Below are 108,482 nucleotides of genomic sequence, written 5' to 3'. Positions count from 1 at the left end.
CCAAGAAATCCGTCGCGCTGTCGGGCGTGACCGCCGGCAACACCGCGCTGTGCACCGTCGGCCGCACCGGCAATGACCTGCACTACCGCGGCTACGACATCCTCGACATCGCCGAGACCTGCGAATTCGAGGAGATCGCCCACCTGCTGGTGCACGGCAAGCTGCCGACCAAATCCGAGCTGGCCGCCTACAAGGCCAAGCTGAAGTCGCTGCGCGGCCTGCCCGCCAACGTCAAGGCGGCGCTGGAATGGGTGCCCGCCAGCGCCCATCCGATGGACGTGATGCGCACCGGCGTGTCGGTGCTGGGCACGGTGCTGCCGGAGAAGGAAGACCACAACACCCCGGGCGCGCGCGACATCGCCGACCGGCTGATGGCCAGCCTCGGCTCGATGCTGCTGTACTGGTACCACTACAGCCACAACGGCCGCCGCATCGAAGTGGAGACCGACGATGACTCGATCGGTGGCCACTTCCTGCACCTGCTGCACGGCGAGAAGCCGTCGGCGCTGTGGGAGCGCGCCATGAACACCTCGCTCAACCTGTACGCCGAGCACGAGTTCAACGCCTCGACCTTCACCGCGCGCGTGATCGCCGGCACCGGCTCGGACATGTACTCGTCGATCGCCGGCGCGATCGGCGCGCTGCGCGGCCCCAAGCACGGCGGCGCCAACGAGGTCGCGTTCGAGATCCAGAAGCGCTACGACAACCCGGACGAGGCCCAGGCCGACATCACCCGCCGCGTCGAGAACAAGGAGGTCGTAATCGGCTTCGGCCACCCGGTGTACACCACCGGCGACCCGCGCAACCAGGTGATCAAGGAAGTGGCGAAGAAGCTGTCGAAGGACGCCGGCTCGATGAAGATGTTCGACATCGCCGAGCGCCTGGAAACGGTGATGTGGGACATCAAGAAAATGTTCCCCAACCTGGACTGGTTCAGCGCGGTCAGCTACCACATGATGGGCGTGCCCACCGCGATGTTCACGCCGCTGTTCGTGATCTCGCGCACCTCGGGCTGGGCCGCGCACATCATCGAGCAGCGCATCGACAACAAGATCATCCGCCCCAGCGCCAACTACACCGGACCGGAGAACCTGAAGTTCGTGCCGATCAAGGATCGCAAGTAAGACCGGCTGCCGGATTGCCCGCGGGTTGCATTGATCCGAGCCTGCGGGCAAAGGGGGTAGTTGGTCGCTCATCATCGAACGATGGGGGGCCCACTACCCCTTTTTCATACTTATATAGATTTCCCTACACCATGAATTCTGCAAACCGCAAACCGCTACCGGGCACCAAGCTGGATTACTTCGACGCGCGCGCCGCGGTCGAGGCCATCCAGCCGGGTGCCTACGACAAGCTGCCGTACACGTCGCGCGTGCTGGCAGAAAACCTGGTGCGCCGCTGCGACCCCGCCACGCTGACGGATTCGCTGAAGCAACTGATCGAGCGCAAGCGCGACCTCGACTTCCCGTGGTTCCCCGCGCGCGTGGTGTGCCACGACATCCTGGGCCAGACTGCGCTGGTGGACCTGGCCGGCCTGCGCGACGCCATTGCCGACCAGGGCGGCGACCCCGCCAAGGTCAACCCGGTGGTGCCGGTGCAGCTGATCGTCGACCACTCGCTGGCGGTGGAGTGCGGCGGCTTCGATCCCGATGCCTTCGCCAAGAACCGCGCGATCGAGGACCGCCGCAACGAAGACCGTTTCCATTTCATCGACTGGACCAAGAAGGCATTCAAGAACGTCGACGTGATCCCGCCGGGCAACGGCATCATGCACCAGATCAACCTGGAGAAGATGTCGCCGGTGATCCATGCTGACAACGGCGTGGCCTACCCCGATACCTGCGTAGGCACCGACAGCCACACGCCGCACGTCGATGCGCTGGGCGTGATCGCCATCGGCGTGGGCGGCCTGGAAGCCGAGAACGTGATGCTCGGCCGCGCCTCGTGGATGCGCCTGCCGGATATCGTCGGCGTCGAGCTGACCGGCAAGCGCCAGCCCGGCATCACCGCCACCGACATCGTGCTGGCCCTGACCGAATTCCTGCGCAAGGAAAAAGTGGTTGGCGCCTACCTGGAGTTCCGCGGCGAAGGCGCCTCGAGCCTGACGCTCGGCGACCGCGCCACCATCTCCAACATGGCCCCGGAATACGGCGCCACCGCGGCGATGTTCTTCATCGACGAGCAGACCATTGAGTACCTGCGCCTGACCGGCCGCACCGACGAACAACTCAAGCTGGTCGAGACGTACGCCAAGGCCGCGGGCCTGTGGGCGGATTCGCTGCAGAACGCCGAATACGAGCGCGTGCTGAAGTTCGACCTGTCGAGCGTGGTGCGCAACATGGCCGGCCCGTCCAACCCGCACAAGCGCCTGCCGACCTCGGCGCTGGCCGAGCGCGGCATCGCCGTGGACCTGGACCAGGCCCGCGCGCAGGAAGCCGAAGGCCTGATGCCCGATGGCGCGGTCATCATCGCCGCCATCACCAGCTGCACCAACACCAGCAACCCGCGCAACGTGATTGCCGCCGCGCTGCTGGCACGCAACGCCAATGCGCGCGGCCTGGCGCGCAAGCCGTGGGTCAAGTCGTCGCTGGCGCCTGGATCGAAGGCGGTCGAGCTGTACCTGGAAGAAGCCAACCTGCTGCCCGACCTGGAAAAGCTCGGCTTCGGCATCGTCGCTTTTGCCTGCACCACCTGCAACGGCATGTCCGGCGCGCTCGATCCGAAGATCCAGCAGGAAATCATCGACCGCGACCTGTACGCGACCGCCGTGCTGTCGGGCAATCGCAACTTCGACGGCCGCATCCACCCGTACGCCAAGCAGGCCTTCCTGGCCTCGCCGCCGCTGGTGGTGGCCTACGCCATCGCCGGTACCATCCGCTTCGATATCGAAAAGGATGTGCTGGGCACCGACCAGGACGGCAAGCCGGTGTACCTGAAGGACATCTGGCCGAGCGACGAAGAGATCGACGCGATCGTCAAACAGAGCGTGAAGCCCGAGCAGTTCCGCAAGGTCTACGAGCCGATGTTCGCGCTGACCGCGGACACCGGGGAGAGCGCCGCGCCGCTGTACGACTGGCGCCCGCAGAGCACCTATATCCGCCGCCCGCCGTACTGGGAAGGCGCGCTGGCCGGCGAGCGCACGCTGCAGGGCCTGCGTCCGCTGGCGGTGCTGGGCGACAACATCACCACCGACCACCTGTCGCCGTCCAACGCCATCCTGCTGAACAGCGCGGCGGGCGAGTACCTGGCCAGGATGGGCCTGCCGGAAGAGGACTTCAACTCGTACGCGACCCACCGCGGCGACCACCTGACCGCGCAACGCGCCACCTTCGCCAACCCGACGCTGATCAATGAAATGGCCGTGGTCGACGGCCAGGTCAAGAAGGGTTCGCTGGCGCGCATCGAGCCGGAAGGCAAGGTGGTGCGCATGTGGGAAGCGATCGAGACCTACATGGACCGCAAGCAGCCGCTGATCATCATCGCCGGCGCGGACTATGGCCAGGGCTCGTCGCGCGACTGGGCCGCCAAGGGCGTGCGCCTGGCCGGCGTGGAAGCCATCGTCGCCGAGGGCTTCGAGCGCATCCACCGCACCAACCTGATCGGCATGGGCGTGCTGCCGCTGGAGTTCAAGCCGGGCGTGAACCGCCTGACCCTGGGGCTGGACGGCACCGAGACCTACGACGTGATCGGCGCACGCCAGCCGCGCGCCACGCTGACGCTGGTGGTGCATCGCAAGAACGGCGAGCGCGTGGAAGTGCCGGTGACCTGCCGCCTCGACAGCGACGAGGAAGTGTCGATCTACGAGGCCGGCGGCGTGCTGCAGCGGTTTGCGCAGGACTTCCTGGAGTCGAACAAGGCGGCGGCTTAACTCGTTGCCGAGTGTTTGCGCCCCTCTCCCGCGTGCGGGAGAGGGGCGCGTCCGCAAGGGGTGCCGGTTGCGATCGGCTTCCTTCGCATACCTAACCATGACATTCATTCCCATGGCCCACGTACCCCAGATCAAGATCCCCGCCACCTACATCCGTGGCGGCACCAGCAAGGGCGTGTTCTTTCGCCTGCAGGACCTGCCCGAGACCGCGCAGGTTCCCGGTCCGGCCCGCGACGCGCTGCTGCTGCGCGTGATCGGCAGCCCCGACCCGTACGGCAAGCAGATCGACGGCATGGGCGCGGCCACCTCCAGCACCAGCAAGACCGTGATCCTGTCGAAGAGCACGCGTCCGGACCACGATGTCGACTACCTGTTCGGCCAGGTCTCGATCGACCAGCCCTTTGTCGACTGGAGCGGCAACTGCGGCAACCTGTCGGCCGCGGTCGGTCCGTTCGCGATCAGCGCCGGCCTGGTCGACCCGAGCCGCATTCCGCAAAACGGCGTGGCCGTGGTGCGCATCTGGCAGGCCAATATCGGCAAGACCATCATCGGCCACGTGCCCATCACCAACGGCGAAGTGCAGGAAACCGGTGACTTCGAACTCGATGGCGTGACCTTCCCCGCCGCCGAAGTCCAGCTCGAATTCATGGACCCCGCGGCCGAGGAAGAAGGCGCCGGCGGGGCGATGTTCCCGACCGGCAACGTGGTCGATGACCTGGAAGTGCCGGGCGTCGGCACGCTCAAGGCCACCATGATCAACGCCGGCATCCCGACCATCTTCGTCAATGCCGAGAGCATCGGCTACACCGGCACCGAGCTGCAGGACGCCATCAACAGCGACACCAAGGCGCTGGCGATGTTCGAGACCATCCGCGCCTACGGCGCGCTGCGCATGGGCCTGATCAAAAACGTCGACGAGGCGGCCAAGCGCCAGCACACGCCCAAGGTGGCGTTCGTGGCCCGGCCGGTGGACTACACCGCCTCCAGCGGCAAGCAGGTGGGCGCGGCCGATGTTGACCTGCTGGTGCGCGCGCTCTCCATGGGCAAGCTGCACCACGCCATGATGGGCACGGCCGCGGTGGCGATCGGCACTGCGGCGGCCATCCCCGGCACGCTGGTCAACCTTGCCGCGGGCGGCGGCGAGCGCAATGCGGTGCGTTTCGGGCATCCGTCCGGCACCCTGCGGGTCGGCGCCGAGGCGCAGCAGGTCGACGGCGAATGGGTGGTCAGGAAGGCCATCATGAGCCGCAGCGCGCGCGTGCTGATGGAAGGCTGGGTGCGCGTGCCGGGCGACGCGTTCTGAGCTGGTTGCAACAGAAACCGCCGGGGCCGGCAAGCCTCGGCCGGCCCGGCGATGTATGCGCCTGAAGTTATGGGAAAGGCGATTTTATGCCGAATCGGCATAACCCTTGCGCCGCCCTTCCACCGCGAATTTCTCCTCACGTATAGTCTCTGCCGCTGCCTGAACCGGACCCTGCACCAGAGGCCCGGCCGCGGGCAGCCACCGACTGAACACGGACGGCACCATTCCACCCATAAGGTATGTCGTGCCGCTTCCAGTACGGGCCACACGTTCGTATAGATACCGAGGAGAACCATGAAACATTCCGCCCGCGTCACCACGCTGGCCGCTGCCCTGCTGTCGGCGAGCCTGATCACCGGCGCCGCCCACGCCCAGCTCGCGCCCGCGGCCCAGCCTGCCGCCGCCGCTGCCACGGCCCCGGCCGAAGCGCGCAAGGCCAACATCGTCATCATTGGCACCGGCGGCACCATTGCCGGCGCCGGCGCGGCGGCGACCAACACCGCCGCCTACCAGTCCGCCGTGGTCCCGGTCGACAAGATCATCGCCTCGGTGCCGGAAATCTCCAAGGTCGCCAACGTCAAGGGCGAGCAGATCTTCCAGATCGGCTCGGAGAGCTTCAACAATGAACGCCTGCTCAAGCTGGCCAAGCGCGTGTCGGAACTGCTCAAGCAGCCTGATGTCGACGGCATCGTGATCACGCACGGCACCGACACCATCGAGGAAACCGCGTATTTCCTCAACCTGACGCTGAAGAGCGACAAGCCGGTGGTGGTGGTCGGCTCGATGCGCCCGGGCACCGCACTGGGTGCCGACGGCGCGCTGAACCTCTATGACGCCGTGCTGGTCGCCTCCAACCCGGCTTCGAAGGGCAAGGGCACGCTGGCGGTGCTGAACGACGAGATCCACACCGGCCGCGACGTTTCCAAGACCAACACCTTCAAGACCGAGACCTTCCGCTCGCCGTTCGGCCCGCTTGGCTACGTGGTGGAAGGCCGCACGCTGTTCTACCGCCTGCCGGCACGGCCGCACACGGTGCAGACGCAGTGGGACATCGACAAGATCGACAAGCTGCCCGAGGTGGCGGTGGTCTATGCCTACGGCAACGCCAACCCGGCCGCGGTCGATGCCGCGGTGAAGAGCGGCGCCAAGGCCATCGTCTACGCCGCCACCGGCAACGGCAGCGTCGGCGACTACATGGTCGAGCCGCTCAAGGCCGCGCGCGCCAAGGGCGTGCACATCGTGCGCGCGTCGCGCACCGGCAGCGGCGTGGTGGTTCGCAACGCCGAGCAGCCGGACGACAAGTACGACTGGATCGTCACCGACGACCAGCTGCCGCAGAAGGCGCGCATCCTGATGGCGCTGGCGCTGACGCAGACCAACGACAGCAAGGCGCTGCAGCAGGTGTTCTGGAAGTACTGATCCAGGGCAGCACCGGGGTCGTCCAGCGGCCATCTCCTGGTCGATCCCGGAACTCAGGCGCTTCCCGACCCGCGGCCGGGCCGGGAAACCGAGGGGCGCCATCAATCCGGCTCAGGGTCGCTCGTGAGCTTGAGCACCAGATGCCGGCCGTCGCTGACCGCACCGTTGCTGCCGACGACGTACAGCAGGTAATCGCCGGCGATCGCCAGCCCCGGCAGCGGCGGCGCGGTGACTTCGAGCTTGCGGCCTTGCTGCGCGAACGGCAGCTTCACGTACCGGTTGCCCCAGGTCCAGTTGTGCGTGACCGGACCGGTGCGGATCATCGCTACCGATGCCACCTCCGTGCCGGAGACCTCCAGCTTGAACTTGTTGCCGTGGCGGATGCTGGGCGGCGCATTGTCGATGACCGGCTTCGCCCCCTTGAAGAAGTAAGGCGGCTTGTACTGCTCAAGCACCGGGACGGCGGCATCCCGCTGCGCCTGCGTCTGCGGCGATCCCGGAATCAGGTTGACGCGGTTGCCGCCCATGACCCACACCACCCCATTGGGCATCAGCAGCGCGGTGGAGTGATCGTGCCTTGGTACGGGAGACGACACGAGATCGGTCCGGCTGCCATCCGCCGGATTGAACATCTGATAGCGCAGGCTGTTCGTGCTTCCGCTGGCGCCTCCAACCACCAGCAGTTTCCCGTCCGGCAGCGCCACTACATTGTTCTGCGTGGCCGGCTGGATGAGACTGGCGAGGGGCTTCCATTTCGGCGTCGCGCTGGAAAAATCGATCGTTTCCGCGACTGCCGAGTCGGGCGTGTTGCCCCCGCTCGATCCGCCAAACAGAAAGACCTCCTGCGACCAGCTGCCATCCGCGCGAATCGTCACCATCAGCACGCCGGCGCCGCTGTCGTGGCCATTCTGGGCGGTGTCGACGAAGGTCCAGTGATTCTGCGCGCGCGTGGCGATCAGCGGATCGGCAAGCGCGCCCTGGACGTCGAGCAGATAGGTATTGCCGCTGTAGAAGAACGGATCGTATCCACCGATATTGAGGCCGCCCGGCTGGCCCGGCAGCGGCGGCACCACCTCGGCCGTGACCGCGACCTTCCAGTCCTTCTCGTTCGGGCCGGTCTGGACAACAAAGGCGCGCGGATACATCGGCAACTGCTTCCACGCGTTTTCCAGCGCGACCGTCGTGTCGGTCTTGGGGTCGTAGACTTCCGGCACGCCCTGGCGCACCTTGGTGCTGCCGGCGTTGGCCGGCCCCACGCTGGTGTCCTGGTCGGAGCCGGACAGCACCAGGATCCTGCCGTCCGGCAAGGTCACCGCGGTCGGGTACCAGCGCTGGTATTTCAGGTCTGACGACGCCGGCGGATCGGTGTTGTTTTCGTTGAGCGGATCGCAGTGAGACAGCACGCCGGTCGGGTCCATTTCATAGCCGATTCTGACGCAGGGCATCGGCCTTGGTACCCAGGCCCCGGTTTTCGGGTCGAATATGTTGACCTTCCTGCCGCCGTTGTTGCCGCCCTTGTCATGCAGCCCCACCACGTAGATCCGGCCATCCGCGCCGGACACATGCCCATTGCAAAACAGGTTATAGCCCAGGCCCCTGGAAAATCCGGCATCCGTGAAGAACCGGTCGGTGCTGCTGATCTCCGCGCTGGTCAGGTCGGCGATGGCGTTCTTGGTGAACACGCCGGTATCGATCATCGACTGCAGTCCGCACACATCTAGCATCTGCGCGTTTTCGCGCTCCAGATCCGGGCCGTAGCGCGACCAGCCGCTCTCGTCGAGCTGGCCAAGGCCGAAGCCGCCCTGTACCAGCTCGATGTATTTCTGATTGAATCCCGGAAATACATTGCTGCCGGGAACCGGCGGATTGAGATAATGTTTTGGCTTATATTCCGAGGGCCGCATCCAGACCAGCATGTTGGGGCAGGTCGAATATTTCTTGTTCCATATCAGCGTGGCATGGATAAAATCCTTGTGCGCCGGAACCAGGCCGCTCTTTTCTCCACATACCGCCGGACCGGCTTCGGGACAATCAACGGCCGCCCGCGCAGGGCCTGCCGGCACGACGAGCAGCCATAGCGAGCACGTGCCCGCCGCTGCCGCCGCGAAAGTTTTTTGCACGGTCTTCATGCCACACCTCCTTCGAGACTATTGCCCCAAAGACCCGGATTTTTTCAATTTTTTTAGCTTTTCTTTAAATGCATAAATGTTGTTGGCGCGCAGCATTGCACCGCCTTTTTTTGCGCATCCGGTGGTGAGCATAAAATCAGTTTAGGCAGCGTTGTGGCGCGCTGATACATGACCGATGCACACATGGGCGTGCGCGTATGTGGCCCGCCGCACAGACGCGACGCGGTATATCTGCCTTGGCTTGGGTACTGGTCAAGCCGGCCGGATCGACGCAGCTGACCGGCTCATGATGGCCCGTAGTGTTCTGTGGTTCAGGCGGGATATGTCTATAGGCCGAACGCTGGCCCGCGTTCCAACCGAACACAAGCGAAATCGAAGCCGCTCAACTGGGGGCAGATCGCGCCAGTGCAGCTGGCGCGGCCAGGCGTGGAGGGGTCACTGTTGGCGGTTAATTGCGTTAATAAGTTCTGGGCATACGGATCCCAGCCCCCCGGCTCAGAACATGGCACTGCTCATCAAGGCCCTGGCAACCAGCACGCCTTCGTCGGGCACTTCGGCGTACACCGAGACATCCGTCACAACCTGCCGGCGGCCGCGCCGGGCCACCGATGCCACCGCCCGCAGCGCGGCACCTTGCGCCGGCGCCAGGTACTGGATCGACAGCGAACCGGTCGCCCCGCCCTTCACCTCGTCGGCACTGGCACCGGACGCAGCCGCGGCCGCGCCGGCAATGTCGATCAATGTCGCGATGACGCCGCCGTGCACGATGCTGCCGTGGGTCACGTTGGTCGGCAGGAACGGCATCTCCAGCTCGACATGGTCCGGCGCCAGGCTGGCCAGCCGCACGCCGAGGGCACGCGCCACGGGAGATCCCAGCAGCACGTTGTCGACCATGGCGCGCATGCGCGGGTCGACGCCGGCCGGGCGGCGGTCTTGTGACAGGGACACGGCGGCGATGGTATGGGGCATGGCTGGACTCCTGAAAAGGCGCAATTCCTGTCGCAGCGTAATGGCGCCTGCCGTATGGCTCAATGACGTCCGAGGTAATCCCCGCCCCCACGGCACGGCCTTTGGCCGGGCTGCCGCTGCGGTCCCGATATAATGGGCGGCCGTTTTACCTTCCGCCCTGCCGCCACCATGCCGTCACCTTACGAATCCGCCCCGCTCCGCCCCGAACCGGACCACGGCAGCACGGATTCCACGCTGTCCGAGCGCCCGGACAGCCCCTGCATCGGCATCTGCTCGACCTTGTTCGACGAGGTGTGCCAGGGCTGCGGTCGCACCGCGGCCGAGGTCAGCAACTGGGTATTTTTCAGCGACGAGGAAAAGCAGCTGGTGTGGGAACGGATCACACGCGAAGGCACCGGCAAGCGTTTCCGCCAGGGCTGAGCCGCGCTCACCCGTAGCCCGTCATTCGCCGGACAGGCGCCGCTCCATCGATTCGACTTCGCGCCGCTCCAGGCGCTGCCGTGCCAGCTTGCGCCAGCTTTCGGCCAGCGGTGCCAGCGCGGCCATTTCCTCCAGCGCGTCATAGTCGAGCCGCTCGACATACAGCACCTGCAGCAGACGGTGCAGCGACCATCCGGGACAGGGCCGCGCCACCAGTTCCAGCATATCGCCCGCGGCCACGTCGCCGGTTTCCAGCACGCGGTAGTACCAGCCGGTGCGCAGGCTCTGCTGCACGGCGCGCGACATGCCCGCATAGCCGAAGCGGTGGTTGAGCTTCCAGCACGGCTGGCGCGCCTGCGACACCTCGACCCGCGCCGTGCCCAGGCGGAATTGGTCGCCGATGCAGACGTCCGCTTCGGTCAGGCCCGTGGTGCTCAGGTTCTCGCCGAAGGCGCCAGGCGTGTCGAGGACGCCGTCGGCTGACGCGCCCTGTTCCCGCAGCGTCAGGCGCCACGCCGGGTAGTGGTCGAAGGCATAGTGGTGCAGCGCCTTTTCCGGGCCGCCGTGGTGGCGCGGATCTCCCTGCCCGTCGCCCTCGAGCCCGGTGGCGGTCAGGCGCAGCCGTGCGCGCGTTGCGGCCTTGGCAATGCCGCTGGGTACGCCCTTGGGTCCGAACGGGCGCACGGCGCCGGTCAGCACCGCATCGACCGGCACGCGGATGGCGGATAGCGGCTGGCTCATAGTCCGGCTTGCTCCAGCCAGCGCGCGAACATGCGTTCCCCCGCCGCCGCCACGGTGGCGCCGACCTGCGCGGTGCGCGCGCGGATAGTGCGCGGGTCGATGCCGGCCTTGCCCAGTTCGACGGTATGGCCGATCAGCCAGGCCTCGATATCGCGCGGCATGACCTCGGGGTGGAACTGCAGCGCCAGCACCTGGTTGCCGATGGCATAGGCCTGGTTCGGCACCGCCGCGGTCGAGGCCAGCAGCTGCGCGCCGGCGGGCAGGTCGAAGGTGTCGCCGTGCCAGTGCAGGACTTCCCATTGCGCCGCGGCCAGCTCGGCCAGCGCCGAATCCTGCCCGGCCGGCGTCGGCGTGATCGGCGCCCAGCCGATCTCGCGCGGGCCGGGGTAGACCCTGGCGCCGGCGGCGCGCGCGATCAGCTGCGCGCCCAGGCAGACGCCGATGAGCTTGCCCCCGGCACCCAGGCGCTGGCGGATCAGCGCGATTTCCGCTTCCAGCCACGGATAGGCATCGGTCTCGTAGACGCCGATGGGGCCGCCGAGCACCAGCAGCAGGTCGGCCGGCTCGCTGGCGATGGGGCCAAGTTCGTCGACGCCGGCCTGGAACACCCGCAGCGTGTGTCCGCGCGCGCGCAGGGCGTTGCCGATCACGCCCGCATGCTCGAAGGCGACGTGCTGGATCACATGGGTGGTACGCGTTGTCATCAGGGACTCCTTGCCGGGCGTGAGGGAGATAAAGGCCCTCATGTTAGCGTCTGTCGCCAACTGCCGGCGGACGACCCGGGCACGACCTCGCCAGTTTGAGAACCTTCCCAGCGAGGCATGCCGCGGTCCGCGCTATTTTGTCGCAGGCGCCAGCACCAGGGCGTCCGCCGCGCCCTGCCGACCGTGGGCTGCCGCCGGCGGCATGGTGATGTACTCCACCGCCGCCCACTTGCCGATCCAGTCGCGGTAGCGCGGCAGCAGCGCATTGCCGGACTGCCCGGTGGAGTCCATGAAGCGCGACGCCGCCAGGTCGGACAGGTCATAGAGCGCGCGCACGCTGGCCGCGTGGGTGTTTTCGAACGGCGCCTTGTCGTCGCGCAGGTTGTGCCGGCCGACGTTGACCGTGTAGGTGTCGCCGCCGGTCGGCACGCGCAGGTTGAACAGCGGCGCCAGGTAGCCGACCTTGCCGAACGGCCGGTGCTCCAGCCGCGCCGCATGGGCCTCGCCCCAGCGCCAGCGCGCGGGGTCGTCACCATAGCGGCGCGACAGGTCCGCCATGGCCTGGGCCCAGGCGTCGGCCACGGCATCGTCGCAACTCTCGGCCGGGCCGGTATGGGGCCGGTCGCACCAGAACGCGCCCAGCTTGCGCGGATCGCGCAGGATGTTCAGCATGGGCTGCTGCACGTTGCGCTGGTCCCACAGGCGCACGAAGATCGCCTCGCCGGTCTTCTCCTCGAACAGCCGGCGCGACAGCTCGCGCAGCCATGCGGTGACCACCAGCGGCTCGGCGCGCGCGGGGTCCATGGTGCCGTCCCACTGGCGCAAGGCCTGCAGCAAGGCGCGTTCGCGCGCCGGGCGCGCGGCGTCGTTGCTGACCGGCGCGGCCAGCAGCAGCGGCAGGGCATCGCGCACCGCCAGCGAGACCACGTCCTTCTGGATCGCGGCAAAGCTGTCGAAGCTGTGCTTCGGCGTGGCCGCCAGCAGCGTGCGGATGCGGTCGAAGCGATACGGCACCGTCCATTCGCTGGTGATGAAGTACGGATAGTCGGGCGCGACGATGCGCTGGTTGGCCGTCACGATCACGCCCCCGGCGGGGTTGTACTGGTGCGGCAGCGCCTCGAACGGGATAAAGCCGGTCCAGTCGTAGCGCGCATCCCAGCCGGGTGCCGGCGCCAGGCCCTTGAGGTCGTTGTCGGCGCGGCGCAGCGGCACGCGGCCCGGCGCGTAGAAGCCGATATTGCCGTCGACGTCGGCATAGACGATGTTCTGCTGCGGCGAGTGGAAGTCGCGCAGCGCGTTGGTAAAGCTGTTCCAGTCGCGCGCCTGGTTCAGCCGCAGCCCGGCGAGGAAGGTACGGTCATCCGCGCGCAGCGCGGTCCACTGGAATGCCACCACGTATTGCGCACCCAGCGGCGCGGCGGCGCTGGTAAGCGACTCGGCCACGTCGGAAATCACCGGCCCGTGGCGCGTGCTGCGGACCTTCAGCGTCACGTCGGCGGCGCCCTTGACGCGGATGGTTTCGGTGCGGGTCTCGAACGCGGCCCAGCCCTGCGGCGTCTGGTACTGGGTGTCGTTGCCCGGACGCACGCGCTCGATATACAGGTCCTGCACATCCGGCGCGGTATTGGTCAGCCCCCAGGCGATCCGGTCATTGTGGCCCAGCACCACCAGCGGCATGCCGGGCAGCGTGGCGCCAGCCACCTCGAGCCCGGGCGCGCTCAGGCGCGCGAAGTACCACAGCGCCGGCGCCTGCAGCCCCAGGTGCGGATCGTTGGCCAGCATCGGCTTGCCCGATTGCGTGTGCGCGCCCGACACCACCCAGTTGTTCGAGCCCATGCCCTCGACATAGCCCGGCGGGGCCTTGTCGCCGACGCTGGCCATCGCGCTCGCCAGCGGCGCCAGCTGCCGGTACAGATGGCCATAATCCATGGTGCGTACCGGCTGCTCGCCCGGATACGGCGCCAGCAGTTCGCTGATGCGGGCCACCGGCAGCACCTGCGCCAGCCGCATGCGCAGCGTCTCCTGGGTCCAGTTGCCGCCCAGGTCCCATGCCATCATGGTCTGCCAGCCCAGCGTGTCGGCCGGTTCCCAGCGCTCGGGCCGGGTGCGCAGCAGCAGGAACTCCGGCGGCAGCGGGCCCTGGCGCCGGTCGATCCATGCATTGACGCCGTCGGCATAGGCCTGCAGCGCCGCGCGCGCCTCGGGCGACGCCTGCGCGAGGATGGCCTCGGCGTTGCGCCGCACGCCCAGCGTGCGCAGGAACTTGTCGTTATCGACGGCGGACGGGCCCAGGATCTCCGCGAGCCGGCCGGCGACGATGCGCTTGTTCATCTGCATCTGCCACAGGCGGTCCTGCGCATGCACGTAGCCCAGCGCGAACCACGCATCGACCTTGCTGGCGGCGCGGATATGCGGCACGCCCTGGCTGTCGCGCACCACCGTGACCGGTTCGCGCAATCCGGCCAGCACCTCGTTGCCCGACACCGGCGGCTGCGCCGCGTGGCGATACCAGGCCAGCGCGCCTGCGGCGCCGGCCACCGCCAGCCCCAGCAGCACTGCCAGCCATCTGGTCAGCCGACCGAACCCGCGCATCGTTGCTCCCCCTTTTCTCGTTGTCATGGCTTTCCGCGCACTGTCGCGCATTATCCGCGCATTTTCCACGTACGCCGCGCACGAAAAAATGCCCGGACCGGCCGGGCATTTTCCAACGCTGCTGTGCTGCTTGCCCGCGCGCCCGTCAGGCGGCGGACTTCTTCAGCTGCAGCGACTTGTACTCGAGGAATTCCTCCAGCCCATACTTGCCGGCTTCGCGCCCGTTGCCGGACTGCTTGTAGCCGCCGAACGGCGCCTGCATGTTGAACGGTCCGCCGTTGATATCGACCTGGCCGGTGCGGATGCGGCGCGCCACGCGGATCGCGCGGGCCTCGTCGCCGGACCAGACGCCGCCGCCAAGGCCATAGATGCTGTCGTTGGCGATGCGCACCGCATCTTCCTCGGTGTCATAGCAGATGATCGACAGCACCGGCCCGAAGATCTCTTCCTGCGCCACCGTCGCGCGCGGCTCGACGTTGCCGAGCACGGTCGGCTTGACGTAAAAGCCCTGGTCCAGCCCTTCCGGGGTCTCGGGGCCGCCGGCCACCAGTTCGGCGCCCTCTTCCAGGCCGCGGCGGATATAGCCGGTCACGCGGTCCTTCTGCACCGCGGAGATCAGCGGGCCCAGCTTGCTGGTTTCCTGCAGCGGATCGCCCACGGTAAAGCCGGCCACCACCTTCTGCGCGATCGCCTTGACTTCGTCGTAGCGTGCGCGCGGCACCAGCATGCGGGTGTGCGCCGAGCAGGTCTGGCCGGAGTTGAGGAAGCAGGCATTGATGGTGCCCTTGACCGCCGCCGGCAGGTCGGCATCGTCCAGGATCACCGAGGCCGACTTGCCGCCCAGCTCCAGCGCGACGCGCTTGACGGTCTGCGCCGCCAGCTCGGACACGCGCTTGCCGGCGCGGGTGGAGCCGGTGAACGACACCATGTCGACTTCCGGATGGCTGGCCAGCACCTCGCCCACCACCGGGCCGTAGCCGGTCACCAGGTTGAACACGCCGGGCGGCAGCCCCGCGGCCTCGATCACCTCGGCCAGCACGAAGGCATTGAGCGGCGCCACCTCGGACGGCTTGAGCACCACGGTGCAGCCCGCGGCCAGCGCCGGCGCCACCTTCAGCGTGATCTGGTTGAGCGGGTAGTTCCACGGCGTGATCGCGCCGACCACGCCCACCGGCTCGCGCACCACCAGCGAGTTGCCGACTTCTTCCTCGAAGTGGAAGCCTTCCAGCAGCCTGGCGGCCTGGCCCCAGTTGTAGACCGGGCCGCCCACCTGGATTGCGCGCGCCAGCTTGATCGGCATGCCGACTTCGCCGGCGATCAGCTGGGCCAGTTCTTCGCTGCGCGCCTTCAGTCCTTCGGCGATCCTGGCGATATAGCCCGCCCGCACTGCCGGCGGCGTTGCCGACCAGCCGTCGAAGGCCGCGCGCGCGGCCTGGATGGCGTCTTCGGCGTCGCGCGCCGAGCCTTCGGGAATCGTCCCCATCACCGCCTCGGTGGCGGAATGGATGACATCGATCTTGCCGGTGCCGTGGGGCGCAACCCACTTGCCGTTAATGAAGAGTTTGTCTCGTTGTTGCATGGCCACAGTTCTCGGTTTGGTGAATTGGCGATTGCAATTTTTTGTTACTTTTATGGTGCACGCACATTGTAGAGCGGATTCCGGCCCATGTTATGGCGCTGCGGAAAACGGCGCCGGCCGTGCCAGCCGCTGCGCACAAGAACATGGCGATAATCGGCCGCGGGTGACAGGCGGGAGACTCGCCACGGCGCGCGCACATAACAAGACTAAGGGGACAAAGGCATGGTCGATCCGATCTACCGAAAGACCGAGGCGGGACAGGACGAAATCCGCAGCCGCGCGCGCAAGCTGGACCACAAGCTGCGCGCGCTGCTGCTGATGGTCAACGGCGAGCGCCGCGAGCAGGCATTGCTGGCGCAGGTGGCGGGCATGGGGATCGGCCCCGAGGCCATGGCATCGCTGCTGGCCCAGGGGCTGGTCGAAGCCGTCGCCGAGCCGGCACCGCCGCGCGCCGCCGCGCCGCAAGAACCCGCGCGTGTCGCGCCGCCGGCTGCCGACACCAACCTGTTCTCGGTCTACGCGATGCGCCATGCACCGCCGGCCGAGGTAGCGGCGCCGCCGCACACCAGTGAAGCCGCGGCCCACTCGCCCGCCGAGATCCAGGCGTACCAGCGCCTTTACCACTTCTATACCGACGTGATCGGGCAGCATCTCGGGCTGCGCGGCTACATGCTGCAGGTGAAGGTGGAGAAGGCCGCCGACCTGCCCGCGCTGATGGCGCTGCGCGAACCGCTGCACGCGGCGCTGCTCAAGGCGCGGGGCGACATCACCGCCCGCGCCATCATGGCGCAGCTGGACCAGGTCCGCGACGGCAGCGCCGCCTGACCCGCCGGCCCGGACAACAAAAAGGCCGCCCGGAGGCGGCCTTCCACATGAAGCGGGATGACGCTCAGCCGTCGATGCCCTGCGACTGCAGGTACTCGTCGTACGTGCCCAGGTAGTCGGTCAGCGTGCCGTCGGTGCGCACTTCAATGATGCGCGTGGCCAGGCCGCTGACGAACTCGCGGTCGTGCGAGACGAAGATCAGCGTGCCCTGGAACTTGTCGAGCGCGATCTGCATCGACTCGATCGATTCCATGTCCATGTGGTTGGTCGGCTCGTCCAGTGCCAGCACGTTGTGGCGGCCCAGCATCAGCTTGCCCCAGATCATGCGGCCCTTCTCGCCGCCGGACAGCACCTTGACGTTCTTCTTGATGTCGTCGGCCGAGAACAGCAGGCGGCCCAGCGTGCCGCGCAGCGAGGTCTCGTCATCGCCGGCCTGGGTCCACTGGCTCATCCAGTCCATCACGTCGCGGTCTACCGGGAACTCCTCGTAGGTGTCCTGCGGCATGTAGCCGACGTTGGCGTTCTCGGCCCACTTGACCGTGCCGCGGTCCACCTCGACGCCGCGCTGCACGCCGGTCTGCACCGCGCCGTTCAGCAGGCTGCGCAGCAGCGTGGTCTTGCCCGCGCCGTTCTCGCCGATGATCGCCACGCGCTCGCCGGCCTGGATCGCCAGCGACAGGTTGTTGATGATCTTGCGGTCGTAGCTCTTGGTGATGCCTTCGACCTCGACCGCCAGGTTGTGCAGCTTCTTCTCGAACTCGAAGCGGATGAACGGGTTCTGGCGCGACGACGGCTTGATGTCCTCGACCTTGATCTTCTCGATCTGCTTGGCGCGCGAGGTCGCCTGGCGGGCCTTGGACTTGTTGGCCGAGAAGCGGCGCACGAAGTCCTGCAGCTCGCTGATGCGCTCCTTGGCGCGCGCGTTGGCGGCCATCTGGCGCTCGCGGGCCTGCATCGACGCTTCCATGTAGTCGTCGTAGTTGCCCGGATAGACCTTGAGCGTGCCGTAATCCATGTCGGCCATGTGGGTGCAGACCGAGTTCAGGAAGTGGCGATCGTGCGAGATGATGATCATGGTGGAGTTGCGCTCGTTGAGCACGGTCTCCAGCCAGCGGATGGTGTTGATATCCAGGTTGTTGGTCGGCTCGTCCAGCAGCAGCACGTCCGGGTTCGAGAACAGTGCCTGCGCCAGCAGCACGCGCAGCTTCCAGCCCGGCGCCACGTCGCTCATCGGGCCCTGGTGCTGCGCGGTGGGGATGCCCACGCCCAGCAGCAGTTCGCCGGCGCGCGCCTCGGCGGTGTAGCCGTCGTATTCGGCGTACTTGGCCTCCAGCTCGGCGGCCTTCATGTAGTCTTCGTCGGTCGCTTCCGGGTTGGCGTAGATGGCGTCGCGCTCCTGCGCGGCGGCCCACATCTCGGTGTGGCCCATCATCACCACGTCGAGCACGCGCATGTCTTCATAGGCGAACTGGTCCTGGCGCAGCTTGCCCAGGCGGATGCCCGGCTCCAGCATGACGTTGCCCGACGACGGCTCGAGGTCGCCGCCCAGGATCTTCATGAAGGTGGACTTGCCGCAGCCGTTCGCGCCGATCAGGCCGTAGCGGTTGCCCTCGCCGAACTTGACCGAGATATTCTCGAACAACGGCTTGGGGCCGAACTGCATGGTGATGTTTGCGGTAGAAAGCACGTCTGGAACCTTGTCTGGAGATTGTGGCGCCGCGGCGCGGGCCGGAAGGATTCCGGCAGCCATGGCCGGCGTTGCGGCACGGGCCACGCCGGGTTCATGCGAGAACCCGGCAGGAAATCAGGAAATAACCGCGCATTCTATCATCCGGACGCATTCCTTGCGACCGGAGCAGCGCGGCGGCGAGCCGCGGGCTCAGGCCAGCGGCGGCAGCACCGGATAGCCCGAGAACGCCATGCTGAAGCCGTCGGCACGTGCTGACAGCCGCACCTGTGCACCGACCGGCAGCGTCAGCTTGCGGGCGCAATGTCCGAACGGCAGGCCGGTCAGCACCGGCACCGGCAGCTGCTCGCGCAGGTAGGCCACCACGGCGTCCATGTCATAGCCGTTGTCGTAGTCGGTGACGCGGTAGTTGGAGAAATCGCCCAGCACGATGGCCCGCTGCGCGCCCAGCACGCCGGCCTGCTGCAGCTGGAGCAGCATGCGCTCGACCCGGTAAGGGGGCTCGTTGATGTCTTCCAGAAACAGCACCCCGCCCTGCACTTGCGGCATGAACGGCGTGCCCAGCAGGCTGCACAGCATCGCCAGGTTGCCGCCCCACAGCGTGCCCTCGACGCTGCCGGAGAACGGCTGGCCGCCCGACTGCGGCGCGGCGATGTCGACGCGGTAGGCCGGATTCCGCAGGATGCCCTCGAAGTGCTCCCACATATAGGCGTCGACGCCCTCGGCGCCAAAGTCCGCCAAGAGCATCGGCCCGGCAAAGGTGACGCCGCCGGTGGCCGCCAGGTAGGCCAGCTGGAACGCGGTGAAGTCGCTGTGGCCGACGATGGGCGTGCCGCTGGCGCGCGCCTGCGTGGCAATGCGGGCAAAGTCGACTTGTGCCAGCAGGCGCGCGATGCCGTAGCCCCCGCGCACCGCCAGCGTCAGTTCATGCGGCACGCCGGTGCCGATCGCGTGCAGGTCGGCCAGCCGCTCCGCGTCGGTGCCGCCGAAGCGCAGGTAGCGCCGCGCCAGCACGTCCGGGTTGGTCATGTGGTAGCCATGGTGCTTGAGCCAGGCGCAGCCCCGCGCGGCGATGGCGACATCGTGCGGATACCCGGACGAGGCGATCAGTCGGACTTCGGTATGCGGCCTGCTGTTCGGCATGCTCATGCTTCAGTGTCGTGGTTCTGGTCAGGTGCGGCGGCCGGCGCCGGCTGGCGTGCCGCCTTCTGTGCCGCCTTCTGTGCCGCCTTCTGCGCGCGGCGCCGGGCGCCGAAGAAATCCTTCAGCATCTGGCCGCATGGGTCGGCCAGCACGCCGCCGGCGATGGTGGTCTGGTGGTTGAGCTGCGCCTGTTCGAACAGGTTGACCACGCTGCCGGCGGCGCCGGTCTTGGGATCGCTGGCCCCGAACACCACATGGCGCAGCCGTGCGTGCAGGATCGCGCCGCTGCACATGGCGCACGGCTCCAGCGTCACGTACAGCTCGCACTCGGGCATGCGGTAGTTGCCGATGACCTGGGCGGCGGCGCGCAACGCCTGCATTTCGGCGTGCGCCGACGGATCGACCGAGCGGATCGGCAGGTTGTGGCCGCGCGCGATGATGGTGTCATTCCAGACCACCACCGCACCCACCGGCACTTCGCCCGCGGCTTCGGCCAGGCGGGCCTCTTCGAGCGCGGCGCGCATGTAGCGCGCGTCGCGCTCGGCGGCTTGCGCCGGATCGTCCGGCAGCGCGGGCGGCGCGCGCAGCGGCAGGGGTGGTGGCAGCGGCGGCGGCTGGGTCATTCGTCGCCCGCTCAGTCCTGCGCGGGCAGCACCGCCGGCGCGCTGACCTCGGCCCAGCAGTTGGGCGTTTCGAACAGCACCAGCCTGGTCAGCTGCAGCTGGTGGCCGAAGCAGTCCTTGAACACCGGCGCCAGGATGTCGAAGGCCACCTGGGCCAGGTTCTCGACCGTCGGAATAGCGTCCAGCACCACGGTCTTGTGCCCTTCCATCGATTGCAGGAAGTTCAGCAGCGCGGTGTCGCCGCGGTAGATCAGGAAGGCGTGGTCCCACTTGCTGACCAGGTGCTCGTTGGCGAGCGCCTTGATGTCGCCGAAATCCAGGATCATGCCGTCATCCGAGGCGCCCTCGCGGTGCAGCACCTCGCCCGACAGCGTCAGGTCCAGCCGATAGCGGTGGCCGTGGATATTGCGGCACTGCCCGCAGTGGTTGGGGATGCGGTGGCCGGAGTCGAACTCCAGCCGGCGGGTGATGGAAACTTGTTTGCTCATGTGTACCGGCGCCGGTGCCGGCGGCCTGCGTTGAAGCGGACGCCGCGCGTGCGTCCGAAGCCTCTATTGTGGACTGAATTGCCTGCTTGATGCTGGCCTGATGGCTGGCCAAGCGGCTCGCGCGCAGCTGGCCAGCGGCACTGCCGCTCAGCGGATCCCCAGCAGCTTGTGGGTCTGCAGCGACAGCCGCCAGCGCGGGTGGCGCTGGCAGAAGGCCACCGCGGCGGCGGTATTTTCGCGCGCCAGCGGACCGTCCATGGCCTGCACCAGGAAATGGCGGAAATCAAGCTTCTCGTATGCGGCAAAGTCCTGCCCTTCCTGCGGGATCACCACCTTCAGCTCGTCGCCGCGCGTGACCACCAGCTCCGAACCCATCTTGGGGCTGACGCAGACCCAGTCGATGCCCGGCGGCACGGCGATGGTGCCGTTGGTCTCGATCGCGATCTCGAAGCCCTGCGCGTGCAGCGCGTCGATCAGCGGTGCGTCGAGCTGCAACAGCGGCTCGCCCCCGGTGCAGACCACCAGCGGCTTGCCGCCGGCGCCCTGCGGCCACTCCGACGCGACCACCGCGGCCAGTTCCCCGGCGCTGCGGTACTTGCCGCCGCGCGTGCCATCGGTGCCGACGAAATCCGTATCGCAGAACTGGCACACCGCGCTGGCGCGGTCTTCCTCGCGGCCGCTCCACAGGTTGCAGCCGGCAAAGCGGCAGAACACCGCGGCGCGACCGGCGTTGGCGCCTTCACCCTGCAGCGTATAGAAGATTTCCTTGACGGCGTAAGTCATGCGTGGGGTCTCTCTTGGACCGTAAACAGCGGTTCGGCAGCGTCTTGCTGGCCGGGGTTCAGTAAAGGATGGGCAGGGCCGGAGCCGGACCTCGCGCCGCGTGGTCACATTGGCGCGTGGTCGCGCCCTCGATGTGGACCGGAACGTATCGATCGGGGCGGCTGTGCTGGCAGCGCGGGGCTGCCGGGTGGGGCTGTCCTGGCCTGTCGCAGGCTGCGCCCGGCATGGGCCGGACGTGCTGAAAGTATACCAGAGGCCCCAGGGTTTCCGCTTGGCCGCCGCAACCGGGTCCGCCCCGGCAAAGGTGATGTACAGCGCGCGCCGGGCCCACGCCGGCCCGGCCCGCGCCGGCCCGTTGCGTGCCTACTTCAGCCCGAGGTAGTCGCGCTTGCCGATCTGCACGCCCTGGTGGCGCAGGATGTCGTAGGCGGTGGTCACGTGGAAATAGAAATTGGGCAAGGCAAAGCCGAGCAGGTAGGACTTGCCGTCGAAGCGCAGCGGGCCCTGCGGCAGCTTCAGTTCGACCACGCGCTGTTCGCTGCCTTCCAGCTGCGCCGGCATGATCTGCTCCAGGAACACGATGGTGCGGCCGATGCGGTCCTGCAGTTCCGCAAAGGTGGTTTCGGTATCGGCAAACGACGGCACCTCGATCCCGGCCAGCCGCGCGGCGCAGCCCTTGGCGGCATCGCTGGCACGCTGCACCTGCGCCGGCAGCGGGTCCATGTCGGCAATCAGGCGGGTCTGGATCAGGTCGGCCGGGTCCATCCCCTGCGCTTGCGCATGCGCCGCGCCCTTGGCGAGGATCGCGTCGAGGTTGCCCAGCGCGCGGATAAACGGAGGGATCGAAACGTCGTACATCGAAAGTGCCATGGAGGGTCTCCTGTGCAGGGGGCGGGTTTCTTGTCTTGCGGCCCCTTGGGCATGCGGACCGCAGCCGCGAGCATAGACCGGATCGGCCTTCGCTGCCGGACTGTGCGCCGCTGGCCGGCAACCTGCATTAACATAGCCAGCCACCGCCCCCGCAATCTTGCAATCCAGCCGCCCTGCCCAGCCCGCGCCCGACATGAACGCGCCGTTCCCTCTCCGCACGGAATGCCCGCCCGGTGCCTGCATCTGCGGGCGCGAAGCGCTGCTGAGCGACCCCGATGCCGACCTGCGCGTGCTGCGCCTGACGCGCGCCGAGGAAAAGCGGCTGGTCGAACGGCTCGAGAGCCTGACCAGCCTGGACGAGCTGCAACGGATGGAGGGCCTGATGCAGGCCCAGCTCGGCATCGTGCTCAGCATCACGCCCAGCGCGCGCGGCGTGCGCACCGTGCGCGGCATCAGCATCCAGGTGCTGGAGCAGCCCGGCCTGTGCCGCAAGATCCGCCAGTCGATCCCGTCGGCGATCCGGCGCAGCATGGAGGCACACCCCGAGATCGCCTACGCGATCGTCGATGCGCACGACCTGCTGGGCGGGGCCTGAGCGCGCCGCTCAGCCGTTGCTGTCCGCCAGCCCCAGCGCGTGTTCGCGCACATCCGCCGGCCAGTCCGCGATCTGCCGGGCGAACCCTTCCAGGTCGTTGGCGAACAGCGCCCGGCTCGCCTCCTCGAAGCCGGCCAGGTCGCCGGCAATCGCCACCATGAAGTGATAGGCGCGCTCGCTGGCGGCGCGGCTGCGGTCCTTGCCGGCGTGATCGCGGCGCGCCTGCTCGACCAGCTTGCGCAGCGCCACCGACGCGCCGCCGGGCTGCGCGGCCAGCCATTCCCAGTGGCGCGGCAGCAGCGTCACCTCGCGCGACACCACCCCCAGCTTTGGCCGGCCCCGGACGCGCGGTTCGGCCGCTTCCGGGGCATCGGCGCCCTCGCCGGCCGCCGGCTGCGGCGCGGCCAGCTGCGCCGCGCGCACTGCCGACCGTTCAACAATCTCGTCGTCGGTGCCGCTGGTATCCAGGTCGATCGAGCGGCCGGTGCTGTCGTCGAATACCAGCACCGGCCCGGCCGCGCCGTTGTCCAGGGCCCGTCTTAGCGCCAGCGCGTTGTCCGGCAGCGGACCCGAGGCGATGCGGCGGTGACCGTCGAAGGTGGTGAAGTGGTAAGGCGCGGGTGCGGTCATGGCAGGTCTGCGAAAGAGAAACAGGAACATCGCCAAATATTACCCGGATAAAATAAGAAGTCAATATTACCCGGGTAATTTTATGTCGCTCCGGGCCATCTGGCTGTAGGACCGCGCCGGATACCTGCGCCGGCATCGCTGACCTATCACTGAGACATAGGCAGAACAGGAGGCCGGGCGGCATGACGATTTCATACTGGGCAGCCGGGACAACCCTTTCCAGCCCGCCGCTGGACGGCGACGCGACCTGCGACGCCTGCGTGATCGGCGCGGGCATCGCCGGGCTGTCGGTCGCCTATGAACTTGCCGCCGCCGGACAGGCCGTGATCGTGATCGATGCGGACGGGCCTGGCGCGGGCGAAACCGGCCGCACCACCGCGCACCTGATGACGGCCTTCGACGATTACTTTTTCTACATCGAGCGCCATCTCGGCCATCAGGCGGCACGGCAGGTGGCGCAGAGCCACGCGGCGGCGGTGGCGCGGATAGAGTCGATCTGCGCAGCGGAGGCCATCGACTGCGACTTCCGCCGCGTCGATGGCTTCCTCTTTGCCGAATCGTCCGATGGCGAGGACCTGCTCTCCCGGGAACTGGATGCCGCGCACCGGGCCGGGCTCGACGAGGTCGAGCGGGTCAGCGACGTGCCGACCGGCAAGGTGGCGCTGCGCTCGGCGCTGCGGTTCCCGCGGCAAGGGCAGCTCCACCCGCTGCAGTACCTGGGCGGCCTGGTCGACGCAATCCAGCGCCGCGGCGGCAAGGTCTACGGCAAGACCCGCGCCGTGGAAGTCGACGACGGCCGGCCCGCTAACGTGCGCACCGACAGCGGCGCGCGCATCGAGGCCGGCAATGTCATCGTTGCCACCAATACGCCGTTCATCGACCGCTTTGCCATCCATACCAAGCAGGCCGCGTACCGGACCTTCGTGGTGGGCATGAAGGTGCCGCGCGGCAGCATGCCGCCGTGCCAGTTCTGGGACACGCTCGATCCCTACCATTACGTGCGCATCGCCGGCGACCTCGATGCCGGCTACCAGCTGCTGATCAGCGGCGGCGAGGATCACAAGGTCGGCCAGGCCGACGATGCCGGGCAGCGCTTCGGCAGGCTGGTCGACTGGACCCGCCAGCGCTTTCCGGTGGTCGACGAACCCGTGTTCGCGTGGTCGGGCCAGGTGATGGAGCCCGTCGACGGGGTCGCCTTTATCGGCCGCAACCCCGGCGATACCAATGTCTATGTCGTCACCGGCGATTCCGGTAATGGCATGACCCACGGCGCCATTGCCGGCATGCTGATCCGCGACCAGATCACCGACCGCACCAATGACTGGGCCGATCTTTACGATCCCTCGCGCAAGTCGGTGACGGCCGTGGTCGAGTATGCGCGCGAGAACGCCAACGTGGTGGCCCAGTACGCCGACTGGCTCGGCAAGGACGACGGCGTCGCGCTCGATGCCATCGCCCCGGGCGACGGGCATGTGGTCAAGGCCGGCGGCCGCCACCTGGCCGCATTCCGCGATGCGGATGGCGGCCTGCACACCTTCGACGCCGCCTGCCCGCACCTGAAATGCCTGGTCCAGTGGAACAGCCTGGAGCAGTCCTTCGATTGCCCCTGCCATGGCTCGCGCTTCGACGTCGATGGCACGGTGCTGCATGGTCCGGCGAAGGGTGGACTGGAACCCGTCGAGGTGACACGGGACGACCAGCGCCATCATTGAACGGGGAGGCACGCCGCGCCGGCGCGGCGAACGCAAGGGCCCTTGCGCGCCCTGCACTCAAAGGAGTCGCCATGCTCACTCCCGCCAGCATTGCCAAGCACCCGATCCATCCGATGCTGATCACCATCCCCATCGGCTTGTGGATCTTTTCCTTTGCCTGCGACCTGATCCGCTATTTCGGCGGCGACAGTCCCAACTGGCCGGTGGTGGCGCTCTATGCCATGGTCGGCGGCATCATTGGCGCGCTGATCGCGGCCGTGCCCGGCCTGATCGACCTGCTGTCGCTGCCCAGCGGCATCCGCCGCATTGCGCTGCTGCACATGGGTATCAACCTGACGGTGGTCGCGCTCTATGTGGTCAACGCCTGGTGGCGCATGCGCGGGGCCGGGGTTGGCGCCATCGTGCTGTCGGCGATCGCCATCGGCCTGCTGGTGGTGTCCGGCTGGCTGGGCGGAAAGATGGTGCATGTCCATGGCGTGGGCGTGCAGACCCCGCCGGCACCGCTGCGGTGACAAGGCTGGCCCTTACAGCAGGTCGCGCAGCTTGTAGTACCACATGCCCAGCACCAGCGCGGGGGTCCTGAACAGCGCGCCGCCCGGGAAGCGGTGATGCCGGATGCGGGTAAACACATCGAATCTCGACGCATCGCCGCACATCGCCTCGGCGATCAGCTTGCCGGCCATGCCGGCGAACGACAGCCCGTGGCCGGAGAATCCCTGCGCATAGTAAAGGTTGGTGCCGATGCGGCCCAGGTCGGGCGCCCGGTTCATGGTGATATCGACGAAGCCGCCCCAGGAATAATCGATATTCAAATCCGCCGTTTGTGGAAAGACCTGCAGCATGCGCGCGCGGATGCGCTGCACCAGGTTGCCGGGCGGGCGCGCGCTGAAGGTCTCGCCGGCGCCGAACAGCAGGCGGTTGTCGGCACTGAGACGGAAATAGTCGACGATCAGGTTGTTGTCGGATACCGCAACCCGGCTCGGCATCAGCGCGGCGGCACGTTGCGCGTCCATCGGCTCGGTGGCGATCATGTACGTTCCCACCGGCATGATGCGCGCCGCGATTTCCGGCGCGAGATGGTCGCCGAATTCGCCCAGGTAGACGTTGCCGGCCAGCACCACGTGCCGGCAGCGCACTTCGCCCTCGGCGGTCTTCACCACCGGCACCTGGTCGCGCTCGACGCGATACGCGGCCGAATTCTCGAAGACCTCGACACCCTGCCGGCGCGCCGCATCGCCCAGCCCCAGGCAGTACTTGAGCGGATGCAGGTGGCCCGAGTGCGGGTCATACGCCCCGGCGACAAAGCGGTCGCTGGCGACATGGCGGCCAAGGTGCGGACGTTCGACCCATTCGAGCGGATAGTCATAGCGCTCGCGCATATGGCGCACCCAGCGGCGCAGGCCGTCGACCTTGTGCGCCCTTGGCGCCAGCGTCATGTAGCCGCGCACGTGGTCGCAGTCGATGGCGTAGGTGGCGATGCGCTGCTCCAGCAGGCGCATGCCCTCGACCGATGCATTCCAGGCCGCCTGCGCGACCTCGGCCGGGCACTGGCGCTCGATCGCGCCCTCCCCCTCGGCGCCGAAGCCGACGATGGCCTGGCCGCCATTGCGCCCGGAAGCGCCCCAGCCGATCCGGTGCGCCTCGAGCAGCGCCACATGAAAGCCGCGCGCGGCCAGTTCCAGCGCGCAGGACAGGCCGGCGTAGCCGCCGCCCACCACGCACACCTCGGCCTCCGTGCGTCCCTGCAGCGGCGGGCTCGGCGCCGGCCGCGCGACGCTCGCCTCGTAGTACGAGTTTTCGATGACGCCCAGTTCTTTTTGCAGCAGCCCCGACATCGCCTTCGGCTCCGGTTGCGCCTGGCGTGCGCCTACGGCACGCGCACGTTGACGAACTGCCAGGGGTCTTCGTCGCCCGCTTCCGGATACAGCTGCGAGTGCTGCGCCAGCGGCGTCCAGTCGGCATAGACGCCGACCAGCTCGCCCAGGTAGGGACGCGCGATGCGCAGCACGGTTTCGTAATCCAGGTCATCGGGCTCGACCACGCCCGCGCGCGGATGCTCCAGCGCCCAGACCACGCCGCCCAGGATGCCGGCAACCACTTGCAGGCTGGTGGCGGTGTTGTGATCCACCAACTGCCGGGCCTGGTCCGTGGCCAGCCTGGAGCCGTACCAGTAGGCGCCGCGCGCATTGCCCATCAGCAAGACCCCGAGCTCATCCCTGCCGGCGACGATATCGTCGCGCAGGATGCGCTGGTGGTCCTGCTTGCGCCCGCCGTTGCCCATCAGTTCGTCGATCGACAGCAGCGCGTCGTCGCAAGGGTGGTAGGCGTAGTGCACCGTCGGCCGGTAAACGACTTCGCCGTTGTCGCGCAGGGTCAGGTGATCGGCAATCGAGATCGACTCGCCGTGCGTGATCAGAAAGCCGTGGCAAGGGCCACCGAGCGGCGTCCAGCTGCGCACGCGCGTGCCGAATCCCGGGCGCGTCAGGTACACCGCCGCATCCGAGCCGAACCCGTGCCGCCGCGCGTCCGCGGGCCAGTGCCGCTCGTGCGTGCCCCAGCCCAGTTCCGCCGGCTGCAGCCCTTCCTCGATGAAGGCGTCGACCGACCACGTATTGATGAACTCGTTGGCTACCTTGCGCCGGTCGCCCACCTGGGTGTCATGCTCGGCGATGTGGATGGCGCGGATATCGAGCTGGCGGGCCAGTGCCGCCCAGTCCTCGAAACTGGCCGGCCGCTCATGGTCGACGTCGTTGTCCGCAGCGATATTGACCAGCGCCTGCTTGACCAGCGCCGACACCAGGCCGGGGTTGGCGCCCTGCGTCAGGACCGCGGTGGGGCCGTCGCGCTTGTCGAGGCGGAACGCCAGCAGGCCTTCGCGCAGGGCATAGTTGCTGCGGCGTGACAGCGGCGCGTCCGGGTCCGTGGCCGCGCCTGCCCACGGCTCGATCGAGGTATCCAGGTACAGCGCGCCGTGCTCCCAGCAATAGCGCACCAGCGCCTCGCTCGAGACATTGACCGACAGGTTCAGCAGGAAGTCACCGTCGCCGACGAGGTCCTGCAGCACCTGCTTGTGGTTCTCCTCGGTCAGCGCCTTGGTCACCACGCGGATGCCATAACCCTGCGCAACCGAGAGATCGTTGCCAGCCGGACAGATCACGGTGATCTGCGCCGGCGTGATGTCGAGATGGCGCAGCAGCACCGGCAACACGGAACGCGCGATGCTGCCGAAACCAACGATCAGCATGCGGCCGTCCAGTCGGCCGAATTTCTTGAAAGTGGTTGCCGGCGCGTCCATCGCGTGCTCCCGAGATACCGCTGCCGCGGAGATGACTTTTATTTCTCATAAGCAATCCGCATGCCGGTCGCCCGGGTTGCGCGATGCGCAGCGATATGCCGCTGCCTGCTGCCGCGCACACCAACCGATGTGGCCTCAGGTAACTCTTGCCGCCTGACACCGGCAAACCTTGCAACGGTGTGCGCGGCAGCATGCGCGCCGGGCTGGAACGCCCCTTGCGGCTACCGTGCTTCCAACGCAAGGAGACGACGATGAAAGCTCGGACATGGATGATGGCATGGCTTGCCTGCACGGCGCTGGCAAGCGGTGCGGCACTGGCGCAGGGCGCCGGTGGCGCCGGTGGTGGCGGTGGCTCGGGCGGCAGCTCGGGCGGCGGCAGCGCCGGCACGGGCCCGTCAGGAACGACCGGCACGCCGGGCAGCCCGGGCACGCCCGGCACCGGCACCAGCATGACCGACGGCGGCGGCAAGGCCACCAGCGGCGACACGCACGGCAGCTCGCGCTCTTCGGCCGGCAAGCGGCATGGCACCGACGCCGGCGCGGGCCGCGCGGCGGGGGCATCGGGCGTGGCCGCGCCCTCCGGCTCGACCGGTTCGCCGTCCGTGACCGGCTCGGGAACCACGCGTAGCGGCGGACTGGACGCGCCCAGCACGGGCAGCGGCGGTACCGGCACCACCGGACCGTCGGGCGGCGCGCCTGGAACCGGCATGGGGCGCTGAGCGCGCTACCTGAGCGCGGACAGCAGCACGGGCGCGTGGCCTACCGTCTAGAACGGCGCCGCGAACGTCAGCCGCACGCCCTGCTGCAGCCCGCCCATGCCAACCATCACGTTGTAGTCGAGCCCAAACGTCATCGAGCGCCTGCGCAGCTTGCCGCCCAGCCCCAGTTGCAGGCGGTCGCGCCCGTATGGCGCGTTGCCCACCGTGTAGGCGGGGCCGGTGCCGGCAAGGTCAGCGTATGCCAGCCCGGCCGCGCTCTGGCCGCTGAAATCATGCTGGTACTCCAGCCGCGCGAACGGCAGGAACAGCCCCCATCGCGTCGACGTGGCGTATTCCGTGCGCAGCCCGAGCGTGCCGGACACCGTGGTCACGGTCTGGCCGAAATACGTCAGCGCGCTGAAGCCGGCGCCGGTCTCGGTGAACGGGTCGAGCGTGCTGTCGGAGACCGACAGCCGTCCGTACGGCGAGACCAGCCACGCCTCGCTCCGATACTCGTATCCCGCCGACAGCGAGGCAAAGATCTGGTGCCCGTCGCGCTTGCCGTAGGCGAACGCGCTTTCGTCACCGACCCAGCGGCGCGAGTCGAAGCTGAGCGAGCCATAGCCGGCGACGCCGTCGACAAACAGCGACGGCTGCGGCCGGTAGCTGCCATACAGCGCGGCACTGAAACTGTCCGCGGTGCTGCGCGTGCCGGCCGAACCCACCTCGGTGCTGTCGCGGCCATAGCCGAAGCCGATGCCGAGCGTGAGCTGGTCGGAGAAGCGATAGTCGACCCCGGCGGTCACGCCACCCGTGGTGAAGCGAAAGCCCGAGCGCTGCGTCCCCGCGTTGGCGAAGCCAAAGTCGACGGTGCCCGCGGTCCAGAATGCCAGGCGCGCGTCGTCGGTGTCGTCCGCGCCAGCCGCGTCGGCGCCGCTGCCGGGATCAGCGCCGCCGGGAAGGTCCGGGGCGTTGCCGGCGCCAGCGCTGGCCTCGGCGGTCGCGCGCGCGGCACGGGAGTTGGTCGCGGGGTCGAGCCCGCGTCCGCGCTGGCCGGTCGAGGCCGTGCCGCGCAGGCAGGCATCGCGCGCGGCGAAGCCTTCGACCGCCTGGCAGCGTTCCGGATCGGCCTGGGCGCGCGGCATCACCACCGAGATCTGGTTGCCTGACGGCGCCCTGCCCTTGCCGTGCAGCGCCTCCAGGCGCTGGTTGTAGTTGGCGACCTGCGCGGTGGCGAAGCGCCGCGCCGCCTGGATCTGCGCGTTGACCAGCCCGACCACGTCGGGATCGGTGGACGGATCCCGGCGCGCCGCCACGGCCACCTGGATCAGCGCCGGCGACGACGTCGCCACGGCATTGCTGAGCGTATAGGTCACCACCGCGGTGCCGGCGAAAGCAGCCGCCGGCACGAAGTTGACGGTGTAAGCGGTGGCGGCGAGCTGCCTGCCGTCGGCGGCCGGCGTCTTCGGCGCGGCGCTGGCGACGGTGGCGGTGCCGGCCTCGGCAGGCACCACCGACACGATCGCGGCACCGGTAAACGGCCCGCCGCTGGCGCCCTCGGTCACGTCGATGTCGACGGGCCGGCCCGCCAGCGTCGACACCTGCTTCTGCGCCACCGGCACCGGCACCGCATTGACCGTGACGGTCACCGGCACCGGCGCCGAGGTCCCCGCGCTGTTGACCAGCGCATACGTGAACGTGATCGGGCCCGACGCGGTCGGCACCGGCGTATAGACGATGTCCAGTCCGTTCACCACGGCGCTGCCGCTGCTCGGTGGCGTGACGATGCTGACGCCGGAGAAAGGCCCGTTGGCGGCGTTGGCGGCTGCATGGATCGTCACCGGCGCATTCGACAGCGTGGTCACCGCCACCGGCGGTGCCGAAGGCATGCCCTGCCCCGTCGCCAACGTATAGACGCGGCTGATGCTGTACGGGGCGCCGGTGCCGGTGCTGCTGTCGGTCACGCGCACCGTGAACGTATGGCTGCCGGCCGCCGACGGCGTACCGCTCAGCACACCGGTGGACGGGTTCAACGACAGCCCGGCGGGCAGCGATCCGGCCGCGACGGCAAAGGTGTACGGCGCGGTGCCGCCGCCGGCGGCAAACGCCTGGCTGTACGAAGCCCCTGCGACCGGCGCAGGCAGCGTCGCGGGCGACAGGCTCAGCGCCGGGGCGCTCACCGTCAGCGTATAGGCGCGGCTGCCGGTATAGGGGCCGGTGCCGGTGCTGCTGTCGGTGGCGCTCACGGTGACGTTGTACGTGCCGCCTGCGCTCGGCGTGCCCGACAGCACGCCGCCGGCCGATAGCGACATGCCGGCGGGCAAGGTGCCCGCCGTGATCGCAAACGTGTACGGCGCCGTGCCGCCGCTGGCCGTGAAGACCTGGCTGTAGGCCGCGGCGACGGCGGCCTGCGGCAGCGTGGCCGGCTGGATGGCAATGGTCGGCGCGCCGATCGCGACGCTGTACGCGCGGCTTCCCGAAAAGCCCAGGCTGTCGGTCGCGCGGATCGCGAAGTTGTAGTTGCCCCCGGCCACCGTGGTGCCGGCAATGGCGCCGGTACTGCCATTGAGCGTCAGCCCGGGCGGCAAGGCGCCCGCGACCACGCTGTACGTGTAGGGCGCGGTGCCGCCGCTCGCGCTCACGCTCTGGCTATACGCGATGCCCAGCGCGGGATTGGCCAGCGTGGCCGGCGTCAGCGTGACCGTCGGCGCCGCGATGGTCAGCGCATAGGCGCCGGCCACGCTGTAGGGCCCCGTCCCGCCGCTGCTGTCGTTTGCCTGGATCGTGAAGGACACGGTCCCCGCCGTGGCCGGCGTACCCGACAACACGCCCGTCGCGGTGTTGAACGCGATCCCTGCCGGCATGGTGCCGCTATTCACCGTGATCGCGTAGGTATAGGGTGCGGTACCGCCGCTCGCGACGAAGGCCTGGCTGAACGGCGTGCCCGCCGCCGCGCCAAGCGGCCCCGGCGCCGGCGACAGGCTCATCGCCGCGCCGCCCACCACCATCGACAGCGCGCCGCTGGTGACGCTGAAAGGCCCCGTCCCCGTGCTGCTGTCCGTGGCCCGCACCGTGAAGTTGAAGGTGCCGCCCGCGATGGGCGTCCCCGCAAGCACACCCGAACTCGACAGCGCCATGCCGGGCGGCAGCGCGCCCGACGCCAAGGTATAGGTGTACGGCCCGGTGCCACCGGTGGCCCCCGCCAGCGACTGGCTGTAGGCGCCTCCCACCGAGCCTGGAGGCGGCGATGACGGCGTGTAGATCAGCGTCGGGCTCGCCACGGTGATGGTCACGGTAGCGGGCGCCGAGGTCCCGGACGCATTGGTGGCCGTATAGATGAAACTGTCCGGTCCCGCGTAGGACGCGGTGGGCGTATAGGTGATCGAGGTACCGGTGGCGATCGCCGTGCCGTGGGCGGGCGGCGACACCACGCTGACGCTGGCGGCCGCGCCGCCGGTAAGGTTCAGCGTGATGGGGTTGCCGGCGCTGCCATACGCCACCGTGGCGCTGACGTTGTTGGCCACCGGGGGCGCCGAGACATAGGTGAACCGGTCGGCGGCGCTGATGGCGCTGGTGCCGGCGGCCGTAGTCACTGTCACGTCGACGGTGCCGGCCGAGCCAAGGGGCGCCGTGGCGCTCAGCGAGGTGGGGCTGTTGACCACGAACGATGCGGCCTCGGCGCCGAACCTGACCGCGGTCACGCCGACAAAGTTGGTGCCGGTAACGGTCACGGCGGTGCCGCCGCTGGCCGGGCCGGACGAAGGCGTCACCGCGGTCACGGTCGGCGGGCCGGCCACGACATTGAAGTGCACCGTGCCGGCGGGCGACCAGGTCGCGCCGTTGTCGCTGGTATAGAAGACTGCGGTGTCGGTGCCGACGAAACCGGCGGGCGGCGTGTAGACAAAGCCGTTTTCGTTCTGGCCGTTCGGCAGGTTGCCGTTGTAGACGTACAGCGTGCCGCCCTGCACAGTGGGCGTGGCCTGCGTCGATGCGCCGAAGTTGCCGTTGCCGAACGCGTCGTAGGCAATGCCGAACTGGTTCGGATCGCAGGCGGAGTAGTCCGCCACGGTGAAGGCATAGACCCTTTGCTGGTTGGACGTGGCGGCGATGTTCAGCGTGCACGAGACCGCAAAGGCCGGCGCGGGAGACCCCAGCAGCAAACCCAGCCACAGCGCCACCAGTAGCGACCACAGCCGGCAACGCCAGCCCTGCCAACTGCGATGCACACGTGCGACGGCCCCCGCCGTCCGCCCGGCACGCTCAGCGCCGGCGTAACCCCTGGCTTGTCTTGACACCCGATTTCTCCCGACACCCGCGGCTTGCGGCGGGTTGCCATTGCCGTCGTCGAGCGCGGCGCGCCGAGGCTTGGCCGGGCGCGGCTCGGGACGGCGTTGTTATTTTTGTTGACTTTCCGCTGGCATCGCCAACACTTCGGTCTGTCCGTGAATCGCGCGGGATGGGCTGCGGAACGGGCCGCAGTAGTGATGCGGCCCGGTGCAGAAAATACGTCAAATCGATCAATACGTAATTGATCAAATTTGATATCAGATATCAAATTTAATTAAATCGATGTTGGCGCGACGCCGTTGGCAGGCAGGCGCCGCGTCTTTTGGGTGTTGTTCAACCGGGGAGGCAGATCTTGGACCAGTATCTGGGGGAAATCCGGCTGTGCGCGTTCGCGTTTGCGCCGAAGGGCTGGGCGCTGTGCGACGGCGCCTTGTTGTCCATCGCGCAGAACCAGGCGCTGTTCAGCCTGCTCGGCACGCAATACGGCGGCAACGGCACCACCAATTTCGCCTTGCCCGACCTGCGCGGCCGCACGCCGCTGCACCGCGATCCCGACGGCATCGCACAGGGCCGGATGGCCGGGGTCGAGGCGGTCACGCTGACCACCGCGCAGGTGCCAGCCCATACCCATCCGTTCAACGTCTCTTCCAGCCCGGCGACGGCGCTGAACGTCGGCGTGTCGCAAGACCGCGTGCTGGCGGCCAGCAACCTGTACAACCCCAACGATCCGTCGATCTCCGGCCCCGGTGAGCTGCTGTACGGCACGCCCGACTCGCTCACGCCATGGCTGGACGAAGCCTGCGGCAGCACCGGCGGCGGGCAACCGCACGACAACATGCAGCCGTCGCTGGTGCTGAACTACATCATTTCGCTGGCCGGCATCTACCCGAGCCGGGGTTGAGGAGACATCATGGCGCAACCTTTCGTGGGTGAGATCCGCATGTTTGCCGGCAACTTTGCACCGGCGGGATGGCAATTCTGCGCTGGCCAGACGCTCAGCATTGCCCAGTACGAGATGCTGTTCTCGCTGCTGGGCACTATCTACGGCGGCGACGGCACCACCACCTTCAGGCTGCCGGATCTGCGCGGCAACCTGCCGCTGGGCCAGGGCGCGGGGCCGGGACTGAGCGAACGCACCATCGGCCAGGCCTTCGGCAGCCCGAACATAACGCTGCTGCCGGGCCAGATCCCCGGGCACACCCATCCGATCCAGGCGACCAACACCATGGCCTCGACGGTGACGCCGGGACCCGGCGTACTGCCCGGCACCACGCCGTCGCCCAACGCGTTCTACGACGCCGGCACCGCCAACCCGCCCGGCAAGAACGCCTTTGCAGCCGGCACGCTCGGCATGAGCGGCGGCACGCAGCCGCACAGCAACCAGATGCCGACGCTGTCGCTGAACTACATCATCGCCACGGATGGCATCTATCCGTCGCAAAGCTGAGCACCGGGCGGAAGCCAACCTGGACCACGGAGGCCATATGTCAGACCAGTACCTGGGAGAAATCCGCATCTTCGGCTGCGCCTACCCGCCGGCCGGCTGGGCCGCGTGCGACGGCCAGTTGCTGGCGATCCAGCAGAACACGGCGCTGTTCTCGCTGCTCGGCACCCAGTACGGCGGCAACGGCACCACCAACTTCGCCCTGCCCGACCTGCGCGGCCGCGCGGTGACCGGGCCGCTCGACAACCAGCCGGGCAATCCGCAGGGCGCGGCCACGGTCACGCTCACCGCGGCGGAAATGCCCGCGCACAACCACGCGGTTTACGGCGATACCGCGCGCGCGGTGTCCACCGAGGCCAGCGCCAGGCTGCCCGCCCGCTTCATGCTGCCCAACAACCAGAGCTGCATCCCCGTCAACGCCTCGCCGGCACCGGTCATGACCACGTTGTCGCCGCAGGCCGTGGGCACGGCCGGCGCCAGCCAGCCGCACGAAAACATGCAGCCCTGCACCGCGCTGATGTACTGCATCGCGCTGACCGGCGCCTATCCGCCGCGTCCGTAGGCCGCCGATGAACGCCATCGCCGTGCCCGGCATCGCGCTGCGGCCGGTCACCGCGACCGACGACGCCTTCCTGGCACGCCTGTACGCCAGCACCCGGGATGCGGAAATGCACCGCACCGGGTGGAGCGAGACGCAGCGCGCTGGCTTCCTCGCCATGCAGTTCAGCGCCCAGCAGCGCGCCTACCGGGCCTACCCGGATGCCGAGTTCCTGCTGATGCTGCGTCACGGCGAGACCATCGGGCGCCTCTATCTGCAGCACAACGCCCGCGCGTTGCGCGTGATCGACCTGTCCTTGCTGCCCGAACACCAGAACCAGGGCATCGGCGGCAGCGTGCTGGCGGCGGTGCAGGCGCTGGCCGGCAGCGTGGGCAAGACCGTCGACCTGCATGTGGAACGGCACAACCGCGCGCAGGCGCTGTACCGGCGGCTCGGTTTCCGGACGGTGCAGGACAACGGCATCTATCGACGGATGGTCTGGGACGGTCCACGCTCCGTTGCCGAAGGGCCCGCGCAGGCCTGAGTCAAACGCCGCTTACTGCCAGCGACCCTCATCCCGCCCTGCCTGCCCGCCCTGCCCGCTCGCCCTAATCCCGATGAGTAATGGCGAGCGGCATGGCGCGATCCTATATTGCCCCAGCAGCATCCATGTCCGGCGCAACGCGCAACGCACAGCGACATCGCTGCACGGAGCGCGGGCCAGTGCAACTACTCAGCCGCCAGCCGCGCTTCCGTTCCGCATCCCGATCAATAAGGCGGCACATTGTTGCGGGGGTGAATGCCGTTCCCGTTGCTTGATGACCGATTCGAGATCCGAGGGGTAACACCATGAACGCTCCAACCGTCAGTGCATTCGATTTCTCATCGCCCGGCGCCGTGCAGTTCAATGCCGGCGCCCCAGCCATCATCCTGGAGGCAAGCACCGTGCACGTGCTGGCCTGGATCTACGTGGACAGCGCGGGACTGCCCGCCGACCAGAAAGTATTTTCGCTCAGCCAATCGCTGATCCTGGGCGTCGGCACCGGCGATGGCGACGTGCCGATGCTCTATCCGGAGGTATGGGACAACGCCGGCAACCGCTACACCTTCCAGGCCGGGCAGATCCCGACCGACCAGTGGAGCCTGGTGGAAATGATCTGGACCCAGGGCCAGAGCCTGGTGGGACTGGTCAACGGGGTGCAGGTGCAATCGGTGCCGGTGTCCGGCAATCCGCTGCAGCCACCGGTGGCCGACGGCACCAGCTATGTGGGCGCGTTCTGGGACAGCTACTCGTATCCGTTCTGCGGCATGGTGCAGTCGGTGCTGCTGACCAACGGCGCCGACCAGACCGCCACCCAGGGCTTTGCGCTGCAGCCGTCGGGCGCGATCAGCAACTGGGGACCGAGCGGCCCGGTGTTCATCGGCGGCGCCAGCACCGTGACGCTCGACACGCCGCCGGCGACGCCCTACGGCGCGCCGGACCAGCCGCCCGCGCCAACCTACGTCGGCGAGCAAATGCCGGGCACCGTCACTGCCAGCACGCCGTTCGCCATGCTGGTACCGGGCACCGACAGCAGCACCTACACCATCCTCGGCATCAGTCAGGTGTGGCAGCAGCTGGTGGAGCTGACCGGACAGCCCGGCCTGGACACCGGCTACGAGGTCGACGTGACCACCGGCGTCAGCATCACCGACAGCGAAACCCAAACCCTTGGCGTCAGCCTGGGGCTGGAGTCGGGTTTCGATATCGGCGTGTTCAGCGCCAAGATCAACCTGACGCTCTCCTATTCGGTGTCGTTCACCGAGGAATTGTCGATCACCGAAGCCACCACCATCGCCAAGCGGTTCGACATCGACAAGCCCGACGTGACCACGACCGGAGTCTGGTGGCAAGCCGTGCCGACCCTCACCACGTTCCAGGTGGTCAACAACATGAACACGGTCGGCGCCAGCGTGCAGGACCCGCTGCCGGAGATCACCGCCACGGTCTATCCGCCGCAAAGCCAGCGCACGCTGAAGACCGGGACCAGCCCGCTGGCCGGCAAGGCGAGCGCGGCGCGGCCGTCGCTCAGGTTGTAGCGTTCCGGCCAGCCAGCGCCACGCTCAGGCGGCCGTCCCTTGCGCGGGGGCGGCCGCCTGCAAGGTCCACAGCGGCGGCCATTGCGAAAACGGCGGGACGGTGTGGGCGATCGCCACTACGCCGTGCCGCCCGCCCGCGCCGACCTTGTCGTAGATCACGCGCGCATGCACCTTCACGGTGTCGACGCTGACGCCGAGGATGGTCGCGATGTCCTCGTTCGACTTGCCTTGCGCCAGCCATCCGCACACCTCGAGCTGGCGCGGCGTCAGGGTCGGAAATGCCAGCCGCAGGCGTTCGGCCGGCCCCAGCCTGGCGACGGTGCGCTGCTGCGCCTGGCGATAGCAGCGCAGCAAATGCGGGCGCAGCGCCTGCAGGCGGTCGCGGTCGCCGTCGCTGAACGGCGGGCTGCCGCTGACGCGAAGGCTCACCACGGTGACCACATAGCCCTCGTGCTCGAACACGATCGCCAGCAGCCGCCGCGCATTCGACGGCAGCAAGGCTTCCCGCGCCATCGGCAGCGCCATGAATTCGTCATCGCTGAAGAAATCCGATTCGCGCAAGGCGCGTTCGCCATAGAACGCGGGGTCGTACTGCCAGAACGGATGGGTGTGGCGGTGCCTGGCGAAGGCCTGCATGCCGCGCGCCCGCGCGCCGGGGTCGTCGTCCATCGAGACCAGCGCGCGGAACTCCTGGCTGCGATGGTGGAATTCGGCATAGGCGACGACGTCGCCGTCGGTAAGCCTGGCCACGCTGGGGAACAGCACTTCCGGCAGCGCGCGCAGGTCGGATTCGTGCTCGTACAGGGAGATCACTTCATCCCGGAATGCCTGCAGCTTCTTGTCCTCTGACGTCAGGGCGGTCGGTGAGGGGCGCATGCTTGCCTTTCGCCTGCGGCGGCACAAGGGTAACGACAAGAATGATGAAAATGCCAGACCGTCGGATTGTAGCGTGCCGCACGCGGAGGCGACATGCGGCGGCGCCACGCGAGTGCGCCGCAACCCGCCCGGCCTGTGGCGGCCACCCGGCGACTGCTCCGGTGCCGAAACTTTGCCCCCGGCCCCGCGTTCTAAATTTTCATATGCTGAGCAAATTGTCTGCCACATTGTCTGGGAAGCGGCACACCCTCCGGCACGCGCTCTGGTTCTGGCTGGCAGTCGGCACCTTGGCCGTGCTGGTGGTCGCGGTCGCGATGTCGCCCGCGTTCAAGGAACTGGTCGAACAGGCGGTTGGCTGGGCGCGCGAGATCATGGCACAGCACCCCGTCGCGGGGGCGCTGGTGTTCTTCGTGTTCTCGGCCGTTTCGGCGATGCTGGCCTTTGCCTCGAGCGTAGTGCTGGTGCCGGTGGCGAGCGAAGTATGGGGCAAGCCGCTGACGGTGCTGCTGCTGTGGGGCGGCTGGCTGGTGGGCGCGTGCGCGGCCTTCGGCATCGGCCGCCTGGCCGGTCCGCTGCTCGCCCGTATCGGCTACGCGGACAAGCTGGAGAAATACCGGGGCTATGTGTCGAAGCGGATGAAGTTCTGGGCGGTGCTGCTGTTCTGCATCGCGGTGCCTTCTGAGATCCCCGGCTACCTGTTCGGCACCATGCGCTACCCCTTCCTGAATTTCCTCGCGGCCATGGCCCTCGCCGAAGCCGGCTATGCGTTCGGCATCGTCGTCGCGGGCGAAAGCCTTGCCATCGACCGGCCCCTGCACTTCCTCGTCGCCGTCGGTGTCCTCGCAGTGGTGGCGGTCGCGGCCGGCCTGGCGCTGCGAGCGCGCAGGCAACGCTCGCGCCGCCTGCCCCAGCGCTGACCTGACTGGTATGCGGGGCGTTGGCGCCACCGCGGCCGCTTGGCTGCGCCCGGACCTCTCACAGGTTTTGCCCGGTAATCCACTAATACAGGTAATAGCCTGTTTTAAAAAATAACAGGTCAAAGCTTGTAAATACAGGAAACAGGCAATATCCTGTATCTGTCCGGCCGCCGGCCGGCTCCGGGACCGCGCCATGCCCTACGCCATCAAGACCGTCCACCAGTTGCGTCCGATTCTTCAGGGCTTCCGCAAGTCGCGCGGCATGACCCAGGCCGTGATGGCAGAGCACCTCGGGGTCACGCAGCAGACCTATGCCGAACTGGAAGCCAACCCCGCCGCCGTCAGCGTCGAACGCCTGCTGCGGGTGCTGCGCGTGCTCGGCGTCGAACTCGTGCTGTCGCAGGCGGACGCCGGCGCCACCGCGCAGCCCGCACCAGTCCGAGCCCAGGCCAAGCCCAGGGCGCCGGCAAACAAGACCGAGCAGCCGCCCCGCCCCGCGACTGGCCGGCGCGCGCGCGAGGACTGGTGACCATGGCGCGCGCGCGGCAAGGCAACCGCCTCGACCTGTGGATGAACGGCATCCCGGTCGGCCATTGGGAAACCGGGACCGGTGGTGACCGGCTGGCCTATCGCGAAGACTGGATCGCCGACCCGCAAGGACGCCCGCTGTCGCTGTCGCTGCCGTTCACACCTGGCAACCAGCCGCACCGCGGCCCCGCGGTGGCCAACTATTTCGACAACCTGCTGCCCGACAGCGATGTCATCCGGCGCCGCATCGCGGCGCGCTACCGGGCCGGCGGCACCGACGCCTTCGCGCTGCTGGACAAGGTGGGGCGCGACTGCGTCGGCGCCATCCAGATGCTGCCGCCCGGCGAAGCGCCCGAGGCACTGCAGACGGTCAGCGGCCGCGCGCTCACGGAAGACGAGATCGCGACGCTACTGCACGAAACCACGTCGGCGCCCGTGCTCGGCCATCGCGAGCCCATCGACGACCTGCGGCTGTCGATCGCCGGCGCGCAGGAGAAGACCGCGCTGCTGCGCTGGCGCGGACAATGGCAGCTGCCCCAGGGCAGCACGCCGACCACGCACATCTTCAAGCTGCCGCTCGGACTGGTGGGCAATATGCGCGCCGACATGCGCACCTCGGTCGAAAACGAATGGCTGTGCGCGCAGATCGTGGCTGCTTATGGCCTGCCGGTGGCGCAGTGCGAGATCGCCCGCTTTGCCGGCACCAAGGCGCTGGTGGTCGAACGCTTCGACCGCAGGCCGTCGAGTCGCGGCACCTGGCTGCTGCGCCTGCCGCAGGAAGACATGTGCCAGGCCACCGGGACCTCGGCCTTGCAGAAATACGAGTCCGACGGCGGACCCGGCATCCGGCAGATTGCCGAGATCCTGTCCGGCTCTCGCGCTGCCGCGAGCGACCGCCGGCATTTCTTCATGGCGCAGGTGGTGTTCTGGCTGCTGGCCGCAACCGACGGCCATGCCAAGAACTTCAGCATCAGCCACCTGCCGGGCAGCCAGTATGAGGCGACGCCGCTGTACGACGTGCTGTCGGCGCACCCGGTGATCGGCCGCGGCCGCAACCAGCTGGCGCCGCAGAAGGCGCGGCTGGCGATGGCGCTGCATGGCCGGAATACCCACTACGCCATCCATGAGATCCGCGCGCGACACTGGTTTGCACAGGGACAGCGCATCGGCTTTTCTCCGGCCGAGGTGGAGGCCATCCTGGACCACGTGACCGGGCAGACCGCGCAGGTCATCGACACAGTGGCCTCCGCATTGCCGGCGGACTTTCCGCTGGATGTGGCCGACGCGATCTTCGACGGCATGCGCCGGCACAACCGCAAGCTGTCGGCGCGGGCCGAGACGGACCTGTGAGCGCGGGCGGACGCCAGCGCAGGCATCGGGAACGAAACCGGAAGGAAGTGGTGCCCATGGGCAGGATCGAACTGCCGACCTCTCCCTTACCAAGGGAGTGCTCTACCACTGAGCCACATGGGCGGGTATTCCGGCGTGGGACCACGCGGAATCATCTGGAGCGGGAGACGAGTCTCGAACTCGCGACCTCAACCTTGGCAAGGTTGCGCTCTACCAACTGAGCTACTCCCGCGTACTTTGGCTCCCCGACCTGGGCTCGAACCAGGGACCTGCGGATTAACAGTCCGTCGCTCTACCGACTGAGCTATCGGGGAACATATCGCGTTTTCGGCGAAGCGCGGATTCTACATCAACGTTGGCGGATCTTGAAAGGGGGCAATGACAAAAATCCGCAGAACGTGGTTTGAACGGTGCGCCTGGCGACGGCCCTGCTCTCCAGGGAACCGACATCCTGCAACAGGCGGTTGCAGTGGCACCCGTTGCCAGCCGATCCAGAACTTGTGCACATTGTGCACACCGAGCGTCCGTTCGCTTGTCCCCATCCAACCGATACGCTTGAATCGGGTCACCCTTCCGCCAGAGGAAGGATGGAGACAACGATGCCTATTTCCAACAGGGCGCGGCCACCGGTACGCGCTGGCCGCACCGCACTGGCGCAGCTGCTTGAGCCCGCCTCGATCGCCATCGTCGGCGCTTCGCGCGATACCAGCCGCATCGGCGGCGTGGCGCTGGACCACCTGCAGCGCCTCGGCTACCAGGGGCAGGTTTATCCGGTCAATCCGCGCTATGCGGAGATCGCCGGGCTGGCCTGCTATCCCGATGTGGAATCCCTGCCGGCGGTGCCGGACGTGGCGGTGCTGGCGCTCGGCGCCGACGAAGTGCTCCCGCAGCTGCAGCGCTGCCATGCCCGCGGCATCCGGGCCGCCATCCTCTATGCGTCGGGCTTTGCCGAGGCCGGCGAAGCCGGCGTCGCGCGCCAGGCCGCGCTGACCGCCTTTGCGCGCGCAAGCGGCATGGCCATCGCCGGGCCCAACTGCATGGGGCTGGCCAACCTGACCACCCGCGCCATCACCGCCTTTGCCACCACCTTCCGCGCCTACCCGCCGCAGGACGGCCCCGGCGCGGTCAGCCTGCTGACGCAGAGCGGCAATGTGTGCGCCATCGTCTATGCCACCGGCAGGCAGATGGACGTGGGCTTCCACCAGTTCATCAATACCGGCAACGAAGCCTGCCTGGACTATGCCGACTATCTCGGCTACCTCACCGACGATGCCCAGACCGGCGCCGTGGTCGGCTATGTCGAGGGCCTGCGCAACGGACCGCGGTTTATCGACGCCGCGGCGCGGATGCGCGCGGCGGACAAGCCGCTGATCGTGCTGAAGGCCGGCGAAAGCGCGGCCGGTTCGGCCGCGACCCAGTCGCACACCGCCGTGCTGGCCGGCAACCAGGCCATCTACCGCGCTGCCTTCGCACAGGTCGGTGCGATGCAGGCCAGCGACCCGACCCACCTGACCGACCTGGCCTACCTGTCGGGCTTCCGCCAGCGCAGCGCCGGCCGCCGCGTGGTGGTGGCCTCAGTGTCGGGCGCGATGGGTGCGCTCTCCGCCGACCTGCTCAGCGCCGCCGGCCTGGACGTGCCGTGTCTGCCGGGGCCGGTACAGCAGCGCCTGCAGGCCGCCGTGCCGGAGATCGGCTCGGTGGCAAACCCGGTCGACCTGACCGGCCAGTTGTTCAACCGCAGTGGCCTGGCGCACGCAGTGCTAGACCAGCTGGCGGCGTTCGACGGCGTCGACGTGATCTTCCTGTATGCCACCGCCTACCTGCTCGACCGCGTGGCGGATGAACTGATCGACGTGGCGGGCAAGACCGGCCGGCTGATCGTCGTCGCGACCACCGGCGAGCCGGCCAGCCGCGCCCGGCTGGCGGCGGCCGGCGTGGCGCTGTTCCCGGACGTGGCGCGCGCCGCCAAGGCGTTGGGCACGTATGTCGACTGGCTCGGCACGCAGGCCCGGACCGCGCACTGGGTCGGGCTGCGCGCGCGCGCCACCGATCATCCGCGGGCCGCAGAACTGCCCGCCGCCGCGCTGGACGAGTATCAGGCCAAGCACTGGCTCGCAGGCTACGGCGTGCCGATCGGCGCGGAAGCGGTCGCGGCCACTCCCGCCGATGCCGCACGCGCCGCCGCGAGCCTCGGCTTCCCGGTGGCGGTCAAGGTGCTCAGTCCCGATATCGCCCACAAGACCGAGGTCGGCGGTGTGCGGCTGGGATTGCGCGATGCACAGCAGGTGCACGACGCCGCCGCGGAAGTAATTGCCGCAGCCACGCAGGCCAGGCCGGAGGCGCGGCAGCGCGGCGTGCTGGTGCAGCAGATGGCCAGCGGCGTGTGCGAGCTGATCGTCGGCGTGACGCGCGACCCGGTGTTCGGCCCGGCCATGACGGTCGGCCTGGGCGGGATTTTCACCGAGGTTTTCCACGACGTGGCGCACCGCTTGCTGCCGGTGGACCGCGCCATGGCGCGCGAGATGCTCGCCGGCCTGCGCGGCTACCGGCTGATGACCGGCTTTCGCGGCAAGCCCGCAGCGGACATCGACGCAGCCGCGGACGCGATTGCCGCGCTGTCCGACGCCGCGATGGCGCTCGGCGACTCGCTCGCTGAAATGGAAGTGAATCCCCTGCTGGTGCGCGAAGCCGGCCGCGGTGCGGTCGCGCTGGACGCGCTGGTGCTGACGCAGCAGCCGAACCACGACGGAGAGCGGCTATGACAGACGACACCATCGACACCCGCCGGCGCGACACGCTGGCGCTGCTGGGCCTGGGCGCGCTGGCGCCGCTGGGAACCCTTGCTTCCGGCGCGGCGCAGGCGGCCGATTTCCCCGCGCGCCCGGTCACGCTGATCGTGCCCTTCGCGGCCGGCGGCGCCACCGATACGCTGGTGCGCACGCTGGCCGACAGCGCCGGCAAGACGCTGGGCCAGCCCGTCGTCGTCGAGAACAAGCCCGGCGCAGCCGGCGTGCTGGGCGCCAATGCGGTCGCACGCGCCAGGCCCGACGGCTACACCCTCACCGTGATCCCGGAGCCGGTGTTCCGGCTGCCGCACCTGCAGAAGACGCAATACGACCCGCTGCGCGACTTCACCTACGTGATCCACCTGACCGGCTACACGCTGGGCGTGGCGGCGCGCGCCGACGCGCCGTGGAAGTCGTGGCAGGAGATGGTGGACGATGCACGGCGCCGTCCGGGCAAGATCAGCTACGGCAGCACCGGCACCAACGGCACCATGCACGTGACCATGGAAGAGATCGGGCAGAAGCTCGGCGTCCAGTTCAACCATGTCCCCTACAAGGGCGAGTCCGAGATCATCGCCGCGCTGATGGGCGGGCATATCGACCTGGGCGTCACGGCCGGCGGCATCGGCCCGTATGTCGACAGCGCCAAGGCGCGCTGGCTGGTGCTCTGGACCGCCGAGCATTCGCGCCGCTGGCCGCGCGTGCCGACGCTGCGCGATGTCGGCGTCGACATCGTGTCCACCTCGCCGTTCGGCATCGCCGGTCCGCGCGACATGGACGCGCAGGCCGTGCAGCTGCTGCACGACGCCTTCCGCAAGGCGCTCAACGAGCCGGCGATGCAGAAGCTGCTGGAGCGGCTCGACCAGGAGAACGCCTACCTGAGCAGCGCCGACTACGCCGCCTTCGCGCACCATCGCTACGAAAGCCAGGGCAAGCTGGTCAAGCGCCTGGGCCTGGCCGCCAACCCTTGATTGACGCCTGATCCCGGAGCCCGCATGCAATATCGATCCGTCTTCCACGCCGGCCTGTTCGCCGGCCGTACCGTGCTGGTCACCGGCGCCGGCAGTGGCATCGGCCGCTGCACCGCGCACGAGCTGGCCAGCCTGGGCGCGCGCGTGGCCCTTGCTGGACGCAAGCTGGAAAAGCTGGAACAGGTCCGCGAGGAAATCATCGGCGCCGAGCCGGACGCCGCAGACCGGCTGACGCTGCACAGCTGCGATATCCGCGACGAGGCGCAGGTGCGCGAGACCGTGGCCGCGGTGCTGGCCGCGCACGGCAGCATCGACGGCCTCTTCAACAACGCCGGCGGCCAGTTCCCGTCGCCGCTGCGCGATATCAGCCTGAAGGGCTGGGAAGCCGTGGTGCGCAACAACCTGACCGGCGGCTTCCTGGTGGCGCGCGAGTGCTTCACGCAATGGATGGAAGCCAACGGCGGCGCCATCGTCAACATCATCGCCGACATGTGGAACGGCATGCCGGGCATGGGCCATTCCGGCGCGGCGCGCGCGGGCATGCTGTCGTTCACCGAGACGGCGGCGTGCGAATGGGCCGCCGCCGGCGTTCGGGTCAACGCCGTGGCGCCGGGATGGATCGCCTCCAGCGGCTTTGACACCTACCCGCCCGAATTCCAGGCCAAGATCCGCCAGCTGGCGCGCAAGGTGCCGCTGCAGCGCCTGGGCACCGAGGCCGAGGTCTCCGCCGCGGTGGTGTTCCTGCTGTCGCCGGCGGCGGCCTTCATCACCGGCTCGACCCTGCGCGTCGATGGCGGCGTGCCCAACGCCAGGCACACCTGGGCGCAGCCCCAACACCAGCGCTCGCAGCCGTACAACGGCTTCCCGCTCTACACGCTGCCGCAATGCCTGACGCCGTCCAACGAGTAAGCGAACACCATGACTCTGCAACCACCCAACCCGCGCTACTACAGCGCGGACCATGAAGCGTTCCGGGCCAGCGTGCGGCGCTTCTTTGAAAAGGAAGTCGCGCCCAATGCCGAGGCCTGGGACGAGGCCGGCAGCTTCCCGCGCGAGCTGTACCGCACGGCCGCGGAAGCCGGCCTGCTGGCGCCCGGTTTTCCCGAGGAATACGGCGGCGCGCCGTGCGACGCCTTCTACCGCATGATCCTGTTCGAGGAGCGCGCCTGGGGCGGCTCGGGCGGCATCGCCTCGGGGCTGTTCTCGCACACCATCGGCGCGCCGCCGATCGCCGCGGTGGGCAGCGAGGCGCTGAAGGCGCGCGTGCTCCCGCAGATCCTGTCGGGCGAGAAGATCTCCGCGCTGGCGATCACCGAGCCCGATGCCGGCTCCGACGTGGCCCGGCTGTCGACCAGTGCGCGCCGCGAGGGCGGCCACTACATCGTCAACGGTACCAAGCTCTATATCACCTCCGGCATGCGCGCGGATTACTTCACCGTGGCCGTGCGCACCGGCGGCCCGGGTGCGGGCGGCGTTTCGCTGCTGCTGATCGAGGGAGACACGCCTGGCCTGAGCCGCACGCCGCTGAAGAAGATGGGCTGGTGGGCATCCGATACCGCGCAGCTGTTCTTCGAGGACTGCCGCGTGCCCGTGGAAAACCTGGTCGGCGAGGAAGGCAAGGGCTTTGCCGCCATCACCCGCAACTTCAACCACGAGCGCCTGGCGCTGGCGGCGGCAGCCTGCGGCTATGCCCAGGTCTGCTTCCACGACGCGCTGACGTGGGCGCGCGACCGCCATACCTTCGGCAAGCGGCTGGCCGACCACCAGGTGGTGCGCCACCAGCTGGTCGACATGGCCACGCGCATCGAATCCACGCGCGCCCTGCTCGACGACCTCGCCGCGCGCCTGGACGACGGCGCGGCGCCAGTGGCGCAGATCGCAATGGCGAAGAACATCGCCACGCGGACCTTCCAGTTCTGCGCGGACCGCGCGGTGCAATTGCTCGGGGGGATGGGCTATATGCGCGGCAGCCGCGTGGAGCGGCTGTATCGCGAGGTCAAGGTGATGATGATCGGCGGCGGGGCCGAGGAAATCATGAAGGACCTGGCGGCCAGGCAACTGGGGCTCTAAGCGCGTCGCGCCCGCGGTTCCAGCCGCGGGCGCTTTCCCAACACAACTCCTGCTTATTCCAGCTTCACCCCGCTCTTCTTCACCACCTCGCCCCAGCGCACCGCTTCCGTCCTGATAAAGGACTGGAACTGCTCGGGCTTGCCGCCGACCGGATCGATGCCGTAGTCGATCAGCCGCGCGCGCACGTCCGGCTGCCGCAGCACCGCATCCATGTCAGCCGACAGCTTTGCCAGCACCGCCGGCGGCGTCCTGGCCGGTGCCAGCAAGCCGATCCAGCTGCCCGCCGTCACCGCCGGGAAGCCGGCCTCGGCCATGGTCGGCACGTCCGGCGCGGCCGGCCAGCGCGTCGGGCTGGTAATCGCCAGCGCACGCACCTTGCCCGCCTTCACCTGCGGCATCATGGTCTGCACCGAATCGAAAATCACCGCGACCTGCCCCGAGAACAGGTCGGGCAACGCGGGCGAGATACCCTTGTACGGCACGTGCGTCATCTTCATGCCGACCGCCTGCGCGAACAGTTCGCCCGCCAGGTGCGCGCCGGAGCCGGTGCCGCTCGATGCAAAGGTCATCTTGTCCGGATTGGCCTTGCCCCAGCCCACCAGCTCCTTGACGGTAGTCGGCGGCAGCTGCGCGCTGCCGACCAGCAGCAGCGGGATCCGGCCGATCATGCTGACGCCGGTCAGGTCCTTGACCGGGTCATAGCTCATCTTGCCGTACAGGCTCGGGTTGATCGCGTGCGCGGCGACCACGACCAGTAGCGAATAGCCGTCCGGCGCCGATCTGGCGACGTTTTCCGAGCCGATCATGCCGTTGGCGCCGGCACGGTTCTCCACCACCACCGGCTGGCCGATGCGCTCGGACAGCTTCTGCATGACCAGCCGCGTCACGGCGTCGGACACGCCGCCAGGCGTATACGGCACCACCACGCGCAGCGGCCGGTTCGGATAGGCGTCGCCCTGCGCCAGGGCCGGGATGGCGCCGGCAAGGCTGCCGGCGAGCAGGCCCAGCGTCAGCAGGCGGCGGACGCGGGCGTTGCGCTTGGATCGGGTCATGGGTCTCCTCCTTGTCAGGGTTGGCCGGGTCTATGCCCAGCTGTGCGGTACGGAAAGCGGGAAATCGAGCAGCATCTGCGCATAGCTCTTGCCCAGCGGGTCGGAGCGCAGGCTGGCCACGCCGCCGCCGCCCAGCGCGCCATGCATCAGGAAGTTCAGCGCATGCAGGCCGGGCACGTCGAAGCGCTCGACCTCCCCCTCGACCAGGTGGGCAAAGTACGCGCGCACGGCCTGCGGCGTCAGCTGTTCGCGCAGCAGGGCCAGGTATTCGGGCTTGCGCGCGATCACGCCGATGTTCTCGTCGTCGCCCTTGTCGCCGCTGCGGGCGTAGGCCAGCGCGACCAGCGGGCGTTGCACGCGCGCCTCGTCGGGCACCGGCGGCAGCGCCGGGCCATCGACCGCGGCGGGCACCTCAGGTGCGCCGCTGGTTGCCGCATTCGGCAGCCTGATCACGCCACCCTCGAACTCCACCCGCATCGGCACGTCCGCCTTGGGCACCAGGAAGGAAAACACCTTCACCACCGGCTGGATATCGACGCGCCCCGCAAAGGACGAGCGCGTGCCGGCCGCCATCGACGTCCCCGCCGACGAGCATTCGCGCTGCAGGAAGCTCAGGCCCCGCGCCTGCGGATGGCGCGCGCCGATGCGCAGCACCACCTCGCGCGTCGGCAACTCGCGCGCATGGGCGCCGTATTGCGATTCGCAGCCCAGCAACTCGACCACGGTCTCGGTGTAATCGGGCATGCCGCGCTCGGCCAGCATGGCGCGGGTGCGCGCCAGCAGCGCCTCGGCGGTGCGGCGGGCCTTGGCCGGGGCATCGATGCCGCGGATCGCCATCATCAGGCTGATCTGGAAGCCGTCCTGCCAGGTGGCGTTGCCCTTGTAGTGGGTGCCGGGCGCCCGGCCGCGCGCGCCAGCCACGCGCACGCGGCCCGGCTCGACCAGCTCGGCATGCACCATGCGGAAGTCGCAGGTCACGTCCGGCATCAGGTAGCTGGCGGGGTCGCCCACCTCGTACAGCACCTGCTCTGCGACCGCGGCGGGGTCGACCAGCCCGCCGGTGCCCTCCGGCTTGCTCAGCTCGAAGCTGCCGTCGTGCGCGCAGTCGATCACCGGGTAGCCCATCCGCTCCCAGCCGGGCACGCGCTCCCAGTCGGTGAACAACCCGCCGGTGGCCTGCGCGCCGCACTCGATCACGTGGCCTGCCAGCGTGCCGGCGGCAAGGCGGTCCCAGTCGGTCCAGTCCCAGCAGAATTCATGCGCCAGCACCCCGACCACCACGGCGCTGTCGACGCAGCGGCCGGCGATGACGATATCGGCGCCCAGCGCCAGCGCGCGGGCAATGCATTGCGCGCCGGTGTAGGCATTGGCCGACCACGGCTCGGTGGTCGGCACGGGGGCGCCGGCAAGGTCGGTCAGTCCGTCGGCGCACCATTGCGCAAAGCGCGGCTGCACGTCGTCGCCGGTGACCACGGCGATGCGCGGATGCAGGCCCTGCTGCGCGGCCACCCTGAGCAGCGCGTCGCGGCAGGCTCCCGGGTTCAGGCCGCCGGCATTGGCGACCACGCGGACACCGCGCCGCAGGATTTCGGCAAGGTTGGGACCCATCGCCGCCTGCACGAAATCGGTGGCATAGCCCAATGCAGGGTCCTTGGCGCGGGCGCGCGCCAGGATCGACATGGTGGTCTCGGCCAGGTAGTCGTAGACCAGGTACTGCAGGCCGGGCACGGTCAGCAACTGCGGCGTGGCGATCGCGGAGTCGCCCCAGAAGCCAGAGGCGCCGCCGATGCGAACGGTCTTGCCGGCGTGGGTCACGGTATTTGCCGCGGTATTTGCCAGTTCGCTCATGCCGGCTCCTTCGCCGCCACGCCGGCTTCGACGCGGGCCAGCAGTGACCCGGCGCTGGCCTGCCCGCCGGCGCGCGCGGCCAGTTCAGCGACCACCCCGGCAAACGGCGCGGCGATGGTGTGCTCCATCTTCATGGCCTCCAGCACCACCAGCGGCTGGCCGGCTTCCACGCGCTCGCCCTCGCCCACATGGACCGCGACGATGCGCGCCGTCAGCGGCGCCTGCAGGACCCCGTCGGCCTCGCCGGCATCGCGGCGGCGGCGCGGGTCGTGCAGCGGGAACTGCCAGGCGCGGCCTGCCTGGAACAGGTGCAGCGTCTGCTTGTCCCCGGCGAACACCAGCGGATGGGCCACGCCGTCGCACTCGACCAGGGCCGTGCCGCTGTCGCCGTCCGCGCGCAGCACGCGCAGCATGCAGGCAACCGCTTCCTGGTCATCATCGCGCTGGCGCAGCATCACTTGCCAGCCGTCGACGGCGACGCGCAAGGTGGCCTCCCACGCCGTGCCGGCCGCGTACAGCACCACGCTGGCGGCGGCCCGTGCGAGCGTGGCCGGCTTGCCGCTGTCGCCGAGCAGCCCGGACGCCGCCAGAGCGGCGCTGGCCATCACGTGCGGCGGCGGCAGCGGCGCCTGCAGCGCGCCCTGCATATGCGCATCGACAAACCCAGTGTGCACGTCATTGCCCGCAAAGGCCGGATGCGCGAGGCAGTCGGCCAGGAAACCCTGGTTGCTGGGCACGCCCAGCAACGCGCAGTCTTCTACCGCGCGCAGCAGCTTGCGGCGCGCTTGCTCGCGGTCGGCGCCGTGCGCGACCAGCTTGGCCACCATCGAGTCGTAATGCGTGGGGATGGTGCCGCCCTCTTCCAGCGCATGGTCGACGCGCACGTCGCGGCCGGCGGCGGGCGGGCGCCAGCGCAGCAGCGGGCCGCCCTGCGGCAGGAAGCCGGCGGGCACGTCTTCGGCGGTCAGGCGGACCTCGATGGCGTGGCCGTCGAGTTTCACCTGGTCCTGCGTCACCGGCAGCGGCTCGCCCGCCGCCACGCGCAACTGCCATTCGACCAGGTCGAAACCGGTGATGGCCTCGGTCACCGCATGTTCGACCTGCAGGCGTGTGTTCATCTCCATGAAGTAGAAGTTGCCGTCGGCATCGAGCAGGAACTCCATGGTGCCGGCGCCGACGTAGCCGATCGACCGCGCAGCGCGAACCGCGGCTGCGCCCATGCGCGCGCGCAGCGCCGGGCTGACCGCCGGCGACGGCGCTTCTTCGATGACTTTCTGGTGGCGGCGCTGCACCGAACAGTCGCGCTCGCCCAGATGGATGACCTGGCCCTGCGTATCGGCAAAGACCTGGATCTCCACGTGGCGCGGCGCGATCACGGCGCGCTCCAGGATCAGTTCGTCGGAGCCGAACGCGGCCGCGGCCTCGGAACGCGCGCTGGCCAGCGCGATGGGCAGCGCCGCCGCCTCGCGCACCAGCCGCATGCCCCGCCCGCCGCCGCCCGCCGCCGCTTTCACCATCAGCGGAAAACCGATCGTGCCGGCTTCGGCCAGCAGCGTGGCGTCGTCCTGCGCAGCGCCCTGGTAGCCCGGCACGCAGGGCATGTCGGCGGCCAGCATCAGGCGCTTGGCCTCGGCCTTGTTGCCCATGGCGCGGATGGCCCCGGCAGGCGGGCCGACGAAGACCAGCCCCGCTTCAGCGACAGCTTCGGCAAAGCCCGCGTTCTCGGCCAGGAAGCCGTAGCCGGGATGGATCGCATCGGCGCCGCTGGCACGTGCGGCCTCGATGATGGCGGGGATGTTCAGGTACGAGTCTCGCGGCGCGGCGGCGCCGATGCAGACCGCGCGATCCGCGAACGACACGTGCGGGCTGTGGCGGTCGGCCTCGGAGTAGACGGCCACGGTGGCCAGCCCGAGGCGGCGCGCGGTGCGCATGATGCGCACCGCGATCTCGCCGCGGTTGGCGACGAGCAGCGTATGGAAGGGTCGGCTGGTTGCAGACATGGGGGAATCCTTTGAATGACCGGAAATTGGCTGGCGGCAGCCCTCAGCTTGGCGACTGCGCGGCGCGCACGGCATCGGCATCGAAGCGCACGGTCCAGCTTGCGTCGCGCTTTTCGCGGAAGGCCGCCACGCCTTCCGCGCCCTCGCTGCGCATGCATTGCGCGAACAGGCGCGAGGCGTCATCCAGCAGCGGCCCCGCCGGCTCCTGGCCGCAGCGGCTGACCAGCGTCTTGAACACACGATTGGCGTTGGGTCCGCAGCGGCCGATGCGCGTCAGCCATTCGGCGACCAGCGCGTCCAGCCCGGCGCTGTCGGCGGCCAGCTGGTCGACCAGCCCGATCGCCACCGCCGCCTCGCCGCTGATGCGCTCGCCGGTCAGCCCGAGGCGGCGCGTGGCCGCCGCGCCGATGCGCTGCACCACGAACGGCGCGATCTGCGCGGCAATGATGCCGAGGGTGGTTTCCGACAGCGCGAAGCGCGCGTCGCGCGTGGCCAGCACGATGTCGGCGCCGCACGCCAGGCCCATGCCGCCGCCCATCGCCGCGCCATCCACGGCGGCGATGACCGGCACCGGCAGCGCGCCCAGCCGTTGCATGAAATAGCCGAACTGCCGGTTGCGCGTGGCGACCGGGTCGTCCCGGCCGGGATCGGCAGCGAGCCGCGCCTGGAAGTTGCCGACATTGCCGCCGGCGCTGAAGATGTTGCCGGCACCGCGCAGCACCAGCGCGCGTACCTCGGCGTCGGTCTCGGCCTGTTCGATCGCCGCCGCCAGCGCTGACACGACTTCCGGCGCCAGCGCATTGCGCGTGGCCGGGATATTGAGGGTGGTGAACAGCACGCCGCCGGCGCGGCGCACGATCACGGGTTCGGTTTGCGAATGCTCGGTCATGGCGCTTCCTGCCTGTCAGCCGCGCGACATCAGGCCCATCTGCTTGGCGATCACCTGAAGCATCACTTCATCCGCCCCGCCGCCGATCGAACCCAGCCGGAAATCGCGGTACGCGCGCGAGGCATGGTTGTCCCACGTGTAGCCCATGCCGCCCTGGAACTGCATGCACCAGTCGGCCACCTCGCGCGACAGCCGCCCGGCCTTGAGCTTGGCCATCGACGCCAGCTCGACCACGTCGCCCCCGGCGATATAGGTCTGCGTGGCCAGGTAGACCAGCGCGCGCAGCGCTTCCATCTCGGTCTTCAGCTCGGCCAGCTTGAACTGGATGAACTGGTTGTCCAGCAGCGGCTTGCCGAAGGCGATGCGCTGGCGCAGGTACTCGGCGGTTTCCTCGATCAGCGCGGTGCAGGCGAGCCGGCGCGCCGCGCCGTTCAGCCGCTCTTCCTGGAACTGCTTCATCTGGTAGATAAAGCCCATGCCCTCCTCGCCGATGCGGTTGCGTACCGGCACGCGCACTTCGTCAAAGAAGATCTGCGCGGTGTCCGAGCACCACATGCCGAACTTCCTGATCTTCTGCACTTCCACGCCGCGCACGCGCTTGCCGTCTTCCCTGATCGGCACCACGATCAGCGATTTGTTCTTGTGCACGGGCCCGTCGGAGGTGTTGCACAGCAGGCAGATCCAGTCCGACTGGGTACCGTTGGTGATCCACATCTTCGAGCCGGAGATGACATAGTCGTCGCCGTCGCGCACCGCGCGCGTCTTGAGCGAGGCCACGTCGGAGCCCGCGCCCGCCTCGGACACGCCGATCGAGCACACCATGTCGCCGGCGATCGCGGGCGCCAGGTAGTTGCGCTTCAGCTCATCGGAGCCGAGCGCGGTCAACGCCGGCGTGGCCATGTCGGTCTGCACGCCCACGCCCATGCCGACGCCTTGTGCGCGCGCATACCCAAGCGCCTCCGCGGCGGCAACGGCATAGGAGAAGTCGAGCCCCATGCCGCCGTACTCCACCGGCTTGGTGATGCCGAGGAAGCCGAGGCTGCCCATCTTCTTGAACAGCTCGTGCGCCGGAAATACCTCGGCGGCTTCCCATTCGTCGACGAAGGGATCGATCTCCGCCGAGACGAAGCGGCGGATGCTGTCCATGATGTTGCGATGGTCTTCGGTGTAAAGCATGCTGGTCTCCTGGATTTCGTTGTGTTGTGCTTGTCTGGGACGGCGGCGCTCAGAAGCGCCCGACGCCGAACTGGATCGGATGCGGCTGGCGCAGCGCCGCCTCGCGCGTGGTGGCCAGCACGAAGGCGAGCACCGCACGCGTGTCGCGCGGATCGATCACGCCGTCGTCCAGCAGCAGCCCGCTGGTGACGAAGGCGCTCGCCTGCCGCTCGAAGTTGGCGACGATCTCGGCGGTCTGGCCGGCCAGCTGCGCCTCGTCGACCGGCTTGCCCTTGCGCGCCGCCTGCTGGCGCGCGACGATCTCCAGCGTCATGGCGGCCTGCTCGCCGCCCATCACCGCGGTGCGTGCGTTCGGCCACGAGAAGCAGAAGCGCGGCCGGAAGCCCCGCCCGCACATGCCGAAGTTGCCAGCGCCGAACGAGGCGCCACAGTACAGCGTAATCTGCGGCACCCTGGAATTGGACAGCGCCTGGATCATCTTGGAGCCGTGCTTGATCATGCCGGCCTCTTCCGAGGCGCGCCCGACGATAAAGCCGGTGGTGTTCTGCAGGAACACGATCGGCGTGCCGGACTGGTTGCACAGCTGGATGAATTGCGCGGCCTTGGTAGCGCCGGCCGGGTCGATCGGGCCGTTGTTGGTGATGAAGCCCACCGCATTGCCTTCGATGCGGGCATGGCCGCACACCGTGCCGGGGCCGTAGTCGGGCTTGAATGGCAGCCACGCCGAATCGTCGACGATGCGCGCGATCACCTCGCGCATGTCGACCGGGCGCTTCATGTCGAGCGTCATGACGCCGTCGAGCTCGGCCGCATCCAGCCGCGGCGCACGCGCCGGCCGTGCCGGCTGGGACTCCACCGTGGGCCAGTCCAGGCTGGCGACGATATCGCGCGCGGTGGCGATGGCGTGTTCGTCGTCTTCCGCAAGGTATTCAGCCAGTCCGGTGGCCGTGGCGTGCAGGTCGGCGCCGCCCAGTTCCTCGTCGGTGGCGACCTCGCCGGTGGCGGCCTTCAGCAGCGGCGGGCCGGCCAGGAAGGCGCGGGCGCGGTTGCGCACCATCACCACGTAGTCGGACAGGCCGGGCATGTAGGCCCCGCCCGCCGTGGACGAGCCGTGCACGACCGTGATCACCGGCAACCCCGCCGCAGACAGCCGCGCCAGGTTGTAGAAGATGGCGCCGCCGCGCACGAACTTGTCGACGCGATACTTGCGCAGGTTGGCGCCGGCCGACTCCACCAGGTGGATGAAGGGCAGCCGGTTTTCCAGCGCGATTTCCTGGCAGCGCACCAGCTTCATGTTGCCGGCCTCGGTCATGGCGCCGGCATCGATGCCGGAATCGGTGGCAAGCACCATGCAGCGCACCCCGCACACGAAGCCGATGCCGGCCACCAGCGAGCCGCCGGGCACCGAGGTCTGCGGATCGGGATCGTCCATGCAGAAGCCCGCCAGCGTGGACAGGGGCAGGAATGGCGCGCCCGGGTCGAGCAGGCGGCCGACGCGCTCGCGCGGCAGCAGCGCGCCACGTTTTGCAAAGGCGGGCCGCGAACGCTCGGACGCGGCCACGGCGCGCTGCTCCAGGCAGTGCAGGCGGTCGATCAGTGCCTGCATGCCGGCGCGCTGGCCGGCGAAGGCGTCGGAGGACGGGTCAATGCGGGATTCGATGGGGATCATGGCGCGTGCCTGTGGTTCCGTGATGGATGGATTGCAAACCACGGCGCACCGCGCGACAACCGCAATCGCCCAGACTGTGCATAATGTGCACAATCTGCCGAACCAGCCCGGCGCCACCGGCGCATCCAGCCATGCCACCCAAAGCCCCTGCCCCTGGCGGCGTCCAGAGCCTGGCGCGCGCCTTCACCCTGCTGCAGTTGCTGGCCGAACACCATGACACCGGCCTGGCGCTGCCCGACCTTGCCGCCATGGCCGGCATCGACCGCACCACTGCCCACCGCATGGCGCGCTTCCTGGAAGCCGGCGCGTATATCGAGCGCGAATCGGCCGGCAAGCGCTATCACCTCGGTACCGCGGCGATGGCGCTCGGCCTGCGCGCAATGAACCGGCCGCCGCCCAGCAGCGCCCTCGTCAGCAAGATGAAGGCACTGGCGCGGCTGACCGGCGACGCGGTCTTCCTGATCGTGCGCATCGGCGATCATGGGCATTGCCTGCATACCGAGGAAGGCAGCCACCGCATCAAGACCTTCCACATGCTGACCGGCACCTCGCGCCTGCTGGGCCAGGGCACCGGCAGCATGGCGCTGCTGGCCAAGATGGACAACGACGCGGTCCGCGCGCATTACGAACGGCACCGCGCCGAATACGAGTCGGGCGGCCTGAGCCTGCTCAAACTGATGCGAGGCGTCGAGCGCAGCCGCAAGCAGGGCTACGCGCTGGCCGGCGCGGAAGGCGTGGCGGGCGTGGGCTACGCCCTGCCGCTGGCGATGGGCGCGGATGTGGCCATCAGCATCGTCTCGACGGCGTCGCGGATGTCCGCCGCGCGCCGGCATGAAATGGGCGGGATCATGCTGGCGATGTTCGCCCGGCAAGGGTGAAGCGGCGCATACGCCCGAGCCCTCCGCTGCGCAAGACCCGCGGGCATCAACGGCTGTCGACGTCCAGTACCGCCTGCGCAAACGCTACCGGCGCTTCCTGCGGCGGATTGTGGCCGATCCCGCCGCTCAGCTGTCGGTGCTCGTAGCGCCCGGTGAACTTGCTCGCATACGAAGCGGGCTTCGGATGCGGCGCGCCGTTGGCGTCGCCCTCGATGGTGATGGTGGGCACGCCGATGGCAGGTGCCGTGGCCAGCCGCTGCTCGATCGCGTCGAAGCGGGCCTCGCCGGCGGCCAGGCCCTGGCGCCAGCGGTAATTGTGGATGGTGATGGCGACGTGGTCGGGGTTGTCGAGCGCCGCGGCGCTGCGCGCGAAGGTGGCGTCATCGAAGTCCCACTTCGGCGACGCCAGTTTCCAGATCAGTTTGGCGAACTGGTGGGTGTATTGCTGGTAGCCAGCCTGTCCGCGATCGGTGGCGAAATAGAACTGGTACCACCACTGCAACTCGGCTTCCGGTGCCAGCGGCTGCCGGCCGGCGGCCTGGCTGCCGATCAGGTAGCCGCTGACCGACACCAGTGCCCGCACCCGCTGCGGCCACAGCGCGGCCATGATGTCGGCGGTACGCGCGCCCCAGTCGAAGCCCGCCACCACGGCGTTCTGGATCTTGAGCGCATCCATCAGCGCGATCATGTCGGTGGCGATCGCAGAAGGCTGGCCGTTGCGCAGGGTGTCGGCCGACAGGAAGGTGGTCGAGCCATAGCCGCGCAGGTAAGGCACGATCACCCGATAGCCGCGCGCGGCCAGCAGCGGTGCCACGTCCGCGAAACTGTGGATGTCATAGGGCCAGCCGTGCAGCAGCAGGGCCACCGGCCCGTCGGCCGGGCCGGCCTCGGCGTAGCCGACGTTGAGCACGCCGGCGTCGACCTGCCGGATCGAAGCAAAGCGCGTATGCGTGCCCGGCGTGATGGCGGGCAAGGCGCCGGCCCCCGACACGCCGGCCTGTGCGCGCGCCGCGCGCGGCAGGCCCAGCGAACCGGCCGCCAGCGTCACCGCGGCAGCACCCAGAAAGCCCCGACGGGGCAGGTTGATGGCGTTCGACATGTTGTTCTCCTGTATGCGTGGTGTGAGTCCGGACGCAAGTCTAGGAGGCCGACGCAAGCGGCATGTGTCTGAAACCGGGGCCTTGTGTATCGCCGTGTATCCGGACCGTGACGTCCTATACGGCGATACAAAAAGGCGATGCCCAACGGGCGCTATCCAGCGGCGATACAAAGCGCCGGCCGCTGCCGGGCAGCGCTAGGCGTAGCTCTCGAACTTCCCCGTCGTGGCGGGTTCGCTCCAGCCAAGGCCCGGGCGGATGCGATGCCCCAGATCGTGACCGGCGACCTCGACAGGCGGCACGGCATACCGCTCCGGCTGGCGCTCCGGCCGGGCCGGTGCCTGCTGCGCCTCCAGTTCGAGACAGTGCTTGAAGTCGCTTGCTGCCAGGCGCGCGCCGATGAACTTGCCGAACGCATCGAGCTGGACCTGCGAGGTCATGCCGGCGCTGCCGCCGATGGCCGGACAGATGATCCACGTCGTTTCGCCGCGGGTGAACAGGTGCAGCCGCCTGGCCTGGTCCGCCGGCCGCAGCGCATGCTCTTCGCCCGCGATGCCCTCCAGCGAGAACGCTTCGAGGTATTCGTCGGTATGGCGGTGGCTCAGGCAGATGACCACCTTCGGCCGCCAGCGCTCGCAGGTCCTGGCGATAAAGCGGAAGCGTTCACCCTGCCGGCACAACGTGACATAGCGCTTCTGCGGAATCAGTTCCGGCTGGCCGCGGAACGCCTTGGACCACGTGGTTCTGCCGTCGACATGGGCGGGCAGCGGAAACAGGCTCAGCCTGAATTCTGCGCCGGCCGGCGAGTAGAGATGGCTCCAGTAGTAATGTTCCCAGTCGTTGTCGCCGAGCCGCACCCCAAGCGCCTCGGCCCGCGCGGCGGCCATGATGCGCGCCACGCACTGGTGGCCGAACCACCTGGCCATGTCTTGTCGATGTTGTTGGCGGTAAACGGCGTCCCAGGCCGGTGGTGCCAGCTGCGGATTAAGCGGCGCGACGATAGGCTCCGACCACGCCGGGCTTCGGTCGCATATCCAGACCGCAGCCCTTGGATTGCCGCCCTCCATTCCGACGTAGGAGGCAAAATACCGGTCCAGTTCCTGACGCGTGAACATCCGTGAATGCTGCATGTTATCCCTTGCTGCTTAGTGGGACCCCCAATATTTAATGCCGCAACATGCCGCCGCCGCGATGGGCGTACGTACTGCCGTGGTCATAAGCAAATTCTTTTTAGGCAGGGAAATAGACGGACGCGCGATGCCCCTCCCCCGAGCGGCATGCATCCATCGGTTTTTATAATGTCCTGAACTGCCCGCTTGCGTGATGGGAACAGGCGTGTCCCGGCGCGCGGCCGCCGTGGCAGGCGGTCCGGTGGCGGGAATCTCGGGAGCCACTGCTGGCCCCCGACTAGACGCATTACGTCCGTGCGGATTTAAACAGGCCGAAGCATATTCATTATTTTACTTCCCCCAGAAAATACAAAAAATTACAAATGTTTCAAACCTGGCCGAGGTGTCGCGCACCGGATAAACCACCCGCCGCTCACCAAACGCACCATGCCGGTGCCGGCTCGACTGATATTGGACTCTATGGCCCTTTCTCGATTGAGATGATTTTATCCAATGACCCTGGATATAGGAATTTCAATCTTCTAAGGTCTGAAATAAGCGATCTGCTGCGGCGCAATATATTTTGGGTGCGATTTTCCATCCCCTCGACGGAGGGGATAAAAAACAGCTGACGGATTAACGGAACCGGGCGGTGCCGCCCGGGTGCGGGTCAGAACCCGGAAAACCGGATGCCGATCGAGCCGTAACCGTAGTAGCGGTCCAGCTTGCCGGCAGTGGTCGCGTTGTAGAGGAACGGGATGGTGCCGACGAAGTTGTACAGGGAGGCCTGCCCGCGCAGGAACACCTCCACGTTCTTGGCCACCCCGTACGACAGTTCAAGCCCCAGCGTATGGTTGGACTTGATCGGCGCGTTGCCATAGGTCTCGGCGCGGCTGTCGACATTGCTGCGCAGCAGGTACTGGAACTGGTAGCCCAGGCGCGCCGCGAAGCGGTCGTATTTCCAGCGCCAGGATGCGCCCAGGTTCAGGTAGCCGGCGGTGTAGTTGAAATCGTCGTTGAAATCCAGCCCGAACTGGCTGGCGTTGACGGAGAACGAGGCCGACTGCAGCGTGACGTTGCCCACGTTGCAGGGCGCCGCCAGCTGGCCATTGGCGAGATTGTCCGAGCCGATGGCAACATTGAAATTGCAGTTGCCGCGCTGCAGCCGGGTATTGAGGCTGCCGACCGTGACGCGGCTGATGCCGAGCCCGACAAAGCCGGTGAGCTGGTTGCGCTCGCTCAGCTCGCCGGAGAAGATCACGTCGGCCTGGGCCTGGACATCATTGGCGTTGTTCACGGTGAGGCTGTTGAACGTGGTGTTGCGCACCATCACCGGCGACGAGCGGTTCAGGCTGCCGGCGTGGTCGCCCCACAGCGAGAAACGCAGCATGATGCGATCGCGCGCGCCGGCCTCGGCCAGCGGGTCATAGTGCATCGCCACCATCCAGGTATCGATGTGGTTGCGGTCCTGCCCGTACTCGATGCCGCGGCGCCAGTAGGTGGCCGATCCCGACCAGTGCGGCGAGAACTTGTAGCCCAGCATCAGCTTGCCGCCGCGGTAGTCGCCCGCGTTGTCCGACACCGGGCCCTGGCGCCCGCGCAGGTTGAACACATCCACGCTGCGGTTGACCATGTCGTAGCTGGCCTCCACCCGCACCGAGCTGAACTCGCCGGTGGCTGGCTCGGCTTGCATGAACACATCATCCGGGGCGGCGCTGGCGGTACCGACGGCACCCAGCCCCAGCATCAGGGCGCAGGCCTGGTCCAGCCGGCGCTTTCGAAGCAGCTGCATAGGAAACTCCGAGGCCACTGGGCGAGCCTCATGCGCGGCGCGTTCCGCGGAAGCGGCCGGCGCAGACACAACATGACCCGGTCATCGTGGGCGCGACGCATGCCACACGCACCGCGCGTCCGGATGACCGGGAGCCTGGCCTTCCCCGTGCGGGCGGAAGGCCTTTGCTGCGGCGCTACGCGCCGGTCACGGGTTGAGCGTGACCGTGGTCTTGAGGCCGTCGCCGACCACCATCTCGGCGTCGGTCTTGACCAGCGCCGTCTTGGCGAAGGCGACGTCGTTGTTGACCAGCATGCCCACGCGCACGTCCCGGCCGGGGCGGCCGGTGGTGGTGGCGAAGGTCACCGGGAAGGTGCTGGTCGCCCTGGGGGTGAGCGCGTCGACCTGCGCCTGGCTGAGCGCGCCGGAAGAGCGCAGCTTGCCGAGGAAGGTGGTGAACGGCAGGTTGAGCGAGCCGCCGTTGGCGCTGGAGAACAGGCTGTCGGCAGCGGTGTTGGTCAGGCTTGCGGCGACCGACAGGTTGCCGCTGACACGGAACGAATACGCGGTGTTGGCCGGCACCACTGCGTCGACCAGTTGCGAGCCGTTGAAGGTCAGCGTCACGTTCTCGATGATGACATCGACCTGGTTGCCGTTGTAGGTGTAGCTCAGCCCGGCGCGCACCTGCGTCGGCCCGCCGTTGAAGGCGTCGCCATTCTGCGCCACGCCGACCTGGATCGCATTAAGCGAGCCGCCGGTGGCGGTGATGGTGTCGGTGATCGGCTGCGTCACACCGTTGATGGTCAGGTTCGACAGCACCAGCGAGTTCTTCAGCCGGACCGCATCGGCCACGCTGTTGATGGCGCCGGCGTCGACCACGCCGCCGAGATTCGCGGCGACCTGCTGGATCTGTGCGGCACTGCCGCTCGATACCGCGTCGCCGAGCTGTGCCAGCCCCGCCGCGTTTGCCGCGTTGGCCAGTGCGCCAGCCGGCACCGCCTGCACCAGCGCCGTGGTCGTGGCCGTCTGGGCGCTCTGCGTGACGATGTTGATCGAACCGCCCTCGATCAGGGCCGACAGCGTTTCGGTGGGGCTGCTGCTGACGTCGATCGCTTCCAGCGCGGTGCTGACGCTATCCACTTCGCTGGCGATCACCGGCGCGGCCAGTGCGGCCACATTGGTGGCCACGGCGCCGATGTTCGACTGCAGGCTGGTGGGCAGCCCCGCTTGCGCGTTCTGCACGGCGCTGGACACCACGCCCGCCACCAGCGCACCGCTGCTCAGGTCCGCCGTGCCCTGCGCGCTCGCCACCGCAGTGGCAACTGCCTTCGACGCCGCCGCGGCCGAATCCGCCGGCGTCAGCGTGCCGCCCGCGCCCAGGCCCGTCAGGGTCTTGGAGACGTGGTCGACCAGTTGCTGCACCACGACCGCCGCGCGCAGCGCCTGCGCATCCTGCATCGGGTCAAGCGTGGCCAGGTCCTTGCCTGCCAGGCCCAGTCCCGTCGCCAGCGGCGCGACCTGGCCTGCGCCCAGCTGCACCGCCAGCGTGGTCAGCGGCGAGACCACCTGGGTCACGCCCTCCCGGTAATCGATCGCCGGGGCCTGCAGCACGCCGGCGAACGGCAGGTTGGTGCCGACATCGGTGCCGCCGGTCAGCTTCAGCGCGCTCTTGGTGCAGCCTGCCGGGAAGGTGAAGTCGCCGGTGGCATTGGTGACCGCGGTCTTGTTCTCGCAATCGAGGAAGGTCACGGTCGAGCCCGACAGGTAGAAGTCCACCGCCTTGCCGCTTACCGTGGCAGAGGGCTGGGACGGCTGGGAAGGCGCTGGCGAATCGTCGCCGCCGCCGCAAGCCACGAGCGTTGCCGCCGCGCCTGCCATGATGCCAAGCATGAAGATGTTCCGGGTTTTAGTTTGCACGCTGCTCTCCTGAGATCAATACATCGCTACGACGAAACATGGTGAGGGCGTCCATGACGCTCGCTGGCGAGGGTTCATGGCTGGCTCACCGGCTCCTGCGCCATGCCGATGACGTGTCCGGAGAAATCGTCCGGGCGCAGCCAGCGCGACAGGTACTGCCCCATCGCGTCGAGCAGCACGTCGGACATCATTCCCCCGGCTCCGGCCAGCGGCGGACAGATCAGCCACGTGGTGCCGTCGCGTTCCAGCACGCGCAGCGTCTTGGGCTGGTCGGCGGGCTGCAGCACGTGGTCGGTGGCGTGCGCCTGCGCCAGGCCGAAGGCCTGCGCGAAGTCGTCGGCATGGCGCTCGCCCAGGCATATCACCACCTTCGGCTTCCACAACCGGCGAATTCCGTCGATAAAGGCAAAGCGCCGGCCTGCGCGGCACAGGTCGAGATAGCGCTGCCGCGGAAACAGTTCCGGCTGGCCGCGGAACGCCTTCGACCACGGGATCTCTTCGGTCACCCGCGCCGGCAGCGGAAACAGGCTGAGCTTGAACTCGGCGCCCTGCGGGCCGTACAGGTGATGGTCGAAGTAATGCTTCCAGTCCTGCTCGCCCATGGTGGTCTTGAACACCCTGGCGCGCGCGGCGGCCATGATGCGCGCGATCCTCTGGTGCGATTGCCAGCGCTCCATGTGGTGCCGGTACTTGTAGCGGTAGGCGGCATCCCAGGCGGTGGGCCGCGCATGCGGAACCAGCGGGCCCGCCAGCGGCGCCACGCCGGGCAGCGGAGAGCTGTCGCAGAACCAGACCGCAGCGCCTGGATTGCCGCCTTCCATCCCTACGTACGACGCGAAATACGAATCCAGCTGTTCGCGCGTGAAGACCGTCAGTGGCTCTGTGTTCTTTCTCATTCCTCTACCGCGGTGGAGTGAAGGATGCCCGGACGCTGCACCGCATCCGCCGTGCCGGTGCCTCGCACCAGGGCGGCGGTTCCGGACCCGCTCGTCATCGCTTTTTATTCTCACCCCCGCAGCGAGGGGTGCGCTGCCCTGTCGTTTCCCTCCTTGCGCGGGGTAACGCGCAAGCGCGAATGGCGGCATTTTCGCGCGCGAAAAAACGCGCGAAAGTCGATTACATCCGCCACGATTTGCGCTGCAGGCACCGGCGCGAGGCCGCTTCACACGCGTCCGGAGTTTCCCTTCCGATGAAGGGTACCGACGCTTTTGGCCGCATCGCACTATTCGCTCCTGAAAACACGGAGCACGCCGGGGCCTTCAGCGCACCGGCAGAACGAGAGCGTTGCAGTTGCATGGACGGCCCTCACCGATGCGGCCCGTGGCAGGTCATGCGCTGACCGCCGCCACACCATGGAACCGCTGCCGCAAGGCAGTCCCGCACGACTCTGCTTGATCACGCCATGAGCATGCACGGTCAGATGCATGCCATGCGACGAGCCTGGCCGCCACTTCGCGCGGACCGGGAGTTCGGAGGAGACAACAAGGGCGTGGGCACTCGCATGAGCGCCCATTACTCAACGCTTCTGGGAGAAGCAATTGGGTATCTATCGCGATATGTTTGCCAGGCACCACGATCAGCTCGCGCTGATGGCTCGCCTGCTCGACGCCGGCGCCATCTGGGTGGCGGCAATCCTGGCCAGTGAAGTGCGGTTCGACACCGCGCAGGCCCCAATCCACCAGTTCATCCAGTACTTTGCCTGTGCCATTGCCTTCATCGTGCTGCCAGGCTTCGACGTGTACACGTCGTGGCGCGGACGCAGCCTGTTTTCGCTCGCCGCGCGGCTGCTGTCCGCGTGGAGCCTGGTCTGGCTGGTGAGCCTGCTGCTGACCTACCTGCTGCACCAGACCGACTCGCTGTCGCGCCTGTGGATGGTGTACTGGTACCTGTTCGCGCTGGCGGCACTGGTGGCGCTGCGCGTGGTCAGCCGGGCCGTGCTCAACCTGCTGCGCGTTGCCGGCGCCAACAACAAGCGCGTCGTCATCGTCGGCTTCGGCCGCACCGGCCAGGAGATGTACCGCCGCGCCACCGCCAGCCACACCACCGGCTACAAGATCAGCGGCATCTACGCCGCCGAAGGCGAGCCCACGCCGGAAGGACGCCGCCGCATCAACGACAGCGCCGACATCGCCGCGTTCGCGCGCGAGCACGGCATTGCCGAGATCTGGCTGACGCTGCCGATGAGCGAGCACCGGCTGATGCAGGAGATCGCCTTCTCGCTGCGCAATGACTTCATCGACATCAAGTGGATGCCGAGCGTGCTCGACTTCGACCTGCTCAACCACAACGTCGGCAACTTCCTCGGCATGCCCGCCGTGGAGATGAACAAGCCGCCTTCGCTGGGCGTGCGCGGCACCATCAAGGCCCTCTTCGACCGCACCTTCGCCGCGCTGGTGCTGGTGGCGCTGTCGCCGCTGTTCCTGCTGATCGCGGTGCTGATCAAGCGCGACTCGCCCGGGCCGGTGTTCTTCAAGCAGGAACGGCTGGGCCTGGACGGGCGCGTCATCCACGTCTACAAGTTCCGCAGCATGAAGGTGCATGCCGAGCACGGTGTGGTCACGCAGGCCACCAAGGGCGACAGCCGCATCACGCCGATCGGCGCCTTCCTGCGCCGCACCAGCCTGGACGAGCTGCCGCAGTTCATCAACGTGCTGAAGGGCGAGATGAGCGTGGTAGGCCCGCGCCCGCATGCGATGGCGCACAACAACATGTACAAGGAGCAGCTCGACTTCTACATGCTGCGCCACCGCGTCAAGCCGGGCATCACCGGGTGGGCGCAGATCAACGGCTACCGCGGCGAGACCGACACCCTGGACAAGATGGCCAAGCGGGTCGAGCACGACATCTTCTATATCCGCAACTGGTCGTTCTGGCTCGACCTGCGCATCATTTTCTGGACCGCCTTCCGCGGCTGGATGGGAAGCAACGCCTACTGAGCCACAGCCATCCGCTTCCCGTGACGCCATCTAACCGCAAGCCAATGATCAAAGTCCTGCATGTCACAGAGTGCCTGGGAGGTGTCGAGACCTACCTGCACCTGCTGGCCTCCCATATCAACGACGAGCGCATCAGCTTCCACTTCGCGCTGCCGAAGCAATGCTCGGTGTCGGCGGTTGCCGATGCCCGCAATTTCGGCGTCAGCTACCTGCCGATTCCGCGCAAGCTCGATCCGCTCAACGACCTGAAGGCGGCACTGAACCTGCGCGCGCTGGTAAAGCGCGTGGCGCCGCAGATCGTCCACCTGCACAGCTCCAAGGCGGGGCTGGTGGGACGGCTGGCCTGCATCGGCCTGAACGTGCGCGTGGTCTACACCCCGCATGCCTACTATTACCTGGGGCTGCGCGGCATCAAGCGGCGCGTGTTCCTGATGGCTGAGCGCTTCCTGCACCGGCTGACCGATGCGGTGCTGGCAACCTCGCCGTCGGAACGCGACCGCGCCATCCATGAGGTGGGCCTGCCGCGCGAGCGCGCGCATTCCATCCTGAATGCCGTCGAGCCCCGCTCCGTACCGGTGGAACGGCAGCTGGGCGCCGGCGTCAAGCGCGTGATCATGGTGGCGCGGATCAGCCCGCAGAAGAACATCCCCATGTTCCTGGACGTGGCAAAGCTGTTCCAGGGCCGTCCCGACATCGAGTTCATGCTGGTTGGCTACGGCCATTATGAGAACGACCGCGCCACGCTCGATGCCATGCTGCAGGAACGCGGGCTGACCGAGGGCAAGGACATTACCGCGATCGCGTGGATGAGCCGCTCCGAGCTGCTGGAACTGCTGGCGCATGCCGCGGTGGTGGTGCTGACCTCGCACTACGAGAGCTTCGGCTACGTGCTGGCGGAAGCCAATGCGCTGGCGATCCCGGTGGTCGGCACCGACGTCGACGGCATCAAGGACATCATCGTCGACGGCAGCAACGGCTTTATCGTGCCGGTGGACGACGCCGCTTCGATGGCGAGTTCGATCGAAGCCATCGTCGGCGATGCCACGCTGTGGCAAACCATGTCCGAGCAAGCGGTGACGCGCGCCAAGTCCGAGTTCAACATCGTGACCCAGGCCAGGAAGTTCGAGTCCTTCTACTCACGCGCGCTGCTTGCCTAGCACCGCACCGACGGCGCTGGTCAGGGCGGCGCAGTGCCGCCGGGCCAACTGGCCAGCAGCATCTCCGCATCGGCAAGCACGGTGCCGTCCTGCAGCGCCGCGCACGGGCGCGCGCCTGCGGCGGTGCCCAGCGCCCTCACCTTGCAGCCGTCCGACCCCGCCTGCGCCAGCGCCTCGCGCAACAGCGCCCGGGCTTGCGGCCCCCAATAGATGCGATGCACCGCGCCGTCCTTGCGCAGCGACAGCACGAAGCTGTCCTGGCGCTGGCGCCATTGCGCGTCCTGCGCCCCGGACAACAGGCCCAGCAGGTCGCGCAGCATGGCGATGACCGGCTTCTCCGAGCCATCGTTTCTGAGCAGACCGAAGTTCGCCTCGCGGTCCCATCTCGCCTGGCCGCGGTCGCGCCACGCGTAGATGCCGAGCATGGGCGCTTGCGCCATGACGCCGGCCAGCACCTGCCTGGCGATCAGCGTTGCCTGCGTGGCTTCGCTGCGCACCGGCAGGTACGAGGCATAGCCCCATTCGCTGACGATCAGCTGCGCGCCCGGACGCGGCGAATTGCGGATGCGGCCGCCCAGCTGCCGATAGTCGCGCAGCAGCGTCTCGGGCGTGGCGCGGTACGGATGGACGCTCAGCCCCTTGATGCAGGCCAGGCGCGGATCGGTCAGCAGGCGCGACAAGGACTGTTCCGCCACCGGATTTGCCGGCCCGGGCATGCGCGCCAGGCCGAACAGGTAAACGGCGGGGGGCGGCGCCGTGCCGGCCTGCGCCAGCGCGTCGCAGATCTTGCCGGCGGTGGAGATCAGCCGGGAAATGGGTACCGACGGATGCAGGAAGGTCTTGTTGTCGGGCTCGTTCCAGATCTCGTACGACAGGTCCGGCCCCGCGTTGCGCTGCATGAACTGGCTGGCGAACGCGGCGAACCTGGCCTCGCTGGCATCGCTGCCACCGTCCTCGCCCTGGTCGCCCCAGATATACCGCCCGCCATACAGCGTAACCAGCATCTGCAGGCCGGCCTGGCGTGCCTGGGCGATGACCTGCGCGTAGCGCTGCGGCGCCAGGTGCCCGCGCACCACCTCGGGCCGCACGCCGAAGCGCACATGGGTAAAGCCCAGGCGCCGGATCTCGGCGAAGTCGCGCGCCGACACCGTGGCCGGATCGATCTGCACGGCAAAGGCCGGCATCGACGCAATCCGGCCCGAAGCCTGCCCGTTCTCGGCATGCGCAGGCCGGGCGGGCCACCAGCCCGAGACCGCGATCAGCGCCGCCAGCGCCAGCGCGCGCGTCTGCGCCCCACGGCGCGGCGATGCGGCGCTACGCGGCGGCATGCCTGCGCAGTACGCCCATGGCGAGCGCACCGGTCTGGAACAGCGCGATGACGAGGAACGACACCAGCATGATCTGCGCCGCCACGAGATAGTCGAGCTGCGGATAACGCCAGGCGCCCAGCGCGATGCCCGCCAGCAGGCCGATGCCCGCTGCCAGGAAGATCGCCCGCGCCATGCCGAACGACTTCAGCAAGGTACGCAGGCACATCACCACCGCAAACACGATCGGAAACAGCGAAAAGAAGCGCACGTCGAGATCCCCATAGGCCGCGCCGAACAGCATGACCACGAGCTGGTCGCCAAACAGCAGCAGCAGCACGCTCAGCGCGCCGGACAGCATCACCCCGCCCAGCACGAAGCCGGCCGCGTTCCTGGCCAGCGTCCGCGTGTCGTCCTGCCGGAACGACGCCGCGAATCTCGGCATCAGGTGGTAGCCCAGCGCCATCAGGACATACTGGGCCGGCAGCAGCACTGTCAGCAGGATGCGGAACTTGGCCGAGTCGGCAAAGTGTCCCAGCGAGCCTAGCAGCACCACCAGGCCCGGCCCGACCAGCCAGCTCATCAGCTGCGCGCTGGCCGAGCTGGCACCGAACCCCAGCCACTGGCGCGGCGACTCCGGCCGGCCCGGGATCAATTCGAGGCGGCCGCGGCGGCGCAGCGTGGCGGCCGCGACCACGGTCGGCAACAGGATCGCGGCCGCGAGCATCAGCATTGCCGCGGGCGCTGGCTGCGTGCCGGAGGCCAGGCCGATCATGGCCACGCCGCCGCCGATCAGCGTGTGGCAGATCAGCAGCCCGGCATAGCCGCGCGTCTTCGCGCCCACGGTCCTGAGCACCCAGTACGCGGTGTAGCTGGCGAACAGCACCGCCGCCGCCGCACAGGCCGAGGTGCTCAGGCCATGCCCGTACAGGTACAGGATGGACCCGGCCGCGACCGGAAACACCGTCAGCACCGCGACCTCGGCCGAGAAGCGCACGCGCAGCTTGATCCCCTCGATCAGCGCCGGCTCGTGCAGGAACGAAACATAGAAGATGTTGATGAACACCACCAGCGACAGCACCACCGCCACCAGCCCATAGCCCGCCACATCCATCGAGCGGGCCAGCGCCACGTTGATGCCGAACTGCACCGCCGTATACGCGGCCTGCTCGAACACCGCGCCCAGCGCCGGCAGCATGCGGCGCATCATGGCGCCCCCTCGAGCGAAGGCGCCGCCCGGAGCGGCGCCGGCGCGGCCGGCATGGCCAGCTTCTGGTCGAACAGCAGCGCCAGCCCCTGCCTGATGTCGCGGCCCAGCCGCGCCGAGCGCTTGAACTGCGCCGCCCCCAGCGAGCGCGCGTAGGCCAGCCGTTCGATCACGTCGTCGGCGCCGGCGCTCTGCCGCACCGCGAAATCGCCGCGCCCGCTCAGCTTGAAGAACGACGCGACCTTGGTGTCCCAGACAATGCCGACGGACGGCACGCCGAAGCTGAAGGCAATGATGTTGGCGTGCATCCGGTGCCCGACCATGCTGTGGCAGCCCGCGATGATCGCTGCCAGCTCCGCTGGCGACTTCGGCAGCATGTAATCCATGCCGTCAGCGACCTCCGCACCCAGCCGGCTCCTGACCGTGGCCGCGGCGAGATTGTCTTCCTCCGCGCCATTGGTGAACAGCACCACGCGCTGCCCGCCCTGCCGCAACTTGTGCACCAGTTCCACGAACATGCCCAGCCCCGCGCCCTGCTCCGATACGGCGACCAGGTCCGCGTTGTAGTGCAGCGACTCGACGTCCGAGACGCAGATGCCCACGTCCCAGCGCTTCGCCAGCCCGTGCTCCGCATACAGCGACGCACTCAGGATGGCGGGATCGGGAATGATGGCGACGTCGCACGGCTCGCCCGCGCCAAGGCCGACGATATTGCGGCGCGAGCTTTCATCGCGCACCGAGACGAATTGCGGCGCCGCCAGCGCAAAGAAGCGCGACACCAGGTAGCGCCCCAGCCGCGACCAGCCGGCCGCCACGCCCACCGACACCAGCGCAACCTTGGCGTCCTTGCCGAGGCACCGGGCCAGCAGGTAGAGCTTGAGCGGAAAGTTCAGGTCCACGTCGCACAGCAGCTGGCCGCCGCCGACCACCACCATATCGGCATCGGCCAGCTGCTGCTGCCAGCGGGTGCGCCACTGCCGCCGGTATTTCAGCCAGATGGCTGCGGTCAGCACCGGCACCCGGGCCCAGCCCGGCAGCCGCGAGAAGATCCGCATCAGGCGGCCCTTCTTCAGCGAGTTTTCTCCCAGCCGGGTGCGCCCGGCGATGTCCAGGTAGCTGACCCGGCAATCCGGCACGGCCTGGCGGATCAGGTGGCCCAGCGTTTCGGCGATCACCGCATCGCCGAGGTTGTCACTGTATGGCACCGCGCATATGACGACGTGCTTCATCTTGTTTGGCCGGCAAGGCAGTTAGCAAAGGGATGAGGAACAGGCTGACCGAGGTGAGATGGCGAACATAGCTGCCCAGGTCAGGCTCGAAGATAAACTGCACCAGGATATGCGCAACGACCAGCGTGGCAAACCAGCGGCGCTTGCGCTCGGCGTCGGTCGCCGCCGGCGTGCCGGACAAGCCGCGCAGCGCCACGCGCAGGATTGCCGCATGCATCAGCATCATGGCCAGGTCGACCGGCGCGCGGAAGCTGATCACCGGCAACACGAACATGACCGCCGCGTACAGGTAGTTGACGATGAAATTGACACCGGATGTGGGCGGATACAGGTTCCAGATCATGGTGCGGTTGTCGCTGCCGATGCTCAGCGCATAGTTGTTCGAGATGTCCCGCGGCGACTGCAGGATATACAGGATCTCGGACGGCGCCACCAGGATCGCGCCCACCACGCAGGCCAGCACGATGGCCTTCCATGCCGGGCTCAGCCGCGCCGTTGCGCGGATGCCGAGCGCCAGCACCAGGATCATCGCGTAGTAGTTGCGGATAAAGAGCGCGTAGCAACCGTACAGCACCATGGTCATGACCACCAGCGCGCGGAACGACACGCCGCGCGACATTCCGCCCATGACCAGCACGATCGACATCGCGATCACCACGGTTTCCTTGCCCGGCGACAGCAGGTTCAGCAGCATGCAGGGCAGCACGAACAGCCAGCGCGTGGCCAGGTCACGCAGGCTCGCCACCCGGCTCGACGCCATCGCCAGATAGGCCACGCCGACGGTGGCGGTGACCACATTCACATATTCCGCGCCGAACACCGAGAACACCTTGGCGGTGGCGGCGAACGAATCGTCGAGGTCGGTCGAGCCGCTGACCAGGAATTCCAGCATCTTGTTGGAATCGGTGACCCATTTTTCCGGCAGCGCGTCGCGGCCGAAGAAATAGATCACCAGGTAGAGCAGGCTCAGCACCAGGCTCGCCACCGTGGCCAGCCCGCGCTCGGCCAGCACCCAGTCGCGGTCCAGTCGCGCGGCTTGCATGGCTTACGCCTTCTCGCTCTGCGAGTAGCCGTAGTAGGCATAGCGATAGCGCCCGTACTTGGAGCCATAGCCATAGCGGAAGGCGTTGGGGTCGAGGCCGTTGAAGATCACCCCCTTCACGCTTACGTTGACCTGCGCCAGCTGCTTGGCGCACTCCGAGATCTCGCCGATCGAGCTCTTGCCGAATCGCGTGACCAGGAACACCGTGCCGCAACGCTCGGCCAGGATCGCGGCATCGGCGACGGCCAGCACCGGCGGGGTGTCGACCATCAGCATGTCGTAGCGCGCGCTGAGCTCCTCGAGCAGCCTGACCATGCGTTCGTTCAGCATCAGCTCGGCGGGATTCGGCGGAATCGTCCCCGTGCCGATGAAGTCCAGTCCCTGCACCACGTCGCGGTGGATCACGTCTTCCAGCGCCAGCTTGCCGGCCAGCACGTCGGACAAACCCGGCTCGCGGTCCTTGCCGAAATACTGGTTCAGGTAGCCCTTGCGCATGTCGGCGTCGACCAGCAGCACGCGCTTGCCGCCCGAGGCCATCAACGCGGCCAGGTTTACCGAGACGAAGGACTTGCCCACGCCGGCGGTGGCACCGGTCAGCAGCACGCGGTTGTTGGGCGCATCCAGCATCGCGAACTGCAGCGACGTGCGCAGGCTGCGCAGGCTTTCCACCGAGGGCTCGTTGGGGAAGCGGTCGGCCAGCAGGTAGTGGCCGCGCTTGCGCGCCTGGATGTCCTTGCTGATGGTGAGCTGGTGTTCGGACTGGGGCACGGTCGCATAGACGCTGAGTCCGGTGTGCTCCTCGATGTCCTTGGGGTCGGTGATGCCGCCATACAGGGCATTGCGTACAAAGGCGACCACCGCCCCGGCCAGCAGGCCAAGCACCGCCGCCAGCACGATCACCAGCGCCTTCTTCGGCTTGACCGGCTCCTCGGGCACCGGCGAGGTGTCGACCAGGCGCACGCTGCCGACCTTGCCGGCCTTCACCAGCTTGAGCTGCTGCATATTGTTCAGCATGCCGACATAGAGGTCATTGTTGACCTGCACGTCGCGCATAAGGCGCACGGTGTCCTGCTCCAGGTTCGGCAGGGTCTTGACCCGGCCGGCGACCGCCCCCGCCTTGGCGGCCAGCGCGGCAATCTGCTTGTCGACCGCCTGCATCGACGGATGGCCGGGGGCAAAGCGGGTCACCAGCTCGGCGCGCTTCTGCTTGAGTTCCAGCAGCGAGGTTTCGGCGGTCACGCTCTCCTGCAGGAAGGCCTTGCCCTCTTCGCTGAGGTTGAAGGTGCCGCGCTCGTTGCGCATGGCGTTGTACTTCACTTCGGCGCGCTCGAGCTCGCCCTTCAGCTGCGGCAGCAGGTTGTTGAGGAACAGCAGCGACTTCTCCGCCTCCGCGGCCTTGCGGTTGATGTTCTGCGCCACGTACTCGTCGCCGATCTCGTTGAGGATCGCCGCCGTCAGCCTGGCGTCATTGCCTTCCAGCGAGGCCCCGATCACGCCGCTCTGCTTGCCCTTCTCCGCGATGTTCAGCTGCTGCTGCAGCTGCTCCAGCGTCTTCAGCCGCGACTGGCGCACCAGGTTGAAGGCAATGCCCGGCTTGGCCTTCAGCGCCGTCACCAGCAGCCGGATCTCGCCGACCGCATGGCTGGCCTCGACCGCTTCGCCGACGCGGCCGACGATGGGCTGGTCCAGGCTGCTCTGCTCGAGCCGGTAGCGGCCATCGCCCAGGCTCACCAGCAGGAAGTTCTCGCCTTGCAGCGCCTCGGGCACGTCGAAGGTCGGCACCTCGATCGATTCCCCGCCCCAGGCATAGCCGCCCATGCCGAACAGGCCGGGTTCGGACAGCCCCTTCGACTGGCTGGCGATCCAGGGCCCGACCAGCGGAAAATACTTCGGCTTGGCATCGATATAGAGCCGCAGGTTGTCGACCGCCTTGCCGACCACCATGCGCGAGCGCAGGATCTCGATTTCCGCGGTCGCCTGCGTCTTGACGTCGAACAGCGACGAGACGTCGCCCAGCAGGCCGTTGGGACTGTTCTGGCTGTCCTCGACCTGCACCAGGATATTGGCCTCGTACACCGGGCGCGCCAGGAACGCGTAGGCAACCCCTAGCGTCAGGATGGCAAAGGCAATGGCCGCGATCAGCCAGCGGTTTGCCACCAGCACGTCCAGGTAGCGGACGACGGCAATCTCGTCCGACTGGGCCGGCGCCGCGACGGGAATATAAGTGGACTGGTTCATGGCAGGCAGGACGGTATCGGTTTAACCCAGGGCCCGGATGCGCGGCACCCAGGACTGCACGCCGCGCTGGATCAGCTGCAGCGCGCTCTCGAATGCCGCACGGGGCTGGCGGTAGGGATCGGGCACATCGAACTTCTCCAGCTCGCCCAGGCGGAACACGCGCCCGGTGGTGGCCGGGTGCAGGCGCTGGATCTCCTGCCGCTGCGCGCCGTCCATCACCAGGATCAGGTCCGCGCGCCGGATCAGCACGTGATTGAGTTGCTGCGCCCGGTGCCCGGAAATATCCACGCCCTGGCGGCTCATCAGGTCCACCGCATGCGGATCCGCCGCGTGCCCGGACAGCGCGCCCAGGCCGGCGGAGACCACCTCTCCGTCGGGCAGCGCCTGCCCGAGCAGGCCCTGTGCCATCGGGCTGCGGCAGATATTGCCGATGCAGACCACGAGTACGGTCTTGATCATTTGACTGCGTTCGCGGTAGAGGTGAAGAAGTTGCCGCTCGGCACCAGCTGGTTGATCACGCGGCTCCAGCGCACCACGCCCGCGGCATCGACATAGACCACGTCGCGCGGCTTCAGCTCGAAGGCCTCGGCCAGGGCGAAGGCGACCGGCGACTTGCCGTCGAGGTGGAACACCTCGGCCTCGCCGTCGGCGGCCTTGCGGATCACGTAGAGTTCCTTGGCGTTGGCCGAATTGGGATTCAGGCCGCCGGCCTCACCGATCGCTTCGCTGAGCGTGAGCCGGCCGTTGCGCGGCATCACCGGCGTCGGCTTGACGACTTCGCCGGTCACGAAGACCTTGCTGTCCTCGCGCTGCTCCACGCGCACGATGTCGCCGTTGCGCAGCAGGATGCGCGCCGGATCGATGCCCTGCTGCAGCAGCGCCGGCAGGCTGACGTAGTAGATCTTGCCCTCGCGCGAGATGCGGATGCGGCTGTTGTCGCCGGTCAGCACGTTGATGCCGCCGGCGCGGTTGAGCGCCTCGACCAGCGTCATCGGCACGTCGTCGATATTCTGCGGGCCCGGCGTCTTCACTTCGCCGTCGAGGTAGACACGCTTGCTGCGAAACGCCAGCACGCGCACCGTGACCTGCGGCATCGTCACCACCGGCTTGAGCTGGGTGCTCAGCTGCCCGCGGATCTGGTCCGGGGTCTGGCCGAGCACCTTGAGCACGCCGGCATAGGGAAACTGGATGGTGCCCGCCGGACTGACCACATAGCCGGGAATGTTGGCCGCGCCGCTGTAGCTGGGGATCTCGTAGGCGGCGCCGATCGAGTAGGTCTGCGTGGGGAACACCAGCTCCGGATGGTCCCACACCACGATCGAGAGAATGTCGCCGACGCCTACGGTATATGGTCCGGGCTCGCCGAACAAGGCCTCGACGCCGGCGTTCGCGGGCGGCGTGGCGGCCTTCAGCGTGCGCACCAGCGCCGGCGTGATCTGCGTGACCTTGGGCACCGACTGCGGGTCCTCCGGATCCAGCGGGCGCTGCGGATCGAAGCGCATGCCCGGCGCCAGCGCGCACGATGCCAGCAACGGAACGATCCCCAGGCACATGACGGCCCTGCCAAACCTCAAGCTGCTTGAAAGCTTTAGCACTCTCGATGATTCCCTTGTTTGCAAGAAGACCCGCATGGCCCGCCGCCACCCTGTCGTAACGCACAGCGGTGACCCCGCTGGTTCGGCATGGCACCGGGGGTGCCCGTCCGCTTGTTGGCACGGCTGCGGAACTGAACCTGGCGGTGTTGACTGGTTGTGCCCGGCGCGCTGGGCGCGCTCTTTTCTGCACTGCGTCATCCGTAAATGACCGGCGAAGTTTATGGCTCGCGGGACTACATCTTCAAGGCGCGGCCGGCGTTTTTACCAAGTTTCCGATCCCCCCATCGGAGTGGAAACGAATTCCGTCCCAACGCCTGAGGGGTACCGCGGGTGGTGCGACGCAGCACAATCGCGGGTGGCACCCCGTGCCGACTTAAGGGTGTAGGCGATTGATTCCCTGTTGCGCCTACACCCTCTTTCTTTGCCGGCGGATGAAGGCAGGCCTCGCCGCCATCGCTCCGAGCATTGCCGAACCTTTGAAGGGAACCACTGAAATGACAAGTCGCGTTAGCAAGGCCGTCTTCCCGGTCGCAGGCCTGGGCACCCGCTTCCTGCCGGCCACCAAGGCCAGCCCCAAGGAAATGCTGCCGGTGGTGGACAAGCCGCTGATCCAGTACGCCGTGGAAGAAGCCATGGCCGCCGGCATCACCGAGATGATCTTCGTCACCGGCCGTTCCAAGCGCGCCATCGAAGACCACTTCGACAAGGCCTTCGAACTGGAGGTCGAGCTGGAGGCCAAGAACAAGCAGGCGCTGCTGGACGTGGTGCGCTCGATCAAGCCGGCCAACGTCGAATGCTTCTACGTGCGCCAGTCCGAAGCACTGGGCCTGGGCCACGCGGTGCTGTGCGCGGCCAAGCTGGTGGGCGACGCCCCGTTCGCCGTGATGCTGGCCGACGACCTGATCGACGGCCACCCGCCGGTGATGAAGCAGATGGTGGATGCGTACGACCACTACAACTGCTCGGTGCTGGGCGTCGAAGAGATCCTGCCGGAGCAGAGCCGCTCCTACGGCGTGGTCGAGGGCCGCGAGTGGGCCGAAGGCGTGATCAAGGTCTCGGGCATCGTCGAGAAGCCCGCGCCGGAAGAGGCGCCGTCCAACCTGGGCGTGGTCGGCCGCTACATCCTGACGCCGCGCATCTTCGACCACCTGCGCGCGCTCAAGCCCGGCGCCGGCGGCGAGTTCCAGCTGACCGACGCGATCCAGTCGCTGCTGAGCCAGGAACAGGTGCTGGCCTATCGCTATCACGGCACGCGCTATGACTGCGGCAGCAAGCTGGGCTACCTCAAGGCGACCGTCGAGTTTGCGCTGAAGCACCATGAAACCGGCGCACAGTTTCGCCGCTACCTGGAGCAGCGCGAGCCCCAGCTGCTGCACAGCCTGGCGGCCTGACGGTCTCCTGCGCCACGCCCCTTCCGAACCGCACAGCAACCACGAGGCCGCCGCCAAATGATCGACTGGATCCACCTGGGCAAGGCATTCCTTCTCGGCCTGCTCGAGGGCCTGACGGAATTCCTGCCCATTTCGAGCACCGGGCACCTGATCCTGGTCGGCGACTGGATCGACTTCGCCTCGCACGAGGCGCGCGTGTTCGACGTGGTGATCCAATTGGGCGCGATCCTGGCCGTGTGCTGGCTGTACCGTGCCAAGATCACCGACCTGTGCGAAGGCGTGGTGCGGCGCGATCCCGACGCGCTGCGCTTCGCCACCGCGGTGCTGGTCGCCTTCCTGCCGGCCGCGGTCATCGGCGCGCTGCTCATCGGCCCGATCAAGCACCATCTGTTCGATCCGGCCGTGGTCGCCGCCGCCCTGATCGCGGGCGGGCTGGTCATCCTGTGGGTAGAGCGCCGCAGCGCCGTGCCGCGCATCCACGCCATCGAAGACTTCGGCTGGAAACAGGCCATCGGCATCGGCTTCGCGCAGTGCGTGGCGATGATCCCCGGCACGTCCCGCTCCGGCGCCACCATCATCGGCGGCATGCTGTCGGGCGTGTCGCGGCAGGCAGCGACCGAGTTTTCCTTCTTCCTGGCCATCCCCACCATGCTCGGCGCCGCCACTTACGACGCCATGCGGCACTACCACCTGCTCAGCCTGCAGGACATCTGGTCCATTGCCGCCGGCTTCACCGCCGCGTTCCTCTCCGCGCTCTTTGTGGTCAATGCCCTGGTGCGGCTGGTGGCGCGGCATTCGCTGCGGGTGTTTGCGTGGTATCGGATCGGGTTGGGGCTGGTAATCGGGGTGGTGAGCCTGGGCTGGTCGGTTTGACCCAAGTGCCGTCGCGACGCATGGCGGCACCCCTGTCTACCGGTGCTCCCCAGGGTTGGTGGTGCACCAAGTGAAGTCACTACATCGGGATAGGCCCTATTCCCCCGCCCCGGCGTGAATGCTATCGTGCAGCGGCTTGCCGGTCCCGCCGCACCTCACGTCGGCAAGGCGTCAATAGGATTGCGTACCACCGCTATGTCGAGACAGATTCCCCCACTGAACCCGCTCAGGGCGTTCGAAGTGGCTGCCCGGCATCTGAGCTTCACGCGGGCCGCGGAGGAACTGTTCGTCACACCGTCGGCGGTCAGCCACCAGATCAAGGCACTGGAAGAAAGCCTGGGCGTGCAGTTGTTTATCCGCGACGCCAAGGCGCTGGTCCTGACCCCGGCCGGCACCGCCTACCTGCCCAGCGTGCAGCTGGCCTTCAAGCAGCTCGCCGATGCCACGCACCGCCTGCACAGCAAGGACCGCCCCGCGCTGAAGGTCAACATGCCGCCCACGTTCGCGGTCAAATGGCTGATCCCGCGCATGGACCGCTTCATGAAGGCGCACCCGGACATCGACCTGAAGGTATCCACCTCGAACCATCGCATCGACTTCGAGCGCGACGATTTCGACATGGCGATCCGCTATGGCCGCGGCGACTACCCCGGCCTGCACTGCGAGCTGTGCATGGCGGTCGAAGTCATCCCCGTGTGCAGCCCGGCGCTGCTGCGAGGCCCGCAGCCGCTCGAAACACCGTCCGACCTGAAGCACCATACGCTGCTGCACGACGACAGCACCTATACGGACGTGAGCAACCCCGACTGGGCGATGTGGCTGGAGCATGCGGGCGTGACCGATGTCGACGCCAGCCGCGGGCCGTCGTTCTGGCCGAGCCACCTGGTCATCAACGCCGCGCTCAATGGCCTGGGCGTGGCGCTGGTGAAGAAGAACTGGATCGAGCAGGACCTGGCTGAAGGCCGCCTGGTGCGCCTGTTCGAATCGATCCGGCTGCCGGTCGAATTCTCTTACTTCGTGGTGTTCCCGAAGGAGCGGCTGGAGGATCGCCGCATCCGCAGCTTCACTGACTGGATCCGCGCTGAAGTGTCGGCGGAACAGCAGCAGCCGTCCCCCGTCTGAGCACAGCTTGCGGGGCGCGTCCCGCAAGCTGCACGCGCCTGGCCGCGCGAAGTCAGGCCGCGGCGGGCATCGATGCCGTCTTTTTCTGCACGCGTGCGCGCAAGCGCTCGACATCGACCACGAAGCGGCGATGCGTGCCGCTGCAAACCCGCTCCACCGCATCGTCGGCCGTCACGCTGAAGGTGACACTGCGGCCATCGATGGCCGTGACCTCGGCGTGGATGCGCAGCTCGCCGCCCAGCGGCGTGGCACCGGTGTGTTGCACCGACACCTCAGCGCCCACCGAGCTTTCGCCATCCTCGAGAAAGCCTTGCAGGAAATCGAGGCAGGTCTGTTCGATATCGCGTACCAGCTCGGGCGTGGCGTAGATGCGCAGGCTCTCGCCAAGAAAATCGATGGTGCGCTGGCGGTCCACCGTCAGCGTGCGTGCGCAGGTTGCGCCAGGTTGCAATCCGTTATTCATCAGGGTTCCTTTCAGGCTACAGGCGATAAAAGCGAGCGGCGTTGTCGTGCCACAGCGCGCGCTGCTGTTCGGGCGGATAGATGGCAATGGCGGCGCGGAAGCCTGCCACGATGGTGTCGTAGCTTGCCACCAGGCTGTCCACCGGATAGTTGCTGGCGAACATGCAGCGTTCCGCGCCGAAGATGGCGATGGCGTCGCGGATCACGGGCACGTTGTCAGCCTGCGTCCACGGCTTGCCCGGCAATCCCAGGCCCGAGATCTTCACGGCGACATTGGGCTGCCCGGCCAGCTCGGCCATCGCGGCGCGCCAGCCGGCCAGGCCGGCTTCACTGCGATCGGCCGGCAGCCCGGTATGGTTCAGGATCAGCTGCGTGCCCGGGAAATCCCGTGCCAGCGCGGCCGCCTGATCCAGGTTCCACCACGGCGCCTGCAGGTCGAAGGACATGCCGTGCCGGGCCAGCAAGGCATAGCCATGCCGCCAGCGCGCATCGTCCATCGATCCCGGCACGCCGCGCCGCGCATCCTCGCGCCGCGCGGCGGTCACCGGCTTGTTGCGAATGCCGCGCATCATGGCGCAGGCGGCATGGCCCGCAAGCACTTCCTCGACATCGCCGCGGTCAAGCTGGGCATGGCCGACGATCACCGTTGGCCGTCCCGTCCGTGCGGCGAGCTGCGCCAGCCAGGCGGTCTCGTCGACGGGATTGGCGCGCGCCCATTCGGCCTCGACATGCACCGTCTTCACCGGCGCGCAGCCAGCCGTATCGCGGGCGAGATCCTCGGGCAGATAGCTCCTGCGCAGCGCCGAGTAATCGCCATAGCGGAAGTTCGGCACCGTCTCGTCCTGCAGCCACGGGTACGGGTTGCGCTGCAGGTCCCAGAAATGCTGGTGCGCGTCGATAAAGGGCCCGACGGACGCCGCGCCCTCCGCGGGTGTGTCGCGCATGGGCCTACTCCTTGACGCTGATGCGGCTGGCAAGCTGCCTGAACTGCGCTGACTCCTTCACCATGGCGGCCTGCAGCGTCACGTCATCGGCATAGGTATCGGTGCTGAAATGCAGCTTCTCCAGCGTCTGGCGCATCACCGGCTCCTGCACGGATTTCGCGATCGCCGTCTTCAGCACCGCGATCACCTCGGGCGGCGTGCCCTTCGGTGCCGAAATACCGCGCCAGATGCCCATCGACAGGTCGATATTGCGCTCCTTCAGCGTGGGCACGTTGTCGAAGCCGCTGACCCGCTTGTCGGCCATCACCGCCAGCACCTTGAGCTTGCCCGCGGCCACGTGCGTAAAGACCTCCGCCGTGCTGACCGTGACCGCATCGATATGCCCGCCCAGCAGCGCGAGCGTGGCGGGAGCGCCGCCGGCATAGGGGATATGGTTGAACTTCGCGCCAGTCTTGTCGGCCAGCGCGGCGGCCGCCATATGCCACGCGGAGCCCTGCCCCGCGTTACCCACGCGGATATTGGCATCCGGCTTGCGCGCATCGGCGACAAACTGCTCGATCGTGGTCCACGGTGCATCGGCCCGCACCGCCACGGCGGCCGGGTCCGCGTTCAGGCGTGCAATGGGAACCAGGTCCTGGTAGGTGAACTTGGCCAGCCCGAGGTAATTCAGGAAGGTCAGCTCGCTGGACGACAGCACCAGCTTGTACCCGTCCGGCTTCGCGTTGACCACTTCGCCCAGGCCTACCGAGCCAGTGGCACCCGGCTTGTTGATCACGACGATCGGCTGTGGCAGGTGTTTCGCGGCCGCGGCAGCCAGCGCGCGCGCCACCACGTCCGCCCCGCCGCCTGCCTGCCACGGCACGATCAGTTCAATGCGCCGGCTGGGGTAGGTTTCCGCACTCGCCGTGGCCGTACCACCCAGCAGTCCCAGCACCACGGCCGCCGGCATCGCCCAGCGCCGCATCCGCGAACATGACATCGTCATGGTTGTCTCCTGTCTCTTATCGGTATAGATGATGACCGCGGCTGCGCTCAGGCAGCGCCGCGTTCCAGTTCCTGTGCGCGGGCCGGTGCGCCGAACGCCCCCTGCGCACGCAACCGCGTGACGGTGGCCGCGTCCAGGCCAAACTCGCCCAGCACCTCGTCGGTATGCTGGCCAAGCAGCGGCGCCGGATAGCGCACCTGCTGCGGCGTGCCGCTCAGCTTGACCGGGAATCCGAGCGCCTTGACCCGCCCTTCGACCGGGTGATCGATCTCCAGCACCATGTCCCGCGCCACCGCCTGCTCGCTGGCCAGCGCTTCGTCGTAGGTGAAGATCGGCGCCGCCGGCACACCGGCCGCCAGCAGCGCATCGACCCACTGCGCCGCCGGCTTGCGCGCGAATTCTGCCTCAATTTCAGGGATCAGCGCGGCGCGGTTGCGGATGCGGGCGGCGTTGTCGGTAAAGCGCGGATCGGCCAGCAGGTCGGGCCGCTCGATCACCTCGCACAGCGCGGCCCACAGCTTGGGGTTGGCCGCGCCGATGACAAAGTGCCGGTCGGCGGCCCGCACCGCCTGGTACGGCGCGCTCATGCGGTTGGCGCTGCCGATCGGCACCGGCACGTCGCCGGTGCCCCAGAACTCGGCCGACTCCCATACCGACAGTCCCAGCGCCGTCTCGAACAGCGACGCATCCACGTATTGCCCCTGCCCGGTATGCTCGCGCCCCATCAGTGCGCTCAGGACGCCATAGGCGGTGAACAGCCCCGCCCCCAGGTCGGCGATCGGCACGCTGGCCTTGACCGGCGGCGCGTCCGGATGCCCCATGACGCTCATCACGCCCGACATGGCCTGCGCGATCAGGTCCAGCCCAGGGCGCCGCGACCACGGCCCGGTCTGGCCGAAGCCGGAGATGCTGGCATAGACCAGGCGCGGGTTGATCTCGCGCAGCACCGCATAGTCGATCTTCAGGCGGGCAGCCACGCCTGGACGGTTGTTTTCCACCAGCACGTCGGCACCGCGCACCAGTTCATAGAAGGCCTCGAGGCCCGCCGGGTTCTTCAGGTCGATCTCGACACTGCGCTTGTTGCGGTTCAGCGCCAGGAAGCCGCCGCTGTCTTCGCCCTTGAGCCGGAAGCCCATCGACTTGCGGGTCTGGTCGCCGGCACCCGGCGCCTCGACCTTGATGACGTCGGCGCCCATGTCGCCCAGCAGCATGCAGCAGAACGGACCCGCCATGATCTGGCTGACGTCCAGGACCTTGATTTTCGATAACGGCAAATTCATGGATACCACCTGAGGTTGAGGCGGCCGCATGGGAATGGCGGCGCCGCGGTGTCTGGAAAAAAGGTGCTGTCAACGGCCCACGAACTGCGGCCGGCTCTTGTCGATAAAGGCGCGGTGCCCGATGCGGAAATCCTCGGTATCGAAGCAGGCATAGGACTCGGCATGCTCTTCCGGACGCAGCGGCGCGGGATCGAGCAGCCGGCGCACGAACTGCTTGTGCCAGCGCGCCACCAGCGGCGCGCCGGCGGCAATGCGCCGTGCCGCCGCGTAGGCTTCGTCCGGCACGGCCTCGTCCGCCACCACGCGGTTGACCAGGCGCTTGTGCAGGGCCTCGTCGGCGTCGAACACGCGGCCTTCCAGCACAATCTCGAGCGCGGTCGCGGGTCCCGCCAGCGCCACCAGCCCGCCGAGTTCGCCATACGACATCACCAGCCCAAGCCGGTTGACCGGCACGCCGAAGCGGCTCGACCTGCCGCAGATGCGCAGGTCGCACATCGACGCGATCTCCAGCCCGCCGCCGACGCAGGCGCCCTGGATCAGCGCGACGGTCGGGTGCCGGCATTCGGCGATGGCGCGCATGGTGGCGTTGGTGATCTCGCCATATTGCTGCGCCTGCGCGGCGTTGGCGCGCATGGTGTCGAACTCGGCGATGTCGGCGCCGGCGGCGAAGGCCTTGTCGCCGGCGCCGCGCAGCACCACGCAGCGCAGCGTGTCGTCGGCCGACAGGACCTGGATGGCTTCGGTCAGGCCCTGCCACATGGACAGGTCCATGGCATTGAGCTTGTCCGGGTTGTTCAGCGTGATGGTGGCGACCTGCGCGTCGCGTTCGATCAGAATCGGTTGTCTCATGGTTGTCGTTGGTGTGGAGGAGGCCCGGATGGTGCGGGCGATGGTCCGGAGTCCGGCTGGTCTGCGCCAGTCTAGGGCCCGCGCCGCGCGCCGCAAAACGAGAAAATCTCAGCGCCGTTTCAAGAAAAACTAGGCGTCCGCTGCTGTGAGTTTTTCTTGGGCTGCCTTCAAGTAAATCCACGTTGTGACCCGCGGGCCTTGTTCCTAGACTTCGTCACCAATGCAGCCGGCCCGCCCTCCGGGGCACACGGCGCACCCCACACAGCATGGAGACAAGATGGCCCTGATCAACTACATCACCCAGATCCAGATCGACTTCGGCGCGATCGGGCTGCTGGCCCAGGAATGCGAGCGCATCGGCATCACGCGCCCGCTGGTGGTTACCGATGCCGGCGTCAAGGCCGCCGGCATCGTGCAGCGCGTGCTGGAGCAGCTGCGCCCCGGCTGCGAGGCGGTGATCTTCGACGGCACGCCGTCCAACCCGACCGAAGCCGCCATGCGCGAGGCCATGCGCCTCTATGGCGAGTACCGTTGCGACGGCATCATCGCGGTGGGCGGCGGCTCGCCGATCGACCTGGCCAAGGGGGTGGCGGTCTGCGCCACCCACGACGGCCCGCTGCGCCAGTTCGCCGCGATCGAGGGCGGCGTGGCACGCATCACGGCTGCCACCGCTCCGGTGATCGCCATCCCCACCACCGCCGGCACCGGCAGCGAAGTCGGCCGCGGCGCCGTGCTGATCCTCGACGACGGCCGCAAGGTCGGCGTGCTGTCGCCGTACCTGGTGCCGCGCGTGGCAATCTGCGATCCGGAGTTGACACTGGGCCTGCCGCCGATGCTGACGGCGGCCACCGGCATGGATGCCATCGCGCATTGCCTGGAAACCTTCATGGCCCCGGCCTTCAACCCGCCCGCCGACGGCATCGCGCTCGATGGCCTGCGCCGCGCCTGGCTGCATATCGAGCGCGCGCGCCGGGATCCGCAGGACCGTGCCGCACGCCTGGCCATGATGAGCGCATCGATGCAGGGCGCGCTCGCGTTCCAAAAGGGGCTGGGCTGCGTGCACAGCCTGAGCCACGCCCTCGGCGGGCTGATGCCCACGCTGCACCACGGCACCCTGAACGCCGTGCTGCTGCCGGCGGTGATCCGCTTCAACGCCGACGCACCGTCGATGCGCGCCGACGACAAGCTGGGGCGCATCGCGCAGGCCATGGGACTGCCCGATGCCAGCGCCATCGGCCCGGCCATCACCGATATGAACCGGCGCCTGGACCTGCCCTCGGGCCTGCGCGAAATGGGCGTCGATCCGGCGCTGTTCCCGCGCGTCGTCGACTACGCGCTGGCCGACCACTGCCACAAGACCAACCCGCGCGAGGCCAGCGCCCAGGACTACCTGGCGCTGCTGCAGGCGTCCTTGTAAGGCGCCGCCGTTTCCCTACACCAACAACAACCTCAGGAGACTACGCATGCGACGTCGCACCTTCCTTTGCGCGGGCGCGGCCACACTGGCCACGCCGCTGGCAGCCTGGTCCCAGGCACTGCCGACCAGTCCGATCCGCATCATCGTCGGCTTCCCGCCCGGCGGCGGCACCGACGTGATGGCGCGCGTGCTCGCGCAGCAACTGTCGGCGCTGTGGCGCGTGTCGGTCATCGTCGAGAACCGGCCGGGCGCCGCCGGCGTGGTCGCCGCCGAGTACACCGCGCGCCAGGCGCCGGACGGCACCACACTGCTGATGACCAATATCAGCAACCATGCCATCGCGCCCAGCCTGTACCCCAAGCTGGGCTACTCGGTGGAAAAGGACTTCACCCCGATCATGCTGGTCGGCGTCACGCCCAACCTGCTGATCTGCCCTACCGGCGGGCGCGCGCGCTCGGTGGCCGACGTGGTCGCGCTGTGCCGCGGCCAGCCGGGCAAGATCACCTTCGGCTCGTCCGGCGCCGGCGCGGCGCAGCACCTGGCGCTGGAAATGTTCAAGCTGCGCGCCGGCGTGGATGCGCTGCATGTGCCGTATCGCGGCTCGGCGCCGATGCTGACCGACCTGATCGGCGGCCAGATCGACTTCAGCTTCGAGACCATGACCTCCGCCACGCCGCAGATCCAGGGCGGCAAGGTGGTGGCGATCGCGCAGACCCGCTCGCGCCGCGCGGCCAGCTATCCCAACGTGCCCACGCTGGCCGAATCGGGTTTTCCCGGCTTCGATGCCGGCACCTGGTACGGGCTGGTCGGCCCCGCCGGGCTGCCCACGCCCATGGTCCAGCGCATGAACGCCGACCTGAACAAGGTGCTGGCGCTGCCCGACGTGGCGGGCAAGCTGGCCGGCTTCGGTGCCGAGGACGGCGGCGGCAGCGCGGCGCGCTTCGCGCAGTTCATCGCCACGGAGCGCGCCAAGTGGGCGCGCGTGGTCAAGGACGCCAACGTCAAGGTGTGACATGACACGACGCATCCCGGTTGAGGAAACCCTGCCGCGCGACGCGGACCGCGCCTTGCTGGTGGGCCGCGCGTGGCTGCCCGGCCCGCACGGCGGCCCCGTGACGGTAGTAGTGCGCGGCGCGGAGCTGTTCGATATCACGGCCACCGCGCCCACGATTGCCGGCCTGCTCGCACTCCCTGAGTGCGCCGAACGCGTGCGGCAGGCCGTCGGGCCTTCGCTGGGCCCGCTGCAGGGCTGGCTCGACGCGACCTGCGCGCACGGGCCGGACCCCGAGCATCGCCACCTGCTGGCGCCGAACGACCTGCAGGTGGTCAAGGCCGCCGGCGTGACCTTCGCCGCCAGCCTGGTCGAGCGCGTGATCGAGGAGCGCGCGCGCGGCGACGCGGCCAGCGCCGCCGCGGTGCGCGAGAGCGTCAGCGCCATCATCGGCACGGGCCTTGCCGCCATTCGCCCGGGTTCGCCCGAAGCCATGCGCATCAAGGATGTGCTGGTCGCGCAAGGGTTGTGGTCGCAATACCTGGAAGTCGGCATCGGCCCGGACGCGGAGATCTTCACCAAGGCCGCGCCGCTGTCATCGGTGGGCACCGGCGTGGATGTCGGCCTGCATCCGGCATCGACCTGGAACAACCCCGAGCCGGAGGTGGTGCTGGCGGTCTCGCCGCGCGCCGAGATCGTCGGCGCGGCGCTGGGCAACGACGTCAACCTGCGCGACTTCGAGGGGCGCAGCGCGCTGCTGCTGGGCAAGGCCAAGGACAACAACGCGTCCTGCGGCATCGGCCCGTGGATCCGGCTGTGCGATGCGCATTTCGGCATCGACGAGATCGCGCGTACCGAGATCGACCTGACCATCGAGGGCGAGGATGGCTTCGTGCTGCATGGCGCCAGCGCGATGACGCAGATCAGCCGTTCGCCGCAGGAACTGGTGGCGCATGCAATGGGCGCGCACCACCAGTACCCCGACGGCATGATGCTGTTCTGCGGCACGCTGTTCGCGCCGGTGCAGGATCGCGACGCAGCTGGCGCCGGCTTTACCCATCACCTCGGCGACCGCGTCAGCGTCTCCGCGCCGCGCCTCGGCGGCCTGGTGAACTGGGTCGGCACCAGCGACGCGCTGCCGCCGTGGACCTTCGGCATCGGCGCACTGATGGACAGTCTGGCCCGGCGTGCCCTGCTGCATCCGCCGCCCTGATATCCGCCCCCGCACGGGGCACCGAGAGCCCGGCGCACATCGACCGGGCCGCATGACAAACCCAGGAGACACCATGAAACACGTTATCCCGCATATCGTGCTGGCAGCGCTATTGTCCGTTGCCGGCGTGGCACAGGCACAGGCACAGACACCGGCACCGGTAAAGCTGCGCTTCGCCCATACCGTTCCGGAAACCGATTCGCAGCACCTGGCGGCGCTCGCCTTCAGCAAGAAGGTCAGGGAGCGCACCCAGGGCGGCGTCGAGATCCAGGTCTTTGCCAACAGCCAGCTCGGCAACGACACCACGCTGGTCACCGGCGTGCGCAGCGGCACCATCGATATCGGCGCCACCGGCAATCCCTTTGTCACGGGCCTGGCCCCACGCCTGAACGTGCTCGACCTGCCCTACCAGTTCGAGGACGGCCCGTCGGCCTACAAGGTACTGGACGGCGCGATCGGCCGCTCGCTGCTGGACGAGCTGGGCGCCCACCGCATCAAGGGACTGGCCTTCTGGGAGATCGGCTTCCGCAGCCTTGGCAACAACAAGCGCCCGGTCAACAAGGCCGAGGACATCCGCGGCCTGAAGATCCGCACCACGCCCAACCCGTCGCATATCAAGGCCTTCCAGTTGCTGGGCGCGAGCCCGCAGCCGATGCCGTTCGCGGAAGTCTTCGGCGCGCTGGAATCCGGCGCCGTCGATGGCCAGGAGAATCCGCCCACGCTGATGGTCTCGGCCAAGATGTACGAGGTGCAGAAGTACGTGTCGATGACGCGCCATGCCTATACCGCGCTGGTGGTGCTGATGAACAAGGCGAAGTTCGACGCGCTCAGGCCCGAGTACCAGAAAGTGCTGCTGGAAGAGGCCGCTGCCGCCGCCACCTACCAGCGCAAGCTGAACGCTGACAACGAGGCCACGGCGATTGCCACGCTGCGCGCCAGGGGCGTGCAGGTCAACGAGCATCCCGACAACGCCGGCATCCGCAAGGTGGTGCGCGAGGAGACGCGCCAGCTGTTCGTGCAGAAGAACGGCGACGCCGTGCTGCGCGCCATGGACGCGCAGCGCTAGGAGGCCGGCCATGTCCGCATCGTCCACATTGCCAGCTGCCATCGTCGATGCCCACCACCACCTGTGGCGGCTTGGCCCGGCACGCTATCCCTGGCTGCAGGAGCGGTATGACGCCGCAGCGTTTTTTCTTGGCGACTACACCGCGCTGCGGCAGGACTTCGATCCGGCCGACTACCTGCGCCAGTGGGACGGCCTGCCGCTGGCCGCCAGCGTCCACGTGGAAGCCGAGCGGCATGCCGACGAATCGGTGGCCGAGACCGCGTGGCTGCATCAGGTCTACGCGCGCCACGGTTTTCCCAATGCGGTGGTCGCGCATGCCGACTTCAACAGCGAGACCCTGGCGGAACAGCTGCGCGCGCACCAGGCCTTCCCGCTGGTGCGGGGCGTGCGGTGCAAGCCGCGCACCAGCCAGGCGGCGGATGGCAGCGTGCGCGGCCAGCGCGGCACGCTGCAGGATCCGCGCTGGCTGTCCGGGTTGCAGCGGCTGGCGGAGCACGGCCTGGCGTGGGATCTGCGGGTGCCGTGGTGGCACCTGGAGGAAGCCGCCGAGGCGATCGCGGCGGTGCCGGGGCTTGCCGTGGTGGTGGAACACACCGGCCTGCCCTGGGACCGCACCGAAACGGGCCTGTGCGGCTGGCGCCGCGGGCTGGCGGCCCTGGCCAGCCTGCCCGGCGTGCACCTGAAGCTGTCCGAGTTCGGCTTGCCGGGCGCGGCATGGGATCGCGCCGGCAATGTCGCCGTCATCCGCCAGGCGCTGGAGATCTTCGGCTGGCAGCGCTGCATGTTCGCCAGCAACCTGCCCGTGTCGGGGCTGCGCGCATCGCTGCATGAAATCGTCAATACCGTCGCCGCCGCGCTGGAAGGCCTGCCCGACGCCGCCGCGCAGGCGGTGTGGCACGACAACGCCATGCGCTTTTACCGGATCGGGACGCCCGGGGCGAGCCTGCGCTGAACCCCGTCCACCCAGGAGTCTTCAATCATGAACCGAATTACGCTGCGCCTGATCCAGGGCGCGATGGTCGCCATGATGGCCGCCATGATCGTGCTGGTCTTTGGCAACGTGGTGCTGCGCTACGTCTTCAATTCCGGCATTGCCTTTTCCGAGGAAGCCTCGCGCTTCATCTTCATGTGGCTGACGCTGACCGGCGCCCTGCTGGTGATGCATGACAAGGCCCACCTGGGGATGTCCACCGTGGTATCGCGGCTGGGCGAGACCGGGCAGCGTGCCTGCCGCCTGCTCGCCGACGCGGGCGCGCTGGGCTGCTGCCTGCTGCTGGCCCACGGCGCCTGGCAGCTGGTGGCGATCGGCATGGACGACCGCGCACCCGTCACCGGCGTGCCGCTGGGCGTGGTCTATGCCTGCCTGCTGGTATGCAGCGTGGGCATGGCGGCGATGCTGCTGCACGGGCTGTGGCGCCTCGCCAGCGGACGCATGGCGCAGCATGAACTGGTGCCGCAGTCCGGCGCCTCCGGCGAATAAGCGCAAGGAGCCTGTCATGACCATCTTTGTCTTTGTCGGCTCGCTGCTGGGCGCGATGTCGCTCGGCATGCCCATCGCCTTTGCGCTGCTCGCATCCGGGGTTGCGCTGATGCTGCACCTGGGCAACTTCGATACGCAGATCCTCGCGCAGAACATGCTCGAGGGCGTCAACAACTATCCGCTGATGGCGGTGCCGTTCTTCATGCTGGCGGGCGAACTGATGAATGCCGGCGGCCTGTCACGGCGCATCGTGGGCGTCGCCGACGCGGCGGTCGGGCACGTCCGCGGCGGCCTGGGCTACGTGGCGATCATCGCGGCGACGGTGGTGGCCAGCATCTCCGGCTCGGCCGTGGCCGATACCGCCGCGGTCGCCGCGCTGCTGATCCCGATGATGCGCAACGCCGGCTACAACGTGCCGCGCGCGGCGGGACTGATCGCGGCGGGCGGCATCATCGCGCCGGTGATCCCGCCGTCGATCGCCATCGTGGTGTTTGGCGTGGTCGCGCAGGTGTCGATCACCAAGCTGTTCCTCGCGGGCATCGCACCCGGCGCGATGATGGCGCTGACGCTCGCCGTCACCTGGCACTTCTGTGCACGCAAGGAAAAGCTGGCGCCCACCGAACCCTTCGATGCCCGCCGCCTGGCCAGGGCCGCGCTCGACGGCATCTGGGCCCTGGTGCTGCCGGTGGTGATCATCGGCGGCATGAAGATCGGCGCGTTCACGCCGACCGAGGCGGCGGTGGTGGCCGTGGTCTACGCCATGGTGGTCGGCCGCTTCGTCTACGGCGAACTGAAGCTGCGCGCGCTGCCGCAGCTGATCGTCACCGCGGCCAAGACCTCCGCCACGGTGCTGTTCCTGGTGGCCTGCGCGCTGGTGTCGGCCTGGCTGATCACCATCGCCAATATCCCGGCGCAGGTGACCGACCTGCTCGAGCCGTTCATCGACAACAAGATCCTGCTGATGTTCGTCATCATGGTCCTGGTGATCGTGGTGGGCACCGCGCTCGACCTGATGCCGACGGTGCTGATCATGACCCCGATCCTGATGCCGGTGATCACCAAGGCAGGCATCGACCCGGTGTACTTCGGCGTGATGTTCGTGCTCAACAACGCCATCGGCCTGCTGACGCCGCCGGTGGGCACGGTGCTCAACGTGGTGGCGGGCACATCGCGCTGCAGCCTGGACAGCGTGATCGGCGGCGTCTGGCCGTTCCTGCTGAGCCTGACCGCGCTGATGTTCCTGTTCGTGCTGTTCCCGCAGCTGATCCTGGTGCCGGCCGCATGGCTGCACTGAGGCCGGGCGCGCTCCATCTTCCTTCCTTGCAGGACACAAGATGCCATCCATCAACGAGATCGAGGACCTGCGCCGGCTCGCCCGGCAGCGGGTGCCGCGCATGTTCTATGAATACGCCGACTCCGGTTCGTGGACCGAGTCCACGTACCGCGCCAACCAGCGCGAGTTCGGCCGCATCCTGCTGCGCCAGCGCGTGGCCGTGGATATCGGCGAGCGCCGCGTCGCCACGCGCATGCTGGGCCAGGACGTCGCCATGCCGGTGGCGATCGCCCCGACCGGGCTGGCCGGCATGCAGCACGCCGACGGCGAGATCCTGGCCGCCCGCGCCGCGCGCGATTTCGGCGTGCCGTTCACGCTGTCCACGGTCAGCATCTGCTCGATCGAGGACGTGGCCGAGGCCACCGGCGGCCATCCGTTCTGGTTCCAGCTCTACGTGATGCGCGACCGCGCCTTCGTCGAGCGCCTGATGGACCGCGCCCGCGCCGCGGGCTGCCCGGCGCTGGTGCTGACGCTGGACCTGCCGGTCAGCGCGCAGCGCCACAAGGACCTGCGCAACGGCCTGTCGGCGCCGCCGCGCCTGACGCCGTGGAACCTGCTCAACATGATGGGCAAGCCGCGCTGGTGCCTGGGCATGCTGGGCACGCGCCGCCGCACCTTCGGCAACATCATCGGCCATGTGCAGGGGGTCGACGACATGACCTCGCTGGCCGACTGGTCGAGCCGCCAGTACGACCCGACGCTGGACTGGGACGACGTGGCATGGATCCGCCGCCGCTGGCCCGGCAAGCTGGTGCTCAAGGGTATCCAGGATGTCGAGGATGCGCGGCTGGCATGCCGGTCGGGCGCGGATGCGCTGATCGTGTCCAACCACGGCGGCCGCCAGCTCGACGGCGCGCCGGCATCGATCCGGGCCCTGCCCGCCATTGCCGAGGCCGTGGGCGAACGCATCGAAGTCCATATGGACGGCGGCATCCGCTCCGGGCAGGACGTGCTGAAGGCGGTCGCACTTGGCGCCAGGGGCGTCTATATCGGCCGCCCGATGTTGTACGGGCTGGGCGCCATGGGACAGGCCGGCGTGACGCGGGCGCTGGAGATCATCCGCAAGGAACTCGACCTGACCATGGCCTTCTGCGGCCACACCGACATCCGCGCGGTCGGCACGGACATCCTGCTGCCGCCGCATCCGCCCGCCTCGTAGTTTTCCTGCCGTAGCCACCCACCCAACCGCAAACAAACCAGACCGGAGACAACAGATGACCATCGTTCGCCAAATCCTGCGCGCCCGCCGGGCGCTCGCCAGCCTCGCCGCGGCCACCGCCGTCGGCGCCATCGCCCTGATGCCCGCCCCAGCCGCGGCGCAGCCGGCGCCTTCCGCCGAATGCAAGGCGGCCCTGGACGCCCGTGCCCAGAACCCGAACTACCCGCGCGAGCGCGTGCCGCGCTACATCAAGACGCCCACCGGCTACCTGCTGGTGCTGCGCATGGGCGACAACGTGTTCGAGCAGATCGAAGCCTTTGCCCTCTGCGAGAAGGTGCCCAGCGCGAGCCTGTCCGCGATCGGCTTCGCCAACGTCACGTTCGGCTTCTGGGATGCCGCGAAGAAGCAGTTCAACCCGCGCACCTTCCGCAACGTGGAGATGGCCAGCATCGTCGGCAGCCTGGCGTGGAAGGAAGGCAAGCCGTCGATCCATGCGCATGGCGTGGCCGGCGACAGCAGCTTCGACACGTACGGCGGCCATATCCTGTCGATGGAGGTCGGCACCGGATCACTGGAGGTAACGGTCATCACGCATCCACAGCTACTGGAACGTGCGACCGATCCGCGTATCGGTGCCAATGTGCTTGGATTGCACGATACGCACTAAGTACGCTTCTGCGCGGCCTGGCAGATGCAAACTGCAAGTCCGACTCCGCCGAAGGCAGGGCGGCGCGTCCTCAGGACTCGCCGCAGTGGCTTTTGTAAGCCGTATTCGAGTTCATCGGATGGCGACCGGATTGACGTTGACTTGCGTGGAACCCACGTACAGCGGCTGACCCAGCACAAAGAGGAACTCCCACGCCTTGTCACGCACGAGTGCGCGGCTGTCGATCAATTCCAGGTTGTAGATGCCGCGCTTGGCGAGCATGTACTGGTTTACCGGGAACTCCTCATTGCCGCGCGGGTTCGGATAGACTTCGGACGCCCACGTGTCGCCGCCGAACGCGACGATGCCCTGGTCGGCCAGCCACTGCGCGGCTTCCATGCCGATCCCGGGTTCCACTTCCAGGAACTGCTTGTTGTCCTTGCCGACCAGCTCCAACCACCCCGTGTTGAACAGCACCACATCCCCTTTGCGCAGGGTCAGGCCCTCTTTCCTGAGAACCGCCTGGATGTCGGCGACGGTGAACTCGGTACCGCCGGGGACGATCGCCTTGCCATAGTGCGCGGTCATGTCGAGCACGACGCCGCGGGTGACGATCGGCGGCACCTTCTCGACACCGAGCTTCTTCACGCCATCGACGCCGACAAAGTCGGCCGCCTTGTTGCCGTTGTAATAGACGTTGTCGATGCCGATGTGGCCGATGCCGTTGAGCTGTGTGCCGACACCCGTCCACGCGTTCACGAGTTCGTCGTTGAAGGTGAACTTGTTGGGCCCCAGCGACTTGCCAGCCTGCTGGCCCACCTGCACGTTGTAGAGCCGGAAGCTGCGGTGGCGGAATGCGGGCAGGTCCTTGTCCACCCGTACGGCCAGCGGGTAGGTCTTGCCGGTCTTCACCAGCGTGACGGCCTGCCTGACCACATCCGGGGTCAGCAGGTTCGCCGCGCCGATTTCATCCTTCTGCCCGTAGGCGGACGGATACCAGTCCGCCGCGGAGGCAGCGTGCATGGCAAGCGGCAGCATGGCGGCCAACGCGAGTTTCGCGAACGTCGTCTTCATCATCGATCTCCGGGTTCCGTTCAGGCTGCGGCTTCGGCCAGCGTAGGGTAGTCGGTCAGGCCTTGCGCACCGCCACCGAAGAGCGTGCCGCGGTCATGCTGCGCGAGCGGCGCGCCAACGCGCAGGCGCTCGGGCAGGTCCGGGTTCGCGACGAACGGACGGCCGAAGGCAATCAGGTCGGCCCAGCCCGCGGCGATGGCTTCGCGCGCGCGTTCCGCGGTGTACTTGCCCGCATAGATCAGCACGCCGGGGAACGCTTCACGCAGCTTACGCTTGAATGCCGCCGGCATCAGCGGCGCATCGTCCCAGTCCGCTTCCGCGATATGGAGGTAGCCGACGCCGAGCTCACCGAGCAGCCTGGCCGCGGCAAGGTATGTCGTTTCGGGATCATCGTCGACGCAGCCGTTCAGCGTGGTCAGCGGCGCCAGGCGGATCCCTACGCGCGACGCGTCGCCCGTGCCTTCGACCAGCGCCTGCGCGACTTCGCCCAGGAAACGCAGGCGGTTCTCCAGCGACCCGCCGTAGGCGTCGGTGCGCGTGTTCGCGTTCGAGTCGATGAACTGGTTCACCAGGTAGCCGTTGGCGCCGTGCAGCTCGACGCCGTCAAAACCCGCCTCGATCGCGTTGCGCGCGGCGGCGCGGTACTGGTCCACGACTTCGCGGATCTCGTCGACGGTCAGCGCGCGCGGCGCGGAGGCCTGGACGAAGCCGGGCGTGCTGCCGTCCTCGCCGGCGATGAACACGTTTACGCCCTGCGCCTGGATCGGCGACGACGACACGGGTTGTTGCCCGCCGAGCAGGCTCTCGTGGCTCAGCCGGCCCACATGCCAGAGCTGCGCGAAGATGTGGCCACCGGCGGCGTGCACGGCCTCGGTCACCTTGCGCCATCCGGCCACCTGCGCGGGCGTGTGGATGCCGGGCGTCCAGGCATAGCCCTTGCCGAGCGGCGCGATGTAGGTGCCTTCGCTGACGATCAGGCCTGCGCCCGCGCGCTGCGCGTAGTACGCGGCCATCAGTGCATTGGCCTCGTCGCCGGGCTGGCTGGCGCGCGAGCGCGTCATCGGCGGCATCACGATGCGGTTCGGCAGCATCAGCCCGCCGAGTTGAAGCGATTGGAACAGCGGATCCTGGGTCATGGTGCGTGTGCTATCGGAGCCGCGGCCTGCGGGCCGCGGAGGGATCGATGAAAGACGGGTCGAAGAAAGACGGAACGAAAAAGGGGCGCTGCGGGTTCAGTCCCATTGCGGCGCGAGGCCGTCGGGGCTGACTTCGCGGCCGTTGCGCTCGAGCGCGGCGATCTGCGCCATGTCCTCGTCGCTCAGGCGCAGCGTCTGCGCGAGCAGGTTGCTGGCCAGGTTCTCGCGCTTGGTGGACGACGGGATCACCGAGTAGCCGAGCTGCAGCGCCCAGGCCAGCACCACCTGGGCCGGCGTTGCCTGGTGTCGCTGCGCGATCGCGCCGATCACCGGGTCGCCCAGCACCTTGCCGTATGCCAGCGTCATGTACGACGTGACGTGGATCCCCTCTTTCTGCAGGAAATCCACCAACTTGCGGCCCTGCAGATAGGGGCTCAGCTCGATCTGGTTGGTCGCGATCGCGTCCTTGCCGACCGCGGCGATCGCCTGCCTGGTCAGGTCGATGTTGAAGTTCGAGATGCCGATCTGCCGCGTCAGGCCTTTTTCCTTCGCCTCGGCGAGTGCGGTCATGTAGGCCTCGAGCGGCACGCCGTTGCCGGGCGCGGGCCAGTGGATCAGGGTCAGGTCGACGTAGTCCGTGCGCAGCTTCGCCAGGCTTTGCTCGAGACTGGGCACGAGCTTGTCGCGGGCGTAGTTTTCGACCCAGATCTTCGTCGTCAGGAACAGGTCGTCGCGGCGCACGCCGGAAGCGGCGATCGCCTCGCCCACGTCCGCTTCGTTGCCGTAGATCTGGGCGGTGTCGATCGCGCGGTAGCCGAGCTCGAGGCCGTTGCGGACCGAGTCGATGACAACCTGGCCTTGCAGGCGGAACGTGCCGAGGCCGAAGGCGGGGATATTGCGCATGGTGTGCTCCTTGATGGGGACCGGTTTGATCTGGAGGAGATTCTGCCGGCAGAAACTGATGAAATAAACGCCGTTACTGGACAAAAATATTTGATCCAAAATCAAGCATTGATGCCGACCGCAACGGGTTCGAACCCGTTCGATGGCGCCGTTCAGAGGGCGCGCAGGCTGCCTTCGAGCCGGTAGAAGTCCAGCGACGGCGCGGTGAAGAACGAACGCGAAGTGCCGCCGGCAAAGTCGTCGAGGTGGACGACCGTGGCACGGTCGGCTTCCTGCCATGAGATCGCATAGATCTCGCCGGCTACGTGCCGCCACGTGTAGGCGACCTCGCCGGTGGCACCGGCGAAGTCGCCTTCGGTGATCTCGTAGCGCATGTGGATGCCGTCTTCGGCATAGGTGTTGATTGCGGTCAGCCCGCCGTAGCGGACTTCGAACGTCTTGCCGGCAAACGGCGGGCGACGGGTCGGTTCGTGCATGGATGGTTTCCTGCGAAGGCGTGAAACAACAAGCAATGGACCGCAGTGTGCCCGCTTAACTCTTGCTCAAAAAGTGGTCTATAAACCAAACTGTCTTGATTTCAGATCAACAATGAGCATCACGCTCGACGCCATCCTGGGGATCGCGACGGTGGTCGGCACCGGCTCGCAGGCGCCGGACTGCTTTTCGCGCCGCGCCACCTATGAAAGAAGCCCGGGCCCCGACCGGCACGTTCACGAGGCAAACCATGCGCGCACAATCTCCGGATTTGCCTTCATCCAGTCGCGCGCGACAGCCGCCGGCGGCTTCCGGTCGACGACGATCTGCCGTTCCAGCTCCGTCACGACCGGAATCCCCAGCTGGATCCGCGACACCACGGTACGCGTGCGCGCGGGCCATGATTCCCAGGCGGCCTTGCGGACCACGACCACCGCGCGGTCGGTACCGAAGATTCCCGCCGGCTCGTCGAGCACGCGCACCGGGTAGAGCGCGTTGAGGTACTGCGGCTGCCACAACGGCATCACCATCCATTTGCCGGACGCGGTCGCGGTCGCCAGCCGCTTGGCCCATTCGTCGGGCTTGCCCAGCTTCAGCTGGTAGCCGGCGGCTTCAAGGCCGTAGCGCTGCATGATTTCCGCGGATCCGACCATCAGGCCCGATCCCGGCCCCACGCCGACGATTTCCTTGTCCATGCGGGCGATGACATCGGGCTTCTTCAGGTCGTCAACCGAACGCACCGCCGATGCCGGCACATGGGCCGGTACCGCCCAGTACAGACGGGCCCCCTCGTAGAGGGTGGCGGCCTCGACCAGCTGGCTGGCAAGCGGTGCCTGCAGCTTGCCATGCGCGTGCGGCAGCCAGGAGGCGACCAGCATGTCGACCTCGCCCTTGCCAAGGCGCTCGTAAATGGCCGGATGGTTGCCTTCCGTCACCTTGACGTCATGACCAAGGTCCTCGAGCACGGCCTGTATCACGGCACCCGTGGCCGCATAGAAGGTCAGGTTGATCTGGCCCATCGTGATGGGCGCGGCGGGCTGCGCATGGACCGGGCCGAAGCCGCAACAGAGGGCCAGTGCGACACCAAGAGATTTCCAGAGGCGTTTGAGCATTCGATTCTTCCTTTCACAAGCCGTTGGAGGGCGGGCGGACTGGCCTCGTGCAACACGCGCGGCACTCGCGGCGTATCGCTGGACCCTAGCCTGAACAGTAAGTGAGCGAAGCCGATGCCGGTAATGAAAAGACTGGATAGACCGATAACGGCTGCGACAGCCGCACCGGGCGCTGCCGCAGTGCCCGCGATCACCCCCACCGTTAAGCCACCCCGCAAACCCGCCTGATTTCCTCCGCGACGATCGCGATCAACGCCTCGGCCGCCGTGCTCAGCGGCCGTTGCGGATGGCTCACGCAAACCAGATGCCGCACGATGCGCGGCGCAATGATGGTATGCATCCGCAGCCGCCCCTCTTCCACGGCGCGCAGCACCACGATGCGCGGCAGCACGGTGGCAAAGCGCGTCGCTTCCACGAACTGGACGATGGTGCCGAGGATATCGATCTCGAACTTCGGCGCAAGGGTGACGTCCTGCGCCTGCGTCGCCGTGTCCAGCACCACGCGCAGGCCATGCCGCTTGGTCGGCAGCACCAGGTCCAGTCCTGGCAGCTTCGCCATTTCTACCGATTCGGGCAGTTCGGGGCCGTGCGCGACGCTGGTCACCAGCACCATTTCCTCGTCGTGCAGCGGCTGCACATGCAGGGCCGGCCGGCCGCGCTGGCGATGCACCACGGCCGCGTCAAGCTGGCCGGCGGAAACGAGATCGATCAGCGCGGCACTGAAGCCGTCCGCCACGGATACCTCTACGTTCGGATAGCGCGCATTGAAGCGCGCCAGCGATCCCACCAGCACGCTCTCCGTCTCGGAAGCCACCATGCCAAGCGTGATGCGGCCGGCCATCTGCTCCTCGCGCATCATCATCTGCTGCCGCGCGCCGGCGATGTCGCGCACGATGGGCAGAAACAGGCGGTACATCATGCGACCCGCAGCGGTCGGCACCATGCCGTGCGGGATGCGATCGAACAGCTTCTGCCCGAATTCCTCTTCCAGCCTGGCGATCTGCATGCTGAGCGCCGGCTGCACGATATTCAGGCGCTTGGCCGCGCGCGTGACGGAGCCGTCCTCGAACAGCGCGATGAAGTACTGGATTTGCTTGAGGTCCATGGGTGGATTGGTATCAATGCCACTGTGATTCCGGCATCAATTTTAGTGATGCATCCAAGGCGGCTTGCGATGCGAAGAACTACGGCATTTAAGCAGCTTCCGCGCATCCCCCGCATGTCTCCGGGAAGACCCTTATTCATCATTGCAAATGATGAACTGAATCAGAAATCAATATTAGAACTTATATCGAGATGTCACTAATCTCCGTTTGACGTTGCACGGTTCCGCCCCGTCTTCCGGGCCGGTTCCGCTGCAGGGAACGGAGTCGCAAATGAAAAGATTCGATGCTGGCGAAACGACCGGCACGGTGGAGACACAGCAGACCCGGCCGGCGCCACATGTCGGCCGCCCGATGCCGCGCGTCGAGGATGCCGCCATCCTGACCGGCCGCGGCCGCTACGCCGACGACCTCGGCGTCAGGCCTGGCACCCTGCACGCCGCCATCCTGCGCTCGCCGCACGCGCATGCCGAACTCGGCGCCATCGACTGCGCCGCCGCGTTGCGGGCGCCAGGCGTGCGTGCCGTGCTGACGGGGGCCGACCTGCCTGCCTGGTCGAAGCCCTTCGTGGTGGGCGTGAAGGCGCCGATGGAGCAGTGGGCACTGGCCATGGAGCGCGTGCGCTACGTGGGCGAGCCGGTGGCCGTGGTGGTGGCCGAGAGCCGTGCCCTGGCGGAAGACGCGCTTGACCTCATGCGGGTGGAGTACCGCGTGTTGCCGCCGGTGGTTTCGATCGAGGCCGCGGTCGCCGAGGACGCGAGCGTGCTGCATCCCGGCCTCGGCGGCAACGTGGCCAGCGATCGCCATTTCCGCTATGGCGACCCCGAGGCCGCTTTTGCCGCCGCGCCGCACCGCGTGGCGCTGACCGCCCATTACCCGCGCAACACCTGCGCGCCGATCGAGTGCGGCGTGGTGATTGCCGAGCACTTGCCGGGCAACGAGGGCTACCAGGTCACTTCTAACTTCATGGGGCCGTTCTCGCTGCACGCCGTGATGGCGATGGCGCTGCAGGTCCCGGCCAACCGCCTGCGCCATGTCGCGCCGCGCGACTCGGGCGGCAGTTTCGGCGTGAAGCAGGCGGTGTTCCCCTACGTGGTGCTGATGTGCCTTGCCTCGCGCAAGGCGGGCGCGCCGGTGAAGTGGGTGGAAGACCGGCTCGAGCACCTGAGCGCCGCCACGTCTGCTACCGCGCGGCTTTCCACGCTGGAAGCCGCGGTCGAGGCGGACGGCCGCATCGTCGCGCTCTCGTACGACCAGCTCGAGGATTGCGGCGGCTACCTGCGTGCGCCGGAGCCCGCCACCTTCTATCGCATGCATGGCCTGCTGACCGGTGCCTACGCGATCCCGAACCTGCTGGTGCGCAACCGCGTGGTGCTGACCAACAAGACGCCGACCGGGCTCGTACGGGGTTTCGGCGGGCCGCAGGTGTACTTCGCGCTGGAGCGGCTGGTGCAGCGGATCGCGGTGGAGCTGGGCCTCGATCCGCTCGACGTCTACCGCCGCAACTTCGTGCCCGCCGATGCCTTTCCCTATCGCGCGGCGGCGGGCGCACTGCTTGACTCCGGCAACTACCAGCTGGCGCTGTCGCGTGCGCTGGACGCGGGTGGCTACGGCGAGCTGAAGCGCCGCCGCGACGCCGCGCGCGCCGAGGGCAGGCTGTACGGCATCGGCTTCGCGGCCATCGTCGAGCCCTCGGTGTCGAACATGGGCTATATCACCACCGCGACGCCGGCAGAGGCACGCCGCAAGGCGGGCCCGAAGAACGGCGCCATCGCCAGCGCCACGGTCAGCGTGGACCTGCTCGGCGGCGTGGTGGTGACCATCGCGTCGACGCCGGCGGGACAGGGCCACATGACCGTGTCGGCGCAGGTCGTGGCCGACGTGCTCGGCATCGATCCGGCTGACGTCGTGGTCAACGTCGAATTCGACACGCACAAGGATGCGTGGTCCGTGGCCGCGGGCAACTACTCCAGCCGCTTCGCCGGTGCCGTGGCGGGCACCGTGCATCTGGCGGCCACGCGCGTGCGCGACAAGCTGGCGCGCATCGTAGCCTCGCACCTGCACTGCGACCCGGCCGAGCTGGTCTTCGCGGATGGCCGCATCGTGTGCCGGGGCGCGCCCGATACCGCCCTGCCCTTTGCGCGCGCGGCCAGCAATGCGCCGCACTGGTCGCCGCAGTTGCTACCGGCCGGCGAGGAGCCGGGCCTGCGCGAAACCGTGTTCTGGTCACCCCCCAACCTCGACGCCCCGGACGAGCAGGACCGCGTCAATACTTCCGCCTGCTACGGCTTTGCCTTCGACCTGTGCGGCGTCGAGATCGACCGCGCCACCGGCCGCGTGCGCATCGACCGCTACGTGACCGCGCACGATGCCGGCAAGCTGCTCAACCCGGCGCTGGCCGACGGCCAGATCCGCGGCGCCTTCGCGCAGGGACTGGGCGCGGCACTGATGGAGGAATTCCGCTACGGCCCGGACGGCAGCTTCCAGTCCGGCACGCTGGCGGACTACCTGATGCCGACTACGTGCGAGGTGCCCGACCCGCTCATCGTCCACCTGGAGACGCCGAGCCCGTTCACGCCGCTCGGTGCCAAGGGCCTCGGCGAGGGCAACAACATGAGCACGCCGCCATGCGTCGCCAACGCGGTGGCCGATGCGCTCGGCGCGCGCGACATCCGCCTGCCGCTCACGCCCGCCAGGGTGATGGCGATGATCGGCTTCGACGACCCGCCGCCGTCGCGTCCGGAACTGGCCGAGGCGGCAAGAGAGGCCTCGGCGAACGGCAACGGCGGCGGCAAGGGCGGCAAGGCGCTGAGCGCGCGCGGCACGGTCGACCTGGACGCCACGCCCGAGGCCGTCTTCGCCGTCCTGCTCGACCCGCAGGCGCTGGCCAGGGTCGTGCCGGGCTGCCACGCGCTCGTGCCCATCGGCGACAACCGCTACCGCGCCGACGTGACCGTGGGCGTGGGCATGATCAAGGCCCGCTACGAAGCCGAGATCGCGCTGTCCGACCTGGAGCCGCCGCACCGGCTGCGGCTGGCGGGCGCGGGCCTGTCGTCGCTCGGCAGCGCGCGTGGCACGGGCCTGGTCGAACTGGCCCCGCACGGCGCCGGCACGCGTCTCACCTACGACTACGAGGCCGAGGTGTCCGGCAAGGTTGCCGCGGTCGGCGGCCGCATGCTCGAGGGCGCGGCCAAGGTGGTATTGCGCCAGCTGTTCGAATCGCTCGGCCGGCAGGCCGGCGGCAAGCCAGTGCGCAAGCCGGGCTGGATCGCGCGCCTGCTGGCGCTTCTGGGAGTCCGTCGATGAAACCCGCCGCATTCGACTACCTGCGCGCCGAATCCGCGCAGCACGCGCTGGAAGCGCTGGCCCGTGCCGGCGAGGGTGCGCGCGTGCTGGCCGGCGGCCAGTCGCTGATGGCCGTGCTGAACATGCGGCTCGCGCAACCGCAACTGCTGGTCGACATCTCGCGCACCCCTGACCTGGATACCGTGCGCGTGGAAGACGGCCATCTGGTGGTGGGCGCCGCCGCCACGCAGGGTAACGTGGAATGGCGCCCGTCATTGGCCGACGAGGTGCCGCTGCTCGCGCTCGCCTTCCCGCATATCTCGCATTTCCAGATCCGCAACCGCGGCACCGTGTGCGGCTCCATCGCCCACGCCGACCCGAGCGCCGAGCTGCCGCTGGTGCTCACCGCGCTCGGCGGCGAGGTGGTGCTGCGCTCGCTGCGCCGCCGCCGCGTGCTGCCGGTCGCCGAATTCTTCCGCGGCATGCTGATGACAGCGCGCGAGCCGGACGAGCTGGTGGAAGCGGTGCGCTTCCCGCTGCGGCGGCCCGGCGCGCGTTATGGCTTTACGGAGTTCTCGGCCCGGCATGGCGACTTCGCGCTGGCCTGCGCCGCGATCGTCACGGACGACGCCATTGCGCTGGCCGTGGGCGGCGTCGCCGACCGGCCGGTGCTGGAGACCTGGCCATACCTGCAAGGCGAGGCACTGGCCGAGGCAATCAACGATTTCAGCTGGAAGCTGGGCGCGCAGGACGACGCCCATGTCAGCGCGCAGTACCGCCGCCACCTGGTGCGGCAACTGGGCATGCGCGCAATCGAGGAGGCAAGATGAGCAAGACCCCCCACGGCGCAACTTTGGGTGCGCCTCCGGTGATGCGGCGCGACCAGCGCCACCGCGTCACCCTGAACCTGAACGGCACCGAACGCAGCGCCTCGTGCGCGCCACGCGAGCTGCTGTCCGACTTCCTGCGCCATGAACTCGGCGCCACCGGCACCCACGTCGGCTGCGAGCACGGCGTCTGCGGCGCGTGCACGGTGCGGGTGGACGGCGTGGCCGCGCGTTCCTGCCTGATGCTGGCGGTGCAGGCCGATGGCCGCGCCATCGATACCGTCGAAGGCCTGGCCCCGCGCGAAGGCCTGGGCGACCTGCAGGAAGCCTTCCGCCGCCACCATGCGCTGCAGTGCGGCTTCTGCACGGCAGGCATCCTGATGTCGTGCGCGGACTACCTGGAGCGGGTGCCCGAGCCGACCGAGGCGCAGGTGCGCGACATGCTGTCCGGCCACCTGTGCCGCTGCACGGGCTACACGCCGATCGTCGCCGCCGTCCTCGACGTGGCTGCCAGCCGCGCGCGCTCGCGCCGGATTGCGGCACCGGTTGCCAGGGAGCACTGCGATGCTTGATCTCGGCCGCACCTTCCTGCAAAGCGTGGAGCGCAGCCCCCACGCCCCCGCCATCGTCGACGGCGACCTGCTGCTGACCTACGAGCAATGGCTCGCGCGCATCCGCAGCGTGGCCGCCGGCTTGCTCGACCTGGGCCTGTGTCCCGGCGACCGCGTGCTCGCCATCCTGCAGAACCGCTGGGAGATGGCCACCCTGCACTGGGCCTGCCAGTTCGCCGGCCTGGTCATCGTCCCGCTGAACTGGCGCGCCAAGCCGGACGAGCTGGACTACTGCGTGCGCGACGCCGGCGTGAAGGCACTGGTGTTCGAGCCGGTCAGCGCCGACGCCGTGCTGGACAGCGCGGCGGCGCAGGAAGTCCCTTGCATCGCGCTGGACGGCGCTCCGGGCAGCTCGCTTTCGTTCGACACCCTGCTCCGTGCCACGCCCCGCCGGGACAGCACGCAGGCTGAAGCCGGCGACATCTCGCTCATGCTGTACACCTCCGGCACCACCGGCAAGCCGAAAGGTGTCCCACGCCGCCACCGGCAGGAACGCGCGGCCGCGCTGGCGCATGTTGCGCAGAACCTGTACCGGCGCGGCGAGCGGACGCTGGGCGTGATGCCGCTGTACCACACCATGGGCGTGCGGTCCCTGCTGGCCATGGCGCTGGTGGACGGCCTATTCGTCTGCGTGCGGCGCTGGAGCGCGTCGCAGGCGTTGCAGGCGATCGCCAGCCATCGCGTCAGCTGCCTCTATCTCGTGCCCACGCTCTACCATGACCTGCTGGCCGTGCCGGGTTTCGACAGCAACGATGTGCGCACCGTCACCAAGCTCGGCTTCGCCGGGGCCGCGATGAACGATGGCCTGCTGACCCGGGTCGAGCAGGCGTTCCGCCCCGAGCTGTTCGTCAACCACTACGGCTCGTCCGAGGTGTACACCTTCAGCGTCGACCAGCACGCGGCACACAAACCCGGCAGTGCGGGCCGCGCCGGCCTCAACACGCGACTGCGCGTGGCGCGGCTTGACGCGGCCTCGCCGGACGAACTGGCCGCGCCCGGCGAGGAAGGCCAGATCATCGCCGACCTGCGCGGCGACGAGGCCTTCGAGGGCTACTGGAACCGCGACGACGCCAATGCCAAATCCCTGCGCGACGGCTGGTACTTCACAGGCGACATCGGCTACCTCGACGCCGACGGCGACCTGTTCGTGACCGGAAGGGTCGACGACATGATCATCAGCGGCGGCGAGAACATCTCGCCCGCCGACATCGAATCCGTGCTGTCGCTGCACCCCGCCGTCGACGAGGTGGCGGTGGCCGGCGTGCCCGACGCCCGCTGGGGCCAGAAGGTGGTGGCCTTCGTCAAGCCGCGCGGCTGCGTCGACGCCGGGGCGCTCGACGACTACTGCCGCGGCTCCGACCTCGTCAACTTCAAACGCCCGCGCGACTACGTCTTTGTCGCCGACATCCCGAAATCGCCGGTCGGCAAGATCCTGCGCCGCAAGCTGTCGGCGGGCGAATACAGCGCACTTTCCTCTCTTCCCCACAGCGACCCCATCAAGGAGTAACGACATGACCCAGGCCTTCGCACTGACCCATCCCGACCAGCAGCGCCTGCAGGATCTCGACGGCTTTTCCGTGGAAATCGACCCGGCCCGCGAGCGCGCGGACATCATCCTGCACCGCCCGCCCTACAACGTGATCTCGATGGCGGCCCGCGACCAGTTGCGTGCCGTGTTCGAGGCGCTGGACGCCGATGACCGCGTGCGCGTCATCGTGCTGCGCGCGCAGGGCAAGCATTTCTCCAGCGGCGGCGACATCCGCGGCTTCCTGGAGGCGTCGCCGGAGCATGTGTCGAAGCTCGCGTGGAACGTGGCGGCGCCGGCGCGCTGCAGCAAGCCGGTGATCGCGGCCAACCAGGGCTACTGCTTCGGCGTGGGCTTCGAACTGTCGCTGGCATGCGACTTCCGCATCGCCACCGCCTCCACGGAATACGCGCTGCCCGAGCAGAAGCTCGGCCAGATTCCGGGCTCCGGCGGCTCGGCGCGGCTGCAGAAGATGGTGGGGGTGGGCCGCACCAAGGACATCGTCATGCGCTCGCGCCGCATCCCGGGGCGGCAGGCGTACGAGTGGGGCATCGCCGTGGACTGCGTCGCTGACGCCGAGCTGGAAGCCGCCACCGATGCCCTGGTCGACGAGCTGCGCGCCTTCTCCCCGCTGGCCCAGCGCACCGCCAAGAAGCTGCTCAACGACACCGAGGACGCACCGCTGTCGATCGCCATCGAACTCGAAGGGCATTGCTACAGCCGCCTGCGCAGCTCGGACGACTTCCGCGAGGGCGTGGAAGCGTTCCACGCGAAGCGCAATCCCGATTTCCGTGGCAGCTGAGCGCAGGCGCGGGCGGTTGCTGACCCGCCTGCCGAGCCCGAGAGACGGACGCATACGGTCGCAACGACGATGCCCCCGGCGGGCATCGCGGGGAGCCGTGCATTCAAAAGATAAGGAGACAACCATGGAAGTGCTGGCAAATGACAAGTTGCCGACCAGCGGCGCGCAGAGCGCGGGGCCCGTGGCCGCGAACAACCGGCAGGTGCTGGGCGCGGTGACGGCTTCATGCATGGGATGGGCGCTCGACCTGTTCGACCTGTTTATCCTGCTGTTCGTGGCGCCGGTGATCGGCAAGCTGTTCTTTCCGTCCGAGCATGCGATGCTGTCGCTGGCGGCGGTGTACGCGTCGTTCGCGGTGACACTGCTGATGCGCCCGCTCGGCTCGGCGATCTTCGGGGCCTACGCGGACCGGCACGGGCGCAAGGGTGCCATGGTGGTGGCGGTGACCGGCGTCGGCTTGTCGACGGCGGCGTTCGGGCTGCTGCCGACCGTCGCCCAGATCGGCCTGTTCGCGCCGGCGCTGTTCATCCTGCTGCGGCTGGTGCAGGGCGTGTTCGTCGGCGGCGTGGTCGCTTCGACGCATACCATCGGCACGGAATCGGTGCCGCCGTCGTGGCGCGGCGCGGTGTCCGGCCTGGTGGGCGGCGGCGGCGCGGGCATCGGCGCGCTGCTGGCGTCGATCACGTACATGGCGATGACAGCGCTGTTCCCCGGCGACGCCTTCGAGGTCTGGGGATGGCGCTGCATGTTCTTCGCCGGCATCGTCAGCTCGGTGCTGGGCCTGGTCATCTTCAACTCGCTGGAAGAGTCGCCGCTGTGGAAGCAGCTGCAGGCGGCAAAGGCTGCCAGCGGCCACGCCAAGCCGCAAGCGCATCCGCTGCGCACGCTGTTCTCGCGCGAGTATCGCGGCATCCTGCTGGTCAACATCCTGCTGACCGTGGGCGCAGGCAGCGCCTACTACCTGACTTCCGGCTACCTTCCCACCTTCCTCAAGGTCGTGGTCAAGGCATCCCCCGGCGAGTCCTCGGCCATCCTGATGCTGAGCAGCCTCGGGGTGATCGTGGCATCGGTGGCAGCGGGGCATTTCAGCACGCTGGTCGGGCGCAAGCGCGCCTTCCTGCTGATCGGCGCGCTCAGCCTGGTGCTGATGCCGCTGCTCTACCAGTGGATGCCGGCCGCGCCAACCGCCACCTTGCGCGGCGTCTACGCGGTAGCGCTCAGCATGCTCGGGTGCGCCGGCTTTGCGCCGATCCTCATCTTCCTGAACGAGCGGTTCCCCACCAGCATCCGCGCCTCCGGCACGGGCTTGTCCTGGAACATCGGCTTCGCCATTGGCGGGATGATGCCGACGCTGGCCTCGCTCGCCGCCGGCACGCCCGCCGAGCTGCCGGTGATCCTTGGTGTTTTCCTCGCGGCCGTCACGCTGGTCTATCTGGTGGGCGCTACGATCGTGCCGGAGACGCTGGGCCGTCTTGTCGAAAAATAAGGGGCACTGCTGAGCTGCGGGGTGGCGGCCGGACTTCGTTGGGGCGCCGGCCCTCACCCCGGCCCGTCTCCCGCGTGCGGGGAATGGGAGCAAACCGGCCCAAAAGACCCGCAAGGTCTTAAGTCCGACGCATTCCGTCTTGGACAGACATACCACCCCTACCTAGACTCCAGTCACCCCCGGGCGATGCCCGGATTCTTGACAGTGAAACCCGGCAGTCTTTTTTTTGATCTGCTTATCTATCTATCAGTAGATAGCATCACTTAAAAGCTGCCATCCCGATGACAGACTGGCCCGGCGACCAAACCCAAAGGTTGCCCGGCCGATCGGACTAAACAGGAGAGCATCATGCAAGCAAAGACCATCCTCGCGGCTATCACATTGGCCGCCGCCCTGACCGCCGGCGTGGCCCACGCAGCCGCCCAGCCGGAAACCGCCGGCAGCGCATTTCGCGTGAACACGCCTCGTGACGCCTACACCGACGGCGCCCGCATCAGCAACCGGGACGGCTACACCGATGGCGCCAGGATCACCAATCGGGATGGCTACATTGCCACCCGCAAGGTCGACCCCTACCTGGGCGGTGCGCGCGGCAATGACCGTCGCAACCCGTTCTACGACGGCGCCAACGCAGCCGATTCGCATCCCGACCTGCAAGTGGTTGCCGGACTCGACCGTACCGGTGTCTCCGCCAGTCCTGCGCGCCAGGCAGACCCGTACCTGGATGGCGCGCGCGGCAACAGCCCGCGCGATCCGTATTCAGAAGGGGCTCGCGCCATCAATGGGTCCGGTGAGCACTTTTCGGTTTAAGCGCCGGGCTATCGCGGCACCTGTGCCTCCGGGCGGCGGCCTCGGATGCCGCCCTGCCCCTGCCGGCACGAAAGGTCCTGACATTTGATATGAAATCAAAAGTATTTGACCCATACACGGCTTAATCAACAAATATAAACCGCGCAAACTACGGTCCATCGACGAACTTCCCGAGCCCGCGGCCACTACCCCCGGTGGCCGCACCCCTCCCTGATCAAGGTCCAAAAATGAGTCTACTGTTCAAGCCCTTCACCATGGGCGAGCGCCAGCTCGCTAACCGGATCGCCATGGCCCCGCTGACCCGTTCCCGGAATCCGGACGGGGTTCCCAACGACCTCAACGCGCTCTACTACGGCCAACGCGCCGACGCCGGCCTGATCGTGACCGAGGGCACGGTGATATCGCCCAGCGCCCAGGGCTTCCTGTTCAACCCTGGCCTGTACACACCACAACAGGTCGATGGCTGGCGCAAGGTCACTGACGCGGTCCACGCCAAGGGCGGCACGATCTTCACCCAGCTCTGGCATGTCGGCCGTGTGAGCCATGTTTCGATCCAGCCCGGTGGCATTCAGCCGGTCAGTGCCACCGGCCAGACCGCGAAGAACACCAAGGCCTGGGGTTACACCGCCGACGGCACGCCGGGTGCGGTCGATGTGTCCGCGCCCCGTGCACTGACGACCGGCGAGGTCTATGGCGTGATCGCCGATTTTGCCGAGGCCGCCGCCAATGCCATGGAGGCCGGCTTTGACGGCATCGAGCTGCACGGCGCCAATGGTTACCTGATCGAACAGTTTTTGAACCCGACGGTGAACGATCGCACCGATGAATTCCGCGGCGACACCGTGGAGAGCCGCACCCGTTTCGCCCTGGCAGCCATCGACGCGGTTGCGGCGCGAATCGGTGCGCAACGCACGGCCATCCGTTTGTCGCCCTATGGCGGCCTCGGCGACATGGCCGCCTACCCTGAGCTCGAGGAAACGTACCTCCATCTCGCCGATGAACTCTCAAAGCGCAATATCGCTTACGTCCACCTGATGGATCAGAGCACGCGCGGCAGTTCGGCCACGCCAGGTGACTTCCTTGCAAA

The 108,482-nt window shown here is 68.1% G+C and carries 91 protein-coding genes and 3 tRNA genes (1 of these 94 only partly in view); 45 read left to right on the top strand and 49 right to left on the bottom strand.

Going from position 1 to position 108,482, the window contains the following annotated elements:
- From prpC to AC3FMM_RS08150, 4 genes are all read left to right on the top strand, one after another.
- On the top strand, positions 1-1,124 hold a 1,124-nt coding region (gene prpC, locus AC3FMM_RS08165), incomplete at its 5' end, for a bifunctional 2-methylcitrate synthase/citrate synthase (RefSeq protein WP_488686406.1).
- Between the two features lie 131 nt (positions 1,125-1,255).
- Positions 1,256-3,868, top strand: coding sequence for a Fe/S-dependent 2-methylisocitrate dehydratase AcnD (gene acnD / locus AC3FMM_RS08160; RefSeq protein WP_115709540.1), 2,613 nt, complete (start codon positions 1,256-1,258; stop codon positions 3,866-3,868).
- A 112-nt stretch (positions 3,869-3,980) separates the two neighbouring features.
- Positions 3,981-5,171 carry a 2-methylaconitate cis-trans isomerase PrpF gene (gene prpF / locus AC3FMM_RS08155; RefSeq protein WP_115709542.1) on the top strand — a complete coding sequence of 397 codons (1,191 nt, stop codon included), beginning with the start codon at positions 3,981-3,983 and terminating at the stop codon, positions 5,169-5,171.
- A gap of 294 nt (positions 5,172-5,465) precedes the next feature.
- Complete coding sequence (locus AC3FMM_RS08150; RefSeq protein ID WP_116312593.1) at positions 5,466-6,590, top strand: asparaginase; 1,125 nt, start codon at positions 5,466-5,468, stop codon at positions 6,588-6,590.
- Between the two features lie 101 nt (positions 6,591-6,691).
- Here AC3FMM_RS08150 and AC3FMM_RS08145 read toward each other — a convergent pair whose 3' ends face one another.
- Both AC3FMM_RS08145 and AC3FMM_RS08140 read right to left on the bottom strand, forming a co-directional pair.
- Positions 6,692-8,719: a galactose oxidase early set domain-containing protein gene (locus AC3FMM_RS08145; protein ID WP_488686405.1), complete on the bottom strand. Its 2,028-nt coding sequence runs from the start codon at positions 8,717-8,719 to the stop codon at positions 6,692-6,694.
- Between the two features lie 495 nt (positions 8,720-9,214).
- On the bottom strand, positions 9,215-9,688 hold the full coding sequence (locus AC3FMM_RS08140) for a PaaI family thioesterase (RefSeq protein WP_326346868.1): 474 nt from the start codon (positions 9,686-9,688) through the stop codon (positions 9,215-9,217).
- Between the two features lie 168 nt (positions 9,689-9,856).
- On the opposite strand from AC3FMM_RS08140, the gene AC3FMM_RS08135 reads away from it, so the two are divergent.
- Positions 9,857-10,108, top strand: a complete 252-nt coding sequence (locus tag AC3FMM_RS08135) for a DUF1289 domain-containing protein (protein WP_326346869.1) — start codon at positions 9,857-9,859, stop codon at positions 10,106-10,108.
- 21 nt (positions 10,109-10,129) lie between these two features.
- Here the strand turns inward: AC3FMM_RS08135 and AC3FMM_RS08130 are convergent, their stop codons facing one another.
- The 4 genes from AC3FMM_RS08130 to AC3FMM_RS08115 form a co-directional block, all read right to left on the bottom strand.
- A complete protein-coding gene (locus AC3FMM_RS08130) occupies positions 10,130-10,849 on the bottom strand; it encodes an MOSC domain-containing protein (RefSeq protein ID WP_488686404.1) in 720 nt (239 codons plus the stop codon).
- A complete protein-coding gene (locus AC3FMM_RS08125) occupies positions 10,846-11,553 on the bottom strand; it encodes a glutamine amidotransferase (protein ID WP_115709547.1) in 708 nt (235 codons plus the stop codon). Before AC3FMM_RS08125 ends, AC3FMM_RS08130 begins: the two co-directional genes overlap by 4 nt.
- A 132-nt stretch (positions 11,554-11,685) precedes the next feature.
- A complete protein-coding gene (locus AC3FMM_RS08120) occupies positions 11,686-14,145 on the bottom strand; it encodes a penicillin acylase family protein (protein WP_488686403.1) in 2,460 nt (819 codons plus the stop codon).
- Between the two features lie 145 nt (positions 14,146-14,290).
- Positions 14,291-15,724 (bottom strand): aldehyde dehydrogenase family protein, encoded by a 1,434-nt coding sequence (locus AC3FMM_RS08115; protein ID WP_326346873.1) that lies wholly within the window; start codon positions 15,722-15,724, stop codon positions 14,291-14,293.
- A gap of 222 nt (positions 15,725-15,946) precedes the next feature.
- On the opposite strand from AC3FMM_RS08115, the gene AC3FMM_RS08110 reads away from it, so the two are divergent.
- A complete protein-coding gene (locus AC3FMM_RS08110; RefSeq protein ID WP_116312598.1) occupies positions 15,947-16,549 on the top strand; it encodes a hypothetical protein in 603 nt (200 codons plus the stop codon).
- Positions 16,550-16,613: 64 nt separating this feature from the next.
- Here the strand turns inward: AC3FMM_RS08110 and AC3FMM_RS08105 are convergent, their stop codons facing one another.
- The 6 genes from AC3FMM_RS08105 to AC3FMM_RS08080 form a co-directional block, all read right to left on the bottom strand.
- Positions 16,614-18,236, bottom strand: coding sequence for an ABC-F family ATPase (locus AC3FMM_RS08105; RefSeq protein WP_115709555.1), 1,623 nt, complete (start codon positions 18,234-18,236; stop codon positions 16,614-16,616).
- A 192-nt stretch (positions 18,237-18,428) separates the two neighbouring features.
- A complete protein-coding gene (ldcA, locus tag AC3FMM_RS08100; RefSeq protein WP_326346874.1) occupies positions 18,429-19,385 on the bottom strand; it encodes a muramoyltetrapeptide carboxypeptidase in 957 nt (318 codons plus the stop codon).
- Positions 19,382-19,903: a tRNA adenosine(34) deaminase TadA gene (tadA, locus tag AC3FMM_RS08095; RefSeq protein ID WP_240991289.1), complete on the bottom strand. Its 522-nt coding sequence runs from the start codon at positions 19,901-19,903 to the stop codon at positions 19,382-19,384. The genes ldcA and tadA overlap by 4 nt, the downstream gene beginning before the upstream one ends.
- A 110-nt stretch (positions 19,904-20,013) precedes the next feature.
- Complete coding sequence (locus AC3FMM_RS08090; protein WP_115709560.1) at positions 20,014-20,490, bottom strand: 6-pyruvoyl trahydropterin synthase family protein; 477 nt, start codon at positions 20,488-20,490, stop codon at positions 20,014-20,016.
- A 147-nt stretch (positions 20,491-20,637) separates the two neighbouring features.
- A complete protein-coding gene (gene queE, locus AC3FMM_RS08085; RefSeq protein ID WP_115709561.1) occupies positions 20,638-21,273 on the bottom strand; it encodes a 7-carboxy-7-deazaguanine synthase in 636 nt (211 codons plus the stop codon).
- A gap of 363 nt (positions 21,274-21,636) precedes the next feature.
- Positions 21,637-22,143, bottom strand: a complete 507-nt coding sequence (locus AC3FMM_RS08080; protein WP_115709562.1) for a DUF1993 domain-containing protein — start codon at positions 22,141-22,143, stop codon at positions 21,637-21,639.
- A 193-nt stretch (positions 22,144-22,336) separates the two neighbouring features.
- Here AC3FMM_RS08080 and AC3FMM_RS08075 point away from each other — a divergent pair, with 193 nt between their 5' ends.
- Positions 22,337-22,738 (top strand): hypothetical protein, encoded by a 402-nt coding sequence (locus tag AC3FMM_RS08075; protein ID WP_326346876.1) that lies wholly within the window; start codon positions 22,337-22,339, stop codon positions 22,736-22,738.
- A gap of 9 nt (positions 22,739-22,747) precedes the next feature.
- Here the strand turns inward: AC3FMM_RS08075 and AC3FMM_RS08070 are convergent, their stop codons facing one another.
- The gene (locus AC3FMM_RS08070) at positions 22,748-23,368 is read right to left on the bottom strand and encodes a DUF2239 family protein (protein WP_488686401.1); all 621 of its coding nucleotides are present in this window, start codon (positions 23,366-23,368) and stop codon (positions 22,748-22,750) included.
- A 182-nt stretch (positions 23,369-23,550) separates the two neighbouring features.
- Between AC3FMM_RS08070 and AC3FMM_RS08065 the strand changes: the two genes are divergently transcribed.
- Both AC3FMM_RS08065 and AC3FMM_RS08060 read left to right on the top strand, forming a co-directional pair.
- Positions 23,551-25,080, top strand: a complete 1,530-nt coding sequence (locus AC3FMM_RS08065; protein ID WP_488686400.1) for an FAD-dependent oxidoreductase — start codon at positions 23,551-23,553, stop codon at positions 25,078-25,080.
- 71 nt (positions 25,081-25,151) lie between these two features.
- Positions 25,152-25,592 (top strand): DUF2231 domain-containing protein, encoded by a 441-nt coding sequence (locus tag AC3FMM_RS08060; RefSeq protein WP_116312604.1) that lies wholly within the window; start codon positions 25,152-25,154, stop codon positions 25,590-25,592.
- A 12-nt stretch (positions 25,593-25,604) separates the two neighbouring features.
- Here AC3FMM_RS08060 and AC3FMM_RS08055 read toward each other — a convergent pair whose 3' ends face one another.
- Together AC3FMM_RS08055 and AC3FMM_RS08050 are read right to left on the bottom strand one after the other, a co-directional pair.
- Positions 25,605-26,915 carry an NAD(P)/FAD-dependent oxidoreductase gene (locus tag AC3FMM_RS08055; protein ID WP_488686399.1) on the bottom strand — a complete coding sequence of 437 codons (1,311 nt, stop codon included), beginning with the start codon at positions 26,913-26,915 and terminating at the stop codon, positions 25,605-25,607.
- Between the two features lie 32 nt (positions 26,916-26,947).
- Positions 26,948-28,375, bottom strand: coding sequence for a homospermidine synthase (locus AC3FMM_RS08050; protein ID WP_488686398.1), 1,428 nt, complete (start codon positions 28,373-28,375; stop codon positions 26,948-26,950).
- 251 nt (positions 28,376-28,626) lie between these two features.
- Here AC3FMM_RS08050 and AC3FMM_RS08045 point away from each other — a divergent pair, with 251 nt between their 5' ends.
- The gene (locus AC3FMM_RS08045; protein WP_240987671.1) at positions 28,627-29,094 is read left to right on the top strand and encodes a hypothetical protein; all 468 of its coding nucleotides are present in this window, start codon (positions 28,627-28,629) and stop codon (positions 29,092-29,094) included.
- A 47-nt stretch (positions 29,095-29,141) separates the two neighbouring features.
- On the opposite strand, the gene AC3FMM_RS08040 is transcribed toward AC3FMM_RS08045, so the two are convergent.
- Positions 29,142-33,299: a putative Ig domain-containing protein gene (locus tag AC3FMM_RS08040; protein WP_488686397.1), complete on the bottom strand. Its 4,158-nt coding sequence runs from the start codon at positions 33,297-33,299 to the stop codon at positions 29,142-29,144.
- A 413-nt stretch (positions 33,300-33,712) separates the two neighbouring features.
- On the opposite strand from AC3FMM_RS08040, the gene AC3FMM_RS08035 reads away from it, so the two are divergent.
- The 5 genes from AC3FMM_RS08035 (at position 33,713) to AC3FMM_RS08015 (ending at position 37,421) form a co-directional block, all read left to right on the top strand.
- Positions 33,713-34,261: a phage tail protein gene (locus AC3FMM_RS08035; RefSeq protein ID WP_115709570.1), complete on the top strand. Its 549-nt coding sequence runs from the start codon at positions 33,713-33,715 to the stop codon at positions 34,259-34,261.
- 9 nt (positions 34,262-34,270) lie between these two features.
- Complete coding sequence (locus AC3FMM_RS08030; RefSeq protein ID WP_115709572.1) at positions 34,271-34,807, top strand: phage tail protein; 537 nt, start codon at positions 34,271-34,273, stop codon at positions 34,805-34,807.
- 37 nt (positions 34,808-34,844) lie between these two features.
- The gene (locus AC3FMM_RS08025; RefSeq protein WP_115709574.1) at positions 34,845-35,366 is read left to right on the top strand and encodes a phage tail protein; all 522 of its coding nucleotides are present in this window, start codon (positions 34,845-34,847) and stop codon (positions 35,364-35,366) included.
- A 7-nt stretch (positions 35,367-35,373) separates the two neighbouring features.
- On the top strand, positions 35,374-35,886 hold the full coding sequence (locus AC3FMM_RS08020) for a GNAT family N-acetyltransferase (protein ID WP_116312609.1): 513 nt from the start codon (positions 35,374-35,376) through the stop codon (positions 35,884-35,886).
- A gap of 305 nt (positions 35,887-36,191) precedes the next feature.
- Positions 36,192-37,421 carry a hypothetical protein gene (locus AC3FMM_RS08015; protein WP_115709578.1) on the top strand — a complete coding sequence of 410 codons (1,230 nt, stop codon included), beginning with the start codon at positions 36,192-36,194 and terminating at the stop codon, positions 37,419-37,421.
- A gap of 24 nt (positions 37,422-37,445) precedes the next feature.
- Here the strand turns inward: AC3FMM_RS08015 and AC3FMM_RS08010 are convergent, their stop codons facing one another.
- Positions 37,446-38,297 carry a helix-turn-helix transcriptional regulator gene (locus AC3FMM_RS08010; protein WP_115709585.1) on the bottom strand — a complete coding sequence of 284 codons (852 nt, stop codon included), beginning with the start codon at positions 38,295-38,297 and terminating at the stop codon, positions 37,446-37,448.
- A gap of 203 nt (positions 38,298-38,500) precedes the next feature.
- On the opposite strand from AC3FMM_RS08010, the gene AC3FMM_RS08005 reads away from it, so the two are divergent.
- From AC3FMM_RS08005 to AC3FMM_RS07995, 3 genes are all read left to right on the top strand, one after another.
- Positions 38,501-39,214, top strand: coding sequence for a VTT domain-containing protein (locus AC3FMM_RS08005; RefSeq protein WP_240991265.1), 714 nt, complete (start codon positions 38,501-38,503; stop codon positions 39,212-39,214).
- Positions 39,215-39,407: 193 nt separating this feature from the next.
- Positions 39,408-39,743 (top strand): helix-turn-helix transcriptional regulator, encoded by a 336-nt coding sequence (locus tag AC3FMM_RS08000; protein WP_326346880.1) that lies wholly within the window; start codon positions 39,408-39,410, stop codon positions 39,741-39,743.
- A 2-nt stretch (positions 39,744-39,745) separates the two neighbouring features.
- Positions 39,746-41,092: a type II toxin-antitoxin system HipA family toxin gene (locus AC3FMM_RS07995; protein WP_488686396.1), complete on the top strand. Its 1,347-nt coding sequence runs from the start codon at positions 39,746-39,748 to the stop codon at positions 41,090-41,092.
- Positions 41,093-41,140: 48 nt separating this feature from the next.
- Here AC3FMM_RS07995 and AC3FMM_RS07990 read toward each other — a convergent pair.
- The 3 genes from AC3FMM_RS07990 to AC3FMM_RS07980 all read right to left on the bottom strand — a co-directional run bounded on the left by AC3FMM_RS07990 (position 41,141) and on the right by AC3FMM_RS07980 (position 41,406).
- Positions 41,141-41,215, bottom strand: a tRNA-Thr gene (locus AC3FMM_RS07990).
- A 33-nt stretch (positions 41,216-41,248) separates the two neighbouring features.
- Positions 41,249-41,324, bottom strand: a tRNA-Gly gene (locus AC3FMM_RS07985).
- Positions 41,325-41,330: 6 nt separating this feature from the next.
- Positions 41,331-41,406 (bottom strand) — tRNA-Asn (locus tag AC3FMM_RS07980).
- A gap of 285 nt (positions 41,407-41,691) precedes the next feature.
- Here AC3FMM_RS07980 and AC3FMM_RS07975 point away from each other — a divergent pair.
- The 4 genes from AC3FMM_RS07975 to AC3FMM_RS07960 are packed head-to-tail and all read left to right on the top strand — an operon-like array spanning position 41,692 to position 46,919.
- A complete protein-coding gene (locus AC3FMM_RS07975) occupies positions 41,692-43,854 on the top strand; it encodes an acetate--CoA ligase family protein (RefSeq protein WP_488686395.1) in 2,163 nt (720 codons plus the stop codon).
- Positions 43,851-44,849: a tripartite tricarboxylate transporter substrate binding protein gene (locus AC3FMM_RS07970; protein WP_488686394.1), complete on the top strand. Its 999-nt coding sequence runs from the start codon at positions 43,851-43,853 to the stop codon at positions 44,847-44,849. The genes AC3FMM_RS07975 and AC3FMM_RS07970 overlap by 4 nt, the downstream gene beginning before the upstream one ends.
- A 24-nt stretch (positions 44,850-44,873) precedes the next feature.
- Entirely contained in the window at positions 44,874-45,758 is an 885-nt protein-coding gene (locus AC3FMM_RS07965) for an SDR family oxidoreductase (protein WP_116312614.1), read from the top strand.
- A 9-nt stretch (positions 45,759-45,767) separates the two neighbouring features.
- The gene (locus tag AC3FMM_RS07960) at positions 45,768-46,919 is read left to right on the top strand and encodes an acyl-CoA dehydrogenase family protein (RefSeq protein WP_488686393.1); all 1,152 of its coding nucleotides are present in this window, start codon (positions 45,768-45,770) and stop codon (positions 46,917-46,919) included.
- Positions 46,920-46,972: 53 nt separating this feature from the next.
- On the opposite strand, the gene AC3FMM_RS07955 is transcribed toward AC3FMM_RS07960, so the two are convergent.
- Genes AC3FMM_RS07955 through AC3FMM_RS07930 form a run of 6 tightly spaced genes read right to left on the bottom strand, consistent with a single transcriptional unit; the run spans position 46,973 to position 55,553 of the window.
- Entirely contained in the window at positions 46,973-47,971 is a 999-nt protein-coding gene (locus AC3FMM_RS07955) for a Bug family tripartite tricarboxylate transporter substrate binding protein (protein ID WP_488686392.1), read from the bottom strand.
- A 30-nt stretch (positions 47,972-48,001) separates the two neighbouring features.
- Entirely contained in the window at positions 48,002-49,819 is a 1,818-nt protein-coding gene (locus AC3FMM_RS07950; protein WP_414247455.1) for an acyclic terpene utilization AtuA family protein, read from the bottom strand.
- Positions 49,816-51,819, bottom strand: coding sequence for an acetyl/propionyl/methylcrotonyl-CoA carboxylase subunit alpha (locus AC3FMM_RS07945; protein ID WP_488686391.1), 2,004 nt, complete (start codon positions 51,817-51,819; stop codon positions 49,816-49,818). The genes AC3FMM_RS07950 and AC3FMM_RS07945 overlap by 4 nt, the downstream gene beginning before the upstream one ends.
- A 43-nt stretch (positions 51,820-51,862) precedes the next feature.
- Entirely contained in the window at positions 51,863-52,708 is an 846-nt protein-coding gene (locus tag AC3FMM_RS07940; RefSeq protein ID WP_473703549.1) for an enoyl-CoA hydratase/isomerase family protein, read from the bottom strand.
- Positions 52,709-52,723: 15 nt separating this feature from the next.
- On the bottom strand, positions 52,724-53,884 hold the full coding sequence (locus AC3FMM_RS07935; RefSeq protein ID WP_488686390.1) for an acyl-CoA dehydrogenase family protein: 1,161 nt from the start codon (positions 53,882-53,884) through the stop codon (positions 52,724-52,726).
- 49 nt (positions 53,885-53,933) lie between these two features.
- Positions 53,934-55,553 (bottom strand): acyl-CoA carboxylase subunit beta, encoded by a 1,620-nt coding sequence (locus tag AC3FMM_RS07930; RefSeq protein ID WP_488686389.1) that lies wholly within the window; start codon positions 55,551-55,553, stop codon positions 53,934-53,936.
- A gap of 131 nt (positions 55,554-55,684) precedes the next feature.
- On the opposite strand from AC3FMM_RS07930, the gene AC3FMM_RS07925 reads away from it, so the two are divergent.
- Positions 55,685-56,431, top strand: a complete 747-nt coding sequence (locus AC3FMM_RS07925) for an IclR family transcriptional regulator (RefSeq protein WP_488686388.1) — start codon at positions 55,685-55,687, stop codon at positions 56,429-56,431.
- Positions 56,432-56,477: 46 nt separating this feature from the next.
- On the opposite strand, the gene AC3FMM_RS07920 is transcribed toward AC3FMM_RS07925, so the two are convergent.
- The 5 genes from AC3FMM_RS07920 to AC3FMM_RS07900 form a co-directional block, all read right to left on the bottom strand.
- The gene (locus tag AC3FMM_RS07920) at positions 56,478-57,530 is read right to left on the bottom strand and encodes an alpha/beta fold hydrolase (RefSeq protein ID WP_116312622.1); all 1,053 of its coding nucleotides are present in this window, start codon (positions 57,528-57,530) and stop codon (positions 56,478-56,480) included.
- 195 nt (positions 57,531-57,725) lie between these two features.
- On the bottom strand, positions 57,726-58,643 hold the full coding sequence (locus tag AC3FMM_RS07915) for a transcriptional regulator (protein WP_488686387.1): 918 nt from the start codon (positions 58,641-58,643) through the stop codon (positions 57,726-57,728).
- Positions 58,644-59,307: 664 nt separating this feature from the next.
- Complete coding sequence (locus AC3FMM_RS07910) at positions 59,308-60,429, bottom strand: hypothetical protein (RefSeq protein ID WP_116312624.1); 1,122 nt, start codon at positions 60,427-60,429, stop codon at positions 59,308-59,310.
- 186 nt (positions 60,430-60,615) lie between these two features.
- Positions 60,616-62,325 carry a hypothetical protein gene (locus AC3FMM_RS07905; protein WP_488686386.1) on the bottom strand — a complete coding sequence of 570 codons (1,710 nt, stop codon included), beginning with the start codon at positions 62,323-62,325 and terminating at the stop codon, positions 60,616-60,618.
- A gap of 74 nt (positions 62,326-62,399) precedes the next feature.
- Complete coding sequence (locus tag AC3FMM_RS07900; protein WP_115680316.1) at positions 62,400-63,221, bottom strand: transcriptional regulator; 822 nt, start codon at positions 63,219-63,221, stop codon at positions 62,400-62,402.
- Between the two features lie 660 nt (positions 63,222-63,881).
- Here AC3FMM_RS07900 and AC3FMM_RS07895 point away from each other — a divergent pair.
- Both AC3FMM_RS07895 and AC3FMM_RS07890 read left to right on the top strand, forming a co-directional pair.
- The gene (locus AC3FMM_RS07895; RefSeq protein WP_115680317.1) at positions 63,882-65,261 is read left to right on the top strand and encodes an undecaprenyl-phosphate glucose phosphotransferase; all 1,380 of its coding nucleotides are present in this window, start codon (positions 63,882-63,884) and stop codon (positions 65,259-65,261) included.
- Positions 65,262-65,305: 44 nt separating this feature from the next.
- Complete coding sequence (locus AC3FMM_RS07890; RefSeq protein WP_116312626.1) at positions 65,306-66,418, top strand: glycosyltransferase; 1,113 nt, start codon at positions 65,306-65,308, stop codon at positions 66,416-66,418.
- Positions 66,419-66,438: 20 nt separating this feature from the next.
- Here the strand turns inward: AC3FMM_RS07890 and AC3FMM_RS07885 are convergent, their stop codons facing one another.
- Genes AC3FMM_RS07885 through AC3FMM_RS07855 form a run of 7 tightly spaced genes read right to left on the bottom strand, consistent with a single transcriptional unit; the run spans position 66,439 to position 75,036 of the window.
- Entirely contained in the window at positions 66,439-67,746 is a 1,308-nt protein-coding gene (locus AC3FMM_RS07885; protein ID WP_488686385.1) for a hypothetical protein, read from the bottom strand.
- Positions 67,733-68,935, bottom strand: coding sequence for a lipopolysaccharide biosynthesis protein (locus AC3FMM_RS07880; RefSeq protein WP_115680320.1), 1,203 nt, complete (start codon positions 68,933-68,935; stop codon positions 67,733-67,735). The genes AC3FMM_RS07885 and AC3FMM_RS07880 overlap by 14 nt, the downstream gene beginning before the upstream one ends.
- Complete coding sequence (locus AC3FMM_RS07875) at positions 68,932-70,161, bottom strand: polysaccharide pyruvyl transferase family protein (RefSeq protein WP_116312628.1); 1,230 nt, start codon at positions 70,159-70,161, stop codon at positions 68,932-68,934. Before AC3FMM_RS07875 ends, AC3FMM_RS07880 begins: the two co-directional genes overlap by 4 nt.
- A complete protein-coding gene (locus tag AC3FMM_RS07870; RefSeq protein WP_115680322.1) occupies positions 70,124-71,203 on the bottom strand; it encodes a hypothetical protein in 1,080 nt (359 codons plus the stop codon). The genes AC3FMM_RS07875 and AC3FMM_RS07870 overlap by 38 nt, the downstream gene beginning before the upstream one ends.
- A 3-nt stretch (positions 71,204-71,206) precedes the next feature.
- The gene (locus tag AC3FMM_RS07865; protein ID WP_115709613.1) at positions 71,207-73,441 is read right to left on the bottom strand and encodes a polysaccharide biosynthesis tyrosine autokinase; all 2,235 of its coding nucleotides are present in this window, start codon (positions 73,439-73,441) and stop codon (positions 71,207-71,209) included.
- 21 nt (positions 73,442-73,462) lie between these two features.
- Positions 73,463-73,900: a low molecular weight protein-tyrosine-phosphatase gene (locus AC3FMM_RS07860; RefSeq protein ID WP_115709615.1), complete on the bottom strand. Its 438-nt coding sequence runs from the start codon at positions 73,898-73,900 to the stop codon at positions 73,463-73,465.
- A complete protein-coding gene (locus AC3FMM_RS07855) occupies positions 73,897-75,036 on the bottom strand; it encodes a polysaccharide biosynthesis/export family protein (protein WP_018005665.1) in 1,140 nt (379 codons plus the stop codon). The genes AC3FMM_RS07860 and AC3FMM_RS07855 overlap by 4 nt, the downstream gene beginning before the upstream one ends.
- A gap of 494 nt (positions 75,037-75,530) precedes the next feature.
- Here AC3FMM_RS07855 and galU point away from each other — a divergent pair, with 494 nt between their 5' ends.
- From galU to AC3FMM_RS07840, 3 genes are all read left to right on the top strand, one after another.
- Positions 75,531-76,427, top strand: a complete 897-nt coding sequence (galU, locus tag AC3FMM_RS07850) for a UTP--glucose-1-phosphate uridylyltransferase GalU (RefSeq protein ID WP_115703274.1) — start codon at positions 75,531-75,533, stop codon at positions 76,425-76,427.
- A 57-nt stretch (positions 76,428-76,484) separates the two neighbouring features.
- The gene (locus AC3FMM_RS07845) at positions 76,485-77,300 is read left to right on the top strand and encodes an undecaprenyl-diphosphate phosphatase (RefSeq protein WP_473704370.1); all 816 of its coding nucleotides are present in this window, start codon (positions 76,485-76,487) and stop codon (positions 77,298-77,300) included.
- A gap of 195 nt (positions 77,301-77,495) precedes the next feature.
- The gene (locus AC3FMM_RS07840; protein WP_115709621.1) at positions 77,496-78,422 is read left to right on the top strand and encodes a transcriptional regulator GcvA; all 927 of its coding nucleotides are present in this window, start codon (positions 77,496-77,498) and stop codon (positions 78,420-78,422) included.
- Between the two features lie 52 nt (positions 78,423-78,474).
- Here the strand turns inward: AC3FMM_RS07840 and AC3FMM_RS07835 are convergent, their stop codons facing one another.
- The 5 genes from AC3FMM_RS07835 to AC3FMM_RS07815 form a co-directional block, all read right to left on the bottom strand.
- Entirely contained in the window at positions 78,475-78,885 is a 411-nt protein-coding gene (locus AC3FMM_RS07835; protein WP_488686384.1) for a thioesterase family protein, read from the bottom strand.
- 16 nt (positions 78,886-78,901) lie between these two features.
- Positions 78,902-79,828, bottom strand: a complete 927-nt coding sequence (locus AC3FMM_RS07830; protein ID WP_488686383.1) for an amidohydrolase family protein — start codon at positions 79,826-79,828, stop codon at positions 78,902-78,904.
- Between the two features lie 4 nt (positions 79,829-79,832).
- Positions 79,833-80,807 (bottom strand): Bug family tripartite tricarboxylate transporter substrate binding protein, encoded by a 975-nt coding sequence (locus AC3FMM_RS07825; RefSeq protein ID WP_115711662.1) that lies wholly within the window; start codon positions 80,805-80,807, stop codon positions 79,833-79,835.
- Between the two features lie 53 nt (positions 80,808-80,860).
- On the bottom strand, positions 80,861-82,093 hold the full coding sequence (locus AC3FMM_RS07820) for a CaiB/BaiF CoA transferase family protein (protein ID WP_488686382.1): 1,233 nt from the start codon (positions 82,091-82,093) through the stop codon (positions 80,861-80,863).
- 69 nt (positions 82,094-82,162) lie between these two features.
- Positions 82,163-82,942: an enoyl-CoA hydratase-related protein gene (locus AC3FMM_RS07815; RefSeq protein WP_488686381.1), complete on the bottom strand. Its 780-nt coding sequence runs from the start codon at positions 82,940-82,942 to the stop codon at positions 82,163-82,165.
- Between the two features lie 277 nt (positions 82,943-83,219).
- On the opposite strand from AC3FMM_RS07815, the gene AC3FMM_RS07810 reads away from it, so the two are divergent.
- From AC3FMM_RS07810 to AC3FMM_RS07770, 9 genes are all read left to right on the top strand, one after another.
- A complete protein-coding gene (locus tag AC3FMM_RS07810; protein WP_488686380.1) occupies positions 83,220-84,359 on the top strand; it encodes an iron-containing alcohol dehydrogenase in 1,140 nt (379 codons plus the stop codon).
- 46 nt (positions 84,360-84,405) lie between these two features.
- Positions 84,406-85,371, top strand: coding sequence for a Bug family tripartite tricarboxylate transporter substrate binding protein (locus AC3FMM_RS07805; protein WP_488686379.1), 966 nt, complete (start codon positions 84,406-84,408; stop codon positions 85,369-85,371).
- A 1-nt stretch (position 85,372) separates the two neighbouring features.
- Complete coding sequence (locus AC3FMM_RS07800; protein WP_488686378.1) at positions 85,373-86,563, top strand: fumarylacetoacetate hydrolase family protein; 1,191 nt, start codon at positions 85,373-85,375, stop codon at positions 86,561-86,563.
- Between the two features lie 73 nt (positions 86,564-86,636).
- Positions 86,637-87,629: a DctP family TRAP transporter solute-binding subunit gene (locus AC3FMM_RS07795; protein WP_116312637.1), complete on the top strand. Its 993-nt coding sequence runs from the start codon at positions 86,637-86,639 to the stop codon at positions 87,627-87,629.
- 10 nt (positions 87,630-87,639) lie between these two features.
- Positions 87,640-88,581: an amidohydrolase family protein gene (locus AC3FMM_RS07790; protein WP_488686377.1), complete on the top strand. Its 942-nt coding sequence runs from the start codon at positions 87,640-87,642 to the stop codon at positions 88,579-88,581.
- Positions 88,582-88,608: 27 nt separating this feature from the next.
- Positions 88,609-89,109 (top strand): TRAP transporter small permease, encoded by a 501-nt coding sequence (locus tag AC3FMM_RS07785; protein ID WP_116312639.1) that lies wholly within the window; start codon positions 88,609-88,611, stop codon positions 89,107-89,109.
- A gap of 16 nt (positions 89,110-89,125) precedes the next feature.
- Entirely contained in the window at positions 89,126-90,403 is a 1,278-nt protein-coding gene (locus AC3FMM_RS07780; RefSeq protein ID WP_116312640.1) for a TRAP transporter large permease, read from the top strand.
- Positions 90,404-90,443: 40 nt separating this feature from the next.
- On the top strand, positions 90,444-91,601 hold the full coding sequence (locus AC3FMM_RS07775) for an alpha-hydroxy acid oxidase (RefSeq protein ID WP_488686376.1): 1,158 nt from the start codon (positions 90,444-90,446) through the stop codon (positions 91,599-91,601).
- Between the two features lie 55 nt (positions 91,602-91,656).
- A complete protein-coding gene (locus tag AC3FMM_RS07770) occupies positions 91,657-92,268 on the top strand; it encodes a PPC domain-containing DNA-binding protein (protein ID WP_488686375.1) in 612 nt (203 codons plus the stop codon).
- A gap of 111 nt (positions 92,269-92,379) precedes the next feature.
- On the opposite strand, the gene AC3FMM_RS07765 is transcribed toward AC3FMM_RS07770, so the two are convergent.
- The 6 genes from AC3FMM_RS07765 to AC3FMM_RS07740 form a co-directional block, all read right to left on the bottom strand.
- Positions 92,380-93,321: a cyclase family protein gene (locus AC3FMM_RS07765; RefSeq protein ID WP_488686410.1), complete on the bottom strand. Its 942-nt coding sequence runs from the start codon at positions 93,319-93,321 to the stop codon at positions 92,380-92,382.
- Positions 93,322-93,341: 20 nt separating this feature from the next.
- The gene (locus tag AC3FMM_RS07760) at positions 93,342-94,457 is read right to left on the bottom strand and encodes an alkene reductase (RefSeq protein WP_115709649.1); all 1,116 of its coding nucleotides are present in this window, start codon (positions 94,455-94,457) and stop codon (positions 93,342-93,344) included.
- 96 nt (positions 94,458-94,553) lie between these two features.
- A complete protein-coding gene (gene dkgB / locus AC3FMM_RS07755; protein WP_116312642.1) occupies positions 94,554-95,360 on the bottom strand; it encodes a 2,5-didehydrogluconate reductase DkgB in 807 nt (268 codons plus the stop codon).
- A gap of 152 nt (positions 95,361-95,512) precedes the next feature.
- Positions 95,513-95,836, bottom strand: coding sequence for a MoaF-related domain-containing protein (locus AC3FMM_RS07750; protein WP_488686373.1), 324 nt, complete (start codon positions 95,834-95,836; stop codon positions 95,513-95,515).
- A 234-nt stretch (positions 95,837-96,070) separates the two neighbouring features.
- Complete coding sequence (locus AC3FMM_RS07745; protein ID WP_488686372.1) at positions 96,071-96,853, bottom strand: glycine betaine ABC transporter substrate-binding protein; 783 nt, start codon at positions 96,851-96,853, stop codon at positions 96,071-96,073.
- A gap of 295 nt (positions 96,854-97,148) precedes the next feature.
- Positions 97,149-98,051, bottom strand: coding sequence for a LysR family transcriptional regulator (locus AC3FMM_RS07740; RefSeq protein WP_326346895.1), 903 nt, complete (start codon positions 98,049-98,051; stop codon positions 97,149-97,151).
- Between the two features lie 271 nt (positions 98,052-98,322).
- Here AC3FMM_RS07740 and AC3FMM_RS07735 point away from each other — a divergent pair, with 271 nt between their 5' ends.
- The 8 genes from AC3FMM_RS07735 to AC3FMM_RS07700 all read left to right on the top strand — a co-directional run.
- Positions 98,323-101,355: a xanthine dehydrogenase family protein molybdopterin-binding subunit gene (locus tag AC3FMM_RS07735; protein ID WP_488686371.1), complete on the top strand. Its 3,033-nt coding sequence runs from the start codon at positions 98,323-98,325 to the stop codon at positions 101,353-101,355.
- A complete protein-coding gene (locus AC3FMM_RS07730) occupies positions 101,352-102,164 on the top strand; it encodes an FAD binding domain-containing protein (protein WP_488686370.1) in 813 nt (270 codons plus the stop codon). The genes AC3FMM_RS07735 and AC3FMM_RS07730 overlap by 4 nt, the downstream gene beginning before the upstream one ends.
- A complete protein-coding gene (locus AC3FMM_RS07725; RefSeq protein ID WP_488686369.1) occupies positions 102,161-102,733 on the top strand; it encodes a (2Fe-2S)-binding protein in 573 nt (190 codons plus the stop codon). Before AC3FMM_RS07730 ends, AC3FMM_RS07725 begins: the two co-directional genes overlap by 4 nt.
- Complete coding sequence (locus AC3FMM_RS07720; RefSeq protein ID WP_115709682.1) at positions 102,726-104,279, top strand: AMP-binding protein; 1,554 nt, start codon at positions 102,726-102,728, stop codon at positions 104,277-104,279. The genes AC3FMM_RS07725 and AC3FMM_RS07720 overlap by 8 nt, the downstream gene beginning before the upstream one ends.
- A gap of 4 nt (positions 104,280-104,283) precedes the next feature.
- Positions 104,284-105,099, top strand: a complete 816-nt coding sequence (locus AC3FMM_RS07715) for an enoyl-CoA hydratase/isomerase family protein (RefSeq protein ID WP_115709684.1) — start codon at positions 104,284-104,286, stop codon at positions 105,097-105,099.
- A gap of 124 nt (positions 105,100-105,223) precedes the next feature.
- Positions 105,224-106,585, top strand: coding sequence for an MFS transporter (locus AC3FMM_RS07710; protein WP_488686367.1), 1,362 nt, complete (start codon positions 105,224-105,226; stop codon positions 106,583-106,585).
- Between the two features lie 348 nt (positions 106,586-106,933).
- Complete coding sequence (locus AC3FMM_RS07705; protein WP_488686366.1) at positions 106,934-107,395, top strand: copper resistance protein CopQ; 462 nt, start codon at positions 106,934-106,936, stop codon at positions 107,393-107,395.
- 227 nt (positions 107,396-107,622) lie between these two features.
- Positions 107,623-108,482, top strand: partial view of an alkene reductase gene (locus tag AC3FMM_RS07700; RefSeq protein WP_488686365.1) — the 5' portion only. Its footprint extends 250 nt past the window's final position; the window shows 860 of its 1,110 coding nt (coding positions 1-860); its start codon is at positions 107,623-107,625; the stop codon falls past the right edge of the window.

The organism is Cupriavidus sp. 207A1 (genome assembly GCF_057798955.1).
Note: the sequence above shows the minus strand (reverse complement) of the source record. Positions and strands in the feature narration are given on the sequence as shown.

Coding starts and splice junctions, on each gene's coding strand:
- AC3FMM_RS07915 (WP_488686387.1), bottom strand. CDS start 58,643: ATGTTCACGCGTCAGGAACTGGACCGGTATTTTGCCTCCTACGTCGGA.
- AC3FMM_RS08055 (WP_488686399.1), bottom strand. CDS start 26,915: ATGTCGGGGCTGCTGCAAAAAGAACTGGGCGTCATCGAAAACTCGTAC.
- acnD (WP_115709540.1), top strand. CDS start 1,256: ATGAATTCTGCAAACCGCAAACCGCTACCGGGCACCAAGCTGGATTAC.
- AC3FMM_RS07815 (WP_488686381.1), bottom strand. CDS start 82,942: ATGAGACAACCGATTCTGATCGAACGCGACGCGCAGGTCGCCACCATC.
- AC3FMM_RS08050 (WP_488686398.1), bottom strand. CDS start 28,375: ATGGACGCGCCGGCAACCACTTTCAAGAAATTCGGCCGACTGGACGGC.
- AC3FMM_RS07870 (WP_115680322.1), bottom strand. CDS start 71,203: ATGCAAGCCGCGCGACTGGACCGCGACTGGGTGCTGGCCGAGCGCGGG.
- AC3FMM_RS07965 (WP_116312614.1), top strand. CDS start 44,874: ATGCAATATCGATCCGTCTTCCACGCCGGCCTGTTCGCCGGCCGTACC.
- AC3FMM_RS07890 (WP_116312626.1), top strand. CDS start 65,306: ATGATCAAAGTCCTGCATGTCACAGAGTGCCTGGGAGGTGTCGAGACC.
- AC3FMM_RS08005 (WP_240991265.1), top strand. CDS start 38,501: ATGCTGAGCAAATTGTCTGCCACATTGTCTGGGAAGCGGCACACCCTC.
- prpF (WP_115709542.1), top strand. CDS start 3,981: ATGGCCCACGTACCCCAGATCAAGATCCCCGCCACCTACATCCGTGGC.
- AC3FMM_RS07925 (WP_488686388.1), top strand. CDS start 55,685: ATGCCACCCAAAGCCCCTGCCCCTGGCGGCGTCCAGAGCCTGGCGCGC.
- AC3FMM_RS07720 (WP_115709682.1), top strand. CDS start 102,726: ATGCTTGATCTCGGCCGCACCTTCCTGCAAAGCGTGGAGCGCAGCCCC.
- queE (WP_115709561.1), bottom strand. CDS start 21,273: ATGACTTACGCCGTCAAGGAAATCTTCTATACGCTGCAGGGTGAAGGC.
- AC3FMM_RS07740 (WP_326346895.1), bottom strand. CDS start 98,051: ATGGACCTCAAGCAAATCCAGTACTTCATCGCGCTGTTCGAGGACGGC.
- AC3FMM_RS08120 (WP_488686403.1), bottom strand. CDS start 14,145: ATGCGCGGGTTCGGTCGGCTGACCAGATGGCTGGCAGTGCTGCTGGGG.
- AC3FMM_RS07910 (WP_116312624.1), bottom strand. CDS start 60,429: ATGCAGCTGCTTCGAAAGCGCCGGCTGGACCAGGCCTGCGCCCTGATG.
- AC3FMM_RS07745 (WP_488686372.1), bottom strand. CDS start 96,853: ATGGGCCAGATCAACCTGACCTTCTATGCGGCCACGGGTGCCGTGATA.
- AC3FMM_RS07710 (WP_488686367.1), top strand. CDS start 105,224: ATGGAAGTGCTGGCAAATGACAAGTTGCCGACCAGCGGCGCGCAGAGC.
- AC3FMM_RS07940 (WP_473703549.1), bottom strand. CDS start 52,708: ATGACCGAGCATTCGCAAACCGAACCCGTGATCGTGCGCCGCGCCGGC.
- AC3FMM_RS07835 (WP_488686384.1), bottom strand. CDS start 78,885: ATGAATAACGGATTGCAACCTGGCGCAACCTGCGCACGCACGCTGACG.
- AC3FMM_RS08070 (WP_488686401.1), bottom strand. CDS start 23,368: ATGACCGCACCCGCGCCTTACCACTTCACCACCTTCGACGGTCACCGC.
- AC3FMM_RS07995 (WP_488686396.1), top strand. CDS start 39,746: ATGGCGCGCGCGCGGCAAGGCAACCGCCTCGACCTGTGGATGAACGGC.
- AC3FMM_RS07945 (WP_488686391.1), bottom strand. CDS start 51,819: ATGTCTGCAACCAGCCGACCCTTCCATACGCTGCTCGTCGCCAACCGC.
- AC3FMM_RS08020 (WP_116312609.1), top strand. CDS start 35,374: ATGAACGCCATCGCCGTGCCCGGCATCGCGCTGCGGCCGGTCACCGCG.
- AC3FMM_RS08125 (WP_115709547.1), bottom strand. CDS start 11,553: ATGACAACGCGTACCACCCATGTGATCCAGCACGTCGCCTTCGAGCAT.
- AC3FMM_RS07825 (WP_115711662.1), bottom strand. CDS start 80,807: ATGTCATGTTCGCGGATGCGGCGCTGGGCGATGCCGGCGGCCGTGGTG.
- AC3FMM_RS07970 (WP_488686394.1), top strand. CDS start 43,851: ATGACAGACGACACCATCGACACCCGCCGGCGCGACACGCTGGCGCTG.
- AC3FMM_RS08150 (WP_116312593.1), top strand. CDS start 5,466: ATGAAACATTCCGCCCGCGTCACCACGCTGGCCGCTGCCCTGCTGTCG.
- AC3FMM_RS08080 (WP_115709562.1), bottom strand. CDS start 22,143: ATGGCACTTTCGATGTACGACGTTTCGATCCCTCCGTTTATCCGCGCG.
- AC3FMM_RS07920 (WP_116312622.1), bottom strand. CDS start 57,530: ATGTCGAACGCCATCAACCTGCCCCGTCGGGGCTTTCTGGGTGCTGCC.
- AC3FMM_RS07955 (WP_488686392.1), bottom strand. CDS start 47,971: ATGACCCGATCCAAGCGCAACGCCCGCGTCCGCCGCCTGCTGACGCTG.
- AC3FMM_RS08075 (WP_326346876.1), top strand. CDS start 22,337: ATGAACGCGCCGTTCCCTCTCCGCACGGAATGCCCGCCCGGTGCCTGC.
- AC3FMM_RS07800 (WP_488686378.1), top strand. CDS start 85,373: ATGACACGACGCATCCCGGTTGAGGAAACCCTGCCGCGCGACGCGGAC.
- AC3FMM_RS07880 (WP_115680320.1), bottom strand. CDS start 68,935: ATGATGCGCCGCATGCTGCCGGCGCTGGGCGCGGTGTTCGAGCAGGCC.
- AC3FMM_RS07935 (WP_488686390.1), bottom strand. CDS start 53,884: ATGCTTTACACCGAAGACCATCGCAACATCATGGACAGCATCCGCCGC.
- AC3FMM_RS07775 (WP_488686376.1), top strand. CDS start 90,444: ATGCCATCCATCAACGAGATCGAGGACCTGCGCCGGCTCGCCCGGCAG.
- tadA (WP_240991289.1), bottom strand. CDS start 19,903: ATGCGCGCCGCGCTCGAAGAGGCCCGCCTGGCCGAAGCCGCGGGCGAA.
- AC3FMM_RS07730 (WP_488686370.1), top strand. CDS start 101,352: ATGAAACCCGCCGCATTCGACTACCTGCGCGCCGAATCCGCGCAGCAC.
- AC3FMM_RS07725 (WP_488686369.1), top strand. CDS start 102,161: ATGAGCAAGACCCCCCACGGCGCAACTTTGGGTGCGCCTCCGGTGATG.
- AC3FMM_RS08025 (WP_115709574.1), top strand. CDS start 34,845: ATGTCAGACCAGTACCTGGGAGAAATCCGCATCTTCGGCTGCGCCTAC.
- AC3FMM_RS07790 (WP_488686377.1), top strand. CDS start 87,640: ATGTCCGCATCGTCCACATTGCCAGCTGCCATCGTCGATGCCCACCAC.
- AC3FMM_RS08115 (WP_326346873.1), bottom strand. CDS start 15,724: ATGCAACAACGAGACAAACTCTTCATTAACGGCAAGTGGGTTGCGCCC.
- AC3FMM_RS08090 (WP_115709560.1), bottom strand. CDS start 20,490: ATGAGCAAACAAGTTTCCATCACCCGCCGGCTGGAGTTCGACTCCGGC.
- AC3FMM_RS07735 (WP_488686371.1), top strand. CDS start 98,323: ATGAAAAGATTCGATGCTGGCGAAACGACCGGCACGGTGGAGACACAG.
- AC3FMM_RS07930 (WP_488686389.1), bottom strand. CDS start 55,553: ATGATCCCCATCGAATCCCGCATTGACCCGTCCTCCGACGCCTTCGCC.
- AC3FMM_RS08030 (WP_115709572.1), top strand. CDS start 34,271: ATGGCGCAACCTTTCGTGGGTGAGATCCGCATGTTTGCCGGCAACTTT.
- AC3FMM_RS07760 (WP_115709649.1), bottom strand. CDS start 94,457: ATGACCCAGGATCCGCTGTTCCAATCGCTTCAACTCGGCGGGCTGATG.
- AC3FMM_RS07765 (WP_488686410.1), bottom strand. CDS start 93,321: ATGAAGACGACGTTCGCGAAACTCGCGTTGGCCGCCATGCTGCCGCTT.
- AC3FMM_RS07885 (WP_488686385.1), bottom strand. CDS start 67,746: ATGCCGCCGCGTAGCGCCGCATCGCCGCGCCGTGGGGCGCAGACGCGC.
- AC3FMM_RS07865 (WP_115709613.1), bottom strand. CDS start 73,441: ATGAACCAGTCCACTTATATTCCCGTCGCGGCGCCGGCCCAGTCGGAC.
- AC3FMM_RS07840 (WP_115709621.1), top strand. CDS start 77,496: ATGTCGAGACAGATTCCCCCACTGAACCCGCTCAGGGCGTTCGAAGTG.
- AC3FMM_RS08130 (WP_488686404.1), bottom strand. CDS start 10,849: ATGAGCCAGCCGCTATCCGCCATCCGCGTGCCGGTCGATGCGGTGCTG.
- AC3FMM_RS07770 (WP_488686375.1), top strand. CDS start 91,657: ATGACCATCGTTCGCCAAATCCTGCGCGCCCGCCGGGCGCTCGCCAGC.
- AC3FMM_RS08110 (WP_116312598.1), top strand. CDS start 15,947: ATGGTCGATCCGATCTACCGAAAGACCGAGGCGGGACAGGACGAAATC.
- AC3FMM_RS07960 (WP_488686393.1), top strand. CDS start 45,768: ATGACTCTGCAACCACCCAACCCGCGCTACTACAGCGCGGACCATGAA.
- AC3FMM_RS08060 (WP_116312604.1), top strand. CDS start 25,152: ATGCTCACTCCCGCCAGCATTGCCAAGCACCCGATCCATCCGATGCTG.
- AC3FMM_RS07715 (WP_115709684.1), top strand. CDS start 104,284: ATGACCCAGGCCTTCGCACTGACCCATCCCGACCAGCAGCGCCTGCAG.
- AC3FMM_RS07950 (WP_414247455.1), bottom strand. CDS start 49,819: ATGAGCGAACTGGCAAATACCGCGGCAAATACCGTGACCCACGCCGGC.
- AC3FMM_RS07750 (WP_488686373.1), bottom strand. CDS start 95,836: ATGCACGAACCGACCCGTCGCCCGCCGTTTGCCGGCAAGACGTTCGAA.
- AC3FMM_RS08045 (WP_240987671.1), top strand. CDS start 28,627: ATGAAAGCTCGGACATGGATGATGGCATGGCTTGCCTGCACGGCGCTG.
- AC3FMM_RS07780 (WP_116312640.1), top strand. CDS start 89,126: ATGACCATCTTTGTCTTTGTCGGCTCGCTGCTGGGCGCGATGTCGCTC.
- AC3FMM_RS08010 (WP_115709585.1), bottom strand. CDS start 38,297: ATGCGCCCCTCACCGACCGCCCTGACGTCAGAGGACAAGAAGCTGCAG.
- AC3FMM_RS07975 (WP_488686395.1), top strand. CDS start 41,692: ATGCCTATTTCCAACAGGGCGCGGCCACCGGTACGCGCTGGCCGCACC.
- AC3FMM_RS07705 (WP_488686366.1), top strand. CDS start 106,934: ATGCAAGCAAAGACCATCCTCGCGGCTATCACATTGGCCGCCGCCCTG.
- galU (WP_115703274.1), top strand. CDS start 75,531: ATGACAAGTCGCGTTAGCAAGGCCGTCTTCCCGGTCGCAGGCCTGGGC.
- AC3FMM_RS07810 (WP_488686380.1), top strand. CDS start 83,220: ATGGCCCTGATCAACTACATCACCCAGATCCAGATCGACTTCGGCGCG.
- AC3FMM_RS07875 (WP_116312628.1), bottom strand. CDS start 70,161: ATGAAGCACGTCGTCATATGCGCGGTGCCATACAGTGACAACCTCGGC.
- AC3FMM_RS07895 (WP_115680317.1), top strand. CDS start 63,882: ATGTTTGCCAGGCACCACGATCAGCTCGCGCTGATGGCTCGCCTGCTC.
- AC3FMM_RS07845 (WP_473704370.1), top strand. CDS start 76,485: ATGATCGACTGGATCCACCTGGGCAAGGCATTCCTTCTCGGCCTGCTC.
- AC3FMM_RS07830 (WP_488686383.1), bottom strand. CDS start 79,828: ATGCGCGACACACCCGCGGAGGGCGCGGCGTCCGTCGGGCCCTTTATC.
- AC3FMM_RS07860 (WP_115709615.1), bottom strand. CDS start 73,900: ATGATCAAGACCGTACTCGTGGTCTGCATCGGCAATATCTGCCGCAGC.
- AC3FMM_RS08140 (WP_326346868.1), bottom strand. CDS start 9,688: ATGCCCCATACCATCGCCGCCGTGTCCCTGTCACAAGACCGCCGCCCG.
- AC3FMM_RS08015 (WP_115709578.1), top strand. CDS start 36,192: ATGAACGCTCCAACCGTCAGTGCATTCGATTTCTCATCGCCCGGCGCC.
- AC3FMM_RS07820 (WP_488686382.1), bottom strand. CDS start 82,093: ATGAATTTGCCGTTATCGAAAATCAAGGTCCTGGACGTCAGCCAGATC.
- AC3FMM_RS07805 (WP_488686379.1), top strand. CDS start 84,406: ATGCGACGTCGCACCTTCCTTTGCGCGGGCGCGGCCACACTGGCCACG.
- AC3FMM_RS08000 (WP_326346880.1), top strand. CDS start 39,408: ATGCCCTACGCCATCAAGACCGTCCACCAGTTGCGTCCGATTCTTCAG.
- ldcA (WP_326346874.1), bottom strand. CDS start 19,385: ATGAGCATGCCGAACAGCAGGCCGCATACCGAAGTCCGACTGATCGCC.
- dkgB (WP_116312642.1), bottom strand. CDS start 95,360: ATGCGCAATATCCCCGCCTTCGGCCTCGGCACGTTCCGCCTGCAAGGC.
- AC3FMM_RS07785 (WP_116312639.1), top strand. CDS start 88,609: ATGAACCGAATTACGCTGCGCCTGATCCAGGGCGCGATGGTCGCCATG.
- AC3FMM_RS08135 (WP_326346869.1), top strand. CDS start 9,857: ATGCCGTCACCTTACGAATCCGCCCCGCTCCGCCCCGAACCGGACCAC.
- AC3FMM_RS08145 (WP_488686405.1), bottom strand. CDS start 8,719: ATGAAGACCGTGCAAAAAACTTTCGCGGCGGCAGCGGCGGGCACGTGC.
- AC3FMM_RS07795 (WP_116312637.1), top strand. CDS start 86,637: ATGAAACACGTTATCCCGCATATCGTGCTGGCAGCGCTATTGTCCGTT.
- AC3FMM_RS08065 (WP_488686400.1), top strand. CDS start 23,551: ATGACGATTTCATACTGGGCAGCCGGGACAACCCTTTCCAGCCCGCCG.
- AC3FMM_RS07900 (WP_115680316.1), bottom strand. CDS start 63,221: ATGAGAAAGAACACAGAGCCACTGACGGTCTTCACGCGCGAACAGCTG.